The sequence below is a fragment of the Leifsonia sp. 21MFCrub1.1 genome (assembly GCF_900107895.1).
Taxonomy (GTDB): domain Bacteria; phylum Actinomycetota; class Actinomycetes; order Actinomycetales; family Microbacteriaceae; genus Leifsonia; species Leifsonia soli.
This window is the reverse complement of record NZ_LT629867.1, coordinates 1-114,810: the sequence shown is the minus strand read 5'-3', so window position 1 is coordinate 114,810 and position 114,810 is coordinate 1. Positions and strand designations below refer to the sequence as shown.

Below are 114,810 nucleotides of genomic sequence, written 5' to 3'. Positions count from 1 at the left end.
GCGTCGAGCACCACGCTCACCCCTCCCGCCGTGAGGTGGAGGAACACATCGGCGGGCAGGGCTGTGGTCGTCACATGTACTCCATCGTCGGGATGCGGGTGCCCGCTCAGCGGGCGGCGAAGCGCAGGGCGATCGAACGCGTCTCGGGGCGCAGCAGCGCATCCGGCCACACGTCCGGTCCGCAGGCCCGGGAGCCGAGGCCGTTCTGGGCTGCGTCGAGGTAGAGGTAGCCGGCGCGCGGGGCCGGCAGCTCGTGCTGATGCGCCGCGGCACCGACCTCCTCGGCGGTGTGCCGTGCGAGCGTGAAGCCCGGTCGGCGTCCGCGCGCATCCGGGTCGGCGGTCACCCTGAGCCAGGGCCGGCCGCCGGTCAGGAGGTCGAGACGACGCATGTCGCTGCGGTGGCCGCTCTCCTGAGGCCACGCATACGGGACGGTCAATCGGTCGATGCCCTCCCGGTACCGGCCGACGAGCACGCCACGCCGCGAGTCGGGGTACGACTCCCCCGGGCCCGTGCCGAACCAGTCCACCTCATCCACGTCGGCGGGCAGGTCGAACCGGACTCCGGCCCGGGGCCAGACGGCCGACCAGCGGGAGCTCGGGATCAGCTGGAGCGTCAGCAGCACCTGATCGCCGTCGCTCTCCCACGACTCCTCGAGGATGACCGACTCGCGGCTGTCCGCGGCAGCCCAGCGTGTCCGGCGGGAGAGTGTGCTCGCGGTCCTCTCGAGCCCGACGACACGAGGGGTGAGCCGGTCGAGCCCGGCGTCCCGCCAGATCGACGCATAGGACGGCCCGGGGATGCCGAGGCCGCGCCCCTCCATCGGGTCGCTGACGTCGTAGCTGCCCATGTGCGATCCGGCGTCGTTGTCCGTGGGGGCACGCCAGAGCTGCAGCCGGGGGCCGGCGACCGGCCGCCCGCCGAGTGCGACCAGCCGCCCGTCCGCGAACTCGGCCGGGCCGAGAGTGCAGCGACCGGCCGGGTCCTGCGTCTGCCCGCGCCCGGCGCGCCGGGAGGCGCCCGGCCTCTCGGAACGGCTCGACGGAACCGCGGCCTGCGCGGCGGCGATCACGTGCCCTTCCGGCGCCCACGGCGTCTCGTGCGCGAGCGCCGCCGTGATCGTGAACCACAGTTCGCCCGCGGCCTGCAGGTGGCGGCCGTCGATCGCGATCTCCGCGACGCCGGTCTCACCGGCGCGCACGCCGCCGGGCTCGTCTCCCTCCACGTCCACGACGCCGGCCGCCACGGCCTCGCCGTCGAGCTCCAGCCGCCACGGGAAGGTCAGATCGCCGGTGCCGGACGAGTGACGCCGGTTGCCGACACGGACGGTGACGGTCTCCCCGTCCACGCGGATGGCGAAGCGGATCGGCGCGGTGACGGCGGCGAACTCCACCAGCCCCGGTGTCGGAGTGCCGTCGGACAGGACCATACCGTCCATGCAGAAGTGCCCGTCGTGCACTCCGCCGCCGCCGAAGTCGCCCCCGTACCCGAAGAACTCCACCCCATCGGGCGTGCGGGTGCGGATGCCGTGATCGCGCCACTCCCAGACGAAGCCGCCGTGAAGCCGCGGGTAGCGGTCGACGAGGCCCTCGTAGAGGTCGATGCCGCCCGGACCGTTCCCCATCGCGTGCACGTACTCGCACAGCAGGAAGGGCTTGGTCCGCTGACGGGCCGATTGCGCCCCGGATGCGTTCAGCAGCAGCGCCGTCGAATCGCTGCCGATGCTCGTGACCTCGGCGATGGAGGCGTACATGCGCGAGTAGACGTCGGTGTAGTCCCCGGCGTGGTCGCCTTCGTAGTGGACCGGCCGCCCGGGGTCGCGCGAATGGACCCACTCGGCCATCGCTGCCAGGTTCGCGCCCGTCCCCGACTCGTTGCCGAGGGACCACATCACGATGCTCGGGTGGTTCTTGTCGCGCTCCACCGTCCGTTCCATGCGGTCGAGGTAGGTCGCCCGCCAGCCGGGATCCTCGCTGGGGTTGCCCATCCATTCGTCGGTGCCGCCCTCGAACTGGCTGCCGCCGTGATGGAAGGCGTGGGTCTCGATGTCGCACTCGAGCATCACCCAGAACCCGAGCTCGTCGGCGAGGTCGAGGACCCGCGGATGGGGCGGATAGTGCGAGGTGCGGATTGCGTTCACGTTGTGCCGCTTCATCAGCTCGAGGTCGCGCCGGACGAAGTCCTCGTCGAATCCCGACCGAGGTCGGGGTGGGTCTCGTGCCGGTTCATGCCGTGGAACACGACCCGCCGGCCGTTGACGAGGAAGCGGTCCCCCACGATCTCGACCGTGCGGAAGCCCAGACGGAGCCGGATGGTCTCGGCGCCGTCCCCGCCGATCACCGTGGCGTCATAGAGCCGCGGGCTCTCGGCGGTCCAGGGCTCCACCCCGTCGATGCGGATCGGGGCGACCGCGGACGCGTCCGCCCACTCGGCGGCGACACCCAGCTCGGGGATGCTGAGACGGACCGGGAAGGCGTCGGCCTCCGCCACCAGCTCGGTGGAGAGCGTCCCCGCCCCCGTCCTGTGGTCGTACTCGGCGCGGATCCAGACGTCCTCGACTCCGGCCACGGGGCGCGCCTGCAGCGTGACCTCGCGGAAGATGCCCGGCAGCCACCACTGGTCCTGATCCTCGATGTACGTCGACGCGGACCACTGATGCACCCGGACGGCGATGGTGTTGCTGCCCTCGCGCAGCGCCTCGGTCACGTCGAACTCCTGCGCCAGGCGCGATCCGGTGCCGACACCGATCTCGTCACCGTTCAGCCACACGCGGTAGCGGGACTCGACCCCCTCGAAACGCAGGACGACGGCCGCGTACGACCGCCGGTCCATCCACCCGGCGGGCAGCAGGAACGTCCGGCGATGATCGCCGGTCGGGTTCTCGTCGGGAGAGAACGGCGGGTCCTGGGGGAAGGGCAGCTGCACGTTCGTGTACTGCGGAGCGCCGTAGCGCCCGTTCCCGTGGAGCACCCAGTGGCTGGGCACGGGGAGCTCGTCCCAGCCGGAGTCGTCGAACGCCGGGTCGGCGAACCCCTCCTCCGTCTCGCCGGCCGGCAGCACATCCGGGGCTCCGAGCGCGCCGGGCACACCGGAGAGCAGGCGGAAGCGCCAGTCGCCGCTGAGCGACAGGGTCGGGGCGTCGGTGTGCAGCCAGGAGCGCGGCGCACGGCGCCGGCCGCGGCCGGGGCCGATGTCGTCGACATAGTGGACGGTCGTCGTCACGGGTTCTCCTTCACCGCGGCCCGTGGCGCGCGGAATCTCAGGGTCAGGATCTCGAACGGATGCAGGGCGAGCTCGACACGACGCGCCGACACCGCGCTGATGGCCTCGGAATCGATGGCGCGCTCCAGCAGGTCGGCGGCGACGACCGACTCCCAGTCGATCGAGGTGGTCAGGGAAACGGAGGACCGGTCGCCGTGCGCCTCGTACAGTCGGACCACCAGGTCTCCGCCGCCGTCCTCCGCCAGTTTGACGGCCTCGACGACGACGGCCGGGTCGGAGACGGCGACCAGCGGCTCGACAGTGCCGCCTCGGGCCGGGCGCAGGGGCAGGCTCTGCCGGTAGCCGTCTTCGATGGCTTCGGGGATGCCGCCAGGGCGCAGGCTCACCGTGAACGTGTGCCTGCCCTGATCGGCGCCGGGGTCGGGGTAGAGGGGCGCGCGGAGCAGCGACAGCCGCGCGACCGCCATCGGCCGGCCCGTCGGGCCCTCCAGGGTGCGGACGTCATGCCCGTAGACGACGTCGTTCGCGATCGCCACGCCCCACCCCGGCTCCCCGACGTGGATCCAGCGATGCGCGACGGTCTCGAAGCGGGCCGCATCCCAGGACGTGTTGCGGTGGATGGGGCGATGCAGGTGGCCGAACTGGATCTCGGACGCCGCGCGCTCGGCGCGGACATCGAGAGGGAACGCGACCTTGAGCAGCTTCTGGGTCTCGTGCCAGTCGACGTCGAACGCCAGATCCACCCGGCCGTCGACGAGACGGACCTGCAGCGCGAGAGCGGACTCCCCGAATTCGTGCCGGACGACGACCGCGTCCCCGTCGATGCGCACGTCGACCGGGTCGAGCAGCTCGCGGCCCGAGCGCTGGTCCTCCTCGTTGATGTCCCACGCATCCCACTCCCGCGGGGTGTCGCGCAGCAGCTGGAGCACCGCCCCGGACATCCCGCGCGGCAGCACCTCGCGGCCCGCGACGAGGTCGCGGATCGAGGTGAGGACTCCCCGCGAGTCGATCTCGACGCGCAGCCCGGCGTCCTCCAGCACGAAGCCGTCGCCGTGCGCCCGAGGGACGGCGACGGACGGCGGCGTCGGCACGCCGATCCCCATCGCGGGCACCCCGCGGACCGGCAGCGGGCCCGCGTTCGCCGCCGACGGGGCGGCGGGGTCGCCGGCGCCGTCCCCGGCGAGCGCGGTGAGCGCCTCCTCGATCAGCTCGCCCAGCCGGGCCGCGACGCGCTCGTAGGCCGCTTCCGCATCCTGGTGGACCCAGGCGATGGAGCTGCCCGGCAGGATGTCGTGGAACTGCTGCAGCAGGGCCGTGCGCCAGGCGTCTCGGAGCGCTTCGGCCGGGTATGGCGTCCCGCGCAGGATGGTCGCCGTGGCAGCCCAGAGTTCGGCCTGCCGCAGAAGCGCCTCGCTGTGACGGTTGCCGCGCTTCGTCTTCTGCTGAGACACGAGCGTGCCGCGATGGAGCTCGAGGTACATCTCGCCGACCCACACGGGCGGGTCCGGGAGCTCCGCCTCCGCGGCGACGAAGAACGCATGCGGGTCGGAGAGCTCCACCCGGGGCGAGCCCTCCAGATCCCGCTTGCGCGCCGCCTGCGCGAGCATCTCGCGCGTCGGTCCGCCTCCGCCGTCGCCCCAGCCGAAGAGGCCGAGCACTTCGCGCGCACGGCCCTTCTCGCTGAACGTCCGCTCCGTCCGCGCGAGGTCGGGAGCGCCCAGATCGGAGTTGTAGGTGTCGGCGGGCGGAAGGTGCGTGAACAGACGGGACCCGTCGATCCCCTCCCACTGGAAGGTGGAGTAGGGGATGCGGTTCGTCTCGTTCCACGACGGCTTCTGGGTGACGAAGTAGCGGGCGCCCGCCGCCTTCGCGATCTGCGGGAGGGCGGCGCTGTACCCGAAGGAGTCGGGGAGCCACACCTCGTCGCTCTCCACGCCGAACTCCTCGAGGAAGAACCTCTTGCCCATCACGAACTGGCGCACCAGGGCCTCCCCGCCCGGCATGTTGGTGTCGGACTCCACCCACATGCCGCCGACCGGGTGGATCCTGCCCGCGGCGACTGCGGCCCTCACCCGCTCGAACAGCTGCGGCTGGCTCTGCTGCAGCCAGGCGTACTGCTGCGCGGAGGACGCGGCGAAGACGAAGCCGGGGTCGCGCTCGATGAGGTCGAGGACGTTGGCGAACGTCCTGGCCACCTTCCGGACCGTCTCCCGCGTCGGCCAGAGCCACGCGCAGTCGATGTGTGCGTGGCCGACGGCCCGGACCCGCAGAGCGCTGGACGCCGCCGGTGCGGCCAGCACGTCCGCCAGCGCCTCCCGTCCGACGGCCGCCGTGCCCCGCACGTCGTGCGGGTCCATCGCGTCGACCATCCGCTCGAGCGCGTCGACGATCCTGGCGCGCCGCGCACCGTCCCGCGGCAGCACGTCGACGAGTCCATCGAGAGTGACGACATCCTGCAGTAGCTCCCACACGACGGGGTCACGACGGGCCAGCTCGAGCCGCACCAGCCGGTAGATGGGCGCGTCACCGGCGGTGGCCGCGTCGCCGAGCGGGGTCGGCTCGTACTCGTACGGCACCTGGATCATCGGGTTGGCGGCCGCTTCGAGCAGGAGCCGGAACGGACCAGGCTCGGGAAGCGGCACCCAGGCGTTGAACGGTTCGATCGCCTTGACGATCGAACCGTCGAGGCGGTAGGCCGTCGCCTCCGCCTGGAAGCCGGGCTGTTCGCCGGTGAAGCCCAGATCGACGACGAGCTCGGCCTCCCCCGCCGGCCACTCGGCGGGCACATCGCCCCGGACCTCGAACCAGACGGTGTCCCACGGTCGGCCCCACGCGGTGCCCACCGCGAACGGATGGAAGGTGCGGCTCGCCGCCTCCGCGAACGGGACCGGCTCGCCGCCGACCTGCCACATCGCGATCTCGACCGGGCGCGTCTCCCGGTACACGGCGGGCTGAAGGCGGAACCGGGTGAACCGGCGGACGCGCTGCATCGCGAGGGTCTCGGCGTCGAGCCGCGAGCGTCCGTTCGGATTGACCTCGTCCGTCACGCTCAGCTCTCCCGCGACGCGATCGGCTCGCGGGTGTAGTAGTCGACGAGGCCGTCGGGGGACGGCAGCACCGGGCGGTCGAACTCGCCCGTCAGATACATGGGCGTGACGACATAGGGCTCGCGCGCCTTCTCGGGACGCGCCCACCGGACCCCGTTGGCGATCACGCGCTGCACCTCCGGCTGGTGGTAGACCGGGAACACCTCGTCGCCCGGGCTGAAGTAGAACACCCGCCCATAGCCTCGGCGGTACGTCACTCCGCTGCGGAAGACCTCGCCGCCGGAGAAGCTGCTGATGAACACCAGCTCGTCGGGCTCCGGGATGTCGAAGAACTCTCCGTACATCTCCTGCCCCGGGATGATGATCGGCTGCGGCACGCCCTCGGCGATGGGATGCCGCGGCGCGACGGTCCACACCAGCTCGCGGTCGGCGTCGTTGCGCCACCGCAGGCTGCAGGTCGTGCCCATGAGACGGCGGAAGATCTTGGAGTGGTGCCCGGAGTGGAGCACGATGATGCCCATCCCCTCCAGGACGTGACGGTGGATGCGGTCGACGACCTCGTCGTCCACCTCCTCGTGTGCGGTGTGGCCCCACCACAGCAGCACGTCGGTCGACGCCAGCGTCTCCTCGGTCATGCCGTGCTCCGGCTCGTCGAGGACGCGCGTCGACACCGTGACGCCGTCACCCAGCAGAGCCCTGATCCCGTCGGCGATGGTGGTGTGCATGCCGTCCGGGTAGATGCCGCGCACGACGGGGTTCACCTGTTCGTGACGGTTCTCGCCCCAGACGACGACGCGGATCGGTTCGGTGGTGGTCAACGGGCGCCTCCTGACGCGATCGTGGCCGGAGCGGATCCCCAGGCCGGTGTTGCGATGCCGTCGGCAGCGCTGGTCCATGACGCGAGCCGCGCGGCGACGTCCTCGTTCCGCACGTCGGCGAGCGCGGTCGCGAGCGACTCCTCGAGGAGGTCGGCGATCACCACACGCTCGCCGCCGCGCTCGCTGCTGCGGATCGCGCCCTCGACCATCGCCAGGCTGAGCACGTTCGCTCGCACCTCGTTCTGCGGAGTCGTGCCGGAGCGGAGCGCCGTCACGAACTCTTCGAACGACCCATCGATGCCCTCCGGGCCGTTCGGCACCTCGACGTCGCTCGCGTCGGCCTCGACGCGCACGACATCGTCGCCGTCCCACGATGCGGCGCCGCGCTCGCCGAAGACCCGCCAATCGGCATTCCAGGAGGTCTGCAGCCCCGGAGTGCAGCGGCTTCCGGCATAGACGAATCGCGCACCGGACGCGAGTTCGAACTCGGCGGACGCCGCGGCGTCCCCGGCGAACCAGCTCCACGGCGGGTTCCACGAACTGCAGCGCACGGCTATCGGCTCGTCCGGCGTCAGCGCGCGCAGCTGGTCGAAATGATGGATGGACATGTCCACGAGCAGCGGATGCGCCATCTGCTCGCGGAAACCCGGCTCGTGGTCGGCGTGGAAGAACTGCGCGTTCACGGTCGACAGCGGCCCCAGGCCGGCCACGGCGCGGCGGAACGCCGCGAGATGGTTGAAGTACCGCCGGGACTGGCTCACCATCAGCAGCTCGCCGGTGATGTCGGCGAGGGCGACCTGGCGAAGCGCCTCGGCGACCGTCGGAGCCAACGGCTTCTCGCACAGCACGGGGAGTCCGGCGCGCAGCGCCTGCTCGTTCACGGTCCTGTGCGCCTGCGGCACGGTCACGTTGATCAATGCCGCGGCGCCCGCGCGTTCGGCGACCTCCACGACGGAGGCGCCGACCGCGACGCCGTCGAGCCCTGCGGCCGCTACGGTCGACGCGGCCAGATCGACATCGAGGTCCACGACGCCGGCGATCCGCGCCGACGGGGAGCGGGCGAGCATCCGGATCCACTCGCCGCCCATGGCGCCGGCTCCGACGACGACGACCGGCAGCCGATCGCCCACGAGAGCACCGTCTGCGGAGGGAGTCATGGAGGTGCTCATCCTTTCACCGCGCCGCCGAGGCTGGAACGGAGCAGGTGCTTGCGCACGAAGACGTAGAGGATCGCGGGGGGAGCCACGTACACGATGGCGCTGGCGGCCAACAGCCCCCAGTCGACCTGGTTGTGCTCGCTGAATGCCCGGAACAGGCCGATCGACAGCGGGTACAGCTCCTGACTCTGCAGCATCACGAGCGGGGTGAGGAAGTCGCCCCAGACGTTCATGAAGGTCAGCATGGCGGCGGCGCCGAGGCCGGGGCCGATGAGCGGGAGGACGACTCGCCAGATGGCGCGGAACCGGGTGTTCCCGTCGACCCAGGCCGCCTCTTCGAGCTCGAGCGGCACGGCGCCGATCGTCCCCTTCAGCAGCCAGAGGGTGATCGGCAGCTGCAGCACGGCCTCCACCAGGATCAGCCCGACGAGGGTATCGGTGAGCTTGAGGTTCACCATGATCAGGTAGAGCGGCACGATCGTGGCCGGCGCCGGGATGACCCGGATCAGCAGGATGCCGTACATGAACGTCCGACGCCCCGGGAAGCTGTAGCGCGCCAGTGCATACCCTCCCGCGACGCCGAGGACGAGGTTCAGGGCGGTCGCGCCGATCCCGATGATCAGGCTGTTGACGAGGAGCAGCGGGGTGCCCGAGTTGGTGAAGAACCGGACGAAGTTCTCGAAGGTCCACGCCGGCAGCTGGACGTTGGGCCCTGCGTGCCCGTCGACGGAGCTCAGCACCACCCAGGCGAACGGCACGAGGCAGAACAGGGCGAGGATGGTGAGCAGCACATAGCCGATGGCCCGCTGCACGCGGTCGACCGGCGTCAGGGGCCGTTTCCGCATGTGGCGCTCGGGTTCGGCCGCCTGCGGCTGGGCGGGACGAGTGGTCAGGGACGTCATGTCATACCTCGACTTTCGCGAGCCGCACGTAGACCACTCCCAGGACGAGCACGATCGCCAGGAGGATCATCGACGCGGCGCTGCCGATGCCGACCTGCGAGAACTGCAGCGCGCGCTCGTAGATGTAGATGGCGGCCAGGCGGGTCTGTCCGCCCGGACCGCCCTGGGTGAGGAAGTACACGAGCCCGAACACGCCGACCGTGCTGATCGTGGTCAGCAGGAGGTAGAGGAAGACCGGCCCGCGGATGAGCGGCAGCGTGACGTACCGGAAGACCTGCAGTGCGCGCGCTCCGTCGATCCTCGCCGCTTCGATGAGCTCGACCGGGACGTCTTCGAGTGCCGCCTGGAACATGATCATCGCGAAGGCGATGCCCCGCCAGATGTTGACCGTGATGATCGACACCATCGGCACCACCTGCAGCCAGTCCGTCGGCCCGGCGCCGAAGAGCCCGGTCAGCTGGTTGAGCGTTCCCGCGCGGCCGTTCGAGAGGACGCTGGCCCACGCGAGGGACGCGACGACCTCCGGCACCACCATGGGCATCAGGATCGCTGCGCCGAAGATGCCCTTGCCGCGCACCCAGGGACGGCTGAGCAGGATGGCCGCCACCATGCCGAGCACCGTCTGCCCGATGATCGCCGAGTACAGGACGAACTGGCCCGTGTGCCCCAGGGACGACAGGAAATCCGCGCTCGTCAGCAGGTACGAGTAGTTGTCCAGACCGACGAACTTCGGGTCGCGGGCGGCGAAGCCGGTGAGCTGCGTGTTGGTGAAGCTGAGGTAGATCCCGTAGCCGGCGGGCACCACGATGAACAGCAGGATGAGGGCGACCGCGGGGCCGAGCAGGATCAGCAGCAGCGGCCAGGAGCGGCGCCGTCCGCGCCGCCGCGGCGACGGCGACCGGAGGGTCGCCGCCGCCGTGACGGGTGCGTCGATGGACGAGGTCACTACTTCACCAGGTTCGGACCGAGCAGGTCGGTGGCATCCTTGACGAACGCCTCGTAGGCCTGCTTGCCGTCGGCCTTGCCGTTGAGGATGAGCTCGGTCGAGGTGGCGATCGCCTGGGCGATCTGGTCGGATCCGTCTCCCGTCGGGACGTACACGCTGGATGCGAGGTCCTTGCCCGCCTGCAGCAGCTTGGGCTCGTCCGCGTACGGCTTGACGTCGGCGAGGTCGTCGCGCGGGGCGGCCGCGCCCGAGGCGACCAGCTGATCCGCGAGCGGCGTCCCGCTGGAGAGGTACTGGGCGAGCAGCATGGCCTCGTCCTTGTGCTGCGACTTGGCCGGGGTGGCGTAGCCGAAGCCGAGGCCGCTCCACCCGAACGGCTTGTCGCCGCTGCGGAGAGCCGGGTACTGCCAGGTGTCGACCTTCGTGGTGAGGTCCGGGATGGGCGTGGCGCCCTCGGGGCCCCAGTCGTACTTCCAGCCCCAGGTGCCCTGCGCCGCGACCTGGATCTTGCCCGCGGGGAACTTGACGTACTTGGTCGGCTCCCAGGGGTTGGGGTTCTCCAGGTCCTGCACGGGCAGCAGCCCCTTGCTGTAGAGCGTGCTGTAGAGGTCGAAGACGGCGGGGAACCCGCTGCTCTTGAGGTCCCACTTGCCCGTCTTCAGGCTGTAGTAGTCCTTGTCGGTGCCGCCGAGGATCGGCTGGAACCCCTCGTTCCAGGCGCCGCCGCCCCACGCCGTGCCCGCCGGCAGAACGATGGGTGTGTCACCCGTCTTCTCCTTGACCTGCTCGAGGCGCGCGATGAGGTCGTCCCAGGTCTTGGGCTGGCTGGTGTCGATTCCGAGCGAGGTGAGGATGTCCTTGCGGTAGAAGAGGTTCTGCACCCCGGTGTCGTGCACGAGGGCGTAGATGTGTCCGTCCTGACGCACCATCGCCTTCTTGAACTGCGGGTAGTAGTGCTTCCAGCCGTCCCACTTGTCGAGATAGTCGTCGATCGGCGCGAGGTAGCCGGCGCCGGCGAAGCCGGGCACCAGGCTGTCGCCCAGGTCGATGAGGTCGGGCGCCTGGCCCGCGATGAGCTGCTGGGTGATCTTGGTCTTGAACTGGTCGTCCGTCAGCACATCGGCCACCAGCTTGACCTTGATGTCCTTGCCCTGCTTCTTCATCGCGGCCTCGAAGCCGGGGAGCAGTTTCTTGATCGAGTCGATCCGGGTCTGCTGGAACTCCATGACCGAGATCGTCACGGGGCCACCGGTGCTGGTGCTGCCGCCCGGGGAGCAGGCGCTGAGCCCGCCGACCGCCACCATGGCGACGGCGAGAGCGGCGATCACGCGAGTGCGCTTCATTGCGTTGCCTCTCCTGCTTGCCCCGTTGGCTACTTTGCCTATTCGATGGGACAAACCTTGGTCCGAATGTTAGGACATATACGAGCACACCGTCAAGAGAAGCTTGTTCACGACGTCTCCGCGATGCGGTGGATGCCCTGCGGCATGACTCTACTCGATAGACTAATCAGCGAGTGCGGCAACGGATGCCGCCGGCCGGGGCCGAACGAGAGGGGACGGCATGCTTCGGGGCACCAACCTCCCCCGCCTGGGCGACTACAACCAGGCGGTCATCCTCGACCTGATCCGACGGGACCCGGGGACCAGCAGGGCCGACCTCCAGCGCAGCTCCGGCCTGGCCTCGCAGACCGTCTCGAACATCGCGCGGCGCCTCCTCGATGCCGGCATGATCCGCGAGAGCGAGCCCACCGAGGTCGTGCGCGGCCGGCCGAGCATCCCGCTGACCGTCAACGCCGACGGCGCCTTCTCGGTCGGCGTCCATGTCGACCCGGCGCTCCTCACCCTCGTCCTCGTCGATGTCGCGGGCCAGGTGCGCCACCGGCAGCAGCTGCGCATGCCGCAGACCGCCAGCCCCCACGAGCTGACCTCCCTCATCGCCGTCAGTACCGGGCGCCTCATCCGCGAGTTCGGGGTCGATCGCGAGAAGGTCCTCGGGCTCGGCATCGCGGTCCCCGGCCCGCTCGACGTGCAGACCGGCGTCGTCCTCCGCCCGCCGCAGCTGCCGACGTGGCGCGACGTCCATCTGCGAGCCGACCTGCACGACGCAACGGGGATGCCCGTGCTGCTCGACAAGGACGTGACGGCGGCGGCGACGGCCGAGCTGCGCACGTCGGCCAGCTCCGACTTCCTCTTCGTCTACCTGGGCTCGGGAGTGGGCGCCGCCGTCGTCATCGGAGGGCAGGTGCTCCGCGGGGACAGCAACAACATCGGGGAGATCGGCGACATCCTCGTCGATCCGGCCGCCGAGGACCTCGGCTGGGGCGGGCGGCGCGGAGGCCTCGCAGCGGCGTGCGTGCCGGAGGCCCTCGTGATCCAGGCCGCCCAGGCGGGGCTCCTCCCGCTCCCGGATCTGCACGACTACCTGGCGCTGGACGACGCGTGCACCACGCTGTCCGAACTCGCGGCGAACGGGGATGCGACAGCGTCCCAGCTCCTGGAGCGTGCCGCCCGCCGGGTCGCCGTCGGGATCGGCGTGCTGGTGAACTTCCTCGATGTGCCGCGCGTCGTGCTCGGCGGACCGACCTGGAAGCGGCTGAGCGGTGCGTTCCTCCCGGTCCTCGAGGACGCCGTGCGCGCCGAGCTCATCGTCCCGCGCGACTCCCTCGCCGTCGTCGGCTCCACCCTCAGCGAGCAGATCGCGGCGCAGGGCGCGGCCGAGCTGGTGATGGACCACTTCCTCGCGCCGCACGCGAGCGTCCTGCTCATGGAGTGACTATGTTCTCTTGTCAGGACATAGTAGGGTGGGGCGCGTGAGCCAGGAATCGACGGGCAGCGACTACGACGTGCTGACGATGGGCCGGGTCGGCGTCGACCTCTACCCGCTGCAGGACGGCGTCGGGCTGGAAGACGTCACGACGTTCGGCAAGTACCTCGGCGGGAGCGCCGCCAATGTGGCCGTCGCCGCCGCCCGGCACGGCCGATCCGCCGCGCTGATCTCGGCGACGGGCGACGATCCGTTCGGCCGCTATGTGCACCGCGAACTCCGGCGCCTCGGGGTCTCGGACGCGTTCGTCGGCGTCGCGCCTGCGCTGCCGACCCCGGTGACCTTCTGCGAGATCTTCCCGCCGGACGACTTCCCGATCTACTTCTACCGCAAGCCGAAGGCGCCCGATCTGGCCGTGACGGCGGAAGAGCTGGACCTCGACGCGGTCTCACGGGCGCGCGTGTTCTGGGCGACGGTCACGGGGCTGAGCGAGGAACCGAGCAGGAGCGCCCACCACCGCGCGTGGCAGGCGAGGGACCGTGCCGGGTTCACCATCCTCGACCTGGACTACCGCGAGGTCTTCTGGGACTCGGCAGAGCGCGCGTCCGCGGAGATCGAGCGCGCCCTCCCTCACATCACCATCGCCGTGGGCAACCGCGAGGAATGCGCGGTCGCGGTCGGCGAGACCGACCCGAGGCGCGCCGCCGATGCGCTTCTCGAACGGGGAGTCGAGCTCGCGATCGTGAAGCAGGGGCCGAAGGGGGTGCTGGCCAGGACCGCGACCGAGACGGTCGAGGTGCCGCCGTTCCCGGTGGAGGTGGTCAACGGCCTCGGGGCGGGCGACGGATTCGGCGGCGCGCTCTGCCACGGGCTCCTCGAAGGGTGGCCCCTCGAACGCATCCTGAGTTTCGCCAACGTCGCCGGGGCGATCGTCGCCTCCCGGCGCGAGTGTTCGACCGCCATGCCGACCACGTCGGAAGTGGACGCCCTCCTCGTCGGGGGCGCGCATGCTGCGCTCTGAGAGCCGCGCGGCCGTCGAGACCCGCAGGCTGGACGAAGCCGACTTCGCCGAGCTGCGCCGCAAGCGGGCGGAAGAGCCGGGGTGCCTGCGCAGCATCCTGGCGTCGCGGCAGCGTCGGCCGCTGATCCGGGACGACGGCCGCCTCTTCATCGTGGCAGCCGACCATCCGGCCCGCGGCGCGCTCGGCATCCGCGGCGACGAGCTCGCGATGGCCGACCGCTACGACCTGCTCGATCGACTCGCGACCGCCCTGAGCCGGCCGGGTGTCGACGGGGTGCTCGGCACGCCCGACATCATCGACGATCTGGCGTTGCTCGGCCTCCTCGACGACAAGATCGTGGTGGGCTCGATGAACCGCGGCGGCCTCCGCCACGCGGTGTTCGAGATGGACGACCGGTTCACCGCCTACGACGTCGCCGGCATCGTGCGGGATCGGCTGGACTTCGCCAAGACCCTCCTGCGCATCAACCTCGGCGATGCCGGTTCCGTCGCCACCATCGAGGCGAACGCGCGCGCCGTCGACGACGCGGCCGCCGCGCAGGTGCCGATCATGCTCGAGCCGTTCATCAGCGACTGGGTCAACGGGCGGGTGGTCAACGACCTCAGCACCGACGCCGTGATCCGGTCCATCGCGATCGCCGGCGGGCTGGGGACGACCTCCGTCTACACCTGGCTGAAGCTTCCCGTCGTGCCCGACATGGAGCGCGTCATGGCCACGACGACACTCCCCACCCTGCTGCTCGGCGGGGAGGCGAGAGCGGCAGAAGACGAGGTGTTCGAGCTCTGGGAGGGCGCCCTGCGCCTTCCGGGCGTGCGGGGGCTGGTCGCGGGACGGAGCCTGATCTACCCCTCCGACGGCGACGTGGCCTCGGCCGTCGACCGGGCCGCAGCACTCGTCCATGCTCCCGGCCGGGCGATCCTCAGGCCATGACACAGCCTCACGCCATGACCCATCCTCACGCCATGACGCATCCTGACGCCATCACACAGCGGAACGAATGGTTCTTCCCCCGCGGCCGGCTCGCCCGGGGCGCCTGGGAGTCGGTCGTCGACTCCCGCATCCCCGGATGGCGGCACACCGGGCTGCGGATCGCGGACCTGGCGGAGGGGGACGCGGCGTCCCTCGACGCGGATGCGGTGGAGCGGCTGGTCATCCCGCTGGCAGGCCGCTTCACGGTGACGCACGACGGCGGATCGACGCAGCTCACCGGCCGGCCCTCGGTGTTCACGGGCCCGACCGATGTGCTCTACCTCGGGACGCAGACCGCCGCGTCGGTCAGCGGCGTCGGCCGCGTGGCCGTCGCCGAGGCGCCCGCGTCGGTCTTCCACCCCGCGCAGCACATCCGTCGCGACGACGTGCCCGTTGAGCTGCGCGGGGCCGGAGCCAGCAGCCGCCAGGTGCACAACGTCGGGACGCCGGACATCCTCGACGCCGATCGCTTCATCGTGTGCGAGGTCATCACCCCGTCCGGGAACTGGTCGTCGTATCCTCCTCACAAGCACGACGCCCGCAGCGAGAGCGAATCCCGGCTCGAGGAGATCTACTACTTCGAGAGCGCGCTCTCGCGGTCTATCGCGGGCGCCTCCGCTCCGCAGGAGGCGGACCCGTTCGGCTACCTGCGGACCTCCTCGTCCGAAGCCGGAGACATCGACACGCTCGCCGAGGTGCGCACCGGCGACATCGGCCTGGTGCCGTACGGCTGGCACGGACCCTGTGTCGCCGCGCCCGGCTACGACCTGTACTACCTGAACGTCATGGCGGGACCGGACCCCGAGCGCGTCTGGAACATCAGCGACCACCCCGCGCACGCCTGGGTCCGCACGACGTGGGAGAGCCAGGACACCGATCCGCGACTCCCCTATCTGCAGACGACCGATCGAAGTGGAGAGCATCGATGACGACCAGAAGGATGACCGTCAGCCAGGCCCTCGTGGAGTTCCTCTCCCGCCAGTGGACGGTGGACGGCGACCACCGGGAGCGGACGATCGCCGGGACGTTCGGCATCTTCGGGCACGGCAACGTCGCCGGGATCGGACAGGCCCTCCTGCAGCTGGAGCGTGAGCACCCCGGTCTGATGCCGTATCACCAGGCGCGCAACGAACAGGCCATGGTCCACCAGTCGGTGGGCTACGCCCGGATGCGCCGCCGGCTCGGCACCATGGCGAGCGCGGCATCCGTCGGCCCGGGAGCGGCCAACATGCTGACCGGCGCGGCGCTGGCGACGGCCAATCGCCTCCCCGCCCTCCTCCTCCCGAGCGACACCTTCTCCACCCGCGTCGCCGACCCGGTGCTGCAGCAGCTGGAGCTGCCGCACGATCCCGGCATCTCGGTCAACGACGCATTCCGCCCGCTGTCCCGGTTCTTCGACCGGGTCCAGCGGCCCGAGCAGCTCTACTCGATCGCGCTCCAGGCCATGCGGGTGCTGACCGACCCGGCCGAGACCGGTGCGGTGACGATCGCGCTGCCGGAGGACGTGCAGGCGGAGGCGCTGGACGTCCCGCTCGAGTTCCTGCAGGAACGCGAATGGCACCTCCGGCGGCCGCTTCCCGAGCGCGGGGCGCTGGACCGCGCCGTCCGCGCCATCCGCGCCGCGTCCCGGCCGCTGATCGTCGCGGGCGGCGGCGTGCTGTACTCCGGAGCGGAGGATGCGCTCCGCGCGTTGGTGGAGGCGACCGGCATCCCGGTGGGGACGACGCAGGCGGGCGGCGGCTCCCTCGCCTGGGACCACCCGCAGTACCTCGGCGGCGTCGGCGCAACCGGGACGGCGCCGGCCAACCGCGCGGCGGCGGCCGCGGACGTGGTGATCGGGATCGGCACCAGGTACAGCGATTTCACCACCGCCAGCCGCAGCGCCTTCCAGAACCCCGACGTGGTCTTCGTCAACATCAACGTCGCCGCATTCGACGCGTACAAGCACGGGTCGCAGCTCCCCGTCGTCGCCGATGCCCGGGAGGCGCTGGTCGCGCTCCGCGCAGAACTCGCCGGCTACCGGGTCGACGACGATGTCGCGGACGAGCTCCGACGCCTCATGGCGGAATGGAACACCACGGTCGACGCTGCGTTCCGCGGCTCGGGTGCCGACCTGCCCGGCCAGCCGGAGATCATCGGCGCCGTCCAGGCGGCCACCGACCCGCGCGACGTCGTCGTGCAAGCCGCCGGTTCGCTCCCCGGCGACCTGCACAAGCTGTGGCGGGTGCGGGATCCGCTCGGCTACCACGTCGAGTACGCCTTCTCCTGCATGGGCTACGAGATCGCGGGCGGCCTCGGGGTGAAGCGCGCGGCGCCCGAACGCGATGTCGTGGTCCTGGTCGGGGACGGCTCCTACCTGATGCTCCACACCGAGCTGGTCACCGCCGTCGCCGAGGGCATCAAGATCATCGTCGTCCTCGTGCAGAACCACGGGTACGCGTCGATCGGGCACCTGAGCGAGACGGTCGGCTCGGAGCGATACGGGACGCGCTTCCGCCGGCAGAGCCCGCAGGGCGACCTCGACGGCGAGGTCCTCCCCGTCGACCTGGCGGCCAACGCCCGCAGCTACGGGGTCGACGTCATCGCGGTGGAGCCCGGCCCGGACGCCGTCGGCCGGCTCCGGGCGGCCGTGTCGCAGGCCAAGGCGTCGGAGAGGACGACGCTCATCCACATCGACAGCGACCCTCTGGCCTACGCACCCGACGGGGAGGGATGGTGGGACGTCCCCGTCGCGGCGACATCGACGTCGGAGACCACCCGCGTGGCGCGGGAGGCGTACGAGCAGCAGCGCACACGCCAGCGCCCGCTGCTGGGCTGAGCACGCCGCCGGCGCTGGTCAGCGGTTGACCAGGGTCACCTCGAACGAATACCGGTCGGGGCGGTAGCAGTGCTGGCCGAACTCGACGGCGCGACCGGAGTTGTCGAAGACCGTCCGCGACATGGTCAGCACGGCGCTTCCACGCCGGATGCCGAGCAGGGCCGCCTCCTCCGCCGTCGCCTCGCGAGCCCCGATGCGCTGGTTGGCGACGCGCATGGTGACTCCTCGCGCGCGCAGGAGCTGGTAGAGACCGTGGCCGGCGAGGTCCCCCTCGGCGAGGTCGGAGAACTCGGTGGGCAGCGTGTTCTCGAGGATGGCGATCGGCACGCCGTCGGCCAGGCGCAGACGCCTCAGATGGAGGGTGGCGCTGCCGGGTGCGATGTCCAGGATGGCGGCGGCGTGCGCATCCGCCGGGACGACGGCGCAGTCCAGGATCCTCGTCTCCGGCGTCTGTCCCGAGCTCTCGAGGTCTTCGTAGAGGCTGCTCAGCTCCACGTTGCGCGTCACCCGGCCGTGGACGACCTGCGTGCCCACCCCGCGACGGCGGACCAGCAGCCCCTTGTCGACGAGCTCCTGGATGGCGCGCCGGATGGTGGGGCGCGACAGGCCGAGCCGGAGACCCAGCGCCACCTCGTTCTCCAGCCGGGCGCCGGCGGGAAGCGTCCCCTCGGTGATCGCCTTCTCGAGCCGGCTCGCGACCTGGTAGTACATCGGCACCGGGCCGGAACGCTCCAGATCGAGGAAGAGGTCAGCAGGCAGCGGATGCTCTGCTTGGACCATCTGCGCCTCCGGGCCGCTCGAAGAATGTGCTGACAATGACGCTTCGTATTGTGGCAGACCGGCGGCACGCTCCGCGCTCGACTCGACCGCGCGGTGCCCGGGCCTAGCTCCGGCGCGGCTTGCGCGGCGGCCTCTCGTCGCGCTGCCGGTCGTCGCGCGGCCCGGCGTCCCGGCGTCCTCCGGCTCCGCGGTCGGGGCGGAGCTGGATCAGCTTCCCGCCGATCCGCGTCCCCGTCAGGCGGGACAAGGTCCCGGCGGGCAGGTCGGCCGGGAGTTCGACGATGCTGAACTCGGGCATGATCCGGATGTGGCCGAAGTCCTCGCGGCTCAGACCGCCCTCGTTGGCGAGCGCACCGACGATCTGGCGCGGCTCCACCTTCTGGCGCTTCCCGACCTCGAGGCGGTAGGGCGCCATGCGGGTGTCGTTCCGCACGCGGCGGGCCGGGCGCTCGCCTCGGGCCCCGGATGCCGCCCTGTCGCCGCGGTCGCCGCGGTCGCCGCGCGAGTCGCGCTCGACGGGCTGGGACAGTTCGTCGCGCGCGCTGAGGAGCAGCGGCTCGTCGCCCTGCGCGACCACGGCGAGCGCCGCCGCGACGTCCGCCTCCGGCACGTCATGGTGCTCGACGTAGTGCCCGATGATGTCGCGGAAGCGCGAGATGCGCTCCTCCTGCGCGAGTGCCTGCGTGATCGCGTCGTCGAAGCGGGCGAGGCGGGTCACGTTGACGTCGTCGACGCTGGGGAGCTGCATCTGCGTGAGCGGCTGGCGGGTGGCCTTCTCGATCGCCGTGAGGAGCCGCCGCTCGCGCGGGGTGACGAAGCTGATGGCCGCGCCGCTCCGGCCGGCGCGGCCCGTGCGGCCGATCCGGTGCACGTACGACTCGGTGTCCACAGGGATGTCGAAGTTGACCACGTGGCTGATGCGCTCGACGTCCAGACCGCGCGCGGCCACATCCGTCGCCACCAGGATGTCGAGCTTGCCGGACTTGAGCTGGTCGACGGTCCGCTCCCGCTGGGCCTGCGCGACGTCGCCGTTGATCGCGGCGGCGGAGTACCCGCGGGCGCGCAACCGCTCGGCGAGCGTCTCCGTCTCGTTCTTGGTGCGGACGAAGACGATCATCCCCTCGAAGTTCTCGACCTCGAGGATGCGTGTGAGCGCGTCCACCTTCTGCGCATAGGAGACGACGAGGTAGCGCTGTGTGGTGTTGGCCGAGGTCGTCGTCTTCGACTTGACGGTGATCTCTTCCGGGTCGTGCAGGTACTTCTTGGAGATCCGGCGGATCTGCGCGGGCATGGTCGCCGAGAAGAGGGCGACCTGCTTGTCGTCGGGGGTGTCGGCGAGGATGGTCTCCACATCCTCCGCGAACCCCATCTTCAACATCTCGTCGGCCTCGTCCAGCACCAGGTAGCGCAGCTCCGAGAGGTCGAGCGTGCCCTTCTCCAGGTGGTCCATGATGCGGCCGGGCGTGCCGACCACGATGTGGACGCCCCGGCGCAGCGCGGAGAGCTGCACCCCGTAACCCTGCCCGCCGTACACCGGCAGCAGGTGCACGCCCTTCATGTGGGTCGCGTAGCTCTCGAAGGCCTCGGCGACCTGCAGGGCCAGCTCGCGGGTGGGCGCCAGCACGAGCGCCTGCGGGCTCTTCTGCGACAGGTCGAGGCGGGACAGGATGGGCAGCGCGAACGCGGCCGTCTTGCCGGTGCCGGTCTGGGCGAGCCCGACGACGTCGCGGCCCTCCAGCAGCAGGGGGATGGTCGCCGCCTGGATGGCGGACGGCGTCTCGTAGCCGACGTCTGCGAGGGCCTTCAGGACGGCGCCGTCCAGCCCCAGCGAGGAGAAGGTCGGTACGTCGGCGGTCTCAGCGTCGCTGTTCGCGGAATCTGGCGTGGTCACTCGATTCACGGTAGTCCCCGCAGAGGGTGGCGTGTTGCCGAAGTGCGAACAGGACCGCAGATCGGACCGCCGTAGACGCTGTCCACCGGGAGTGCGATGCTGTCGAGGTGAAGCTGCTGCTGACATCCGGCGGCGTGACCAACGCCAGCATCCGCGCGGAACTCGACCGCCAGCTCGGCAAGCCCATCTCCGCGTGCCATGCCCTCGCGATCCCGACCGCACAGTGGGGCCACCCGCTGTGCGGGCCGGCCTCGGCGCGCCGGTTCGTCGCGGCGGGGAGTGATCGCGACCTGACGGGATTGGGATGGGCGTCGGTCGGCCTGCTCGAGCTGACGGCGCTTCCCAGCATCCCGGCCGAGCGGTGGACGTCGTGGATCCGCGACGCGGACGCCCTTCTCGTGGATGGCGGGGACGCGACCTACCTCGCGCACTGGATGCGGGCGTCCGGCCTGGCGGACCTGCTGCCGACGCTCGACGACACGGTGTGGGTCGGGATCAGCGCAGGAAGCATGGTGATGACACCCCGGATCGGCCACGACTTCGTCGAGTGGACGGGTGCGGCCGACGACTCGACGCTCGGCATCGTCGACTTCGCGATCTACCCGCACCTGGACGTCTTCCCGTCGAACACCGTCGCTCACGCCGAGCGGTGGGTCGAGGACGTCGGGCTGCCCGCGTACGTGATCGACGACGAGACCGCGATCGCGATCGGCGACGACGGGATCCCCCGTGTGATCTCCGAAGGCCGGTGGATCGAACTCCGCCCAGGGCAGCATCGCTCCGCACCGCACCGCTGATCGCTAGGGCATTCCCAGGTGCCTTCCATGCCGCGTAAGAATCCGCCAAGAATGCGTCGGGAGTCTGGAGGTACGGATCGAAACGGAGGTGCACGATGGCCGCATTGGCACGAGGGAAGCGGATCGTCGCTTGGCTGACCGGGCTCGTCGGAGTGGGCAGTCTGGTGGCGACCGGGGTCGTCTCGGGCGTGCTGCTCGGAGCGACGCACACGGCAGCCGGACAGAGCGGCACGTCGTCGACGAACTCTCCCACGCAGACCACGCCGTCGCAGGCGCCCTCGGAGGACTCCGGCGAGTCCGGCGAGTCCGAGTCCGACGACTCCGCCCAGCCCGCCGCACCCCAGCCCGCCGCACCGGCGGCCCCGGCCCCCGTTCAGCCGAGCCAGGGAGGGCAGAGCAGTGGCACATCCTCCGGCTCCTGAGCTGACCGCCGCGCGGGCCGAGTGGGCGGTGTGGAGCACGACCGCGGCGCTGGTGGTCGAGCGCGCCGAGCGGCTCGGGGAGGCCAGGGCGATCGCCGAGCGCGTCCTCGCCGAGGTCGGCGCCGCCTGCAGCCGGTTCGACGCCGGGTCGGAGCTCTCGCGGGTGTCCGCGGACCCGCGCATCCAACGGGGCGTCGAGGTGTCGCCGCTGCTCGCATCCCTCATCGCGACCGCGCTCCAGGCTGCCGCAGAGACCGGCGGAAGCGTCGACCCGACGATCGGCGCCGACCTCGACCGCTGGGGCTACGACCGCGACATCGCGCTCCTCGGGGCCGCACCGACGGCGGTCCCCACCGCGTCCGTGACGCTGTCCGTCGTGCGCAGGGAGGCAGGATGGCGCGCCGTCCGGCTCCGCGGAAGGGTCCTCTCGCTCCCGGCGGGGGTGCGTCTGGACCTCGGGGCGACGGCGAAGGCCCGGGCGGCCGACCTCATCGCGGAGCGGGTCAGCTCCGAACTCGGCACCGGCGTCCTCGTCTCCCTGGGCGGCGACATCGCCACCGGCGGCGCCACCGCGGACGGCGGCTGGGAGGTCCTGGTGCAGGACCTCCCCGCCGATCCCGCGCAGCAGGTGTTCCTGCCCGACGGCGCGGCCATGGCCACCTCCAGCACGCAGAAGCGCCGCTGGCTGCACGACGGCCGGGTGCACCAGCACATCCTCGACCCGGCCTTCGGCACCCCGGTGGTGCCGGCCTGGCGCTCGGTCACGGTCGCCGCCGCGACCTGCGTGCGCGCCAACACCCTGACTACCGCCGCGATCGTGCGCGGGACGGCGGCCCGGACGTGGCTCGCCGAGCAGGCCGCGGCCGCCCGGCTCGTGGACCTGGCCGGGCGCGTCGTCACGCTCGGGGCGTGGCCCGATCCCGCCGGCCCTGACACCGCGGCGGCGGGAGGCCGACCGTGAACGAGGTGATGTGGGCTTTCGGGCGCGCGAGCGGCGTGATCTCGCTGCTGCTGTTCACCGCGACACTGCTGCTGGGCATCGTCACCCGCTCGGGCCGCCCGCTGCCGGGGATGCCGCGGTTCTCGGTCTCTCTCGTGCACAGGAACGTGTCGCTGCTCGCGGTGGTGTTCCTGGTGCTCCATGTCGGGACGCTGATGCTCGACTCGTACGCGAAGCTCGGGCCGATCGACGTGGTGGTGCCCTTCCTCGGCTCCTTCAAGCCGTTCTGGCAGGGCCTCGGGACCGTGGCGTTCGACCTGGTCCTGGCGATCGTCCTCACCGGGCTGCTGCGCCGCAGGATCGGCCAGCGCGCATTCCGCTTCGTCCACTGGTTCACCTACGCGATGTGGCCCATCGCCGTGCTCCACGCGATCGGGAACGGGACCAACGGCACCAGCGGCTGGTTCCTCGCCCTGGCCGCCGGCTGCGCCGTCCTGGTCGCCGCCGCTGTCGTCTGGCGGCTGTCCGCGCGCTTCGTCGAGCATTCCGGCACCCGCCGCGTCGCCGACGCCTATCGAGAGGGGACACGATGACCATGACCGGCGACTCCGCCACGGAGACCCTCACCCGGGCGCCGTCGGGGACACGTCGTCTGCTCGCCGCGGGAGCCGAGGCGTCCTTCGAGACCCACGTGCGCACCTTCGGTGCGCTTCCGGCGCGTGACTCGACCGCACTGCTCGCTCAGCTCGAGGCCTCCGGGCTCGCCGGGCGCGGCGGCGCCGCGTTCCCGACCTGGCGCAAGCTCGCCGCCGCGGCCGCTGCCGGCTCCCGCCGCCGCCGTGGGCAGGCGCCGATCGTCATCGCGAACGGGTCGGAGGGCGAACCGCTCAGCTGGAAGGACCAGGTGCTCCTCCAGAACGCCCCGCACCTCGTCCTGGACGGGATGCTCACCGCGGCGCGCGCGATCGGCGCGCGCAGCCTCCTCCTCTATTCCGGCTCGGAGTCGATCGGCGCGGTCGAGCGCGCGATCGCCGAACGTCCCGACGCACGGGGCATCGAGGTCGTCGAGGCGGCCGACAGCTTCATCGCGGGCGAGGCGAGCGCCGTCGTCCACGCCATCGAGAGCGGCGACCCGCGGCCGATCGATCGCACCGCCCGCCTGACCGACTCCGGGCTGCGGGGGCGACCGACGCTCGTCCAGAACGTGGAGACGCTGGCGCACCTCGGGCTGATCGCGCGCTACGGCGGCGACTGGTTCCGCAGCGTGGGGTCGAGGAAGGAGCCGGGGACGCGTCTCGTCACGGTCACCGGCGACGTCCCCCGCTCCGGAGTGTTCGAGGTCGCTACCGACGCGACCCTGCTCGATGTGCTGGACGTGGTCCAGCTGGACGCGCGGACGGCGTCGGCCGCGCTGGTCGGCGGCTATCACGGAGCGTGGATTCCCGCCTCCTCCTTCGACGTGCGGATGACCCCGGGCGAGCTCGGCCGGTTCGGCGCGCAGCCGGGCGCCGGCATCATCCACGTCATCGGAGCCCAGCGCTGCGGGCTGGATGCGACCGCCGAGATCGTCGAGTATCTCGCCGGGCAGACGGCACGCCAGTGCGGGCCGTGCATGTTCGGTCTGCCCACGATGGCGGAGCGGTTCTCGGCCCTGGCGCACGGTGAGGCGGCGGCGGAGAACGCCCGCGAACTGCTGCGGCTCTCCGACCTGATCGTCGGGCGCGGCGCCTGCCATCACCCGGACGGGACGGTCCGGCTGATCCGCAGCGCGCTCGACGTGTTCCACGCCGACGTGGACGCCCACGCCCGCGGCCTCTGCACGAGGAGCCCGCGATGACCGGCCCCACCTCGCCGTCGCTGCACATCGACTGGACCCGCTGCGACGGCCGCGGGCTCTGCGCCGAGATCCTGGAGCGCGCCATCGGCCGCGACGACTGGGGCTATCCCGTCGCGCTGCGCGGAGTGCCGGAAGGCCGCACCGAGGTGCCGCTGCGCGCCGACGAGCTCGACGACGCCGAGGAGGCCGTCGCTCTGTGCCCCGTCGCCGCGCTCCGGCTCTCCGTCCCGCGGATGCGCTGACGCGGGCACCCCGGCATCCTCGAAGCAGGCGGCTGGAATCCGACCCCTCCCGATATCAACGAGAGCATCATCGCCGACGTCATGCTGGGAGCATCGGACACCGACTTCCCCACCCCTGAGGCGATCTCCACCATCCAGCAGCCCGTCCTCCTGCGCCCGTGGACCGGCGACCCGAGCCATCCGGTGGCGACCGCCGAGCGGCTGCACGAACTCCTCCCGGACTCGGTGCTCGAGATCCAGCGCACTCCGGTCGATGTCCGTGCGCTCGGGGCCCGGATCCTGACCGCTTTCAGCTGACCCCTCCCCGGCGGTCGATTGCTCACCCCCGGGGTTCGGCGGACCCGGCCTCGGCCTTCAGCCGGAGGCCGGCGAGGAGGAGGTCGAGTCCGGCGGCGAACTGTTCGCGGTCGCTGTGCCGCTCGAACTCGTCGACGATGTGGTGGATGAACGGGTAAGCGGTCGCGTCGAGCGCTCGCCACTCGCCCGTGATCTTCGCCAGGTACTGCTCGCGCGTGACCTCGCCGGACACGACGACGGCGGGGGGCTCCTGCCCGAGGTCGGCGGCCGTCCCGATGACGAATCCGACGACGGCCGAAGTCGCGTGGAACACCTGCCGCGGCGTGAGCCCCAGGCGCATGACCTCCTCGCCGATGCGTTCATAGAGCTGCAGCGAGTGGACCTGCAGGCCGGTGTCGCGCAGCACGTACGCGCCGAGCCACGGGCGGTCGACGATGGTGTCGAACATCGCGATGGCGATCGTGCGGAGGTCGTCGATCGCGTCGTCCGAGCCGACGTCGGCGATCTGCTCGAAGATGCCGCCGAGCACCGAGTCGGCGGCGAGATCCAGCAGTTCATCCCGGCCGGACACGTACCAGTAGACGCTCGCGACGCCTCCGCCGAGCCGTGCCGCCAGGGCCCGGATGGTCAGTCCTTGGACTCCGGACTCATCGAGGATCTCGACGGCCCCCGCCAGCACCGACTCCAGCGAGTGGGATGCGCGCGTTCGGGTGCGCGGCTGCCGCGCCCGACCAGTACTTTCGGTCCCCTGCTCTGCCATGGCTCCATCCCATCACGCGATCCCGTCGAGGACCCGCTTGCAGCTTATCGAACATTGTTCTATTCTATCGAACTGTGTTCGACCATCGAACACCGTTCGATTAATTCGTCCTGATCGACCTGACCCTTTGGAAGCCGCCATGAGCACACCCGCCGCCGGAAGAGCACGCACGTACACATCCATGAAGGCCGCGTGGATCCCCCTCGCCGCGCTGTGCCTGGCATTCTTCGTCGAGATGGTCGACAACACACTGCTGTCGATCGCGCTGCCGACGATCGGGCGCGACCTCGGCGGCGACACGACGTCGCTCCAATGGGTCACCGGGGCCTACTCGCTGACGTTCGGCGGTCTGCTGCTGACCGCCGGCTCCATCGCGGACCGCTTCGGCCGCCGACGGGTGCTGCAGATCGGTCTCGGCCTCTTCGGCGTCATCAGCCTCGCCGTGGTGCTCGTGAGCACCACGGTCGAGCTGATCGCCCTGCGGGCCGCGCTGGGGATCGCCGCCGCCGCGATGGCTCCCATCACCAACTCGCTGGTCTTCCGGCTCTTCGACGACGAGAAGCTCCGAATGCGCGCCATCACGCTGATGATGGTCGTGGGGATGTCCGGGTTCGTCCTCGGCCCGCTCCTCGGCGGCACGATGCTCGCCCACCTCCCCTGGCAGTGGCTGCTGCTGGTGAACGCGCCCATCGCCCTCATCGCCTGCGTCGGCGTGCGCTTCGGAGTGCCGGCCGACACCGCAGACGGCCTCACCCGTGATCGCCTGGACCTTCCGGGCGCGGCGCTCAGCGTCCTCACGATCGGGCTCGCCTGCTACACGTTGACCAGCGGCATCCAGAACGGCTGGACGTCGCCGATCACGATCGGCGTGGCTGCCGGTGCGGTGGCATCCCTCGTGCTCTTCATCGTGCGGGAGCGCACGGCCCGGTCCCCCATGCTCGACCTGACCCTGTTCCGCCGCGGCACGGTGCGCGGAGCCGCGATCGCCCAGATCGGCACCTCGGTCGCCATGGCCGGCGTGATGTTCTCACTGATCCTGCACTTCCAGTACGCGTGGGGCTGGTCGCCGCTGGTGGCCGGGCTCGCCAACCTCCCCATCATCCTCACGATGATCTTCGCCACCCCCCTCACCGAGTGGCTCGTCCGCCGCCTCGGCCACCGCTTCGCCTGTCTCGTCGGTGCGGGACTCCTGGCGGCTGGGCTCGGGCTCATGGCGTGGGCGGTGGAGCAGAACTACGTGGCGATCGCGGTCGCGATGGTCGTGATGACGATCGGGCTGCGGACCGTGATGACCATCTGCGCGGTCGCGCTCGTCGGCGCGATGCCCGAGAACCGCACCTCTATGGGCGCAGCGCTGAACGACGCCGCCCAGGAGGTCGGGACGAGCGTCGGAACGGCCGTCGTCGGAACCCTCATCGCCGCGCTCGTCACCACCGTGCTCCCCACCGGAACCTGGAGCTCCACCCTGGTGGCGTCCTTCTTCCACGGCGAGCAGCTCACCTTCGTCGTCATCGCCGTCGCGGTCGGACTCATCTCGGGGATCGGGGCGCTGACCCTGACGAACGCCCGCACCGTGGACGAGCACGCCCCCGCGGACGAGCCTCAGAGCGAGGCGACGTCGGTGAACCGCGTCAGCGCCGGTGGTCCCGCCAAGTAGTCGCCGAGTCCGGACGCGCCGGGCCCGGCCCGCCACGCGCGGTAGGCGTCATCGTGCTCGAGCGACTCCCAGCGCTCGACCGCGACCACGTGCGCGGGGTCGGTGACATCCGTGACGACCTGCACGCCGAGGCAGCCGTCGAACGCCCGCGTGTCCGCGAGGATGTCGAGCAGCGCACGCGGCCCGTCCTCGAGGTGGTCGGCAGCGAAGCGCAGGTCGAGGAGGGAGGTGACAGTCATGCGGGCGACGCTAGCACCACGACGTGGGGCGCGGTCGCAGGTCGGCCGGGGAGCTCACCACCGTCACGTACCTCTTGCGGCAGATAGACGAGTGGGGACGACTCCCTAGAACTCGAACTCGATAGATGTGCCGTCGGCAGACCCGTGAATCCGAGCCGCTAACGCGCCTCGGGCACGCATTGCTTCGAAGTCGCGCATCTCGACCACGTTGGATAGGGAGTACTCGCCACCAAGGACGAACGGCACCTTCGGAACCAGCCGATAGCCCGCCCGGAGCGCTCCGTATTCCTCCTGCCATGCGTGAGCCAGCGGATGGCCGGTCAGAAGGGCGTAATCTTCTAGGACTTTAGCCGCCCACTCTTCGAGCGATTCCGCGATGACGACGCGCTCCGCCGTTTCGGGGTCAAAGGAAACGACGGTAGAGCCGGCCAGGCCGAACTGCCCACCGAATATGTCTTCCGCGAAGAAGGTCAACCCGCGATCGAGTCCGTTGAAGGCGTATCTCCACAACGACTCCCGGTTCCACTCACGGAGGTCTTCTCCCTCGACAGCTCCGACACCCCACACGTGGAGTGCGGACTCGAAAGCATAGAAGCCGTTTCGGCTGCGGAGGAGTTCGACCAATTCCATTGACCCGCCTAGTTCAGCGAGGCGTGCGTCCGGCGGCCCGGCTTCGTCTTGGGTTGCGGCGCCGGCAATCTTGATCAGGGCAGCGAGCTGGGGCCCGATGTCGCTCATTCGCCTCCGATAGCCGATCTCGACGTGCGTGCCGTCAGGAAGCCCTGGGCATGCCAACCCTATAAGCCGATGGGGCCGGCACGACGGTTTCGACCAGCGCCGTCGCCCCGGGTAAAACGCGGGATGGTGGCGGGCCTCAGAACTTCGTGAACCAGCTCTCGAGCCATCGTTCGAATTGCGCTTGCCAGCGCTCTGAGTCCAGCTCCGGCTCACTCTGCAGCATTGCCCACAGAAGGAGGGCTGCTGCAGATTTGAACGCTTGGGAACCCGACTCCACCGGGTCGTAGGAAGCGTGCGTGATGGTGACTTTGCCTGCCGCTATGGGCAGTGAGCGCGAGGCGTCAACGAAACCAGCCAAGACGCCGAGAGCAAGCTCATCGGGTAAGCCGTCGATGTACCGCCGGTGCGCGTAGTCGGTGAGGTCACTGTCGACTAAAGGCGGCATGGTGCCCGTGTGACCTATCCGCACCGTGAGGGTGCCTGTGGCCGGTTCGATGCGCCCACCAACCCACGCGAATTGGCGAAGCAACTGGAAGCGCACAGCCAACTCCCTTGGTTTCAGTTGCCTTGAGTTGTTCACAGGGATGTCGGCTGAGAACCAACCAATGGGTTCGAAGTTTCCGCCCGCCTCAAGAGAAGACAGATCGGCTGTTCGTCGACCCTCGCCGGCGTGAAGTGCTATCACCTGTCTCTCAATGCCTCTCGCCAATTGCCGTTGAATCCGTTCTCTCCTGTCAGCAAGTCTGCGTCGTCGTTGCAGCCAAGCGGGTGAGCTTGCATCGCCATCCGCTGGGGATTCGTTCTTGTTCGCCCTGCGCGCTACAGATCGCTAGCAGCAGCGGACAAGAGCCATTCGACGGCCTCGATTGGCACCGGGGAAGTCACAAAGAACCTAACCGTTCGTTGACGAGTGTCGCTGTCTTCGAACACCTCGGCTACCTGTTCCCCATCATCAGTGTCGAGTTCGATTGACATCCCATCACGGTCGCCGACGGAACTCACCAGCAGTAGGCGGTAGCCGTTCATTGCTCTGGCTCCAAGAAGCCCAAGAAACTACCTTCCCTTCCGTATCTTGCTCCCTGCCGGGAGAATCCCAGATGTTCGTCACACCCTCTGTTCGAGTCGTCGAGAATCCGATTGAGCACATCCAAGCCCTGCTGATTTCGAGCCTCACAGGATCCGTTCGAAAGGCCCTCGAACACGCTGCCCGCTCGGCCGGAATGTTTCTGCAGTGAGCGTCCTACCCTGCTGAGCCCGTTTCGGTCCAGCCGCCGCGACCCCAGCGGCGGGCGGGTATCGCCGCCGCAGCCAGTCCGACGGTGATCAATGCCAGCGCGCTGATTCCAGCCAATCCACGCGCGAAACTCGATGGCCTCACGACTCCCCCAAAGTTCTACCGAGTCGGCCGACGCCCCGAATGGCAATCGCGTTCCCGCTGGCTCTCGAACGCTATTTCGTGCGCACAGCGAACAACAAGCGCCGAAACTGCGAACCTTGACAGAGTGCAACGACCCGCCCACCCCCAAAGGCGGGGTCGCAGTCGTAGCCGAAGCACTGGGTATCCGCGCCGGCCGCGCCGGCGGTGGCGATCTTGGTGATGTCGCCGGAGTCGTTGCGTGTGTACTTCCGGTCGGCTTCCGCTACGGACCACCTGACGGACCGTGCCGCGCGCCAAGCTAGCCGTGTCCGTTCTCAGCTCTCATTAGCAAGCAGTGTCCATACGACGATCCAGGCCAATACGGCCGCACCGAAGATGGACAGCCACAGAGGAGGAGGTGAGCCCGGTACGAGTAGGGCCAGGATCCATCCAGCAATGAAGGCTGCGATGGCGAAAGCGGCGACATACACAGCCGCCCTAACCTTCGTGAGGTTCTTTTGGGGAACGATGCCCTTCAGCCATTCCACTATCGACTTCCGGAAGAGGACGATGAGGACCGCGCCCACGAGGGGGCCGACAATGCTCAGCGCGTTGACGAAGGGATTGCTCGCATCGAACATCGCACTCACCAGCTCCACATCACGTTGGCTGACACGCCGGACCCAAATCCGACGGCTGTCCCGCCGCGCCCCCCGAGTGGACCGTCGAGGTGGAGAACGCTGGCTCGGCCGTCGGTAACCGGCTGCAGCTTCGCGAGCTGCGCCGCTAGTTCCTTCTCGCGGTGTTCGTCCTCCGCTGATTGGCCGTAGTCGTACTCGCCACTGTGGAGACGGTAAACGTAAGTGTGCACGTTCGCGCCACGGTTGGTGCTGTGAGCTCCTCCGGTGGAGAAATACTCAGCCTCCACATACCCGCCGAAATCAGCCGCCGGAACGGTGATCGTCAGTGGGGTGTGTCCTCCGTCGAGCACGATGCGACGACCCGCGGCGGGCCCACCCACTAGCTGCGCGACGGCGTGCATGCGGTCAGCATAGGGCAGTCCCGAGCTAGCAGCCTTCGTTGACCTCTACGTACGTGAGCTCGCGGTTCGCATCGAGATAGTGAGGGTACTTGGTGGCCGGCTTCTTCGCACCGGTCATCCGTGAACGGTCGAGGAGCACCGTCGTTTCACCGTCTGTGCCGACGAGCCAGAGCGGCGTCTTCTCAGCGTCCGTTCGCGGGTCGTGTATGCACACCGGCATCATGTACTCGCGCCCCCACTGAGACCCGTACTTGCCCTGGCGCGCTTCCAGCCCGTCACCGATGTTGTTGCCGAGAAGTGCAGCGGCGATGAACACGAACATGCCCGTTGCTACCAGGCCGAAAAGCAGGCGCGGCCGGAATAGGGTGGCGAAGTTACGCCACCGACGGAGCGCCACCCATGCACACAGACACGCTAGGACGACGGCTGCGGTGAACAGGAAGCCGGTGCCTATCACCACTCCCCATGAAGCGGTGCCCACCAGTTGGAGCGAGCCGGCTGCGTTGTAGAACAGGGCGATCGGAAGGTTCAGCACAACAACGAAGAGGGTGACTCCGATGGCGGTCAGGATCACTGTCGCCGGAATCCTGAACGTGCCCATCCGGATCCGTTCGACCACAGGTGTGCCGATGAGGGATTGGATGAGAAGAGCGATGAGGACTCCTCCGACTGCGGCAGGGGACGCCCACACTGAGCCCACGGCTACCGCCGAGAGGGTTGTTCCGCACATAACTGCCGCAACACCGACGTACAGTACTGCGACGGCGATACGGTTTGGACGCTGCGCTTTCGACCGAATCTTAATGACCGAAGCGATGATGAGGAGTGCCGTTCCGGCAACCATCCAGGCGATGGCCGGGACGAACAGCATTCGCAGGTCGCGACTCTCGCCCGCGAGAAAGTACCCGACGAGGATGCCGAGCGCGGCGAATCCGAGCACGGTAGCGACCGGAACGGCGATTTTGCGGGTGCGTATCTGCTGCGACCACGACTCGTAGGGCTTCACCTGCCAGCTTGCGTCGCTGACCTCAGCTTCACGGAGTATCTGCCGCGCCCACGTTTCGGCGCCGCTTCGCTCACCGAAGTACAGCCGCCCGCTCGCCAGCTCTCGGACGATCCTCGATTCGTCGACCGGCACGTCAGGTTGCGGGTGAACCTGCCACGCTTGCAACGTCGACGGCGTGCCGGCCGCCGCCTGCGCCTCGATCGACGTGACGGCAAAGTCGGACAGGATGGCCCGCGCCTGCGCTGCGAAAGCGTCTGCGACCTCTACCGGATCGCCACGAAGCCGGCTAGTCCTCGCTTCGATGACGGGCCCGCCGGGTTTTTGACTGACCGCTGGTTCCCTATGCTGCTTGTCGCGTCCCGCGCCCTGCCCACCGGTTTCGCTCCCGGCCCCGCGAACACCAAGCCCGTACCGCTCGGCTTCGCGTTTCCTCCGCCTGTTCTTCCGTTCGCCGGTGCCGTTCAGGCGCCGATTCAGCTGCGGTTCCTGTTTAGCGTTGCCGTTTTCTGCGCCAATGTCACGTTCCCAGGCGTCCCATCCTGCTGCTCGCAGGTCGGTGACAGCTTGGAGCGTGTTCGTTCCGGGTGCGAAGCGGATGACGAGCTGTGTACGTGGTGGTGTCTTCATAGGGCGCTTGCGCTGCCGTGCCTGTTCGAACTGGACGTGGTGGGGGTGCGTCCGGTGTCAGTGTTTGAAGTCGTCGCCGATGGTTGCTTGGCTGGCGGGGACTTTCACCCAGGCGTCGTCTTCGAACTCCTTGCGGCAGTCTTCGTCCGCGCACTGGTATAGGTCTTGCGGGGTTCCGTCTTCTTTGGGGGTGCCGGGCCCGAGTCGGATGCGTTCAGCGTCCGTTTTCAGGCAGACGGGGCAGAGGAATAAGTAGCCTCGGATCAGAAAGGGCGTGGGGTTGTCTGCTGAGGTTGCTTGGTCTGTGGTTTCGGACATTTTCCCCCCGGTCCCGTTGTTAGCTCCGTTTCGATTATCGGCCGGTGGGGCGTCGCCGTTAGGTGCGCTGGAGCCGGCAGGAAGTCGACGATCGTGGAGCTCATCTCCCAACTCGACGCAACACTTGACAGTGTGCACAGTGAGGCGAGGGAGCCGGCGGACATCGATGAGGCCAGACAGGACGTCGCCATCGAAATCGCCCGAACGCTCGACAAGGACCGGCGGTTCCTGTTCGCTCACATCAGCGAGTAAGACCTCTCCGTCCAGGAAGGCCGCTCTCGATCATGAGGCGGCCTTTTTGCGTTAAGCGCGGGCGCCGCCGGCGCTAGGTTCGGGGCGCTGCCGCGCTGGCGGCTTTCGACGGCTGGACCGTTCGACGGTTTCAGGCCATAGCCGGGTTCCGAGCGCCCGCTCCAACCGGCTGATGACGATAAGGTCCGGCCAGGACTCTCCGGCGAGAACGTGACGAAGCGTGTTGTGGTCGATCCCGGCGAGCGTTGCCGTGGACCGGATGCTGGAACTCGCCATCGCGTCGCGGACCTTGAGGACGAACTGCCGAGCAGTTTCGTGCACCGGGTCGTCGAGCTGCTGGTCGGGCCACGTGTCTTCCGCTCCCGCGTTGGGGTTCGGGCGCGGCGGTCGTGGCATGAGATGAGCGTATCGGCCCTACGGTCCGCCGTCACCGCGCAGGTCGCCTGTTTCGGTGGTGTTCCCTCTGTCCGGTGCTTCGGTAGGCCAGATGTCGAGACCGTAGGCGTGCTGGATGAGGGCGATCTCGTATCCGTCAGGTCGAACGGCGATGCCGACTATCTGCTCAAGCCGGTCGAGCTCTATCCCTGTTTTTCGGGCGACGTCCTCCCAGCTGTCGTGTGCGATGGCGTAGTGGATGTCGTGTGCGATGGCGTAGTGGATATTGAGGAGCAACCGAACGGCGGTGAGGTCGTCGGGGTCCCACTCCTCCGACATTTCTCATCGTCCGTCTATACGCGCCCCCGCTTCGGTTATATGTATAACCAACGAGCTCGGTGCCGTCAATGTCCGTGGAATATTCCTAGATGGCTGTCACAGCAGCACCGGAGGTGATCCCGCAGACCTCAGGCTTCGGTACTAGCCGGTGCCGGTTCACTGTTGGCGCTGCGCCTCAGGAGGTATTCCTCGTGGAGCACGTCGAGCTTGTGGACCTCGTCGAAGAAAGGTAGGACTCCTGAGCCGTACCGCTTCCACAGTTCCGGGGTGCGAGCATTCATGTATTGCGAAATGACGAAGGCGGACATCTGCGCCATCATCGTCAACGTCTGCGGCCGGTACGGGGTCGGCTGGATGAGCGACTGGGGCAACGAGACACTCGACGAATGGAGGAAAACGGCTGCGGCCAAGACAGGGGAACGCCTGAACGCGATGGATCAATGCGACCCCGACGCTGAGGGCGAAAGTGCACCGGTCGCGCCAAAGCCGGAGGAAGGAACCTCGGACGCGCCGCCCCGGCTTGAAGACGCTGACGGCAACGACGAGATCCGGCCGGTGCCCGTGTTCGCGGTCCTGACAGAACCTGAGTCGAGCGACACCGCACGGAAACGGGGACGATGGGAAGTCGTCACGGAAGCGAGCAAGTACTACCTGGACCTCGACCGGGAGATGCTTCTGAGGGTTCGCGGGAAAGTACAGCCAGAGAACCCGGAGGTAATGTTTCCAACGAAGCTGCGGGATCACAACCGCGGGTGGGTGCGACTGCTACGAATCATTCAGCTCGAGCTTGGGAAGCCGGCGATTTTTGACATCGAATCACTCGGAGGCCCGGAAATGCTGTTCACCCGCCGTTCGACGACTTGGGTGATCTCGATCCGGCAACTCGCCAAGGACGAGCCGTTCGACTAGAGCCGTGTCCCTTCTACGTCACCGTCATAGCCGAGCGAGGAGGCGTACTTCAGTGGTTTCCTTGCGTCGGGTGCACTGAGGTTCCGCACACCAATCCCCCAGTAATCCCGCCAAGACACTCGAACTCGATGAAAGTCGTTGTCGCCAGTTCCCATTCGGTCGAAGCGATGCTTTCCCGCTGAAGTAGCTGGCCGAGGCGGCTGCAGAGCCGGGTGGCTCATCCAGCTACCTCGATTCAGACTACCTGACGCAACTCCCGAGCATCGCCTAGTCGATTTGCATCAGAGGCGCCCTTGCTGCAGATCATGAGAGTCAATTGCTTTCACTTGTACAACAGGAAGGCGGGCGATCTTTTCGCTCCAATGGTCGCCCTCCCCCTTCAGAGAAATGACGAAGTACACGAATCCCGCTTCGACCAGCACAGAGTTGGCTGCGATTGTGAGGGTGACTTCTTCGGATAAGAGGACATTCCAGCGTGGCAGTTCTGATTGGGCAAAGTACCGCGGCCCAGGGTGAGCCGACGGCGGATTCAAAGCAACATCCGACGTGAAGGATCCTCGATAGAACCTTTGATCGATCTCCACGACAGTGAGAGTTAGCCCCGTTCCGCCAGCCGAGACCAAACTGCCGAAGTCCACCGGGTCCGCGCCGTTGCCGACGAAATCCGACTCGACGTGGAAGACGAGTCCGTTGGACAGTTCGACCTCCCACGATCCACCGATTGGTTGGTGTTCGTACGAGAGTCCTTGAAGGTCGGTCTCTACAGGGTTCCCCAATCTCTTTATCACCAGCCGGTCGTTGCATTCTGGGCTAGGCCCTTTTCGCATCTGGGAGGCTGCCTGTCATCCCAATTCACGACCTTCATGGCAGACTGAGATGCCCGATCGCTTCGAACAACTCCGCCAGCCAGAACAACTTGGATGCTCCGCCACGCTTGCCCTCCACGACGAGCAGGCCCTTGGCTAGGTCGAGACACAGGAGGTCAGAGCGTGTCGCTTCGGCGGCATAGACATCGAAGCGCGAGAACGCCCAGGATGTAGTCGAAGCCATTTCGATCACGTTGGTCGACTCGGAACCAAATCTCATGGCCTCCAACGCTGCCTCAATGAGCTCTTCGCGAGTCAGCGCGAGCGAAAACCGGCCTCCTTCATGCACGACCCCATTCGCGATTCCGCGAAGCAGATCGGCAATCCAGACTAAATGATTCGTCAAGATGCCATCGCTATGCAATGCGCTGGTGATCCATTGAGCCGACTCGCTGAGCTGGCCGAGCGTGAAGGGTCCCGCTGGACGCTCCGTTTGATACTTCTGCTCCGGCGGCACGCACCAGATGTAGTCCTCATCGCAACGAAGGGTCTCACTCGGGGTTGCGCCTGCACGCACTTCAGCGAGCGCCACTTCCAGCGCTGAATGGTCCACCCTTATCACGGTGCGCCATCATCCGGACCGAGAGAGCCGGACAACTCCCGCGCGCGCAGCTCAGACCACATGCCCCGCTCAGCCATAGATCCTCTCGATGATGTTCTCGAACCTGCTCGTTTCCTTTTAAGATGGGCAATCCACATGCCAATCATCTGCTGGCGCCGCTGCGAGTCGTCGTTGGCAGAGGCGAGGCGTCCCTCGATGAAGCCCGGCAGTGAAGTCAGAATCGTCGTCCGCCGAAGTGTCCATAGGCACTGGCGGTCTAGCTTCCGCTGAGGTGCGGCTTATAGCGCCCCCGTGGGCTCACATTCCGCCGGATTAGGGGGTTATCTCGGGGCCTGTATCTTCACCGGTTGCCGACAGCCAGTCGTCCATTTCCGAGATCATGGACTCGACACCAGCAATCTCAACCTTCGACCATCTTCCAGACTCGCTTGCCAGTCCGGCCTTTGCCGCTGAACGGAGCATCGCCACTGAGCCGCGATCGAGAGCCCACGTGAGCCAGATACTTGGGGACAATACGTCACCGTCATAGCCCAGGGACGAAGCGTACTTCACTAGTTTCCTTGCGTCGCGGTCGCTGAGGTTTGGCACATCGATCGCCCAGTAGTCCACCAAGTCAGTCTCCAATTCGATTGAGATTGCTGTCGTAAGTTCCCATTCTGGTCGACTTGCTGGCGAGCGCTTCAGGAGTCCTAGCCATCTTCCATACGCCTCCGTTATGACCATCAACGTCGTACGAGACATAGTTCTTTCCCACTTTGAATATGGGTTGACCATTGGATGTTCGATTTGTCTGCTGCCACCCGTTAAGTTTCGCCAACGCCTTCTGTTGCGGCGATGTGAGTCTCTCGACGCCATCCGCTGCCGGACAGTTGTGGACAAGGACGCTGGATTCGCCCGCCCCGACGTAGAAGTCATGGGTAGTACTAACCGTAAGGTCCCACATGGGTTTCACACCGGCAACCCGTAGCACACGGGAGACAGTGACCTGGGAGCCGTCCGCAGCCTGCACGCTCTCGCCGACTTGAAGCAGCCCTGCATCGATCCATTTATGCTCGCTAGGTACCCAGACCGGATGTTTCGCTGTGGTGTGAATGACCGCGTCGCCGCCGGTACTGGACACCATGAGATCAACTAGGCCGCCTTCGTTACGAACCAGCACTGCTCCGACGCGCTCAGAGACGCGCGACCCGCTTGTCGTGTCGAGAGCAAGTACCTGGTCGCCCGCTTCTAGGTTGTCAATTGATCGTTGTGAGCCGTCCGACATGAGAACTTTGGTGTCAGCAGAGAACGACTGGCCTCCACAAACCGCGCCCGAGTAGGAACTCTCGAGCCCTTCCGCTTCGTCTTCCTCGGCTATCGCTTCGTCTTCAGCGATCTGCTCCATGAGCGATTCGTCGGCGTTGGTTAGAGATTCCTCCCCTCCTTGACACGCAGGCAGCTCGAGGTGCTCGGCGCAGAACTCAAGAGCTCCTTCGGCGAAGACAGTCGCTGCGATTGCGGTATAGGCCGCCGCCTCTTGGTCACGCAGGTTGTCAGGCGATCCGCTCCGATATTGGCCGGCCGTGATGCATCCTCCCGGGCCGCATCCCAACACTTGGGAGTCCGGTACAGGCGGTGGGAGGAGCTTCGTCGATCCCGTCCATTTAGTGGCCGAATGATAGGTGCCATAGTCGGCGCTGGAGTTGCCCGAGGATGGTGACCCCTGGTGCTTCACATAGCTAGGTCCGTTTCCAGCCGCGCTCCCGCGGGAACCCACGCAATTCGTGTGGAAATTTAGCGAATCGGAGTTCGTCTGGTAGCAATCTCCTGTTGGATCATTAGTTGTCACGGGGTTGTTTGCACTGTATGCGTACCCGTTACTTTGACCCGGGTTGTTCGGCGCAAGGATGCCGTCCAGGGACACAAAGCGACCGGTCGCCGAATCGTAGCCTCGCGCGCCAAGCTGGGTGAGATTGGAGAAGGGGCTTTCCGTCGCATCCAGGTATCCGTGGTTGCTGCTCCAGGTCGCCGCCGCGCCTCGGCTATTCCCGTACGGGTCCGCGTAGCGACGCGTAATCGCCCCATTGTTTGAGTTGACTTCAAGGTCTTGCGTATGGTTGGCGTCGCCTGAGATCCATAGGAGCACCGAGCCGGCGACACCGGCCTTCGTGGTCCGTTCAGCAACCGGTGTGCCCCCGATTGCATAGGTACGAACGGCGGAGGCGGTTGACGATCCAGGGGCGACGCGCAGCTCGGTGTCGCCGATGTACAACGTCGTTCCGTTAGTTGGGTCGGTCTGCAGCAGGAGAGCCCCGGAGGCGTCATAGACGCTGGTCTGAGTGGCTCCTCCGGCGGATACTGTGGAGAGTTTCCCGTTCGCGTCGAATGTGAGCGTCTGCCCAGGCCGGGTTGTCGTGTTCCCGCTGGCGTCGTACCCATAGGTGTCGGTCGTCCCAGTCCCGGCAGAGCGGGTGATCGTCTGCACCGCGTGCGGATGTGAGCTGCCGGCCGCCGGGTACGCATATGTGTCGGTGGTCGCCGATGCCGCCGGGTTGGTCGGGTTGTGGGTGACCTGTGTGCGGTTGCCGGTCGCGGGGTCGATCGCGTACGACGTCCAGTACGGTGCGGCGCCACCAATGTTGCCGGCCGACGGCGCGGCGGAGCAGTCGTTGTTGGCGGGCGTCCACGCTTGCGTGAGGTCGTGGAGGTAGTCGTAGCCGAAGCACTGTGTGTCGGTGCCCGCCGCTCCGGTGGTGGCGATGCCGGTCACATCCCCTGCGTTGTTCCGGGTGTACTGACGGTTGGCTTGAGTCGTGAAGGTACTGCCCGTTTGGGTCGTGTCCTTGACTCCAATAAGCGCCGTTGTTGCTGGGTCGTAGCCGAAGTCTGTGTAAAGCGTCGTGCTCCCCGGCCGGTTGATCTCGGAGAGTTGGTTGATTGCGGTGTATCCGGCGATTCCGTAGGTGTCGAGACCGTCAGCTCCAGTGAAGTTGTTGTTGCTGTCGTAGGAGTAATAGAACGTCTCGGCTGGAATTCCGCCCATTGCGGGGAGGGTGCGGGTCAGGGTTGACCCGTCGACGTCGTAGCTGCTGTTGATGCTGTAACTAGTGCCGCCGAATGCCGGGGCGCCTGCGGGAATGGACGTGGTGCTGTCTGTGACGTCGTATAGGTTGTCGTACCCGGTGATGGTGTTTGCGTACGCCAATCCCGGGGTCCCAGGTGTCGACCCCACGTAGGCGCTCGCGCTAGTCTGCTTGCCCTTGGCAACAGTGTCATAGGTCCAGGCGGCAAGGAGCGCTCCTGTCCCGGCCGGCCCCGCGTATTCGGCGGTTTTCGGTTCAGATTGTCGTAGGTGTAGCTGACTGTGCTGTTGCGCGCGTCGGTGGTCGACAGCAGGTTTCCGGCTCCGTCGTAGCTGCTAGTGGTAGTTCCACTGTCAGGGTCGTTGGCGGCGATTTGGTGACCGAGCACGTCAAACGACCATGACCAGTTGTTCAGAGCCGGGTCTGTCATTGAGGTCATCTTGCCCTGCGCGTTGTACGCGTATCTCGTGGTCTCTGTAGTGGCTGACGATGACGGAGTGGCCGCTAGGTATTGAACCAGTCTTGTCTGCTGGCCTTGGCTGTTCGTGAAGGTGCTGGTCGGTGTACCCCCGGTCGGCGGAGTGGTGTCGACGCGGTCCGCTCCGGGGTAGGCGATGGTGGTGTGGAATCGCTCAGAACCGATCGAGTTCAGGGTTGTCTTCACGGGTCGGTCTACTGCGTCGTAGGTGGTCACCGTCTGGGATGAGATTTGCGCCAATGCGGTGGGAACGAACAAGGTGGTCGACGGGTTGACGGACGGGGTCCAGTAGGCGCCGTCTGTGAATGCGACACGTCCGTGAGCGTCGTACGCGGTGTCCGTGACGACGGTGCCGCCGCCTTCGGCGGGACCTTGCGTTTGGATCTGCTGGCCGAGACCATCGTAGAGAACGTACGTGCTGATGACACCACCTGCGGTGATCGTCTTGGTGGTCACCGCGGACGCCGCGGTCTGCGACAGCAGATAGGCGTATGCGATAGACGGGTAGTTGGGGTTGCTCGCCTTGGGCTGTGACGGCAGCCAGACGGCGCTTCGCCTGCCGAGCGGATCATATGTGGCTGTGGTGAGCTTGTTGTTTTGATCGGTGGTGGTGAGTTCAGTGCCGCGGGCTGGGTCGTAGGTGACGGTGGTGCTCCAGCTGAACGGTGCGGGAGCTGTCGTGACGACCTGTGTGGTTCCTCCGCTGCCGGCCGCAGCACTTGCGGCTGGCGTGTAAGCGGTGGTTGTGGTGTGCTGCAGGATGTCGGTGACGGAGGTTTCTCGGCCCAAGCTGTCGTACGCTGTGGCGGTCTGCGTTACCCAGTGCGCGGATGCAGCGGTACCTCCTGGATAACCGTCGACGATTTCGACCTTTGTGGCATCACCCTTGGTGGGAGCTGCGCCGACTGCCAGCCCGTCGTAGCTGGTGCGTGTGTCGGTGATTGCGTCTGCTGGGTAATGCGCAGCACTCACGTTCGCACAGGCGACGCCGATCTTCGATACCTCGGCGATACTTCCGATGATCCCCGCAGACGTGTTCGGAGCCGCATAAGTGGTCGTCGTGCAGGTCGCTGCAGCGTCAGACGGCACGATGTTCACCTGCGTAGGCAGGCCCATGCTCGAGTCGTATGTCGTGCTCGTTCGCACAGTTCGGTTACCGCCGGTCGAAACGGGTTCGGTTTGCAGCACCTCAGCGTCGCCGGTGAAGCGTGCAGTATTGACGCCGTTGTTCGCGGTGATCGGCGACGACCAGGGGGTGGTTACGACGTCAGAGACGATTGCACCGCCGACTCCGTTCAGCGTCTTCGCTTCGCGGGTGCGGCCTGCGTACCAGAGCGAGTCTGCCATTCCTGGTGTCCCGGTGACGCTGACGGATTTGGCGCCGCCGGAGGCGGAAGCGCGATCCCCGTCCATGCCTTGGAAGAAGGTGTAGTCGGTGGTCTTCTGGCTGGTGGGCGCGTTCGGGTCGCCGACGCGGACTTCGACCGTGTTGTAGCCGGCGAAAACGGACCAGCTCTTCTTGTCGTCGGGGACCAGCGGCGACGTGTCGTATCGCCATGCGGGCGTGCCTGTGTAGACGTAGTCGGTTTCCTGGGCAGCGTCGTTGCCCCCACCGGTCTTCGGGTCGGAGACGACCTGTGTGACTACGTACTTGTGAAACAGGTCCTTCTGAGCTGGCTGTGGCGGTGTCACTTTCGGCGACCACCACTGAGGGAAGCACCGATTCGTGTTCGATTCGGGGGCCGCTTCGATTCCGGCGGCGCCTGCTGGGGTGCACTGTTGTGGGGAGTAGAAGACGCTGATGACTGCGCCCAGGGATGTCTGGATCTTGGAGATGCGGTACTTGTCCAACGGCGCGAGGCCGTCGACGACCCAGACTCTGTTCTGCATGGTGACGCCGGAGAAAACGGTCGAGGGCTCGGACAGGCTGGAGCTTCCGGAGTAGCCCGTGTGGTCGATCTTGGTTAGCCAGAGGGCGGCGCTCGTGGTGTCGCCGGGATCTGGGAACGAGTGGCTGAGCGTCCAGACGTCAACGTTGGCGTATGCGCCGGCCACCAGCGCTTTGGTGCTGACTGTTGTGAGCATTGCAGTGGACCAGAAGGTGGGTGAGAGGAGTCCGCTGCAGCTGCCTGAGGGGCAGTTTTGGTCGAAGGGAACGTCCGGGTAGTAGGTGGGGTGTGCCGGCGCGGTCGCATTGCCGCTGATCGGTTCGGTGGTGCAGTTTGCGTGGGTGCTATCCGAGCATCGTCCGTAAGAGTCGTAGCCGAAGACGACGCGGCCGCTGGCGGCGTTGGATGCGTAGGCGTTGCCGTTGGTGAATCCGTAGTCGATGTGGTCGAGCTCGCCACCGCGGACATAGCTGGTGGCGGCCGACCCGTTGGTGGCGTAGCTGTTGGTTTGCGCGTCGTAGTAGAAGGCTTCTGCGTTGCCGTGTGTGTCGACGACGTAGTCGAGGTTCCACCGCCACGCCTGAGTGCACGAGGAAGCGGCGAACGTGGCGCCGTGACATGGCTCACCGACGTCGTTGCCGTACACAGGGACGGTCCAGGTGGAGTTCGTCGTCGGTTTGCCGCCTGCAAACCCAGGTAGCTGGTTTAGCCCGAAGAAGTAGCGAGTGCCGTTGGTAGTGGTCATCCGCCAACAGTCGGTGTCGTATGTGCCGTTGCTCGCGCAGCCTGCAGCTGTCCCGACCAGGTGTTCGAACCGGGTGCCATCATCCGACTGGAGCCTCCAGGCCCCGCTTGCCGTATCCCTGATCAGCTGCCCGGAGTGACCGGCGAACGAGATCGTAGCGTTGTCAGTCTTCCAGCAGAGATCACCGGAGGAAGTCACGGGACCCGACGCCCCGTTGTCGGTCGCGCAGGAGACGTAGGTGCGTTCGATGAAGCCGGCTCCGGCGAGGCTCCACCCCTCCCCGATTGGTGAGGTCTGGTTGTTCGTGGATCCGGTCTCTCCGTCCACCGATTGAGAGTCGTAGGAGAACGCCACCTGGGGGGCGGGTCCGGCGGGGGTGGGCGGCACCTGGAGGGGGTACGACCATGAAAAGTCACCGGTTTGCGCTGAGACGTCCCAGGCGGACGATGGCTTCAGCGACGACGCGGTGAACGCTCCTGTGCCGGTGGCCGAGATAGGGGTCGCCGCTGCGGTAAGTATGATCGCCGATTGCGAAATTGTTGGGGTAAGCACAACAGCTCCGTTCCCGTCGCGGGCGACGGGAACGGGCTTGGCAGCTTTGGCGCTCTTGGCGCTGGCATCCACCTGACGCCACTCAATTCGTGACGCGTAGTCTGCGCCATAGATCGAATTGAGGGTCGTGTCCGGGATACGAACGGCAATCGGTGCGCTTCCCTTCGTCTGGTCCGCGCGTGCCATCTTGAGAACCAGTCCCTGCAAACCGTGCTGATGGGCCTCTCTCTGGTCGAGAACTTCCGCATACACGTTCTCGACGGGATGACTCAAAGTGCCTTTTGTCTGTGCGCTAACCGGGGCATCGGCCGTTTGCGCTGCCGCTACTTGGATCCCGGTGCCTCCCAGCTCCTGCCATTCGCCTGCTACGCTCGCGAATCGCTTTCCGTCCAGCTGCGTCAACTTTGTTGTGGCGGCCCTCTGCGTGGGGATCGCTACCGTGTACTTGCCAGCAACCGGGATGGCCCCGGCGACGACGGCCGCCGACTTTGAGGATGCTGGTTCGGATGCACGATCGATCGGGCTGGCGGAGCGGCCCTGGACCGCTGGACCGCGGTCTACGTGAGGTCGTGCAGCCGCATCAGCCGGCGCACCCGCGAGCGATGTGACTGTCAGTGCGAGCACGAGTGTGCTGGCGATGGTCGCAGAGCGACGAACAGCGGTGAGTCTCATTGGTTGTCTTCCCCGGGATCTCGAATGAGCTTGCGGGAGCAGGACGGCGCTCCAGCCCGTGGAGCGCCGCCCTGTTCATCACGGAAGGTTGCTCAGAACCTCCTGCGAAAGAGGCGCGAACTCATCGCCGGATTCAGTCCACGGGTAGGTCATGATCACCCAGTACTGTCCGTTGAACATCTGCAGGGTGCCGTTGTTGTAATACGCGGCATCCCCGAGCCCAGAGACCGGGGTGCCTAGCGCGGCATCGTTCTGCAACTGCGTCATCGTCCCTCGGTCGACGATTTTTGCAACCGAGATGTCCATGTTGACGCCGCCGGACTCACGCATCCACCGGCAGCTGACACCGTTCCAGGTGAGAGCTTTTGCCGCGAGTGTTCCAGCAGTCGGTGTCCACCCGGTCAGGCCCGACAGCGTCGGGCTGTAGTCATACATTTGCTGGGGAGTTGCGACCTGGTCGCAACGAAGATTGACGACCTGACCGATCGACGTGTCTGCCGGCGGCGCATCTGTGGGCGCCATTGCCTTCCATAGGTTGTTGAGCTGGGCGCCCGAAACGACACCGGGGAAGACCGACGGCCTGTAGATCATTCCCTCCCACTGTTTGCTGGTCGTCAGCGTTCCGGTCGGTGGGTAGCTGCAGCTGCCCCCGACGCAGAGCCACCCCGCTGCGCTTGTGTCATTGGCGGGTTCGGCCTGGGGGGTGACACCGGTCGGAATGATCTGCTTGTCGGTCATGATTCGCAGGTTTTGGCCGATCGAGTCCCATACGCCTGTGACCAGCACCCACTTGTTCGGAGAAATGCCGGTGCTGCTGGTAGCGCAAGCGGTTGCCTGAGTGACCAAGACCGTCCGGCAGAATTGCGGATTGCCGCTTGCGTCAGTGCCGAGCGTGAACGCGGCCGCGGAGGAGGTGTTCTCCGACATGGCAACGTGTGGCACACCCTGCACTGCGGAGCCGGACAGGTATACGTAGGCCGATGCCGTGAAGCTGGTCTTGGTGTCGATGGCGGTGCGTTCGGATGCTGCCGCCTGAGAGGTGCTCGAGGCCGCGAGGAATGTGGTCGGGATGCCTCGGAACGCTCCAGAGACAAGGGAGAGCGGTGCCCCGAGAAGCTGGCGAGTGTTGGTGCCCACGGATCCGGAGGTCGTATTCAGGTCCGGGACTGAAGTTGCGGTCGTCGCTAGCGAGGACGAGTCCCAGATGTGACCGTTGATCACACTCACGTTGGTGTTATCCGGGCTTGCACCGACGGACAGCCCGCCGACCGAGAACGTCGCAGGAGCGGTTTGTGACGGCCGTCCGGCTGAGTTGTAGCTGGCGACCCACAGCGTCGAAGAGGTGTCCACCGGAGCGACTGGAATGTCGATCGTGCTGAGGCTCCCAGCAGCAGGGCACACGTACGTAACGGGCCCGGAGGTGGTCGAGCATGAGGGCAACGGCTGGTTGACCTGGACCGGTGTCAGCGCCGGTGACTGGGTCGGGGCTGGCGGCGCCCCGGGCGTCCACCAGTATGCGAACAGGACGTCTCCGTCGCTTGCGGCGCCTGTGAACTTGACGGTCATTAAGCTACCCACGACGGGTGTGCCGGTTGACGTCTTCGTGATGATGGGGACGGCGGGGCTGGCGTTCGTCGCGCGCAAGTAGCAGTCCCCGGACACGCCTCCGGACGCTATCCCGTCACTCGACTGGGCGTGCCACCGGTAGTCGTTCCCAGTGACCAGCGTATTGGCGGCGATGGTCGTGCTGACGGTTCCTGAGCCGCTTGCAGTCTGGGTCTTGCTGAAGGACGTGTTGGTCACCCCAAGGAGCGAGAACGTTGTGGTGAGGTTTTGCCCGTCCGAGTCGCTCACGTTCGCCGCGAGTGTGATCGGCTGCGTGAGATCGAGCGGCGTGGGGTTGTTCTTATCCGTAGAGCACACTCGTGGCGGGCTGGTGTACTTCTGCCCGGACGGCGTTGCAGGAATGGTGTTGTAGTTGACGGTGATCGACGCCGCGAGGTCGAAGTGACGGCGTGTGAGCTGGTCGGTTTCACTCTGTGCCCGCAGCCCGATCTGTACCTTGCCGCTGCCGGTGCTCGCCGCCCATGCAAGGGCATCTGTCACCGCGAAGCCAACGGCGGTCGAGCCGGCGCACACCCCGGCCGGAGGCAAAGCCTTCGTATCCTGAAGCGTGCCCCACTGGTTGGGGTCGGTGTTCCAAGTGAACCCCGGATTTGCATTTCCGTATCGGTACGCCGAGATGTTCCTCGCCGAACAGGTATTCGACCACTTCTCGGTGGCGTTGAAAGTCGCGCCGAGGATCTGCTTTCCGTTCAGCGGCGAGGTGCCGAACTCCCAGAACGCACGGGAGAGATAATTGGGGCTTCCAGCTCCAACACTCTGGTAACCGTCGGCATACTGGCCGTTGAGGTAGGACTGTGTCGGGTATGCCTGGTCGGTGAACCAGTACGCTTGCGCGCCAACCGACCAGTCCGGGTCGACGAAGATCGGATACTTCACGTTCGGAGTCGCTGCGATTGAGGCGACGTCGAGCGACACACTTGATTCAGCGCTGGTGTGATTAACCGGGCGGAGACCACCGTCGCCGGCCGGGCCGCCGGCGTCGCTGCCGCTGGTCGAGGAGTCCCACCAGACCGGCGAGGAAGACATCGCCGTCGCCCCTTTCGCGGTTTGAGCTATCAGAGACCGGTTCGCATCCATAGACACCTGTGCGCCTGAGATCGAAAGGGATAGGTTCGCAAGTGCCGAGTTTGTTGCGGCGGCTTGCGTTTTAACCACTAGGACCTGTGACATGCCAGCTGGTGTTGCGGTCAGGCGGAGGTCGACGCCTGGAAGTACGTCCGGATAGGTCGCGTTCGCGTTGTCCACTCTCGGCGCCGGCAGTGCACCCAGAGGCCAAGTCTCTGACACCCATGAGCCGTCCGCGAGCTGAACAGAAGCTAGTGGCCCGTTGCCTCCGGCGGAGAACCGAACGGGAGATGCGCTTGCCTTGGGCACCAGCACACCATCTTGCGCGTTCAGGGACTCATCGACGGCAACCCAAGTGGTCCCCCGCCGTACGCGAACCGGAAGCGTGTTGGACACGTAGCGCATCGTGCCGTCGGGAAGCGCGGAAGTCTCGCTGGTCGGCGTTGTGGCGCCGTCGATGACCACTGAATGACCGTACTTTGACGCGATTGCGGAAGCCGAAATAGCATCGCCGGCTGTTCCCGAATCCGCTGGGCCAGCTGGCGCAGCGTTTGAGGGGCTGGCGACCAAGCTCAAGGAGCCTGTGACGAGAAGCAGAGCGATCGCGCCTGAGAGTTTTCGACTGAAGCCATGCGTGGTCAAAGACCGCACCGTTCCCCCCAATTTTCAGTTTCGGCTCCCCCTGGAGTCGATCTGAAGCTATCGGCTCAGAAAGCTGGTTGGGATGAGAGACTTCTCAGACGAACCATTGGTCTGCCCCCAGTTCGGGTGGTGCCGGCGAGCGTTCAGACGCGCTCTTCCGTCGCGGCTATGCCCTCGCTTACAAGCAAGATCGACAGCAGCGAGACTCTCTCACTGCTAGAAGTGAGCGACATTCGATCGAATGTCTTTGGGAAGTCCTCGTGCCACTCCGAAGCCAAACGCCCAGCCTGGTATCTCGCTGCAGCGAGCTGAGCCGCGAAAAGGCACGCCAGGGGTCGGCAGTTAGTGGACTATCTCCTGAGCCTGCAAATCGAGCATCAAGGAACACCAGTATGAAGATGGGGACGAAGCTGGACTCAAGTCGAGGAAATCCCTGGTCAGACCCGAAAAGTCGATTTTAGGACAGATTTGCTCGATTTATGGGGGAGCCCATCGGCGGAGACGGAGGGATTTGAACCCTCGGTCCCCTTACGGGGACTCCACCTTAGCAGGGTGGTGCACTAGGCCTGACTATGCGACGTCTCCAGCGCGCCCGCGAACGGACGCACGACAGTCATCATAACGGACGTTGCCGGGGCGGCCGGACACGTCCGCTCAGGCGCCGGCCGGGAGGTTCTGGGCGACGGTGCCGAGGATCTCACTGATCAGGATGATCGACCAGACCACCGACAGCACGAGCGAGACGACGTACGCCGCGATCGCGACCCAGAGCGGCGCCAGCCCCCGGCCGCCGGCGACACCGCGCACGACGACGCTGCGGCCGATCGGGTAGACGATGCCGAGGAACGACCACGCCCAGTGGAAGGGCCGCTCCATGCCGCGACGCAGCAACTCGCGGTAGTCGAGCCACGAGAAGACGATCATCGCCGCCGCGAGCACCCAGCTCAGGCCGAGGACCACGAAATAGATCGGGCCGCCCACGAGGGCGAACGGGTCCGTGAGCACGGCGCTCGAACCGTCGGCCGAGAAGCGGAACATCGGCTGCGGGTGCAGGAGGAACAGCAGGAGGCCGCTGGCGACCGGGAGGACGGCGACCAGCCAGATCCACACGGTGTAGAGCGGGGTGCCCGGCGCCAGGGGGCGGCGTCGCGCGGGTGCGTACGCGGTGGGCGCCGCTGCGAGCTGGTCGCCCCAGCGGGAGCCGTCCCACCAGCGCAGCGCGCCGGACCCGTTCGGGTCCGGGTACCAGCCGGCCGCGGGCGTGGTCTGGTCGGTCATCGCGGCCTCAGGAGTCGTGGCCGACGGCGGGCTCGCCAACGAACTGGTGCGACTCGCCGGCGAGCTCCGGCCAGTCCTCGGCGTCCGCGATCCGCACCCAGGCGCCCTTGGCTTCGCTCCGGCCCGCGGGCACGGCGGAGGCGACCTCGCGGCCGATCAGGTCGTCGGCGCGATCGGTGGGGAGGTCCACGACGAGGTCCGTGCCGTCGAGGTAGGCGAACAGGCGGCCGTGCACGTGGAGCCCGGTGGCGGTCACCGACACGTCGAGATCGGGGTCCTCCAGCAGCTGGGCTGCAAGCAGCTCGAACGAAGCGACGGGGGTGTCGGTCATGCGGATCCTCTCGGCCGGATGCGGACCCGGAGGGGCGCGCCGGGTCGGCACGCTCCGGGCGGTCGCACTGGCGCGATCCTATCGTCACCCGCCGGGCCGCAGCGGTGAGGCGTGCCCGCGGCGACGGACCGCGCGCTACGCGTCGCCGACCAGCCGCTGCAGGATGCGCAGCAGGGTCGCCCGCTCATCCTCGGCCAGCGGATCGAAGAGCCGGTCGAGGACGCGATCGGCGACGGCGTGCCCGGCCGCGAGCACCCGGCGGCCCTCGTCGGTCAGTGCGTGCTCGATGCGCCGGCCCTGCCCCGCCGTGCGGACGATCAGCCCGCGGCCGGCCAGGCGGTTCGCGAGCGTCCCGAACGCCTGATCGCTCTGGAACGTCGTGACGGCCAGGTCGTGGCCGGAGGCGTTGGGCATCCGGTCGATCGCCCGGAGCGCATCCCACTGCACCAGGGACACGCCGACCTCCTGCAGGGCGGCATCCATGGTGCGGTGGTCGCGGTACTGCGCACGCTTGATCGCCAGACCCAGGGCTTCCAGATTCGTCGTCACGGTGCTAACTTATCAACATTCGTATATAAACATGTTGAGTTAGGACCAGCCATGCCCCCCTCGCTTCCCGCCGACGTGGAATTCCTCCGCGCCGGAGACCCGGCCGCACCCGTCGCCCTCGTGCTGCACGGCGGAGGCGGCCCGCAGACCGTCGCCCCGCTCGTCTCCCACCTCGCCGAGACCCACCGCGTCCTCGCCCCCACCCACCCGGGCTGGAACGGCACGGCCCTCCCCGATGACATCCGCTCCGTCGGAGACCTCGCCGCCGCATACCTCGACCGGCTGCTCGCCGACCGGATGCGCGATGTGACGCTGGTCGGCTCGTCCATCGGCGGGTGGATCGCGCTCGAGATGGCGGTGCGCGCCGCCGGGGACGAGAGCTATGCGGGCGTCATCCGCGCTGTCGTCGACATCGACGGGGTCGGCGTCGTCGTCGACGGCGAGCCGATCGCGGACTTCTTCGCCCTTGACCCACGCGGCCTCGCCGAGGCCGCGTGGCACGACCCGGAGCGCGGGTACATCGACCCCGCCGCCCTCACCGCCGAGCAGCGCGCCATCCAGCAGTCCAACGGGCAGACCATGGCGACGATGGCGGGCCGATCGATGAGCGACCCCGGCCTGCTCTCGCGGCTCGGCGCCATCCGCATCCCGGCCCTCGTCGCGTTCGGCGAGAGCGACCGCATCGCGACGCCGGCCTACGGGCGTGCGGTCGCCGATGCGATCCCGGGGGCGGAGTTCGCCGAGGTCCCGGCCGCCGGGAACCTTCCGCACCTGGAGAACCCGGGCGCGACCTGGGCGGTCATCGACCCGTTCCTGGCCGCATCCCGCTGAGCCCGCACTCCCGAGGGCTCACCCGGCGTGACCCTGGACGAACCGGGATGCGGCGATGTCGATGAGCTCGGCGTCCGGGACCAGCGGCGGGATGGACGGGTCGTCCGGGAGGTCGATGGAGGCCGTCAGCCGGATGTCCTGCGACGACGCCCCGACATCGATGCGGAACTCCCCGCCCTCGAGCCGCCAGAGGCCGGTGCGTCCGTCGGGACGGACCGCAGCGGAGTCCCAGTACGCGAAATCACGCCCCTCCAGCGAGAAGCCGACCGTCCGGGACTCGCCCGGCTTGAGGTGCACCTTCTCAAAACCGCGCAGTTCGCGGACCGGCCGGTGCACCTCCGCGTCCGGGTCGCCGACGTAGAGCTGGACGACCTCGTCCCCGGCCCGGTCGCCGTCGTTGCCGATCGTCACCGTCACGTTCACCGATCCGGTCTCCGGATCCACCACATCCACCCGAAGATCGCGGTACGAGAAGGTCGTGTATGAGAGCCCGTGCCCAAAGGGGTAGCGCACGCGCCGGTTAAGCGCGTCGTACCAGCGGTAGCCGATGAAGACGCCCTCGCCGTAGAGCACGGTGCCGCGCTCGCCGATCCAGTTCGGGAAGCCGGGGGTGTCCTCGACGGCGAGCGGGAAGGTCTCCGCGACCTTGCCGGAGGGGGTGGTCCGGCCGAAGAGCACATCGGCGATGGCGTGGCCGGTGCCCTGTCCGCTCAGCCAGGCCTCCACGATCGCGTCGACCCGATCGTGCCAGGGGTCCATCGAGACGGGCGATCCGTTGGAGAGCACCACGGTCAGCAACGCGCCCGTCCGTTCCCGGACGTCGGCCAGCCGCGAGATCAGGGCGACCTGGTCGGCCGGGAGGTCGAGACTGTCCCGGTCGTTCGCCTCCTGCTCGTACGAGAGAGGCAGGCCGGCGAAGACGACGATCGACTCGGCCTGCTCGGCCACGGCCACGGCTTCATCGATGAGCCGGAGCGCCTCGGCCGAGAGCGGACCCCGGCCGGCATGCTGTACAGCCTCCGCGAGCTGCAGCTCCTTCGCCAGGGTCGCCGAGCGCCGGGCGACCCGCGGCTTCTCCTCGTCATGCGGGATGCCATGAGCGGCGAGGATCGCGAGGTTGTCGTCCTGATATGCGTTCTTCGTCGCATAGACGTATCCCGGAGCGAACGCGACACGCTCCCCCGCGATGGCGCGGATGGCCTCGAGCGGGAGATCGACGCGGGTCGGGTCGACGCCGGACGACCCGCCGCCCTGGATGCGCGCGTGCTCGGCGAAGGCGCCGATCACCGCGATCCCGGCGTCACTCGCTTCCGGCAGGGGAAGGACCGGCGCCGTCGCGTCCGTGCCCGGCTCGTTGCGCAGCAGCGTGATGCACGCGGCGGCGGCCTCCCGGGCGAGTGCGTGATGCTCGTCGGCGCGCAGCAGAGCGAGCTGCTCGGCGGTCAGCCGGTCGCCAGCGGTGTGGCCGAGATCCATCACCGGGCCGTTGACGCGGTCGGCCCCGGGGTACGCCCGCGCGACGAGCGTCAGCACCCGGCGTGCCGCGTCATCCACCACGGACTCCTCCAGCTCTCCCGCGCGCACGGCCGCCACGATCTCCGCGTCGGTCCGGCCGCCGGTGCCCGGCATCTCCAGATCCAGCCCTGCCCGCACGGCGGCCACGCGGTCGTGGACCGCGTTCCAGTCCGAGACCACAGCGCCGCGATAGCCCCAGTCCTGGCGGAGGACGTCGGTCAGCAGCCAGCGGTTCTGCGACGCGTGCACGCCGAGCAGCCGGTTGTACGAGCACATCACCGTCCACGGGTCGGCCGTGCGCACGACGCGCTCGAATGCGGACAGGTACGTCTCGCGCAGCGTGCGCTCGTCGGCGACGACGGAGATCCGCGTCCGCTCGATCTCCTGGTTGTTCGCCGCGAAGTGCTTCAGCGACGTCCCGACACCGGTCGACTGGACGCCGTCGACGTAGGCGGCGCCCAGTTCGCCGGAGTGCCGGGGATCTTCGGAGAAGTACTCGAAGTTGCGTCCGCACAGGGGCGATCTCTTCATGTTCACCCCTGGCCCGAGGACGACCTGCACGCCTTCGGCCCGCGCCTCGGCGCCGATGGCGGCCCCGACCCGGCGGACGAGCTCCCTGTCCCATGACGCTCCCAGCGCCGAAGCGGTCGGGAAGCCGGTGGCCGGCACCCAGACCATGTCGACGCCGGTCTCCTTGCGGAGCCCGTGCGGGCCGTCCCCCACCTCGATGGCGGGGACGGGTGCGGGGAGTCCCGGGCGGTCGATCGCCTGGGTGAACCAGTCGTCCACTCCGGAGAGCAGGGACGCCTTCTCCTCGAGGGTGAGCGCTGCGAGGGTCTCCTCGACGTCGAACGGCGGCACGTGCATCGATGGTTCCTTATCTCAGAGGGCGGTCTGCAGGAGGCCCGCTGCGCTCCGGTCCACGAGGAACCGGGGGGATGCGCACTGGGTGACGATGGTCGCCGGCCAGCTCGGTTCGTACGCCTCGGCCGCGGCGAGCCGCTGGACCGTCGACTGCTTGTGCTCCCCGGTGACGACCATGATGACGGCCCGGGAGAGCTCGCGGATGGTGCGGATGCCGACGGTCACCCCGTAGCGCGGAGCTTCATCCAGGCTCTTCAGCGTCGGGAACGTCCCGAGGTTGTCGCGCCGCGTGTCGTCGCCCAGCGCGACCACCCGGGTGACGGTGTCGGCGCCGGAGCCGACCGGGTTCAGCGCGACATGCCCGTCGGACGCGCCCGACGCGAGCAGGAAGACGTCGATCCCCCCGACCTCCTCGATGGCGCGGTCGTAATCGCCGTCCGCCGCCTGGGGATCCGGCGACCAGAGGTTCCCGTCGGGGATCCGGCGCCCGGGCCGGGCGACGGCGTTCAACCGCTCCACGATGTCGCGGCGTCCGAAACCGACGCAGCTGTGCGGAAGCGACTCGTCCACGGCGCGGAAGCCGCCCGCGGTCTTATCCACGTACTCGTCCATGAGGACGATGACGACGCCGCTGAGGTCGAGGTCGCGCTCGATCACCAGGAGGGCGAGCTGCTGGTACGTGGTGAGCGGGCTGCGTCCGCTCGGGCAGCCCAGCACGAACCGGCGCCCCTCCGCGGAGGCGGTCTCGATCGCATCGGCGATCTGGGTCGCGGCCGCACGTCCGACGTCGTCGGGGGAGTCGAGGATTTCGGGCGCGATGAACATGGGGACTCCTTGTCTGGGAAGGGGAGAGGGGCGAACGGACGCTCAGCGGACGCTGGAGGATCCACTCACTCCTTGATCGCGCCGTTGAGCACGCCGCTGATGAAGTGCCGTTGGAAGAACGCGTAGAGGATCAGGACGGGGACGGCGACGATCACCGACGCGGCGGCCATCAGGTTCACGTCGAGGGTGTTCTTCCCCTGGAAGACGCCGAGCGCCAGCGTCACCGGCTGGATGGCCGGATCGGCGATGAACACCAGCGACAGGAAGAAGTCGTTCCATGTCCACATGAAGGACAGCAGAGCCAGCGTCAGCACCGCCGGCCGCGAGATCGGCAGCAGCACCTGCCACAGGATCCGCCACGACCGGGCGCCGTCCATCTCTGCGGCCTCGATCAGCGAGGGAGGGACGGCCCGGAAGGTCGCCCGCATCCAGAACGCGCCGAAGGGGACGCCCATCCCGATCTGGATGATGATGAGCCCGAGCCAGGAGTTGGTCAGCCCGATGGACTGGAACGTGTAGTAGAGCGGGATGATGAACACCTCGGCCGAGATCATCAGGCCGAGCAGGATCACCGGGAACAGGACTTTCTGGCCCGCGACCCCGAGCACGCCGAAGGCGAAGCCGGACAGGATGGCGAGGACCGTCTGCCCGACCACCGCGCCGACGGTGATGACCGTCGAGGCGATCATGGCCGAGCCGAACCCGCCCGCGTTCCACGCGGTGATGAAGTTGCTCCACTGCGGGTGGAGCAGGTCGAGCTGGCCGCTGCGGTTCGGGCTGAGGGCGGTGAACAGGAACCAGACCACCGGGAACAGCACGAAGATCGAGACCAGGATCAGGACCGAGTGGTTCAGCACACGCTCTGCGCGGGAGATCATGCGTTCTTCTCCTCAGAGAGTCGGGTGATGACGAGGGCGACGAGCAGGCAGACGGCCGCGAGGATGATGCCGATCGCTGCTGCCATCCCCACATCCGGGTTCAGGAACGCCTTGCGATAGAGAAGGAGCGCGGGGGTCGTCGTGGAGCTGCCCGGGCCTCCCTGGGTGGTGATCCAGACCAGGTCGAATGTCCGGAGGGCGCCGGTGACGGTGAGCGTCAGGGCGACGGCGACCTGACCCTTGAGGCCGGGGAGGGTGATCGAGAAGAACTCGCGGATCGGCCCGGCGCCGTCGATGCGCGCCTGTTCGAACAGTTCGCCGGGAATCGCGGCGACGCCGGCGACGAACAGGACCATGCAGAGTCCCATCGCCGTCCACGTTCCGATGACGCCGAGCGCGGGAAGCGCCCACGTGAAGTCGCCGAGCCAGTTCTTGGCCAGGTCGCCGAGCCCGACGGCCCGCAGCGCCGAGTTGAGGGGTCCGTCCGGGCCGTAGATGCGCTTCCAGATCACGGCGACGACGACGCTGGTGAGCACCTGAGGAAGAAAGAGCAGCCAGCGGTACACGCCGCTCCCCGTCGTCCTCCCCCGCCCGAGCAGCGCGGCCGAGAGCAGCCCGAGGGCGATCGGGATCAGCGCGAAGAAGACCACGAGGACGAGCACGTGGCCCAGCGACTCGAGGAGGGCCGGGTCGGTGAAGAACGACACGTAGTTGCTGACGCCGACGAACCGCGCCGCGGTGATCCCGTCCCACCGATAGAAGGAGTAGTTCACGCTCTGCAGGATCGGGACGATGACGACGAATCCGTAGAACAGCAGGGCGGGCGCCGCGAACGCGAGCCCGAGCCAGCGGCGCCGGCGCATCCGCGGCGAGAGCGCCCGCGCCCGCGTCGCCCGGCTTCGGGCCACCGGTGCAGCGGCCGAGACCTCCGGCCGCTGCACCAGTTCGGATGAGGACATCTGTCTCAGCCCTTCGTCCGCTGAGCCTGGAAGGCGTCGTAGTCCTTCTGGCCCGCCTCGGCGAGCTGCTTCGGCGTGACCTGGCCCGCGTACAGCTGCTGCAGCTGGCCGCCCATGGTGTCGAGCATCGTCGGAGTGGACCAGTCGAAGTACGGCGTGTAGCCGTTGCTCTTGTCCAGGGCCTGCTGCGCTGCGATCTCGCTGGCGAGCTCGGGGTTCCCCGACGGAATCTCCAGGTCGGAGTGCAGCAGGGGGAGGAAGCCGTGATCGACCGCCAGCTGCGCCGCGGTCTTGCTCGCCATGAAGTCGAGGAACGCCGCGGCGGCGTCGGGGTTCTTCGACTTGGCCGAGATCGCCAGGTTGGCGGCCGATGCGCCGGTGCCGACGATCTTCCCGCCGTCCACCTGGGGCAGCTGCACGTAGCCGAAGGTCTGCTTCTGGGCGTCGCTGAACGACAGGCTGCCGGTGTACTCGAAGCGGAACGCCGCCTTCCCGGCGAGGAAGTCGTTCTGCGCATCGGCGTACTGGATGCCCGCCGAGTTCGGCGTGAACCAGCCGGCGTCCGACCACTTCTTCACGTCGGTCGCCGCCTGCACGATGCCCGTGTCCGTGATCGGCACTGTGCCGTTCGAGTAGACGAAGTCGCCGATCTTGTCCGCGGCTGCGTACAGGTTCTGCGTGGCGAACAGGATCGCGGTCGACGAGCCCTTGTCGACCGAGCCGTACGCGATCGGCACCTCGCCGGCCGCCTTCACAGCTGCCGCATCCTTCTCGAAGTCGGCCAGGGTCGCGGGAACGGGGAGGCCCAGCTTGTCGAGGATCTCCTTGTTGTAATACAGGCCGATCAGCGACGACCGGGCCGCCGGCGTCGCGTAGAGCGAACCGGTTCCCATCTGCTTCCCGTCGGAGGTGAACTCCGTCTGGCGTGCGATGGTGTCCGGGAACTCCTTGTCCCAGCCGTAGAGCCGGGAGTACGCGTCCAGGTTCAGGATGCGGCCGCCCTTGGCCAGCGTCCCCATGGCCTGCCAGCCGTTGTTGACCAGGGCGATGTCCGGTCCGTTCGGGTCTGCGAGACGCAGCCCGACGGTGTTGTTGACCTGGCCCCAGTCCTGCGTGGTCCGCTTGATGGTGATGTTGGGGTGCTTCTTCTCGAAGGCCGTGACGACCGAGTCCATCCACTTGCCCTCGTCGTTCTGCCAGAAGTCCAGAATCTTGAGAGTGACGTCCTTGCCGGACACATCTTTGGATACCGGGCGGGACGAAGCGTCCGCCGCGGTCGATCCACCCGGTGCGCACGCTGACAGGCCCAAGGCCAGTCCTGCCGCCAGAGCAACTGCCCCGACGAGGTGACGCTTCTTCATGCGAGTCTCCCTTAACCCGTGCCGTGTGTTCGCGCCGCTGTTCGGCGCAGAAGCAACGCTAGGCATAAGCAGCTCAGTTAGTCCACTTGGCGGCGAATTTAGAACCATTGTCGGGACTGGTATGGCTAATCCGGCTCCGCACAGCGACCAACGGGCGCAGAGGTGAGCGGACCAGTGCACAGTTTGGTTGTTTCTCGCCGACGAACTGGCATAACTGGGCTCTCGATGACTAACGTGAACGGGGCGCCGAGCACCGGCGACCAAGCCGGATCACACGAGGAAGAGCGACATGGCGCAGTTGATTGGCATCGACATCGGCGGAACCAAGACGCATGTCGTGGTCGAGGCCGACGGCGCGAACCTCGACCGCCCCGTCCGTACCGAGCTCGTCGTGTCCTCGTCCGACTGGCGCGCCGGGCTGGGCGACGCCGCCGCCGACGCCCGCGGCCTCACCCGGCTGCTTGTCGAGAACTTCGGCAGCGGCGTCCTCGCCTCCGCCCTGGCGGTCGGAGCGCACGGCTGCGAGAACACCGAGCAGTGCCACGACCTGGAACGCGCCCTCGGCGCGATGATCGACGGACCGGTCGTCGTCGTGAACGATTCGGAGCTGATCCCGCCGGCGATGGGCGCGGAGCGCGCGATCGGCGTCGTCGTCGGCACCGGGTCCATCGCGACCGCACGGGATGCGCGCGGCGCGCTGGTGAGCGCCGGCGGCTGGGGATGGTTCCTCGGCGACGAAGGCAGCGCCCCCGGCCTCGTCAGGGAGGCGACACGGGCCGTCCTCGACAGCCGCGACCGGGGCGAGCCGCTCGACGCGCTCGGCCGGCGGCTGTTCGCCGCATTCGACGCCGGCAACGGGGACGAACTCGCGCTCGCCGTCACCGAGACGGGATCGGCCGAGGCACTCGGCGAGCGCGCACCCGAGGTCTTCGCGGCGGCCGACGACGGCTCCGACCTGGCGGTGACCGTCGTGCGCGACGCCGGCGCCCACCTCGCAGCACTGGTCGACCGGCTCCTGCTCCGCGGCATCGCGGCGGACTCCGTCGTGGCCGGCGGCTCGGTGATCGAACGCCAGCCCCGGCTCCAGCACGCCTTCGCGTCGGCTCTCGCCGACCGGCGGCCCGGTCTCGCCCTGCGCATCCTCGACAGACCGCCGGTGGAGGGCGCCGTCGCGCTTGCCCGCGGTCTCTCCCCCGCTTTCCGTTGACCCCCTCGATAACGATCGGAGACATCCACCCCATGAAAGTCACGCTCATCGGCGCCGGAAGCCGCGAGTTCGCCGGCACCATCATCCGCGACCTCCTCCTGAGCGAGCCGATCGCCGAGGAAGGCCTCGATATCGTGCTCATGGACATCGCCGCGGGGCCGCTCGCGGAGATGGAGGGCTACGCGCGCGGCGTCATCGACCGGCTGGGCCACGCGGCCTCGGTCTCCACGACCACCGATCTGGACACCGCCGTCACCGGCGCGGACTTCGTGGTGACCGCGATCGAAGTCGACCGCTACCGCTACTGGTCGCAGGACTTCACCGTTCCCCGCACGTTCGGGTTCCGCCAGATCTACGGCGAGAACGGCGGCCCGGGCGGCCTGTTCCACGCCCTGCGGCAGTTCGGACCCCTGCTGGAGATCGCGCGGGCGATCGAGCGGCTCGCGCCCGACGCGCTGTTCCTCAACTTCTCGAACCCCGAGCACAAGGTGTGCGAGGCCATAACCAGGCTCACCAACGTGAAGGTCGTCGGCCTGTGCCACGGGTACTTCCAGGGCGCCCGCCAGGTCTCCGCGCTGCTCGATCGGCCGCTCGACGAGCTCGACCTCGCGGCGGCCGGGATCAACCACTTCACCTGGTTCCAGCGGATCCGCGACCGGAAGACGGGCGAGGACCTCTACCCGCGCCTGCGCGAGCTGGAGCACAGTGCGAACTGGGTCTCCGACTGGCACGAGGTGGGCCTCTCCCGCATCCTGTTCCGCCGTTTCGGACTGTGGCCCTCGCCGAGCGCCAACCACATCGGCGAGTACCTCGCGTGGGCCGACGACTACGTGCCGGCGCAGCTCCAGTACTTCCACGACCCCGCCGACGGCTCCCCGTGGAGGGAGGGCGCCGAGACGCCCGAGTGGTACTACGAGATCCGGTTCGCCGACACCGAGCGCCCGTTCCAGTCGCCGAAGCACGCGCAGAAGGCGCTCGAGGACACCCTCGAGGACCGCCCCCTCGTGTCGTCGGAGGAGCTCGCCATCCCGATCATCGAGTGGGTCGCCTGCGGCGTCGAGCGCGACCTCCCGGCCGTGAACCTCCCCAACCGGGGAGCGATCCCGGGCCTGCCGGACGACATGGTCGTCGAGGTCGCGGCACGGGTCGAGGACGGCGAGCTCGTCCCGATCCCGGTCGAGCCGCTCCCGGAGGCGGTGTTCGCGATGGTCCGTCTGCAGGGCAGCATCCACAAGCTGCTGGTCGAGGCGTACGTGGAGCAGTCGAAGGCCAAGCTGCTGCAGGCGATCCTCCTCGACCCGGTCGTCGACTCCCACAACCGCGCGGTCGCCATGATGGACGAACTGCTGGAGCTGCAGAAGGACATCCTTCCCCCGCTGCACTGACCCCAAGCACCGCGAAAGGCCTCCGATCCCGGCGGATCGGAGGCCTTTCGCGCGTCGGCTACTCGGCGCGGTAGAGGTCCGCGTGGAAGCGATAGGCGTCTCCGCGGTACGTGTTGAGCCCGAGCAGCACGGGAGCGCCCGCCCGGTCGTAGGCGATCTCGCGCCCGACCAGCACCGGGCTGCCCGGCTGGATGCGCAGCAGCCCCGTCAGGTCGGCGGTCACCGCCTGCGCCTGCACGCTGTAGGCACTGCGGAAGATCTTCACCGAACAGTAGGTCTGGAGGCTCTCGTACAGGGAGGCGTCGGTGAGGTCGACCTCCACGAGGGGCTGCGCGAGCGCGAGCGGCATGACGTTGCGGTCGACGCAGATTGGCGTGGAGTTCATGCCGCGCAGGCGCACGAGTTCGAGCACCTCCGCTCCCGGCGCGATGCCCAGCTGGTTGGCCTCATCGAGCGTGGCCGACCGCACGGTCTTCTCCAGCACCTGCGCGGTGGGCGTGTGCCCGCGCTGCCGGGCCATCTCGGTGAAGCTCTCCAGGGTGCTGGGCGGCTCGCCGACGGTCGGGCTGGGCACGAACCACCCCCGCTGCGGCGACCGGGCGACGCGGCCCTGACGCTCCAGCTCCTCCAGTGCCATCCGGACCGTGCTCCGGCTCACATGCATGCTCTCGGCCAGGAGCCGCTCGCCCGGCAGCTTCGTGCCCGGCTGATAGATCCCGTGGTTGATCGCCGTGCCGATCTCGCGCGAGACACGAGTGGTGATGGTCGGGGTCTTCACACCAGCCAACATACCAATCGGTGCCGCGGGCGGCGATCTGACGCTCAGTGGTACAACTGGGCGTCACGAGCAGGCGCTGCCGGAGAGAGCACCGAAGGCCCCGTCGAATCCTGCACGCGCGAGAGAACCGGGGAGCGCGAATGGCGTGAGGCCGTCCGCGCTCCCGGTCGTGGCGGTCGGCGCCCGAGCCTGCCGCCGTGTGCTGACGACTCCCACCCGAAGGGTGCCGACGCACGCCCGTGATGGTGGACCGGCACCGCGCGGGTGCCGGCCCACCATCGTGGGGTCTTACTCCGCCTGACGGCGTCGGCGGATCACCAGGAACGCGGCTCCTGCACCCATGAGCAGCAGGGCGAGGACGCCCGGTGCGACGAGGTCGCTCCCCGTGAACGCGAGTCCGGTGCCGGGTGCGGGCGGGGTGATCGGCGTGCTGGTGTCGCAGCTGCCGGCCGGGTCGCACGAGCCGCCCGCGTCGACCGGCGGATCCACCTTGTTGAACAGGCGACCGTTGCCGCCGTCAGGGGTGTTCACCGTGACCGAGTAGGTGACCGTCACGGTCGCTCCGATGCCCAAGGCACCGGCCCAGGTGAGGGTCGTCCCGTCGAGTACCGCACCCTGGGTGGCGTCACCGTTATAGGTGGCATCATCCAGCACGTCGCTCATGTCGTCGCTGAACTTCGCCGGCGACGAGGCCGAGTAGGCGAGCTGCCCGGTGTTGGTCACCGTGATGGTGTAGATCACCTTCGCGCCCGGCTTGACGGCGTTCGTGGTCGACACCGACTTGTTCACCGTGTAGGAGCCGACGGGGGTGTCCGTCGTGCACGAGGAGGCCGGGTCGCACTGGCCGCCCGGAGAGGAGGGGACCACTCCGTTGACCAGACGGTGGTTACCGGCATCCGGGCTGTTCACCGTCACCGAGTAGGTGACCGTGACGGTCTGGCCGACCGGGAGGGCGCCGGACCACGACAGCACCGGTGCGGCGTAGGTCGCACCGTTGTCCGCGTCGTTGCCGTAGGTGGCGTCATCGAGCACGTTCGTCAGGTCGTCGGTGAAGGACGCCGGGTTCTGCGCCGTGTAGGCCACGGCGCCCGTGTTCTTCACGGTGACGGTGTAGGTGATCTTCGCGCCGGGCGTGGTGCTCCCGGCGGAGGCCGCCTTGGAGACCGTGTAGGAGCCGGACGGGATCTGCACGGTGCACGCCGCATCGGTGCTGCCAGGAGGGCAGCCGCCACCGTTGCCGGGCGGCGTGACGACCGTGTTGTCCAGGTGCTTGTCGCCGGCGTCGGGATCATCGACCGTCACCGAGTAGGTGACCGTGACGGTCTGGCCGACCGGGAGGGCGCCGGACCACGAGAGCACCGGTGCGGCGTAGGTCGCGCCGCCTGTGGCGTCACCGTTGTAGGTGGCGTCATCCAGCACGCTCGACAGGTCGTCGGTGAAGGACGCCGGCGCCGCAGCCGTGTAGTCGGCCGCTCCGGTGTTGGTCACCGTGATCGTGTACGTGACCTTCGCGCCGGGGGTCACCTCGGTGGCGTCGGCCTTCTTGACCACGCTGAAGGCCTGCACCGGGTTGCTGGTGGTGCAGTCCCCCGGCGCCGCGCAGGAGCCGCCGTTGTCGGGGTCACCCGTGACGGCGTTGGTGAGCGTCCCGTCGCCGGTGCCGGCCGGACCGACCTTCACCTGGTAGGTGATGGTCTGGGGCGTTCCGACCGCGAGCGGGCCGGACCAGGTCAGCGTGGTGTTGTTCACCACCGCGCCGTTGCTGGCCGAGCCGGCGACGTAGGTCGCGTCGTCGAGGACCTTCGACAGGTCGTCGGTGATGGTCGCCGGAGCCGCGTCCGTGTAGTCGGCCGTGCCCGTGTTCGTCAAGGTCACGGTGTAGGTGACCACGTCGCCCGGGTGCACCGGGCCGGTCGCCGACGAGGTCTTGGCCACCGTGTACGAACGCACCGGGTTCTCCGTCACGCACGACGACGCGGGCTGGCACGAGCCTCCGTCCCCGGGAACGGCCGCATTGCTCAGCGTGTGATCGCCGGCGTCCGGGTCGTTCACGGTGACCGTGTACGTCACCGTGTGGGATGCGCCGGCCGCGAGCGCGCCCGACCACGAGAGCGTCGGGGCCGCATAGGTGGCTCCGCCGTTCGCGTCGTTGCCGTACGTCGCGTCATCCAAGACCGCCGACAGGTCGTCGCTGAAGGAGGCCGGGTTCGCCGCGGTGAAGTCGCCCGTTCCGTTGTTCGTGACCGTCACCGTGTATGTGACCTTCTGGCCCGGTGCGACCGAGCCGGACGGGGACGAGCTCTTGGTCACGGTGAACGAGCGCACATCGGTCGTGGTGGTGCACGATGCCGCCGGGTCGCACCCGCCGCCGGGCGAGTTCGGCCGGACCGTGTTGGTCATCACCGTGTCGCCCGTGTCCGGGTTGTTCACCTTCACCGCGTACGTGATCACCACCGTCGCACCGGCCGCGAGGGCGCCGGACCACGTCAGGGTGTTGCCGTTCACCGTGGCACCGTTGTCCGGGCCGCTGACGATCGCCCCGTCGTCCAGCACCCGCGACAGGTCGTCGGTCAGAGTGGCCGGAGCCTGCGCGGTGTAGTCGATCGCGCCGGTGTTGTGCACGGTGATCGTGTACGTCACGGTGTCGCCCGCGGTCACCTCTGTGGTGGAGGCCGCTTTGGCGACCGTGTACGACCCCGACGGGATGTTGACCGTACAGGCCGGGTTCCCCGCGTTCGTGTCGCAGTCGCCGCCGATGCCCGGCGGGGTGACGACCGTGTTGTTCAGGTGCTGGTCGCCGGCGTCCGGGTCGTCGACCGTCACCGAGTAGGTGACGGTCACCGTGTCGCCCGCGGCCAGGGCGCCCGACCACGAGAGCGTCGGAGCGGCGTAGGTCGCACCGCCGGTGGCGTCGTTGTTGTAGGTGGCGTCATCCAGGACCGCCGTCAGGTCATCGTTGAACGACGCGGGAGCCGCCGCGGTGTAGTCCACGACGCCGGTGTTCTTCACCGTGATCGTGTACGTCACCTTCTGGCCGGGCACCACGTCGGTGCGGTCGGCCGTCTTGGTCACCGAGAACGACTGCACCGGGGTGGTCGTGGTGCAGTCCGCCGCGGTGTCGCACGTCCCACCGTTGGTGCCGGGAGTCACCGCGTTGGTCAGGTTGTGGTCGCCGGAGTCAGGCGAATCGACCTTCACCGAGTAGGTGATCGTCGCGGTCTCGCCGACGGCCAGCGGTCCGGACCAGGACAGCGTGGATCCCGTCACGGTCGGAGCAGCCGAGGTGGAGCCTGCGGAGAACGACACTGCGGCATCGCCGTTGTAGACGGCGTCGTCGAGCACGCCAGACAGGTTGTCGGAGATCGTCGCGGGGTTCGCGGCGGTGTACGGGACGTTACCGGTGTTCTTCACCGTGACCGTGTAGGTCAGGTTGCCGCCGGGCTGCACGGTCGCGGCCGACGCGGCCTTGGAGACGGTGTACGCCGGGTTCGGGCACAGCACGGTCGACTGCACCTGCGCGTCGAAACCCTCGTTGGTGTAGAAGCTCTTGATCTGAACGAGAATCGTGTTCAGGCCGGTCTGCCAACCAGTGGTCAGTGCCGTCTGCGCGGCATTTGCCAGCTGGAACCCGGCGTACTGATAGGGATTGGCCGTGCTCTGCGGCAGGTTCGCACCGGACTGCGGGATGTTGTTCACCCAGACACCCGCCACCGAGTTGTCGGCCAGCCACTTCATGTCGAGCGCGAAACTCGCCGGGTCCACCGCAGCGTCGAGGTTGAACTGGTACCGGTAGTACCAATCCCCGCTTCCGTTGGACTGGTTCTGGACGCCCACGCCGGCGTAGTTCGCCGAGATCCACTGTGCGTTGCCTGCCGGGCTGGGAGCCCAGGCTCCTGGTGCCGCGTTACCGACCACAGCGGGAGCGAACGTGGTGCCGGCAGGCGGAAGCACCGGGTTCGGGTTCGTCGACGGGGTCGTGGTGCTCGGGTTGTGGTAGAAACCGTCGACGCCTCCGGCGACGGTCCACCGGGCATCATTCGAACCCGTCGCGGCCTGCCCGCCAGTGCCCGCGTCGTAGCCGGTGTTGAAGATGGCCGGGTCGGTCGTGCACCCGATGTTCGGGATCGGGAGGTCGGAGAAGGTGACCGTCGTGTCGGCGGGCGGGTTCAATCCGGTCTCCGTCACGTTGCCCGGGCCGTTCGTGAAGCTCCCCGCGACCGGAGAGGTCACCTGCACCGTGATCGTGCAGGAGGTCTGGCCCGCGGCAAGAGTGCCGTTGGTGACGGCGATCGAGGTGCCGCCGGCGGCCGCGGTCGTGGTCGCGTTACAGGTGCCGCCGACCGTGCCGTTGGCCAGGGTGAGGCCGGACGGAAGCGTGTCGGTGAAGCCCCATCCCGTCTTCGAGGCGAGTTCGCTCGTGTTCGTGACCGTGAAGGTCAGAGTGGAGGTGCCGCCGGTCTGCACGGAGGTCGGGGAGAAGGCCTTGTCCAGCTGCGGGGTCACATCCAGGATGCGAATGTTGTCGAAAGCGGCATCATTGCCGTTACCAGAGCCGTTCGCGTTCCGAAGCCGGATGCCCAGCGAGGAGCCGCTGAACAGCAGCGAGCCGTTAGAGGTGTAGGTCCCGACGTTGATTGCCTGTGCCGGGATGGACCCACTCGCAGGGACATTCACAGTCTGCGTGGAAGAACAAGCGTTGATCTGCCCGCCGACATTAGTGGCGGTACCCGACTGGTTCAAGAACGCAAACTGGTACAGAGGTGCCGATACCTGGCAGTTCATGGCTGACGTGTCGACGCTGAAGGTCAGGAACCGGCCCGACGAGGATGCCAGCGGGATGTTGCTCGCCGTCTGGAACTCCGTGGCGTTAGCCCCAGGATTGTTCTCAGTGAATGCCGTGACCGCGTGGTTATCGGCCGGAGTCGCAGAGCCGCTATGCACCCCCAGCGCATAAGCCAGCTGGTTCACCGACGCCGTGTAAACGGCACTCGCGCAGTTGCCCAGGCTCGTAGTGGGCGTGTTGAAGCTCCGAATCTGCCCATTACAGCTTGTCAGCCACACGTTGTCCGCCGTGTACTTCTGCCCGGTCGCCCCCGTGTACGCGGTCAGCCCCACCGGAGTGTTCCCGACACCGTTCTCGAAGTTCTCCTGGAAGACGGTGGTGGGAGTGGAGGGTGTGCCCGGGTTCCCGGGTGCCGCCTGCGCGGGAAGAACACCCAGAAGAGCTGCCGCGCTCAGACCCGAGACCGTCAGAGCGAGTGCGACGAACGATGCCCCCAGGCGCAGTCCCCTCGATCGGAGAGAAGGAAGCACCCTCCATGCCGCCCGGTGCGAACCCCTGCTCACTCCACGTCGATCGCCCAAAATACTGCTCCCCAAGAAGTCCTCGCGCTTCGAGCAGCGCGCGCCGACACGACGCCGACTGAACCCATCTTTTGGGGGCTGTCACGAGGTTCGCAGCACCTCGCGCCCAAGTGTGCACGGAATGGCTGCAGAAGTGCAGAATTTGGCACAGCCCGCTGGCCCAGCGGCAACGCGCTTGCCATCGGCTGCAAGAATGTCGTTAACGTCGACAATGAGTGCAGGAGAAGGGCGAGTCGCATGGCGATGGGCATCTCTGCGGCGGAACGGTGCAATGACTTCGGGTGGCATCCCCGGGGCCGAATCGACCCTGCCCTGGTCGCGGAGACCGCCCAGCGAACCCGCTTCGGATTCGGTCATGCGTGGTCCCGCTCGGCCGGCTACGCGCTCACCACCGCTCCGGAGCGCGTGTATCTGGTGCTGACGATGGAGGGCGGGTTCGAGTTCGCCGTCGATGGCTCCGTCGTCTCCGCCGAAGCAGGATCGCTCATCCTGCTGGATGGAGAAGTCCCCACCGGTGCACGGACGACGACAGAGACAGCGCGGTTCGTGTGGTACCTGGAACCCACTTTCCTCCGGGCTGGACGTTCTCGCTTCGCGTACGGTGAACCGATCGCGACGAGCGGGTCGACCGTCAGCGCGCTGACGGCCATGACGAATTCGCTGCTGCGCACGCCCCCGCCGGCGACAGCAGACGCCGAACGGCACCTGACGCTGGCTTTCGAGAACCTCTTGGCCGGCGTGCTCCACGAGGCCAAACCCGCCCATAAGGCAGCCCCTCACCATCGAGACGGCCTCTTCATGGCGGCCCTGGATGCCGTGGAAGACAACTTCCGCGACCCTGCCTTCAACGCCACGCGCCTCGCCGCCGAGATCTCCGTGAGCCAACGCACGCTCTACAACGCGTTCAGCAGCATGGGGACGACGCCGCGTCGCGAGATCGAACGCCGACGGATCACCGAGGCGACCCGGCTCACCGAAACCTCGATCCTCCCGGCAGCCGAGCTGGCGGCCCTCGCCGGATTCACCTCGGCCCGACAGCTCACCCGGGCTCTGCATCGCTCGAACAGGCCGTAGCCTCGGCCGCCCCGTCACAGGGATGTGGCGGCGGGGCCTGACCATCCGGACGGCGCGGCCGATAGTCCCGGTATGCGCAGAATGATCGCCATCCTGATCGGCGCAGCCCTCGTCTCGGCTGCGCTCGCCTCGGCGCCGGCGGCCCCCGCCGCACACGCCGACGATTCCCCGTTCGGCAGCAGGCTCTACGTCGACCCGTACAGCGACGCACGTCGCGAGTACGACGCGCTGACCGCGCAGGGCGACACGGCGGCCGCGGCCCTCATCGGGCAGATCGCGAGCCAGCCGACCGCGGTCTGGCTCGGCGACTGGTACACGCCGACCCTGCTTCAGAGCGTGATCCAGCGGCACCTGCGCGCTGCGGCCGCGCAGGGCGCGACACCCGTGTTCGTGACCTACGCCGTCCCCGACCGCGACTGCGGCGGCTACTCCGCCGGCGGTTTCACGGCCGACCAGTACCTCGACTGGACCCGGCAGGTGGCGGCCGCGCTGGCCGGCAGCGGCGCTGTCGTCCTCGTGGAACCAGACTCCCTCGCGATGCTCTCCAGCGCGAAGTGCGCCGGCGTCGCCGCCACTCGGCTACCGCTGCTGAAATCCGCCGTCGGCATCCTCGCGTCGGCCGGGCTCGCCACGTATCTCGACGGCGGCAACGCGCGATGGCTCACGCCCGACGCGCAGGCGGCGTACCTGAAGGCTGCGGGCATCGCGGACGCACGCGGCTTCTTCACCAACGTCTCCAATTTCGACGCGACGCAGACCGAGCGCGACTACGCCGGAAAGATCTCATCGCGCGTCGGCTGGAAGCACTTCGTCATCGACGTCTCCCGCAACGGCAACGGCTGGACCGGCACCTGGTGCAACCCGCCGGGCGCGGCCCTCGGCCAGAACCCGCAGATCAACGCCTCGACCACCAGCAAGCTCGACGCGCTTCTCTGGGTGAAGCACCCGGGAGCCAGCGACGGTCCGTGCAACGGCGGACCGGCGGCCGGCGCATGGTTCGAGAGCGGGGCGGAGGCGCTGGTGCTAGGGCGCACGGCGATGGGCTGACAGGCCGCCGGGCTGGGGGCACCGGTCAGCCTCTCCCGCTGCGCGCCGCCGGCGTCTGTCGCGGCGCATCCTCGTGCGGAGGGCGTGGGATTCGAACCCACGAGACATTTCTGCCCACCAGTTTTCAAGACTGGCTCCATCGGCCGCTCGGACAGCCCTCCCGGTGCCGGGCGAACCCGGCGTCGCCCGATTCTAGCGAACCCGGGCGGAGACGATCACTCGGAGAACGGCTTCGAGCAGGTGTACTGCGCCGCGGTCTGGCCGTGCACGTCCGACGGGAGCTCCACCGAACCGCCGCCGGCGGTGCCCGAGTCCGGGGTACCGGTCGCCGGCGCCTGGGTGGCCGGAGCCTGCGTCGCGGGCGCCTGCGTAGCCGGGGCGTTCGGGTCGGCCTCCGAGCCGACGCCGGTGTCGCCCGTGAGCGTGATCGGCTTGTCGTTCTGAAGTGCGCTCATCAGCTGGTCCGCCGCGTCCGTCGTCGGGGCGACGCCCCCGTCCACGTAGTGGTTCGGGTACTGCACGAACACGACCTTGCTGATGTCGATGTTCTTGAGCGCCATCGCCATGGAGACGATGGTGGTCGGGTTGTTCAGGCTGTCGGACAGCGTGATGTTGCTCGTCGCCGCCTTCGCCAGACCGTAGAGCTTGACCGGGTTGCTCAGCACGTCGGCGCTCTTGATCGTTCGCACGAGCGACGACAGGAACACCTGCTGGTTGCTGATGCGGCCGAGGTCCGAGCCGTCGCCGACGCCGTGGCGGGTGCGGAGGAAGGCGAGGGCCTGCGAGCCCTGCAGCACGTTCTGGCCGCCCTTCACATTCAGGCCGGTGTAGGGGTCCTTGATGTCGCCGGCGACGCAGACGGGCACGCCGCCCACCGCGTTCGACATCTCGATCACGCCGTCGAACTGGATGACGCCGGCGTACGGGATGTCGAGGCCGGTCAGCTTCTCGACCGTGAGCACCGTGCAGGCCAGGCCGCCGTAGCTCAGGGAGTTGTTGATCTTCTGGCGGCTCATCGCGTCGAAGCTGCCGCCCTTCGGGTCCGGGCAGGACGGGATGGAGACGAACATGTCCCGCGGGAAGCTGACGACGGTCGCGTTCTGGTGGTCCGCGGAGACGTGCAGGAGCATCGTCACGTCGTTGAGGTTCTCTTCGCGGTCGCCGTATGCGGTGTTGCCGCCGCCGCTGTCGCTGCCGGCGAGGAGCACGTTGAACGCGCCGTTCATGGCGCCGACGCCGGGCGTCGTCTCCTTGCCCTTCGCGTCGACCAGCTTGACCGACTTCTTGACGCTGGCCACCACATCCACCGTCGCGTAGGCCGCGAGCGAGACGCCGGTGATGCCGACGACCGCGATGACGGCGACGACGATCTTGAGGAGTGCCTTGAGCGGATGGTGCTGCTTCAGTCGACCGTGGCGGACCGCTGGTCCTGCCGCCTTCTCCTGCGCTCGCGCTTGCGCGCGGGTGTGCAACTCGCTCATTCACTTCCTTCCGGCCGGGTGTGCCCGCAATCAACGGCGGGCGCCCGAAAGAGCGCACGCCGCCTTAAAGCCTTGCACGGCATGCTGGCAATGCTCTGGAAGGGCGCGCGTCCACCGCCGACTGCGGTCGCTCGTCACGCACGCGGGTGCTCGCGCAGGCGCAGTCGTTACGGGAGGCCGCAGTCGGTCAGAGGGCGTCGAGGACGTGGGCGAGGCCGTCCTCGACCACGGGAGCGGTCGACCGGGTCGCCACGGCCTTCACCTCGTCGGGCGCCTGGCCCATCGCGACCGCGAGGCCCTCCGCGGAGGCCCACGTCAGCAGCTCGATGTCGTTGCGGCCGTCACCCACGGCGACGACGCGCGACCGCGGGATGTCGAGCGCGTGCCGCACCCGCTCCATGGCGGTGGCCTTGCTCACGCCGTCGGGCGAGATGTCGAGCCACGCGGTCCAGCCGATGGCATAGCTGACCCGCTGGAGCCCCATCCGATCGACGATCGAGAGGAACTCCTCGGTGTCGTGCTCCGGCGACACGACCACGACGCGGGTCGCGGGATGCTGCAGCAGCTCCTCGAAGGGCACCTGCTCGGCGTTCACCAGCTCCCAGTCGGTCATGCCCTCGGTGTAGCGGCGGAAGCCGGTCGGCCCCTCGACCATGAAGCTGCCGCTCGGGAGGTGCGGGCGGATCGTCTCCAGCACCTCGGTCGGGTCGAAGACCTCGATGAACTCGCGACGGTAACCCCCATCGACGGTCTCGTCGCGCTTCATCGTCAGAGCGCCGTTGGCGCACACGACGAACTCGCTGGTCAGGCCGAACTCCTCGTGGATGGGCCGGGCCGTCTCCCAGCTGCGGCCCGTGGCCAGCATCACCTCGTGGCCGGCGTCGCGCACCCGCGCGACGGCCGCCCGCACGGCGTCGCCGACCGTCTCGTCCTCATGGATCAGCGTGCCGTCGACGTCGAGCGCGATCAGCAGGCGGGAGTCGTCGCTCACGAACGCGTCGGCTCCAGCAGCTCCAGCCCGCCGAGGTACGGCCGCAGCGCCTCCGGGACGCGCACCGAGCCGTCCTCCTGCTGGTGCGTCTCGAGGATGGCGACCAGCCAGCGCGTGGTGGCGAGCGTCCCGTTCAGGGTCGCGACCGGTGCCGTCTTGCCGCTCTCGGTGCGGTAGCGGATGTCGAGGCGGCGGGCCTGGAACGTGGTGCAGTTGGAGGTCGACGTGAGCTCGCGGTAGCGGCCCTGGGTGGGGATCCAGGCTTCGACGTCGTACTTGCGCGCGGCGCTCGACCCGAGATCGCCCGCCGCCGTGTCGATGACGCGGTAGCTGAGCCCCAGCTCCTGCATCATCTCCTCCTGCCAGCCGAGCAGCCGCTCGTGCTCGGCCTCGGCCTCCTCCGGGCGGGTGTAGACGAACATCTCGAGCTTGTCGAACTGGTGGACGCGGATGATCCCGCGGGTGTCCTTGCCCGCCGATCCGGCCTCGCGCCGGTAGCAGGTCGACCAGCCGGCGTACCGGATGGGCTCATCCACCTCGATGATCTCGTCGGCGTGGTACCCGGCGAGCGCGACCTCGCTCGTCCCGGTCAGATAGAGGTCGTCGTTCTCGAGGTGGTAGACCTCGTCGGCGTGGGCGCCGAGGAAGCCGGTGCCCTGCATGATCTCCGGCTTCACCAGCGTCGGCGTGATCATCGGGATGAATTCGTTCCGCACCGCCTTGTCGAGCGCCATGTTCATCAGGGCGAGCTCGAGCCGGGCGCCGATGCCGCGGAGGTAGGAGAAGCGGGCGCCGGCGACCTTGGCGCCCCGCGCCATGTCGATGGCGCCGAGCAGCTCGCCCAGCTCCAGGTGGTCGCGTGCTTCGAACGGGAACTCGGGGATGTCGCCGACCGTCTTGAGCACGACGAAGTCGTCCTCGCCGCCCGCCGGCACGCCGTCCACGATCGGGTTGCCGATGCTGCGGACGAGCTGCTCGAAGCGCGCGTCGGCGTCGTTGGCGGCCTGCTGCGCCTCCTTCACCCGGCCGGCGATCTGCTGCGCCTGGGCGACCAGTTCCTTCTTCTGCTCCTTCGGCGCTTTCGCCACCTGCTTGCCGAACGCGTTCTGCTCGGCCCGGAGCTCTTCGAACGCCGTGATCGCCGCGCGGCGCTCGATGTCGGCCTGGATGGCCTCGTCGACGAGCTGCACGGAGTCGCCCCGAGCCTCCTGGGAGCGCCGGATGATGTCGGGGTTCTCACGGAGAAGTACGGGATCGATCACCTGACCAGCTTATCGACCGATGCCGAACAGGTAGCGTGATGTGCGTGAACGGACGGGACGGGGAGCAGCGCCGCGTCGCCGCCGTCGTCTACAACCCCGTCCGGGTCGACGTGCCGCGCGTCCGCGCCGCGGTGGAGGCGGCCGCGACGCTGCACCGGTACGACCTGCTCTGGCTCGAGACCACACCGGAGGAGCCCGGGCAGGCGCAGGTCGGCGAGGCGCTCGCGCAGGGCGCCTCTCTCGTGCTCGCGGCGGGCGGGGACGGCACGGTACGCGCGGTCGCGGAGGCGCTGCGCGGGCGGGATGCGACGCTCGGCATCATCCCCGGAGGCACCGGCAATCTGCTCGCGCGCAACCTCGGCATCCCGTTCGCGAGCGTCGAGGCGTCGTGCGCCGTCGCGTTCGACGGGGAGAGCCGTCGGATGGACATGGGAGTCGCCACCGCGCACCGTCCGGACGGATCGACGACCGAGCACGCCTTCCTCGTGATGGCGGGCGTCGGCATCGACGCGGCGATGATCGCCAACGCCCGACCCGAGCTGAAGCGGCGCTTCGGCTGGCTGGCGTACGTCGACGCCGCGTTCCGCTCGCTTCCGACGGCGTCGAAGGTTCCGGTGCGCTATCGGCTCGACAACGGGCCTGAGCGGTCCGCGCACGTGAGCACGATCCTGGTCGCCAACTGCGGCGCGCTGCCGGGCAACATGGAGCTCATCCCGGACGGCGAGCTGGACGACGGCCTCCTCGACGTGGCCGTCGTGCAGCCCGCCACCGTGTTCGGCTGGCTGGCGATCTGGCGCAAGGTGACCTGGGAGAACCGGGTGCTCCGCAGGTCGAGCGTCGGTCGCCGCATCATCCGTTTCACCGATCGCGCCATCCGCACCCGGCTCAGCTACCTGCGCGGCGCCTCGGTGGAGCTCGCGGTGGATGCGCCGGAGCCGTTCGAACTCGACGGCGACGCGTTCGGCGACGTCCTGCGCCTCGAGCTGCGGGTGGACGAGCTCGCGCTGCGGGTCAAGGCTCCCGCCGCGACCGCGGGCGTCACAGCCCCGGGGCGTCGTCCTCCGCACCGGCGTCCCGCGCCCGGCGCCCGGAGAGCGCGGTCAGAAACACCAGCCCCACCAGTGTGAGGAGGCCGACCATGACCAGCGGCCCCGCGAGCATCCACCCGAGCTGAGCGAACACCAGGGCGCCGACGTCGTTGCTGGGCGTCGGTCCGTTGTACGACGACGTCACGGAGACGGCGTAGAGCACGATCCCGAGCACCACGAATCCGGCGCCGATCAGCCAGAGAGCGAGGATGAACGGGTTGCGCCGCGGGTTCAGCTCGACGCCCGAGAGCACACCGGCGGACGCGACGACGACCGTGCGTCCCCCCTCTGCGCTCGCGTCGAACTGCTCGGGAACGGCCGCGCGCCCCTCGTCGAGCGAGAGCGCGGCCTCCTCGTACGGGGTCAGCGGTTCGGTCGGGGCGGTCGGCGCCGACCCTTCACGGGTGGGCAGCAGCGACGACGGGCGACGGAAGGCGGAGTCCGGTGCGTCGGCGCGGACGCGCGTGCGGGCGCGCTCGCCGGGCTGCGGCTGGTAACCCCGCTGGAACGCGGGGTCGAAGCGCGGGTCGAAGCCGCCCGCCCGACCGCTGTCGTCACGCTCATCGGCGACCATGCTGACCTCCCGGCTGTCCTGCCCGGCAGCCTACGCCGACGCGCCGTCCTGCGCGCCTGCCGGCCGCTCCTCCTCGGTCAGGGAGGCCAGCCAGGTGCGCGCCTCGGTGAAGACCTCGTCGCGGTAGCGCTGGTCGAACTCCACCCGCTGGCCGTCGGCGCGCGGGTAGGAGCCGAGGAACATCACCGACGGGCTGAACCGCCGGAGACCGAGGAGCGCGTCGGCGACGCGCTCGTCCGCGATGTGGCCGTCCGCGTCGATGACGAACCGGTAGCGACCGAGCGCGTCGCCGATCGGGCGCGACTCGATGAGGCTCAGGTTGATCCCCCTGGTCGAGAACTGCTCGAGCAGGTCGAGGAGGCTGCCGGGCCGGTCGTCGGGGAGCTCGGCGATCAGGCTGGTCTTGTCGGCCCCGGTCGGCTCGGGCACGCTGCGGGTCGTGCTGACGAGGACGAAGCGCGTGACCGCATTCGGGTTGTCGCCGATGTTGTCGGCGAGCACGACCACATCGTGATGGTCGACGATCCCGGGCGGGGCGACCGCGGCATCCGCCGCGCTGCCCTCGAAGAGCGAGGCGGCCGCGGCGACGTTGCTCGACGCCGGCAGGTGCCCGTGGTCGGGCAGGTGGCGGTCGAGCCACTGGTGGCACTGGGCGTAGGCGACGGGATGCGCGTTCACGGTGCGCACGTCGGCGAGCGTCGTCCCGGGGCGCGCCACGAGGACGAAGTTCACCGGGACGAGGTACTCGCCGATGATGCGCAGGCCCGGGATGGTGGCCAGCGCGTCCTGCGCCACGGACACCCCGCCCTCGATCGAGTTCTCGATGGCGATCATGGCGGCGACGCTGCGCCCCTCCACCACGTCCGCCAGCGCCTCGCCGAGGTTGTTGACCGCCCTCCACCGCTTGCCGCGCGCCTCGGGGACCTGCTTGAGCGCCGCCTCCGTGAACGTGCCGGACGGTCCGAGGAAGCTGTAGACGTCGTCGAGGGAGGCGGGCAGCTCCGCAGGGGCGCTGTCGGGGGCGGAGGACATGCCGCTCAGCTTACCGAGCCGTTGGCGTGGCTCCCCGGCCGTGGAAGAGTAGTGACCATGGACGAACGAGCCGGCACCCCCGCCCAGCCTTCCGACCTGATCGACGTCGACGCCCTGCGGCGCGCGTACTACGAGCTGAAGCCGGACGTGAGCATCCCGGAGCAGCGCGTGGTGTTCGGCACGTCGGGCCATCGCGGCTCGTCGCTGAACACGGCGTTCAACGAGGACCACATCGCCGCCACCACCCAGGCGATCGTGGAGTACCGCAACAGCCAGGGCATCACCGGCCCGCTGTTCATCGGTGCGGACACCCACCTGCTGAGCGAGTTCGCGACGACCACCGCCCTCGCCGTGCTCGTCGGCAACGAGGTGCGCGTGCTGGTGGACGAGTTCGACGACTGGGTGCCGACGCCCGCCGTCTCGCACGCGATCATCCGCTACAACCGCGCCGGGCATGACGACCAGGCCGACGGCATCGTCGTCACCCCGAGCCACAACCCGCCGTCGGACGGCGGCTTCAAGTACAACCCGCCGCACGGCGGCCCGGCCGACACGGACGCGACCAGCTGGATCGCGAAGCGCGCCAACGAGATCATCGCGAACGGCATGACCGAGGTGCGGATGGCGGAGCCGTCCGGCGTCGAGACGTACGACTTCCGCGGCCACTACGTGGACGACCTCGAGAACATCATCGACGTGAAGGCGATCCGCGACAGCGGCATCCGCATCGGTGCGGACCCCCTCGGCGGCGCGAGCGTCAACTACTGGCAGGCGATCGCCGAACGCTACGACCTCGACCTGACGGTGGTGAACCCGGAGGTCGACCCGACCTGGGGATTCATGACCCTGGACTGGGACGGCAAGATCCGGATGGACCCGTCCAGCCCCTCCGCGATGGCCTCGGTCGTCGCCCGCCGCGCCGACTTCGACATCCTCACCGGCAACGACGCGGACGCCGACCGCCACGGCATCGTGACGCCCGACGGCGGCCTGATGAACCCGAACCACTACCTCGCGGTCGCGATCGACTATCTGTTCCGCACGCGCACCGAGTGGCGGAAGGATGCCGCGGTCGGCAAGACCCTCGTGTCGTCGTCCATCATCGACCGGGTCGCCGACTCGCTGGGCCGGCGGCTGTGGGAGGTGCCGGTCGGGTTCAAGTGGTTCGTGCCCGGCCTCATCGACGGGACGGTCGGCTTCGGCGGCGAGGAGAGTGCGGGCGCGTCGTTCCTCCGCTTCGACGGGACGGCGTGGACGACGGACAAGGACGGCATCCTGCTGGCCCTGCTCGCCAGCGAGATCCGCGCGGTGACGGGCAAGTCCCCGTCGCAGCTGTACCGCGAGCTGACCGAGCGCTTCGGCGACCCGGTGTACCAGCGCGTGGATGCGCCGGCCACGCCCGAGCAGAAGGCCGCGCTCTCGAAGCTCGACGGCGACGCGATCACCGCGACCGAGCTCGCCGGCAACCCGATCACGGCGAAGCTGAGCCGCGCGCCGGGCAACGACGCTCCGCTCGGCGGCGTGAAGGTGCAGACGGAGACCGCGTGGTTCGCCGCACGGCCCTCCGGCACGGAGAACGTCTACAAGATCTACGCCGAGTCGTTCGTGGGCGAAGACGACCTGCGCGAGGTGCAGGACGAGGCCAAGCGGATCGTCGGGGACGCGCTCGGCGGCTGAACCGGGCTCGCGTCGGAGACATCAGGATCTCTGACGGAGAGACAGGGAGCGTCAGCCGGGGTAGGTCTCGCCGCCGGGGAGGCCGAAGAACTCCTCCAGGGTGGTCACTCCGGTGGTGTGCAGTTCGGTCGACAGCAGCACGCCGACGTAGCGGAAGTGCCACGGTTCGTAGGTGAAGCCCGTGACGGCGACCTTGTCGGCCGGGTAGCGCAGGATGAACCCGAAGCGCCAGGCGTTCGCCGCCAGCCAGCGCCCCTGATCCGTCTCGCCGAAACAGGCGTCGAGCGAGCAGTGGGCCGGAACGGCGCTGATGTCGACCGCGAGCCCGGTCTGGTGCTCACTGTGTCCGGGGCGGGCGGTGTCGGTGTCCGCGTAGGCCTGGCCGTTCCTGGCGACATCGTCGTCGTAGACGCGCGTCTGCGACGCGAACGAGCGGTAGGCGCTCTGGATGGAGAGGCTCAGCCCCGCCTCCGACCTCGCCGCCTGGAACATGGCCACGACCGCAGCGGCCGTCTCCTGCCGCATCGGCTGGTCGTTGATGTTGGGCACATCGGGGTAGACGAGGTCGGCCGGGGCGTAGTCCACCGGGCTCAGGCCGCGCGGCTTGTTCACCACGACCCACGGGCTCGCCGGATCGTCGGTCGACTCGGCCGCCTTGTCGAAGGCGACCGGGATCGGCGTGGGAGAGAGGGACGGCGTCGGGCGCGGAGGACGCGGCGACGGAGCGGAGCGGTGGGGCGTCGGTCGGTGCGTCGCGCCGGCCGCGACGATCGGGCCGGAAGCGCACCCCGACAGCACGAGCATCGCGACGAGCGCTCCGCCGATCACGGCGGCGCGCCTCATCTTCGCCCGCCCCGCGCGGGCACCCCCCTGAGTCACGCGATGAGCATAGCTCACGCGCGTGACACGCTCAGGCGGTCATGACCGGAATGGCGCCCGTTACTTGGAGAGGCTCCAGAAGTGGCCGATGCCGCCCGGGTGGTCGACCGTGATGGCCTCGTCGAGGTCGCGGTAGTCGCTGTCCTCGTTGTGCCCGACCATCTTGATCTTGATCTGGCCGTTCACGTTCTGCACGGCGGAGACGATCTGCACGTGGTCGAGCGAGTTGTTGTCGTTCCAGTCGAACATGACGATGTCGCCGACCTTGATCTTGTCGCGCTGGTCGAACGAGTACTCGGTGAGGCCGAGCTGCGCCGCATTCTCGCGGAAGTAGTTGTCCATGGCGGGGACGTATCCCCACGCCGGGCTCCAGTCGGCGGCGGCATCGTGGTTGTACCAGTCGCTGTTCATCTGCCAGCCGCGGGCGATGAGCGTCTGGCTGACGAAGTTCGCGCAGTCGCCGCCCACCGGGTTGAGGTCGCCGTATTCGGCGGTGTTGTAGTTCTTCCAGTACGTGAGCGCGTATGCGAGCTGCTTGTCGACCGGCGTCTGCACCTGGTAGTCGTACGTCGCGGCCGAGGTCGTGACCGGCTTTCCGGTCTTGTCGGTGACCGTGATGGGGACGCTGCCCGCCTGGAAGTTGGCCGCGGCGGGCACGCTCACGACGACCTTGTCGTCGGTCGCCTGGGTGACGGTGGCCGGCTGACCGCCGACCTGCACGGCGGCGACCTTCTCGAGGTTCGTGCCCGTCAGTGTCACGGTGCCGCCGGAGACGCTTCCCGCGGCCGGCTGGACGGACGACACGACGGTCGCCGAGGGGGACGGCGTTGGCGCGGCCGCCTGTGCGACCGCCTTGGTGATGGGAGACGGTTCACCGGCGCAGGCCGTGAAGACGAGCGCGGCGGAGGCGGCGACAGCTGCGGCGGCGAGGACGCGGCGGGGACGGCTGAGAGATCTCATAGAACTTTCGAGGCGATTTCGAAGGGGGATGGGGGTCGGCATTTTCAACGTACGCCTCGTACATATGCGTGACCTGGATGGGGGCCAGTTTCGTTCGTTTTCCCCCACAGGGACGACGCGGTTTCCCGCGGATCTCACGGCGGTCGCTCCGGGCTGTTCGCCGCTGGCGAACGGGGGATCGCCGCATACCCCCCGGTGCGTTGTGAGTATCGAGGTAGCGGGTGTAACTTTGCAGTCTCCGCAAAATTTCTCTTGCCCCACACCGGTGTGACGTCCCGCGTGCCGGCCGTCCCCCACCCGACTCTCGACACGGAGATTGATGTCCAGTCAGACCATGGCGGCGAATGCCGCGCCCAAACCGATCATGTCGCATCGCGAGATCCTCTTCGTGATCTTCGGCCTGATGGCCGGCATGTTCCTCTCGGCCCTCGACCAGACCGTCGTCGGCACCGCCATCCGCACCATCGGCGACGACCTGCACGGCCTGAGCCAGCAGGCCTGGGTCACCACCGGCTACCTGATCCTCTCGACGATCTCCACGCCGATCTACGGCAAGCTCTCCGACATCTTCGGCCGGCGTCCGCTGTTCATCATCGCGATCGTCATCTTCATCGTCGGATCAATCCTCGCCTCCTTCTCGACCTCGATGCTCGAGCTCGCCGCCTTCCGCGCCATCCAGGGTCTCGGCGCCGGCGGTCTGATGTCGATGCCGCTGGCGATCATGGGCGACATGCTCGCCCCCCGCGAGCGCGCCAAGTACCAGGGCTACTTCCTCGCCGTCTTCGGCATCTCGAGCCTGATCGGCCCGCTGGTCGGCGGCCTGTTCGCCGGCGCGGACCAGATCCTCTGGATCGCCGGGTGGCGCTGGGTCTTCCTGATCAACGTGCCGATCGGCCTCGCCGCACTTGCGATGGTGCTGCGGTTCCTCCACCTGCCCAAGCGGTCCCGCGGCTCCGCCCGGATCGACTGGTGGGGTGCTGCGGGCGTCATCGTCGCCCTCGTGCCGCTGCTGCTGGTGGCCGAGCAGGGCCGCGAGTGGGGCTGGGACAGCCCGGCATCCATCGCCTGCTACGTGATCGGCGCGATCGGCATCGTCGCGTTCATCCTCATCGAGATCGCGATGAAGGACGACGCGCTCATCCCGATCAAGCTGTTCCGCTCGAGCACCTTCTCGATGGCGACGATCATCGGCGTCCTGGTCGGTTTCGGGATGTTCGGCGCCATGCTGACGCTGCCGCTCTACCTGCAGATCGTCCTGGGCTCCACCCCCACCGAGTCGGGCCTGCAGCTGCTGCCGATGATCCTCGGGCTGATGGTGTCGTCCATCGTGTCCGGCCAGATCATCGCGCGGACGGGCCACTACCGGCAGTTCCCGATCATCGGGACGGCGATGCTCGCCGGCGGGTTCTTCTACCTGACGTTCGTGAAGTACGACGATTCGTACTGGTTCATCGCGGGCGCGATGCTGCTCATCGGCCTGGGCCTCGGCCAGCTGATGCAGACGCTGACCATCGCCAGCCAGAACTCGGTCGGCCTGCGCGACATGGGTGTGGCGACCAGCGCATCGACGTTCTTCCGCCAGATCGGTGGAACGCTCGGCACGGCCGTGCTGCTCTCGCTTCTGTTCACGGTCTTCCCGACGAACATCAAGGCATCGCTGACGGACACCCCCACCCTGACCGCCGCCCTGGATGCGGCGTTCACGCCGTCGGTGGCGAGCGCTCCCGAGAACAAGCAGATCATGGAGCAGAGCTACACGAAGATCGTCGACGAGTCGACGAAGGCCGCGCAGTCCGCGCTCCAGGCGAACGTGACCAAGGCGCAGGATGCCGCCAAGGCGGCCGTCGCCGCAGGCGTCGCGTCGGGCGCCATCCCCGCGGCGGCGCAGCCGGCTGCCGAAGCGCAGGCGGTCGCGACCGCGAACGCGAAAGCGGGCGCGGCGATCGAGCAGCAGGCTCCGTACGCGAAGGTCGCGCCCGACGGCACCGTCACGCTCGACTTCTCGGATCCCGCCGCCCGGTCGCAGTTCGTGGACTCCATCGTCCCGAACATCCAGGACACGCTGAAGAAGCAGACCTCGTCGAGCGACAGCGCGGCGACCAACGACACCTCGTTCCTGAACGGGGCGGACCCGCGGCTCTCCAAGCCGTTCCTGGTGGGCTTCAACGCCTCGGCGGTGCAGGTCTACTGGGTCGCGATGTTCGTGGTGCTGATCGCGTTCATCCTGTCGCTGTTCTTCAAGACGCCGCCGCTGCGCGCCAAGTCGGCCCTGCAGGAGGCCGCGGACGACGCCGCGGCCGCGGACGCCGCGAAGGCGGCCGAGCGCGAGCCGGTCGGGGCGTACGCGTCGCTGTCGGAGGACGACGACGAGGAGTACGACACCGGGGTCCTCGCCACGCGCGCAGCCAACGAGTTCGGTGCGCTGGTGGAGCCCGGCGCTGACACTGCGTCGACCAGGGCCCAGCGGCCGCGGCCGGCGACCGACTGACGCCTTCCCGCTGACGACGGCCGTCGCCTCCCCGGAGGCGGCGGCCGTCGTCAGCGCGATTTGAAATAGTCGAACAGATGGTCTTCCTTGATCGTCGCGACACCGATCCACACTCCAGCGAGTGCAGCAGGCAGCAACGGCAAGGCAGCGAACAATCCGGCCAGGAACACGTTCGCCTCTCCACCAACGACAGCCGCGGCGATCAACTCGATGATCGCCAGTCCAAACATCATTGAACCCGCCGACCACACCGCGGTCTCCATCATGGCGATTCCGAAGAGCGCGCGCTTGGAGACGCCAGCATGTAGGGCGGAGGCAAGTGACAGCTTCCTGACGCGCACGCTCATCAGACCCAGAACGAATCCCGCCGTCGCCGTGAGGGCTCCGCTGAACCGCGTCAGGCGGCTGTCGAACAGTGCTTCTCCATCGAATGACTCCCCGTGGGTGGTGTTCAACTGCGAGATCTTCGGCTGATCCGATTCGGGGCCGCCGGCCCTCACTGTCCCGAGCAGTGCCGAGGTGACATCCTTCACCGGCCACGTGTGAACCCAGCATTCGTCAAACGGGGCGTCTGAGTTGCCGGGGGCGATGGCGGCGTACGAGAACCCTGGCCGTCGTCCATCATCCGGGTAGGCATACGTGCCGGCGACCGGAACGCTCCCACTCGTTGCCGAGATCATTCCGGTTTCAGAGATGCCGAGTGCCTCCGAGGCTTCCGCCCCCAACAGGACACCCGCAGTTCGCGGGTCCGAGCCGATCACGGCCGCATACCCCGGCGAAGCGTCGAAAAGGGGAAGTGGGGCGCTAGGGAGGACCGTCGGCTTGATCGTCTCGGTGGTAGCCCGGATGGCGCCGGCGGCACGGACGTCGGGAAGTCGGGCGAGGTCGTCGCAGCGCCCACCATCGATCTTCGCTTTGTCCTCCACAATCGAGATGGACGCACCGCTTCGGTCGAACTCTTGAGCTTGTTCGGCAAGCTGCTGAATCGACATCAGTTCGGCGGTAGCCGCCAACACCATAATGATCGCGGCCGCTATGGCAAATCCTCGAGCCCGCGCCGTCCCCGTGACGAGGTCTCGCCACACCTCGCGGAGCACAGATCGTAGCCTCACCCGCCACTCCGGATATCGGCGCGCCTCTCAAGGCGGATGTGATGCGTGCACGCGTCACGCGTGTCGTCATCATGCGTGGCAACGACGACGATCGCTGATGTCTTCGCAAGAGCACCGATGCACGCGTTGACCGTCGTTGCAGTCTGCCGGTCGAGTTGCGCCGTCGGCTCGTCGATCAGGAAAAGGTCTGGCTCGGCGGCATGCCCTCTGGCGAGCATCAGCCGTTGCGCCTCCCCTCCTGACAACTCGCGGAACGGTCTCTCGCCGACGTCCCGCAAGTCGAAGAGATCGAGCATTACGTCTGCTTGGGCGTCTGCCTCGCTGGGCGAATGTCCCTTCGCGAGGTAGGGGAGGGCGATATGATCGCGCGCCGAGCGATGGGGTGTGCCATGCGGGTTCTGGAACACCCAAACGATACGCACGTCGGCCGGTTTGTCCACAGTTCCTTCCGCTGGCGTAAGCCAGCCAGCCATCAGGGCGAGCAAGGTGCTCTTGCCGGTACCGGAGGGCCCGGTCAGCGAGTACACACGCCCCGGCTCGAGCGCTATCTCCAGATGCCGAAACAGCCACGGTCCGCCCGGGAACCGGTGACCGAGTTCTGACAGGGTCACGCGCATGGTTTGCGATTTCGTGGGGGCACATCGACGTGATGAGGGCCATGCGTGTCTCCGAAGTCCACCAAAGACTGACCAAGCTGCGAACCGACCAGGCGGACGCGGTACGTCGCGCGACCCGAGGCGACGCAACCGCTTGACCCCGCGATGTCATAGACGGAACTCGGCGGGACGACCCGAACGTCGATGGGCGTAGCGAGGAGGATCTGCGCGTCGATCGGCTTGCCTGCTGTGCTCGAATCTTCGGACGCGGCTTGTCCCCCGAGCGATGTGACGTCTGGCACGGTCACCTCGCCGTCGTCGCGCAGCGGGTATCTTGATGATCCGATCTGGACGACGCGGGGACCCGACACGAGATCGGTGGGAAGCGCGACCACCGTGACTTTCGGGGATGCGCTCGCGAATGTAGCCAGGGACGCTGCGGACGCGATCTCAGCGCCAACGGACACGTCACACGTCGATATCGTCGCAGACGCCTCAGGGAGCCACACGAATGAGCTGACCGGAACCACATCCCCTTCGACCGTGACACCGACCCTCGTGAGCACGCTCTTAAGCGCGGCCAGCGTCTGCGCCCCGAGCCGACCGTCGGCTCCGACCGGGTGCCCAAGCCGGATCAGCTCCTGTTGCACCGCTTTGACGTCATCTCCTTGTGCTCTCAGTGCCAAGTCGCGCCAGAGCGGAACCGCAGTCGCGAGCGCAAGCTTTGGATTTCCGTCGATAGAGAGCGGCGTGTCGCCGGATGTCATGGCGGCGCCTTGCTCACATTCGAACGCGGTGACCCTGCCGCCGGCTGGGGCGAACAGGTGGGATGGGGTCGCCGCCTTCACCGAGAGTTGAATAGGTCGTGAGTCATCAAATTTGTCGTTGCCCACTGGAGCCTCGGAGGTCTTGGACGCGGCTTTGAGGTCGTCGGGCGGTGCACTCAGTAGGGCTGCCGCTACTGCGGCTCCGGAGCAAGCCGCGAGGGCCACGAGAACGGCCACCCACCCGACAGCATTTCGGATAGATCGTCTAGCCACCGAGGAGGCCGTTCGGGTCGGTGGAGCACGCCGCGACCGCCTTGTCATTCGATGTCGGCAGGTCACCCGCCTGATAATCCTTCAGCCCGTAGCCGGGCCCGACCAGGCCCCTGCGCTTGAAGCAATCGACGACCGCCTGGGCCAGGTTCGAGTGAGTCGGATTCGCCCGCATCTGCACGTAGAAATAGGAGATCGGATACTCGCCGGACTGGTCCGAGCATCGCGATTCGATATCGTGTGCCTCATCGCTCGACATGGACGTGGGCGGGACGTACTCGCTTCCTTCGAAGTCGTACCTCTTCAGAGTGATCCCGCCCCCTTTGAGGCAGTCCGAATACCGCTGTTTCATCTCCGAGTACTCCTGGTCACTGATGCGACCATCTCGGAGAGTTTGCTTGATGGCGGCGTCGGTCGCCTTGTCATAAGCCTGCTGCACCTCCTCTGACCATGACCCGGGCGATGTCGATCGTTTCGCGAGCGCACCCTCGCCGCCGGCGCTGCACCCAGAAAGAGCGAGAAGAGTCATAGCCGAGATGACCGGTAGGAGGGACCTGTCTTTGCGCATGTGAGTAGCTCCGCTGCGTGAAGAGGAGGTGTCGCGCTGCCACGCGACACCTCCGCTCTCACTTCACGTCGTAGTAGGCCTTGTTTCCGCCGAGCGCCGAGATGGCTTTCGCGCGCGCCCACACGCCTGGCGAAGTCCACGCCGTGATGGACGTAGTCGCTCCCACAGCAGTCGACTTGTGCGTCCGTGAGCCGTGGTAGTAGTCCGATGTCGTGTAGCTACCGCTGACGCCGTAGTTCCACGTCCCGCCTTCCGGATACGCGGTGGTCGCGTTTGCGGTCGTGACGCCGAAGCTCAGCAACACGATCGTTGCAGCAGCCGTCGCGACCACCTTGGTGATCTTCTTCATGATCCTCCTCATGCTGACCCGCGGAAGAAGTGCCGCGGTGGCTGCAGTCTATGACAAACACAAATACTTGCTTTAATTTAAGATGCGGAAAGGCAATTATGACGGGAATCTCGCGGATGAGAGCGCGACCACGAAGGACTTGACAACGGCGTGCGGACCGTCTTAAAGTCTCTCCAAACGCGTGAGAGCGCTCTCACGCCTTCGTTATGAGAGCGCTCTCAGCGCGCACCAGGCGCACACAAGACACACGCACAAAGGAGTGAACCGTGAAGCTTTCACGACGCACCAGGATCGCCGCGGCCGTCGCCGGCGCAGCATCCTTCGCCCTCATCGCAGCCGGATGCTCATCGAGCGGAGGCAGCGGATCCAGCTCGGACCCCGTCACGCTGACCGTCACCACGTTCGGCACGATGGGCTTCGACAAGCTCTACTCGCAGTACGAGAAGGAGCACCCCGGCATCAAGATCAAGGCCACCAACATCGACACCGGCGACAACGCGCTCACCGACTGGCAGACCAAGCAGGCGGCAGGAAGCGGCCTCCCGGACGTCCAGGCCGTCGAAGAGGGCTGGCTCAGCAAAGTCATGCAGGTCTCCGACCAGTTCAACGACCTGAAGGACTACGGCGCGAACGACATCAAGGACCGCTGGGTCGACTGGAAGCTGAAGCAGGCCACCGACAAGAGCGGCCGCATCATCGGCTACGGCACCGACATCGGACCGGAGGGCCTCTGCTACAACGGCAAGCTCTTCGCCGCGGCCGGCCTGCCCAGCGACCGCGAGTCCGTCGCCAAGCTGTTCGGCGGCGAGAACGCCACCTGGGACGACTACTTCACGGTCGGCGAGCAGTACCACGCCGCCACCGGCAAGCCCTGGTACGACCAGTCCGGCTTCATCTGGAACGCCATGGTGAACCAGCAGGAGGAGGGCTACTACACGAAGGACGGCAAGCTCAACATCGAGAACAACAGCGACCTCAAGGCGCTGTGGTCCAAGCTCGCTGCGGGCGCTGCGGGCGGTCTCTCCTCCAACCAGACCCAGTGGGACTGGGGCAAGGGCAAGGCCTTCACCGACGGCTCCTTCGCCACGTTCGTCTGCCCGGGCTGGATGCTCGGGGTCGTGCAGGGCCAGGTCAAGGCCGGCGGCGGAGACGCCACCAGCGGCTGGGACTTCGCCAACGTGTTCCCGGGCGGTGCGGCCAACTGGGGCGGATCGTTCCTGACGGTCCCGAAGCAGTCGAAGCACCCGAAGGAGGCCGCGGCCCTCGCGGCGTGGCTGACCACCGCCAAGTCGCAGGTGCAGACCTTCCAGGCCGCCGGGACCTTCCCGTCGGTGACCGCCGCCCAGACCGACGCGGGCGTCACGGGTGAGAGCGACCTGACGAAGTTCTTCAACAACGCGCCCATCGGCCAGATCCTCGGGGAGCGCGCCAAGGGCGTCGTCGCCCAGTACAAGGGACCGGACGACTCCGTCATCCAGTCGCAGGTCTTCGGGCCGTCCGTCCAGGAGCTCGACTCCGGCAAGGCGAACGGCGACCAGGCGTGGAGCAACGCCATGAAGCTGCTCAACCAGCTGGTCGTCAACAAATAACCCGAAACCACACGAGGGCCCCCGCCGCCGCACCGGCGGCGGGGGCCCGCACCACGGGGAGAACCGCCATGACCACCACCGCCACCACCACCCGGGACGACGCCGGCGCCACCGCTCCCGCCGCCCCACCGCGCCGCGGCCGCTCGCCGCGCGCCGACCTCAGCTTCCGGCAGCGTCTCAGCCGCTTCGACGTGAAGGCGTCGCCGTACTTCTACATCGCGCCCTTCTTCATCCTCTTCGGCCTGGTCGGGCTCTTCCCGCTCGTCTACACGTTCGTCGTCTCGCTCAACAACTGGAACCTGCTCACCGGGCCAGGCGAATGGGTCGGCTTCAAGAACTACGCGGCGGAGCTGAGCGATCCGTTCTTCTGGAACTCGCTGTTCAACACGGTCAGCATCTTCCTGCTCTCCGCCATCCCGCAGCTCATCGCCGCCGTGTTCATCGCGGCGATCCTCGACCAGAACATCCGCGCCAAGACCTTCTGGCGGATGAGCGTGCTGCTCCCCTACGTCGTCACGCCGGTCGCGGTGACCCTCATCTTCTCGAGCGCGTTCGACGAGAAATACGGCCTGATCAACAACATGCTGCAGGCCATCGGCCTCGACCCGGTGATGTGGAAGACCCAGACCTTCCCGTCGCACGTCGCCATCGCCTCCATGGTGAACTGGCGCTGGACGGGCTACAACGCACTCATCCTGCTGGCCGCCATGCAGGCGGTCCCCCGCGACATCCACGAGTCGGCCGCGCTCGACGGCGCCGGGTCGTTCCGCCGCTTCTTCTCCATCACGCTGCCGAGCATCCGCCCGACGATGATCTTCGTCATCATCACGGCCACCATCGGCGGACTGCAGATCTTCACGGAGCCGAAGCTGTTCAACCCGTCGAGCGCCGTCCCCGGCGGGCCCCAGCGGCAGTACCAGACCACCGTCCTCTACCTCTGGGACATGGCGTTCAACCGCCAGAACTTCGGCAAGGCCTCCGCGATCGCGTGGCTGCTGTTCCTCCTGATCGTCCTGTTCGGGGTGCTCAACTTCCTGATCTCGCGCCGGATCGCCTCCACGGAGAACCGGCTGCATCGGAGACGGACCGCCAGACGACTGCAGGTCTCGCGCACCCTGGCCGCAGCGAGCGAGGAGAAGAACCTGTGACCGCCACCGCCCGCGACACCCGCGCCACCCGCCCCGTCGCCGGGACCCGACCCGGACGGGCCCCCAAGCGCAAGGCGCTCGGCATCGACCGGCGGCCCGGATTCCTCACCTACGGGATCCTGCTCGCCCTGTTCATCGGCGGCGCCTACCCTCTGTGGTGGTCGTTCGTCGCCGGCTCCAGCGACAGCACGGTGCTCACCTCGACCTGGCCGCCCCTGCTGCCCGGCGGACAGTTCTGGACCAACGTCGGCGAAGTGCTGAACACCGTGCCGTTCTGGCTGGCGCTCGGCAACTCGATCATCGTCGCGTCGGTCATCACCCTGTCGGTCGTCGGATTCTCGACACTCGCCGGGTACGCGTTCGCCAAGCTGCGCTTCCGCGGCCGGGAGGGCCTGATGGTCTTCGTGGTCGGGACGCTGGCCGTGCCGACCCAGCTGGGCATCATCCCGCTGTTCATGGTGATGAAGCAGTTCGGCTGGACGGGCACCCTCGGCGCGGTCATCGTGCCGACCCTGGTGACGGCGTTCGGCGTGTTCTTCATGCGGCAGTACCTGGTCGATGTGATCCCGGAGGAGCTCATCGAGGCGGCCCGCGTGGACGGCGCGAACATGATCCGCACCTTCTGGCACGTCGGCGTGCCGGCCGCCCGGCCCGCGATGGCCATCCTCGGCCTGTTCACCTTCATGACCGCGTGGACGGACTACCTCTGGCCGTTGCTCGTCGCGCCGCAGAACCCGACGCTGCAGGTGGCGCTGAGCCAGCTGCAGTCGGCGAAGTACGTCGACTACTCGATCGTGCTCGCCGGAGCCGTGCTCGCCACCATCCCCCTGCTGATCCTCTTCGTGCTCGCCGGCCGGCAGCTGGTCTCCGGCATCATGGCGGGCGCGGTGAAAGGTTGAGAATGAACCGCACCTGGCCCGACGGCTTCCTCTGGGGGTCGGCCACCGCCGCCGCCCAGATCGAGGGCGCCGCCCACGAGGACGGCAAGGAGGACTCCATCTGGGATGCCTTCGCCCGCGTTCCCCTGGCGATCGCCGGCGGCGACACCCCGGAGGTGGCGGTCGACCACTATCACCGGATGCCGCAGGACGTGGCGCTCATGGCCTCCCTGGGGTTGCAGTCCTACCGGTTCTCGACGTCCTGGGCGCGGGTGAAGCCGGGCGACCGCGCGGTCAACCCGTCCGGGCTCGCGTTCTACGACCGGCTGGTCGACGAGCTGCTCGGCGCCGGCATCCTGCCGTGGCTGACGCTGTACCACTGGGATCTGCCGCAAGCGCTCGAGGAGAAGGGCGGCTGGGCGGCGCGCGACACCGCGTACCGGTTCCGCGACTACGCCGTCGCCGTGTACGACGCGCTCGGCGATCGGGTCGACCACTGGACGACTTTCAACGAGCCGCTGTGCTCCTCCCTGATCGGGTACGCGGGCGGAGAGCACGCGCCGGGCAGGCAGGAGCCGCGCGCCGGGCTCGCAGCGCTGCACCACCAGCACCTCGCTCACGGGCTCGCCGCGTCGGCCATCCGCTCCCGCGCCGGGGAGCGCGGGAAGGCCGATGAGCTGAAGCTCGGCATCACGCTCAACCTGACGACGGCCGTGCCGAACGACCCCGCCGACCCGGTGGACCGCGAGGCGGCACGGCGCATCGACGGCCTCTGGAACCGGATGTACCTCGAACCGCTGCTGCTCGGCTCCTACCCGGCCGACGTGCTGGAGGACGTGCGCGAGCACCGGTTCGAGGAGCTCGTGCACGACGGCGACCTGGCCACGATCGCCCAGCCGCTCGACTTCCTCGGCGTGAACCACTATCACGACGACAACGTGAGCGGGCATCCGCTCGGCCCGGACGAGCCAGCGCCGGTCGTTCCCACGTCACGGCCGACCTCGTCGCCGTTCGTCGGCAGCGAGTACGTGACCTTCCCGTCGCGGCACCTGCCGACGACGGCGATGGGCTGGGAGGTCAACCCGGACGGGCTGCGCGCACTGCTGGTGCGCCTCACCCGCGACTACCCGACCCTCCCGCCGCTCTACATCACCGAGAACGGCGCCGCGTACGAGGACGTCGTGTCCGCCGACGGCCGCGTGCACGACAGCGAGCGCGAGGCATACATCCTCGCGCACATCGACGCGGTCGGCCGGGCCATCGACGAGGGCGCCGACGTGCGCGGGTACTTCGTCTGGTCGCTGCTCGACAATTTCGAGTGGGCGTGGGGCTACGCCAAGCGGTTCGGCATCGTGCGCGTCGACTACGAGACGCAGGAGCGCACGGTCAAGGACTCGGGGCGCGCGTTCGCTCAGGTCATCGCGGCAGCGCGCGCGGAGGGCGCAGCGGAGGAGGTCGCCGCGTCGCGCGTCTAGCATGGACGCGAGCGACGAGGAGACCCGATGACGACGGAGCAGATCACGGGCGGGGCGGTGCCGACCCTGGAGGCGGTGGCCGCGCGGGCCGGCGTGTCACGCGCGACCGTTTCGCGCGTCGTCAACGGGTCGCCCAAGGTGACGGCCGAGGTCGTCGCCGCGGTGGAGCGCGCGATCGCGGATCTCAACTACGTGCCCAACCGCGCCGCCCGCTCGCTGGCGTCGCGGCGGACGCAGGTGGTCGCGCTGGTCGTGCCGGAGTCGACGGCCAAGGTGTTCGCCGATCCGTTCTTCGCCTCCATCGTCCAGGGCGTCGCGCTCAGCCTCGCCGACACGGAGTACACGCTCAACATGGTGATCTCGTCGGAGACCACCCCCGACAAGACCCGGCGCTACCTGATGGGCGGCAACGTCGACGGAGCGCTCGTGGTCTCGCACCACTCGGGCGACCACTCCTACGCGCAGCTGGGCGCATCCCTCCCGCTCGTCTTCGGCGGACGCCCCGTCAGCGAGACCGAGCACCTGTCGTACTACGTGGACGTCGACAACGTCGCGGGCGCGCAGGTCGCCACCCAGCACCTCATCGACCGCGGGCGCCGCAACATCGCCCTCATCACCGGCCCGCAGGACATGCCGGCCGGCCTCGACCGGTACACCGGGTGGAAGCGCGCGATGGATGCGGCCGGGCTCGATGCGACGCTGGTCGCGTACGGCGACTTCTCGCCCGCGTCGGGGTCCGAGGCGATGCGGCGGCTGCTCGCGGAGGGCCGCCCGATCGACGGCCTGTTCGCCGCGAACGACCAGATGGCGGCCGGGGCGTACTCGGCTATCCACGAAGCGGGGCTCAGCATCCCGGGCGACATCGCGGTGGTCGGGTATGACGACGACAGCTTCGGCCTGATGTCGACGCCGCCGCTGACGACGGTGCACCAGCCGTCCATCGCGCTCGGCGAGACGATGGCCCGCGTTCTCGTGCGGCGCCTCGCGGGCGAGCACGTCGACCGCGTCACCCTCCTCCCCACCGAGCTCGTCATCCGCCAGAGCACCTGACGCGCCCCGCCGGCGAGACGTGAGTCGTCGCCCCAATCTGCGCCGAGGTGCGACATCATGTCGCACCTCGGCGGGGGTTGCGACATGATGTCGCACCTCGGGGAGGCTGGATGGACTCGAAGGTGGGGGGAGGGGATGCAGAGGGGGCGGAGCGGGCGTACGGTCGCGGCATGCCCACCTACACTGCGAAGCGGCCGCTCGACGGCGACGCCGACGAGTACTTCGACTACGTCTCCGACCCGGAGAACCTGCCCGCCTACTTCCCGCGGATGACCGAGGCGCACGAGCTGCCCGACGGCAAAGTGGAGACGACGGCCCACGTCGACGCCGACCACGACGGCACCGACGAGACCGTCACCTCCGAAGCGAACTTCGACGTCGATCACGCCGCCCGCGAGGTGCGCTGGTCTGCTCCCGGACCGCACGACTACCACGGCGCCCTGCGCCTCACCGACGACGGCGTCGAGCTCACCATCCACACCACGCAGGAGTTCGACGGGATGCAGCAGGCGCTCGACGGGTCGCTCCAGAAGATCGCCGAGAACCTGCGCGAGAAGGCCTGACCGACCGCACGCCATGTTCGACGGGTTCGAGATCGACGACATCGACGTCGGCGAGCGCGCGGACGGTGCGACCGGCCGTTGACCCGCGGGCCCGCGCGCGACCCGCCTCAGGCCAGCCGGCGGTACAGGCGGTTGCCCAGCGCCGCCAGGACGAACCCCGTCGCGACGATCGCCGCGACGCCGCCCGCGTAGGCGATGAACAGGTGCTGGGTGCCGGACTGCGCCGAGAAGTAGGTCACCAGCAGCGCGATGACCGAGCCGGCCGCGCAGACCGAGCCGATCCAGACCAGCGGCCACAGCTTGCTCCGCACCGGCGGCTCGGCACCCGGCAGGCGCAGCCAGGAGAGCACGATCCCGGCGAGGCAGCCCCAGAACGCGACCACCAGCATCCCGGCCACCACATCGCTCGGCCGGTGCCACTGCTCCACGAGAGTGGATGCGCCGGCAGCAATCGCGAAGACCGATCCGACGACCGCCGCCACCGGCCGGAGGCGCGGCGACGCGACCAGGAAGACGACCAGGGCCGCAGACGCGGCGACGGCGGTGTGACCGGAGGGGAGCGAGTTGGACAGGCCGACATCCACGCCCTTCTCGGGCCGCGACAGGATGGTGTACTTCAGCACCTGCGTGCTCACGTTCGCCCCGATGGCCGCACCGACGGCGACCGCGAAGACCAGCCAGTTGCGCCGGACCAGCACGATCGCGATGGCCGCGACAGCCCCGATCACCACCGATGCGACCGGCAGCGCATTGAGGAACGTGTGCGCGAACTCGATCACGTCGCCCTTCCAGGCGTCCGCTCCGGCGAACGCGCGCTCATCGATCACCTGGCCGATGTAGCTCTGCACGAACACCACGTAGACCGCGACGAACGAGCCGGCGGAGACGAGCGCACCCCAGAGGAAGGGGAGGGTGCGGAGGCTCGATCGCATAGTGCATCCACCCTTCCACACACGACTCTGAGATTTCCGGACGAACGCCGAGGATGGGGAGGATGCGCTCAGCCGACGAAGCGGACGCCGGGTTCGCAGGCCGCCAACCGGTCACGCATGACCGCGACGGCCGCCGGGTTGCTGTCGACCAGGAGGAACCGCCTCCCGAGCGCCGACGCCACGGCGCCGGTCGTGCCGCTTCCCGCGAAGAAGTCGAGCACCCAGTCCCCCTCGCGGCTCGACGCCTGCACGATGCGCCGCAGCACGCCCTCCGGCTTCTGCGTCGGGTAGCCGGTCTTCTCGCGGCCCGTCGGCGACACGATGGTGTGCCACCAGACGTCGGTGGGGAGCTTGCCGAGCTGCGCCTTCTCGGGAGTGACCAGGCCGGGGGCCATGTACGGCTCGCGCTCGACCGCGGCGGAGTCGAAGTGGTACGCCGACGGGTCCTTCACGTAGACGAGGATCGTGTCGTGCTTGGCCGGCCAGCGGTTCTTCGGCTTCGCGCCGTAGTCGTAGGCCCAGATGATCTCGTTGAGGAACGACTCTCGGCCGAACAGCGCATCCAGCAGCACCTTGGCGTAGTGCGACTCGCGGTAGTCGAGGTGGAGGTACAGCGTCCCGTCGTCGGCGAGCACCCGCCAGGCCTCGATGAGCCGTGGCTCCAGGAAGCCCCAGTAGTCCTCGAAGCGGTCGTCGTAGCTGAGCAGATCGCCTTTGATGCGCTCGTAGCTGCGGCCCTTGAAGCCGATCACGCTGCCCGCGCCGCCCTCGGATCGCACCGAGGTGAGGGTCTGCCGCGCCTGCGGCCGCCCGGTGTTGAACGGCGGGTCCAGGTAGATCAGGCGGAACGAGGCGTCCGGGAGGTCGGCCAGCACCGCGAGGTTGTCGCCCTGAACGACGGTGCTGGGCGCATCCGGATGCCACAGCGGCGGGACTGCGGGAGCGGGCTGCGACATGCGACCATTCTCGCAGCGGAGAGAATGGACTGTGCACAACCTCGGCCTCCTCTTCGACGTCGACGGGCCCCTCGCGAGTCCCGTCACCCGTACCATCGCCATCCGCAGCATCGTCACCGATCTGGTCGCGATGGCGGCAGCGGGCGTCCCGATCGCGTTCATCACCGGGCGATCCGGCGACTTCATCCGCAACCAGGTGGTGACTCCGCTGTGCGACGCCGGCCTGGGCGACGCCCTCGACCAGCAGCGGGCGCGGATGTTCGGCGTGTTCGAGAAGGGCGGTGCCTGGGCGCCGATCACGGGCGAGGGGATGGGCGAGGTCACCGTGGACGAGACCGTCGCCTTCTCGCCGGAGGCCGTCGACGCGGTCCGCCGCCTGGTGCGCGACCGCTTCGCCGACACCATGTTCTTCGACGAGACCAAGCGCGCGATGATCTCCGTCGAGCAGCGCACGGATGTGGATGCCGACACCTACGCCGAGGCGCAGTCGCGCTTCCAGGACGCCGCCTTCGACGCGCTGACCGGACTCGGAGTCGGCCTGCGCTACGGCGACCGGGTGGCGCCGGACGCCGACGGCGCCGTGCCCTACCGGATCGACCCGACGATCATCTCGACGGACATCGAGTCGGTGCTGCTCGACAAGGACCGCGGTGCGCAGCGCGCCTTCGACTACTTCGCGGCGCGCGGGCCGCTCCCCCGCCGCTGGCGCTCGGTCGGCGACTCGCGCAGCGACTACAAGATGGCGGACTTCGTCCACGACGCGGGATACGACGTGGCGCACGTGGACGTGCGGCCCGCCGACGGCGTGCTCGACCGGCCGTACCAGGTGATCACGATCGGCGATGCCATCCACGACGACGCCGGTGCCGAGTTCCTGGCCCACTGGCGGCGCGAGCTCGGCCTCGACTGAGCGCCGCGCCCCTTCCGCCCGCCTCCCCCTCCGGCTTCGCGAACGGAGGAGACGAGCCGAGTTCCCGGTGCGGATGTCCTCCGTTTCCGTACTCTCTCGGCGCGTCGAGCATCCATCGCCTCCGTTTCGCGCGGCCTGCCACCGCAGCGATCTGGGTGCGGAAACGGAGGCGAAGCGGGGATGGGATGGGTGATTCGGCCAGAAACGGAGGGGCTGGCGGCCGAAACGGCCGGAAAATCCTCCGTTTACGCCAGCGCGCGGCAAGGGAGGAGAAGCGGCGACGGGAGGTGCGCGCGTCAGGCGAGTTCGCGCCCGCGGTTGCGGCGGCGGATCTCGCGGGGGGCGCGGCCGCCCAGGAACGAGCGGGCCGGGTCGACCAGGAAGCCCTGGCGCAGCGCCTCGCGCCCGACCAGCATCCGGAAGCCCATCTGATCGCGGTTGGTCAGCGTCGTCTCCGCTGTGACCGGCCGGCCGCCGAGCACGACGTCGAGCAGCACGACGATCCGCTCCTCCGTGTGACCGGACGAACTGCGCACCACGCGGCGGTCGTGCACCGGGCACTCGGCGGTGACCGCATCCCTGTCGGAGTCCTGCCACGGCTGCACCCGGAACCGCACGCGGTCGCCCGGCAGCTCCTCGATGTCGAAGGCGTGCAGGGACGAGCTGCGGGCTCCGGTGTCGACCTTCACCTTGATCCACGGCACGCCGATACCGGGAAGGCTCACCCACTCACGCCAGCCGACCATGTCGGTGGTTGGATGGAGGTCGGTCATTTCCCCATCTTCGCAGGAGCAGCCCCGTGAAACTCGCCATCCTCTCGCGCGCCCCGCACGCGTACTCGACGCAGCGGCTGCGCTCGGCGGCCGAGAACCGCGGTCACACGGTCAAGGTGCTCAACACGCTGCGGTTCGCGATCGACCTCTCCGGCGACGAACCGGACCTGCAGTACCGCGGCCGGCTGCTGTCCGACTACGACGCGATCCTGCCGCGCATCGGCAACTCGATCACCTACTACGGCACTGCCGTCGTGCGGCAGTTCGAGCAGATGGATGTGTACACGCCCAACACGGCGAACGGCATCACGAACTCGCGCGACAAGCTGCGGGCGACGCAGATCCTCTCGCGCCACAACATCGGGATGCCGCGCACGGCGTTCGTGAACAGCCGCGCGGACGTGCGCATGGCGATCGAGCGCGTGGGCGGTGCGCCGGTGGTCATCAAGCTGCTCGAGGGCACGCAGGGCATCGGGGTCATCCTGGCGCCGGAGGCGAAGATCGCCGAGTCGATCATCGAGACCCTCCACTCGACGAAGCAGAACGTGCTCATCCAGAGCTTCATCGCCGAGAGCCGCGGGCGCGACATCCGCGCGCTCGTCGTCGGCGACCGCGTGGTCGCCGCGATGCGGCGCGTGGCGAGCGGCGACGAGTTCCGGTCCAACGTCCACCGCGGCGGCACCGTCGAGAAGGTCGCACTCACCCCGGAGTTCGAGGAGGCCGCCGTCCGATCGGCGCAGATCATGGGACTGCGGGTCGCCGGCGTCGACATGCTCGAGGGCAAGGACGGCCCGCTGGTCATGGAGGTCAACTCCTCCCCGGGCCTCGAGGGGATCGAGCGGGCGACCGGGCTGGATGTGGCCGGGGCGATCATCGACTTCATCGACAACCAGGTGGCGTTCCCCGAGATCGACGTCCGTCAGCGCCTCACCGTCTCGACCGGCTACGGCGTCGCCGAACTGCTCGTGCACACCAACGCGGACCTCGTCGGCAAGACGCTCCGCGACTCCGGCCTCGGCGACCGCGACATCTCGGTGCTCACCCTGCACCGGGGCGCGTCCGTCATCCCGAACCCGCGCAGCGGCGTCGTTCTGGAGGCCGGGGACCGGCTGCTGTGCTTCGGCCGCCTCGAGGAGATGCGGTCGATGATCCCGGACCGCCGCAAGCGCCGCGCCAAGGTGCGGAAGCTGCCGAAGGAGGCGCAGGAGGCACTGACCGAGAGCGAGAGCGGAACCGCAACCGGGACGGAGTGAGCCGCCGCGTCGGCGTCAGGCCCGCTCCGCGGTCGTCCGGGCACGGACGTGCGCGCGCTCTCCCTGCGCGCCGAACAGCGAGAGCAGCTCGACCGCCCCGCCGGTCTCTGTCCCGAACCAGTGCGGCACCCGCGTGTCGAACTCGGCCGCCTCGCCGGGCTCCAGCACGACCTCCTCGTCGCCGAGCTTCAGGCGGAGGCGGCCGCTGAGCACGTAGAGCCACTCGTAGCCGTCGTGCGTCCGCTGCCGCGGAACCGTACGGGCGCCGGCCGGGATGACGATCTTGAAGGCCTGCAGCTCCGCGGCCTGCCGCGACAGCGGCAGCATCGTCATCCCGTCGCGCCGGATGGGCCGCGCGCGCACGCGCGGGTCGGCGGCGGGGGCGCGGACCAGCTCGTCGAGGGAAGTGCCGTAGACCCGCGCGAGGGGGAGCAGCAGCTCGAGCGTCGCCCGGCGTCGCCCGGACTCCAGGCGGCTGAGCGTGCTGGCCGAGATCCCGGTCGCCTCCTCGACCTCGGCGAGGGTGAGGCCGCGATCGTTGCGCAGGCGACGCAGGCGCGCTCCGGCGGCCGCGATGGCGTCTTCCGTGTCCATGGCCCCAGTTTGCCACTTCGGCAAGAAGAGTTGCCGATTCGGGGACACAGCATCGAAACTGGCGGCATGACGGACCACTGGGGACAGCAGGACGGGACGGCGGACGCCGTGGTGATCGGCGGCGGCGCGGCGGGGCTCAGCGGCGCGCTGATGCTGGCGCGCTCGCGACGGGACGTGCTCGTGATCGACGCGGGCTCGCCGCGCAACGCGCCCGCCGAGGGCGTCCACGGACTCCTCGGCCGGGAAGGGATGCCGCCGGCCGAACTGCTGCGGACGGGGCGGGACGAGGTGCGACGCTACGGCGGCCGCATCCTCGACGGCGAAGTGACGGACGCGGTGCGTGCGGGCGACGGATTCGTCGTCACCCTGAACGACGGCCGCACGATCGGGGCCCGTCGCCTGCTCGTGGCGACGGGGCTGCGGGACGTGCTCCCCGACATCCCCGGTCTCGCCGATCGCTGGGGACGTGACCTCGTGCACTGCCCGTACTGCCACGGCTGGGAGGTGCGCGACCGCGCCATCGGCGTCGTCGCGACCGGTGACGGCTCCGTCCATCAGGCGCTGCTGTTCCGGCAGCTCTCGGACGACGTCGTGTACCTGGCGAACGGTCACGAGCCCGATGACGCGGCCCTGGCCCGCTTCGACGCGCTGGGCATCCCCGTGGTCGCCGGACGCGTCGCCACGGTCGAGACGGCGGGCGACCGCATCACCGGCGTCCGGCTCGACGACGGCGCCGTCGTCGCCCGCGACGTGCTCGCCGTCGCGTCGCGGATGGAGGCGCGCACGCAGGGGCTCGCCTCCCTGGGGCTTCGCAGCGTCGAGCTTCCCGGCGGGATGGGCACCAGCATCCAGGCGGACGAGTTCGGGCGCACGGGCATTCCCGGCGTCTGGGCGGCGGGCAACGTCGCCGATGCCAAAGCGCAGGTCGGCGCGGCCGCGGCCGCCGGCGCGCTGGCCGGCGCCCAGATCAACGCGGAGCTCGTGATGGAGGACGCCGACCGCGCCGTGACGCTCAGACGATCGGCCGCTGCGGAGGCGCCGGCGGGTCGCTGACGGCCGGCTGCCCGACGGCCGAATGCGCGACCGCCCCGGCACGTTCGGCACGCCGGTAGTGCCGCAGCACGAGCCAGAGCGTGAGGATGCCGCCGGCCGCCACCACGATCAGCACGACGATGTAGAGGATGCCGGCCAGCGCGGTCACGGCCGATGCGGTCTGCGCGCTGAGACCGCCCGCGGTGGTGAGCTCCTCGATCGCCCGGCCGTTCGCGAGGAGGGCGATCACGGCGGCCAGGTCGCTCGCCGAGTCCCACAGCCCGTGCAGGACGGCGACGCCCACGTAGGTCACCACGATCCAGATCGAGAACCGGAAGCGGTCGCGGCCGCGCGCGGCGCCGAACAGCACCGCGCCGAGCACCGCCGTCCAGAGCACGTGCCCGACGGGGGCGAGGATCGCTCGCAGCACCTCGGTCTCCAGCAGGGAGACGAGGTCGATTCCGCGCGCCGTGATCGCGGCGTTGAATGCGTATCCGGCCGACTCGAAGGCGGCGAAGCCCGCACCGACCGTCGCACCGAGCAGCGCGCCCTGGGCGGCCGTCTTCGGCACGACCCGCCAGCCGATGATGACCAGCAGGATGCCCTTCACCAGCTCCTCGATGAGGCCGACCAGCAGGTACAGCCAGTAGCTCTGGTGCAGATTCACCTCGAGCAGCGAAGCGCCGAGCACACCGAAGATGCCGCCGATGAAGAACGCGAGCACGAGCTGCAGCGAGCTCACGCTGCCGCCGACGCGTTCGATGGCGAAGAGGACGACGCAGAACGGGACGAGGAAGCTGCCCAGCAGGATGAGCGTCGGGATCAGGTTGGTGTTGCCCGTCACGATCGTGACGACGATCGTCAGGATCCACAGTGCGAGGCCCGTGAGCAGCGTCTTCCACCACCAGCCGTGATGGTGGTGCGGGTGCGGTGCGGCCTCCGGGCCGCCCGTCCACGTCTGTGCTGTCATCCGACTCCCCTTCGCTCGATGCCGCGCCCACCGCCGACCGTGCGATCATCCTCCCACCGCGGCGGCCGCGCGCCCGATCAGGCGAGCGAACGGAAGCGCGCGACGCCCTCGGCGAGCAGCTCGCGGAGGTCGAGACCGCCGTCGGAGGCGATCCAGCGCTCGAACGCGAGCCGGAACGCCGCCATCGCGGCCTCGGCCGCGATGGCCGCCTCCTCCGGCTGAAAGCCGCGCGCCGCGAGCGCGGTCGCGGAGGCGGACGCCACCGTCGCGAGCTTGAGCAGCTCGCGCTCCTGCAGGCTCGCATTGGCCGCGATGACGGCCGCGCGGCGACGTGCGAACGTCGGGTCGGGATTGCCTGCGATGAAGGCCGCCGCGGCATCCATCCCGGCGGCGGCGACGGCGAACGCGGTCGGGCCGTCCGGCTGGGCGGCGATGGCATCCAGCACCGTCTCCTGGAACGCGGCCGAGCCGGCGAACAGCACCTCGCGCTTGTCGGCGAAGTGGCGGAAGAAGGTGCGCTCGGTCACGCCCGCGCGCGCAGCGATGTCGGCCACCGTCGTCTGCTCGTATCCCGGGTCGAGGTAGAGCTCCAGCGCGGCGCGCCCGAGGCGGCCTCGTGCGTCCGGCTCCCAGCGTCCCATAGGACCAGTGTAGTGATGACAGTTGCTGACATGAGTGCTACGCTGACGTCAGTCTCTGACATCGTCGGCCGTTCGACCGGCAGAGACGTGCGAAAGGAGCACATCATGCGGGTATTCATCACAGGAGGATCGGGCTGGATCGGGTCGGCCGTCGTCCCGGAACTCCTCGCCGCTGGGCACGAGGTCCACGGGCTGGCCCGATCGGACGAGTCCGCCGCCCGACTCCGCGCCGCCGGCGTCGAGCCGATCGTCGGCGGGCTGGGCGACCGGGAGGTGCTGCGCGCCGCCGCCACCGCGTCCGACGCCGTGATCCACCTGGGCTACAACCACGACTTCGGCGACCAGGCCGGCGCCGGCCGCACCGAACGCGCCGCCATCGAGACCTTCGGCGACGCCCTCGCCGGCACCGGCGCTCCGCTGCTCTTCGCCTCGGGTGTCGCCTTCGTCGCGCCCGGCCAGGTCGCCACCGAGGAGGTCCTCGCGCCGTTCGCCGGGCCGGACGCCCCGCGCGGCGGCGCGGAGGAGCTGGCGTTCGGGTTCGTCGACCGCGGCATCCACCCGGTCGCCGTGCGCTTCGCTCCGACCGTGCACGGCGCGGGCGACCACGGGTTCATCGCCGAACTGGTGCGCGTCGCACGCGAGAAGGGCGTCTCCGGCTACGTCGGAGACGGTGCCGGCCACTGGCCCGCGGTGTACCGCGGGGATGCGGCCCGCCTGGTGGCCCGTGCCCTCGAGAACGCGTCCGCCGCGACCATCGTGCACGCCGTGGGAGAGCAGGGCGTGCGCACCCGCGACATCGCCGAGGCGATCGGCGCAGGGCTCGGGCTGCCCGTCGCCTCGATCGACCCCGACGATGTCGGAGAGCACTTCGGCTGGATCGGGCGGATCTTCGCCCTCGACCTCCAGGCCTCCAACGAGCTCACCCGGCGCCGCTTCGACTGGGAGCCGACGGGCTCGTCCCTCCTCGAGGACCTCGCCGCCGGCTCCTACTTCGCCCGCGCCGCCGCCTGACCCCCGCCCGCGAGGTGCTCGCGGGCGCGAGCACCTCAGGGGGTCGCGGACGGAGGCGGAGGGGTGGACGGCGCCGGAGGGGTGGACGGCGCCGGAGGGGTGGACGACGGCGGAGTCGACGATGCCGGCGGCGCGGTGGTGCTCGGGTTCACCAGCACGTCGTCGAACGTCGCCTTCTCCGCCGCCGACCGCTGGTCCCATCCGGGACGCCTGGCCGCATAGAAGATCAGCGGGGGAACGCCCAGCAGGATGACGATCGCCGCGACCAGGGCCGGGTACGCCCATCCCGGTGCACCCGCCGCGAAGCCCGAAGGCGGCACGAAGCCGAGGGCGAACGCCGCGAGGCAGGCGAGGAAACCGATCGTCGCGATCAGGCCCATCGCTGGCGTGCGGTAGGTGCGCGTGACGCCGGGCTGGGTTCGGCGGAGCCGCATGGCCGCCGCGAACATCATCATGTACATGATCAGGTAGAGCGCCGCCGCCATGTCGACCAGCAGGATGAACGCCGTGTTGATGTTCGGGACGAAGATGAACAGCGCGGCGAGCAGGGTGACCACGATCCCCTGCACGTTCAGGATGCCGACCTGCACGCCCGCCTTGTTGCGGCGCTGCAGGAACGGCGGCAGGTAGCCCGAGCGGGCAGCGGCGAGCAGGCCGCGCGACGGCCCGGCGATCCAGGTGACCACCGAGGCGAACGCCCCGAGCGCGATCAGCAGGGAGATCAGCGGGGTCGCCCAGGCCATCCCCCAGGTGTCGAAGTAGGTCTGGAACGCCAGGTTGATGCCGGTGGTGAGCCCGAGCTCGGACGACGGCACCGCGACCGCGATGGCGACGGTCGGGAAGATGAAGATCCCGAGGATGAGGATCGATGCGATGAGCACCGTCTTCGGGTACCCCTTCCCCGGGCTCTTCAAATCGTTCGCGTGGACGGCGTTGACCTCCATGCCCGCGTAGGCCAGCACGTTCGACACGATCAGCACGATCGAGGCGATGCCGGTGAACGGCGGGATGATCGCCGACGCCTCGAGCGGGGTCTGACTGGGCTGGCCCGACCCGAGCCAGATCGCGCCGAACACGATCAGCAGGAGGCCGGGGAAGATCGTTCCCGCCAGGCCCGACCACGATCCGACCTTCGCGAAGAGGTTGCCGCCGCGCAGCGTGATGAACGTCGAGAACCAGTAGATGACGAGGATCACGATGGCGGTGTAGAGGCCGGAGTTCGCCAGGTTCGGGTCGAGGAACACGAACGCCAGCGACGCGGCGATGAACGCGATCTGCGTCGGGTACCAGACCACGTTCTGCACCCATTGCAGCCAGATCGCCTGGAACCCCCAGCGCTCGCCGAACGCCATCCGCACCCAGGTGAAGACGCCGCCCTTCCAGCCGGTGGCGAGCTCCGCCGCGACGAGCGCCACCGGGATCAGGAAGAAGATCGCCGGGATGATGAACAGCGTCACCGAGCCCAGGCCGTACCCGGCCATGGCGGGGAGGCTGCGCAGGGAGGCGACGGCGACGACGGTGAGCATGGCCAGCTGGGTGATGCTCATGAACTTGGTCGCCGTCGTGCCCGGCGACCCGATCGCCGGCTTGTGCGCCACCGAGGCGAAGGGGTGCGGCTTGACGTGATCGGGCCCGGGCGCCGGCGTGCCGTCGGCTCGGGTGTGCCCCGAGGTCGCCTTCTTGGGCTCGCTGGTTGCAGTCATGGTCTTCTCCCGCTCATCTGGGGGCGCTCTGCGCCGGGTCTCGTTCGCCGGTCCGGCGGTCAGTGGGTGAAGGAGGCCGTCTGGCCCTCCGTCGGCATCGGGCCCTCGAGCTGATCGAGGTACTCGACGGCCTCGCGGATGTCGCCGATCAGCGACTCCGCCAGGTTGCGGCTCAATCCGTTGCGGACGACGATGCGCTGCACGGTCAGGTCGCTGAGGTCGTCGGGCATCGGATAGGCGGGGATCAGCCATCCCTTCAGCCGCAGCCGCTCCGAGAGGTGGTACAGGTTCCAGTTCTCGGTGTGGCCCTTCTTCAGCTGCCACGCGAAGACGGGGATGTCGGAGCCGTCGTTCCACAGCTCGAACGCGGGCATCGTGGCGATCTCCCCGGAGAGGTAGAGCGCCACATCCTGCGACGCCTTCTGCACGCGGTAGTAGCCGTCGAAGCCGAGCCGCAGGAACAGGTAGTACTGCAGCAGCACCTGGGCGCCCGGCCGCGAGAAGTTCAGCGCGAAGGTCGGCATGTGGCCGCCGAGGTAGGTGACGTCGAACACCAGATCGGCCGGCAGATCCTCGACGGTGCGCCAGACCACCCAGCCGAGGCCCGGGTACACCAGGCCGTACTTGTGTGCGGAGGTGCTGATCGAGACGACCCGGTCGACGCGGAAGTCCCACGACAGCTCGGGCTGCAGGAAGGGCGCGATCATGCCGCCGGAGGCACCATCCACGTGGATCTTGATGTCGAGTCCCGTGTCGGCCTGGATGCGGTCGAGGGCCTCGGAGATCTGCGCGACCGGTTCGTACATCCCGGTGTAGGTGACGCCCATGATGGCGACGACGCCGATGGTGTTCTCGTCGACGTACTTCTCGAGCTCGTAGCCGTCGAGGACTTTGTGGTCGAGGCTGATCGGCACGTAGCGGGCCTCGACATCCCAGTAGTTGCAGAACTTCTCCCAGCACACCTGGACGGCGCTGGAGAGCACGAGGTTGGGCTTGTCGGTGGGCTTGCCCTCAGCCCTCCTGGCCTGCTGCCAGCGCCGCTTCAGCGCCAGGCCGCCGAGCATGCACGCTTCGGAGGAGCCGATGGTGGAGGTGCCGATGGCCTTCTCGGGGTCAGGAGCGTTCCACAGTCCGGCGATCATCTTCCAGCAGCGCGTCTCGATCGCGGCGGTCTGCGGGTACTCGTCCTTGTCGATCATGTTCTTGTCGGCCGACTCCGAGTACAGCCGCGCGGCGTGGTCGTCCATCCAGGTCCCGACGAAGGTGGCCAGGTTCAGCCGCGCGTTGCCGTCGAGCATCGACTCGTCGTGGACGATCTGGTAGGCGGTCTCCGGCAGCGATTCGTTGTCGGGGATGCGGTCCACCGGCAGATCGGTGCTCTCGCCCGGGCGGGCGAAGATGGGGTTGAGCTGGGTGCGGTCGCTGATCCCCGTGTAGGCGGTCGTCGGCAGGTGCGATGCCGCCGCCCGCTTCTTCGACTCTGAGATGGTCATTCGCTTCACTCCTCGGACGGCGCGGGCACCGGCTCGCGCAGTGGACGTTCGCTTCTCCGTCGTCCGGCCGATCGGACCCCGACCGGGCCGGACAGCGTCACCGTAACGAGGCCGCGTTTCGGCGCGCTAGACAGTTCTCGCGGTTTCCGCCGCAGGGGCTCCGCGAAGCGGCGTCGGAATCTGGCGCCGGGCGTCAGGCGCCGGAGCGCTTGAGCGTGCCGATGGTGGAGCCGCTGCCGTCGAGGACGGTCATCGTGTCGCCGGAGACGTTGCCCGTCGCGGCCTTGCTCAGCCAGGTGTCGACGTTCTCGCACGCCATGAGCGTTGCGGCGATGGGCCCGAAGGTGATCTCGTCGCCGTCGATCTGGCCCTTGCCCGAGAGGGTGTTGCAGCCGTCGGAGCCGGCGAAGGTGCCGTCGTTCTGGATGTCGAGGTTGGGCTGGCCCGCCGAGGTGGAGCCCCATCGACCCACCACCGCCTGGCCGCTCGGGGTGCCGGCGCAGCCGGCGAGCAGCAGGACCGCGGCCGCGACCACGGTCAGGCGGTGCATCCGTCGCTGGCGCAGCATGATCCCTCCCCGGCTTCTGGCCGCCAGAGTAGCGCCGGAGCCGCGGTGGGCGACAGGGGGAATCGATCCTCAGTCGGCCGGGGCGAGCACCTCGTCGACGATGGCGAGCAGTTCGGGCCGGGCGAGGATGCGGAAGTGGCCGCCGACGTCCAGTTCGATGTTGCGGGCGCCTTCGAGCCTGCTGCCGGCCGGGACGTGCGGGTCGAACCAGCCCCAGACGGAGACGATCTGCGCGTTCACCGCCCGGTTGAGCGCGAGCCTCAGCACGCCGGGGGACGACGGCATGAGGGCCCGGACGCTCGAGACCGGGATGAAGCGGGCGAGCGACGAACCGCCGAACGGCGTGGCCACGGCGACCGTGGTGCGGATGCGCGGCCCGGAGTCCGGCATCCCCATCAGGTACTTGGCGATCAGGCCGCCCTTGCTGTGCGCGACGATCACGACGTCCGTGAGGTCGTGATCGTCGAGGTGGCGCTGCACGAGCGCCGCCGCCTGCGGCACCGACATGCGGTTGTCCTCGAGGGCGGTGACGACGTGCACGGGGTGGCCGGAGGCGTGGATGTGCTGGGCGAGCGGGCGGAGGAAGCGCCACGTCTCGAAGATGCCCGGGATGAGCACCACCGGCGCACGGTGTCCCTCGCCGGCCACGAGCCCGTCGGGCGTGCTGCGGTCGAACGCGGCGCGCAGCTGGTGACGCCCGGCGTAGAGCCAGTCCAGCGCGAGTACGCCGGCGCGGCGCAGCAGCGTGCGTCTCATCGAGGGACCCGCACGAGCCGGGTGATCAGGGCGGCGGTCCGCCAGGGGGCGCGGTGCATCACCACGTGGGCGGCCGCCGGGATGCGGGCGGCCTCCCCGCCGGTGCGTCGTGCGAGCTCGGAGACCCAGTGGTCGCGCGCGATCGGGTCGCGCGCGCCGCGGACGACCACGGTCGGCACCTGGGCGTGCTCCAGCTCCTCCTCGATGCGGTACTCCAGCATGGCGGGCAGCGTAGCGAGATACCAGGCGAGTCCGCAGTGCAGATAGTCGCCGACGACGATGCGGTTGGCGCGGCGATCCTCCCGCAGGGTGTCGAACGCGAGGAGGGCGCCGGCCCTCAGCGGATTGCGGTCCTGCGGCGCCATCACGGGATCGAGCAGCGCGAGCGCCTGGACGAGGTCGGGCCGGCGGGCGGCCAGGCAGACCGCGACCTGGGCCCCCATCGAATGGCCGACCACGATCGCGTCCGCGATTCCGGCGTCGTCGAGCAACGCCGCCAGGGAGTCGGCGAAGTCGGCCATGGCGAGCGGGTGGCCCGGCCGGAACGGCTTCGCCTTCCCGAACCCCGGCAGGTCGATGGCGACGACCCTCCCCTCGCCGGCGAGCGCCGGCACCAGCCGCTCGAAGTACCGCGAGCTGACCCCGATCCCGTGCACCAGCAGGAAGACGGGACCATCGCCTCCGGTGTCGACGGTGACGACGGAGCGCGCGGTCGGAGCGGGGGCGGGGCGGTCGTCGATCACGCCCCCACGCTACCCGCGCGCCGGCCGCTGCCGTCGCGCGGGACCCCGGGCGGGACCCGGTTGAAAACCGGCGCGAGCGGGGTAGCTGTGGAGAGGGACTAGCCCGGACGGGAACGGAAGGAGTACCACAGGATCATGCCCGCATCGCAGGAGCTGCCCTCCACCCTCGAGCGCTCCGAGAAGCACGCCCAGGCCCTCTGGTCGAAGGCGCACGACTCGGCGGTCGAGGAGTACGGGGAGGGCGAACGGGCCCACCGCACCGCCTTCGCCGCACTCAAGAACGAGTACGAGAAGGTCGGCGACCACTGGGAGCGCAAGGCCGAGAACGGGCCGTCCGACCGCAAGGCGGCCGGCGGCCGCGACACGGACGCGCCGACCGAGGAGGGGGTCGACGCGAACGCGTCGAAGACCCACCTGCTCGACATCGCCAAGCGCCTCGACATCCGCGGCCGGACGCGCATGACGAAGGACGAGCTGGTCGACGAGATCAAACGCGCCAACCGCCGCAAGACGGCGGCATCACGAAAGAAGGGCTAGCCATGGGCGACGTGCTCGCGTTCATCGGATGCTTCATCCTGTTCCTGGTGGGGATCTTCCTGCTGGGGCTCGCCGACACCCTCCCGGCGTGGCAGGGTCTGGTGTTCTTCGCGGGCATCGTCTGCATCGCGCTCTCCTTCGGGATCCCGGTCGGCGTCCTCGGCCGTACCGAATAACGAACGTCCGTCCCGGCGGCCTCCTCGCCGTACCCTCCGTTTCCTCAGGGGGGCGGGGTAGCGTTGGCGGATGGCTGACTTCTCCCGGCTGCACAGCCAGACCTGCGATCCGGCGGAGGCCGACGCGCTGGTCGCCGCCGGTGGCGGTCGCTTCGCCTTCGCATCGGAGCCGGACGCCGGCTTCTCCTTCGAGGTGGACCAGGCCATCGACGCCTCCTTCTCCGTCGCCCGCTACGAGATCGGCGGCGAGTGGGAGAGCTCCGGGGGATTCGATGACCTCGTCATCGCCAACGTGGTCAGCGGCACCTACTTCTGGGAGATCGACGGCGACCGGGCCTCCGGAACGCGCGCGCCGTTCCTCGTGCGCCCGGGCCACGACCTCAGCTGCTCCTCCGAGAACAGCGAGGTCGTGAACATCTTCCTCTCGCCCACCACGCTGCAGGACGTCGCCAGGACCACCTTCGCCGACGACGACCTGACCGTCGTCTTCGACTCCGCCCAGACGCGGAGCGCCCGCCACTCCGAATACATGCTCACCGCCGCGACCGTCGCCGCCGAGTACATGGAGTCGGGAACCTTCCGGCATCCGCTGGTGCGCGCAAGCCTGTTCCACACGCTCTCGCTGGCCGCCCTCAACTGCTTCCCGCTGAGCACCGATCCCCGGGAGCGGGCGCAGACGCCCGCCGCGCAACTCGACTCCTATCGCCGCGCGGTGCGCTTCATCGACGACTACGCCTCCCTGCCCATCACGGTGACCGACATCGCCGGGGCGTCCGGCGCGACGATCGCGCAGCTCCACGCCGCCTTCCGCACCAACGCGGGGACGACGGCCCAGGGCTACCTGCAGCAGGTGCGGCTGTCGGCGGCGCACACCGAGCTCCAGGTGGCCGACCCCGCCACGGTCGACCTCGCCGACCTCGCCGGACGCTGGGGTTTCGCCGACCTCGACCGCTTCGCCCGCCGCTACCGCGAGACGTACGGCCGGCATCCCGCGGCCCTGCAGTCCTAGCTTCCTCCGTCGAGACGTGAGTGGTTGCCGCAATCCGCGGCGAGTGGTGACCAGATGCCGCAACTCGGGGGCGTACCCCGGGATGCGGGAGCGCGCAGCCCCCTGGACGCGTGCGGGTGGAGTGGTTGCGTGGAGGTATGCCAGAGAACCAGTACACCTTCGACAACCCCGTCGACCGCTACCCCGCCATCTCGCCCGACGAGGAACAGGTGCCGGAGCCCGGACTCGAGAGCGACCTGAGCCCGCGCGCCGACCTGGGCGAGGACAGCTACGTCGGCAGCGGCCGCCTCACCGGCCGCAAGGCCATCGTGACCGGAGGCGACTCCGGGATCGGCGCTGCCGCCGCGATCGCCTTCGCCCGCGAGGGCGCCGACGTGGCGATCGTGTACCTCCCGGAAGAGGAGGAGGACGCGCAGCGCGTCGCCGGCCTGATCCGCGATGCCGGCCGGACCGCCGTCGCCATCCCCGGCGACCTCAAGGAGCGCGCGTTCAGCGACGAGATCGTGAAGAGGACGCTCGACGAGCTCGGCGGCATCGACATCCTCGTGAACAACGCCGGGAAGCAGATCGCGGCGGAGAGCCTCACGGACATCCCCGACGACCAGTTCGACCACACGATGAAGACCAACGTGTACGCGATGTTCTGGCTGACGCGCGCAGCGCTCCCGCACCTGCCCGCGGGCGCGACGATCATCAACACCACGTCGATCCAGGCGTACCAGCCGGGCGAGCAGCTCGTCGACTACGCGACGACGAAGGCCGCGATCAACGCCTTCACGAAAGCCCTCGCGCAGCAGCTGGCGCCGAAGGGCATCCGCGTGAACGCCGTCGCACCCGGACCGATCTGGACCCCACTTCAGGTCAGCAAGGGGCAGCCCGCCGAGGCGATCCCGGAGTTCGGCCAGCAGACCCCGCTCGGACGACCCGGACAGCCGGCCGAACTCGCGCCCGCGTACGTCTTCCTCGCGTCGCCCGAGTCGAGCTATGTCATCGGCGAGACGCTCTCCGTCACGGGCGGCATGCCCACTCCGTGAGTCGGAACGGTCAGCGCGCGGTCGGCCGCCCCGTCCGGAACGCTTCGACGACATCCCTCGGGATCTGACCGCGCGCGCCCACCTCGACGCCGTTCGCCCGCGCCCACTCGCGGATCGCGCGGCGCTCGTCGGCCGAAGGAGGGGCGTCTGAACCGGGTGCGGCGTTGCGGCCGGCCGCCTCGATCCATTTGGCGAAGTCGGCGCGCAACTGCTCGGCGTGCTCGGAGGACAGATCGATCACGTACTGCGCCCCCGAGAGGGAGAACTCGATGGTCTCGCCCTCGCCCTCCGGGATCACGGACTGATCGAGGTCGTCGATCAACTGATAGGTGACTCGCTTCGCCATGTCCATCCCGCCGCTTCGCCGATCGGATGCACCCGCGGGTGCGCTTGTCGCGAAGCCTATCGGGGAGGCGGCCGTCAGCGACCGCTGACGTGCGCCCTCCGCTGAGCCCGGATCACCAGGGGCAGCACGACCCAGATCACGATCAGCACGACGAAGACGCAGCCGGCCGCGATCACCCCGGCGGGCGGTGCGAGCAGGAAGTCGACGATGAACAGCACGATGCCCGTGAACAGCAGGGATGCCGCGGCCAGGCACACGATGAGGAGCTTGCTGCCGAGACCGACCAGCTCGGTCTTCGCCTTCTGCCGGAACAGCAGGCGGTGCAGGGCGACCGGCGCGAGCGCCAGGAGCGTCACGGTCACCGCGAGGAAGACGAGCACGAGGTAGACGACGACGTCGAACGGCGCCAGCTGCTGGAAGCGCTGCTGGAACGGCAGCGTCAGCAGGAAGGCGGCGAGGATCTGCGTGCCGGTCTGGAAGACGCGGAACTCCTGCAGCAGCTCGTTCCAGTTGCGGTCGGCGCGCTGGGCCGTCGTCTCGTCGCGACCGTCGCCCGGGTCGGCGTCCTGGCCCTCGCCCTCCGGCGCGTCCCACACCTCGGGGTACTCCGTCATGCAGGAACCTTAGCCGTTGTCGCTGTCACCCTCAGTGGTCGGTGCGGAAGTGCGCCGCCTTGTGGCTGCCGTCGCAGAACGGCTTGATCGTCGAGATGCCGCAGCGGCAGAGCGCCACCGTGCGCCGGTGCTGCTCGATGGGCGTGCCGTCGGGGGTCGTCAGATCGATGTGCCCGCGCACGAGCAGCGGGCCGTCCGGGCATGCGACGATCACCGGCTGCTCCTCGTGGGCGGTCATGCGGCCACCGCCAGCGGCTGACGGAGCGAGCTGCGACCCGCCTCGAAGCTCTCCAGCAGGTGCTGCGCGGCCAGGCCGTCCACGTACAGGCAGGCCGCGGCGCCGAAGACGATGTCGGGCAGGAGCTCGGGATGCTGCTCCGCCAACCCGCCCGCGAGGTCGCGTCCGGCGATCTGCTCGTGCACCGCATCCGCCTCGACGTGCTCGTCGTAGTACCAGGTCACGTCGTCGTCGTGGCCGAGCCGCCGGAAGCCGTTGCCGTAGAAGCGGTTCGGGATGGACGAGGTCATCTCGAAGGCGGCGAGGTGGCCCGTGATCGCGCCGCGGAGGCTGCGGTTGAGGCCGAACATCGACATCATCGTGAACGACGCGAGGGTGATCGCCGGAACGTTGTCGACGTAGGCGCCGTAGCCGTCGTCCAGTCCGAGGCCGCGCATGGTGCGTCCGAAGATCTCCGCGTGGATGCGGTCGGGTCGCCCGGCTCCGTACTCGTCGGACTGCACCTCCACCAGCGCGGCCTTCGCCCGGCCGGTGAGGCGCGGGATGGCCCAGGAGTGCGGGTCCGCCTCCTTGCGCGTGTAGATGGAGCGGTGGATGACGAACTCCACCGCCTGCTCCTCCGTCGCCTTCTTGGCGAGGAACCGCGAGAGGCTGGGGCCGCCGTCCTCGGAGGTCAGCTCGAACAGGTATGCGGCGACGGCGTCCGCGTTCGCCGCCGGCAGCTCGCCGACCGGGATGCGGCGGCGCAGCTGGCTCTCGAAGACGCGCTCGATGGTGCGACGGGTGCGCAGCAGCTCCGGGTTCCACTCCCACTCGTCGTCGGCATCGACGGTGTCGCCGTAGTGCAGCCCGTAGAGCAGGAAGAGGGTCAGCTGGAGGTCCTCGTCGGTGAGCAGGTCGGGGTGCGCTGCGAGCGCGGCGGCGGCGTTCCCGGTGAACCGGACGACGTCGTCCGATGCGGCGGAGGGCTCGGCCTTCAGCGCGTCCAGCAGCGCCTCGCTCACCGGCCCCCGCGGGGTGATGCGTGGTGTCATACCTCCACGGAACCGGGGGCGGCAGGCGCGGTCAAGTGGTTGCCTGAGCGGCGCTTCGGTGCATGTGGCGGCGGCGGAGGACCCGGAGCGGAGTCGCAGCACGCAGGAGCCGGCCGTCCGAGTAGCGGACGCCGCCGCGCACCCGCGCCCCCACGGCGAGCCAGGCGCAGACGGCGCGCTCCGCCAGCCAGGCCGGAGCCCACAGCGAGGCGGTCGCCGGGAACAGGCGACGGCCCCCGGCCCGGCGGCGCCCCACCTCGGCGAGCGCAACGACGGCGAGCACGCCGGCCAGCAGGCGCCGCGGTCGCCGAGCGGAAGCGAGCGCGAGGGGCAGCACGGCCAGTTCCGCCACCAGCCGCGCGGGCTGGGCGAAGTCGTCGTACGCCTGGCGCACACGCTGCCGCAGGAAGTGGCCGAGCTCGGGCGGCCGCCGGACCACGCCGATCCGATCCGCCGCGATCACCCGGCCTCCCGCCGCCCGGACGGTGCGGATGAGCTCGAGGTTTTCGAAGAGCACGTCGCCGTCGTACCCGCCCGCGTCGAGGACGAGCGAGCGTCGGACGGCGAGCGTGCCAGGATAGTCATGGCCCAAGGCGCGGTTCAGGAGGCTGCGCCCGGTGTCCCAGCGTGCGTGCCAGGGCGCGGGGTCGAACACGTTCTGGGGACGCACCAGGTCGGCGGCGTCGAGCATCCCCACGACGGCGCGGAGTGCTCCGTCGTCGTACCGGACGTCGTCGTCGGCCAGGACGACGCGGTCGTGCCGTGCGGTGCGGAGCCCCGTCATCACACCGGCCACCTTGCCGTTGTGCCCCGGCCACGGCTCAGCGGGGAGGTGGCGGACGCCCGCAGGGAGCGCGTGCGCGTGCGCGCGGAACCGCTCCGGCTCCGATCCGTCGACCACCGTGACGTCGACGAGGTCGCGCACCCCCGTCAGATACCCGACCAGCTCGGCCAGCCCGGCATCATCCGCCCACCGGAGCGGCAGCACGTATTCGGCGTCGAGTCTCATCCGGCCGCCGTCAGACCTGGGCGGCGTCGAAGCGCGATCGGCCGATGGTTCACGCCGAGGACTGTACGCGCGCGGTGCGCGAGCGACGGCTTTCCGCTGGGGTGCCGCCCCTCCTACATGTCGGGGGCCGTTCTCACGGGGGCGTCCGGGCGGAATCCCGCGGTCGCCTCCTCGTACGTGGTGTGCCTCCTGGCGGGATGCGAATCCACCGGCGGAGGCACGTCGGTCCGGCTCAGCGCGTGCAGCACCAGCTTCTCCACCAGGGCGGCTGCTGTCGTCTCGCGTGAGCGTGCGATCCGGACCAGGGCGGCGTACTCCTGCTCGCCGAGGCGGATCGTGAGGGGCATCCCAGCCGGGGCGCGGCCCGGCCCGTGAACGGACGCCGGTTCCGTCAATTCGGCGCTGTGAGATTCCTTCATGTCCGAAGCCTTGCACAAGAGAGCGCTCTCCTCTGCTAGTGGATTTGTTCGCACCACGCACAGAGCTCCCGCGGGGCCGTTGCACTACGGCGGCGTCACCGGGGAAGATCGTTTCGGTCGTTCGCCGATGCCGTCCCGTTCCCCCCGGTCCACGGCGGTGTCAGCGCAACGTCTCAGCGGCGGGATCCTGGTCTTCGGGTGGCCAGGATCCCGCCGCCATCAGTCGCAGGCCCTCCTCCAGACGCCCGACGACATCCGTCGGTGCGACGAGGTCTGCGCCGAACGAGAGCGCCATCGCGGCCGACGCGGCCGCCCCGACGATGCGGTGGATGCGCGGATCCGACGCACGCTCACCCAGCGCCAGCTGCGACGACTCCGCCGCCGCGGTCAGCGCGGCCCGGAGGCGCTCGCGCTCCGCCTCCGACGGCGCCCCGTCGGAGAGAACGGCCACGGCATCGCGCAGCGCCGGCTCGACGAGTGTGCGCAGGATCGCGTCCGGGTCGAGGCTCCTCTGCTTCTTCAACGCCGAGTCCAGCGTCGCGAGCAGCGCCGCCGGGGTGAACGGCTTCGCGAGGAAGGAGGCGCCGTCGCGCTCCACCGACGCCCGCGCCGATGGCCCCGGCAGCATCCCGCTCATCAGGACGATCGCCGCATCGGGCTGCTGCTCGGCCACGAGCCGGGCGATCCGCTCGCCCGGGACGCCGGGCATCATGATGTCGGTCACGACCGCGTCGAACCGCCTGCCGGCGACCAGCAGCTCCAGCGCCTCCGCACCGCGCGCGACCTCCGTCACGAAGCCGTTCTGGTCGAGCGTCTGCCGCACCAGCTCGCCGATGGCGGCCTCGTCGTCGACGACGAGAACGCGGCGGCCCTCCCCGCGCGGTGCCGCCGGCGCGCGCGTGAAGGGACGCCCGCCTCCCTCGCCGCGTGCACCGGGGAGGACGAAGGCGACCGAGGTGCCGGCGCCGGGCGCCGTCTCCAGTTGCAGCTCGCCACCGTGCGCCGTGACGATGGCCGCGGAGGTGGGCAGCCCGAGGCCCGTGCCGGTCTCCTTCGTCGTGAAGAACGGCTCCAGGATGCGCCCGGCCGTGCGTTCGTCCATCCCGCACCCCGAGTCGCGCACCTCCAGGCGGACTCCGTCGGCGTCGGCCGCCGCCCGAACGGTCAGCGCCCCGCCCTCCGGCATGGCGTCCCGCGCATTCGCGATCAGGTTGACCAGCACCTGGAACAGCTCCGTGTCGTCGCCGGTCACGGCCGGGAGCTCGCCGGGCGCATCCACCACGAGCTCGATGGCGGGCGGCAGCGTCTCGCGGCAGAACCGCTCCACCTCGCGCAGCAGGGCCACCAGGTCGACCGGCTCCCGGCGCCCCTCGGAGCCGCGCGCGAACGAGAGCACCTGGCGGATCATCCCGGCACCGCGCTGCGCCGCCGCGTCCAGCGTGTCGAGGAGCTCGCGCCTGCGCGCATCCTGCTCGTCCTGCCGCAGCAGCTGCACCGACATGAGGATCGGGGTGAGGACGTTGTTGAGGTCGTGCGCGATGCCGCCGGCGAGCGTGCCCAGGCTCTCCAGCCGCTGTGTGCGGATGCGCTGCTCCTCCTGCCGGCGGTACTCGGTGATGTCCGAATTGACGGCGAAGACGGTCACCTCGCCGTCCTCTCCACGCGAGAGCTGCCAGCGGCAGTCGGCGATCAGCTGCGACCCGTCGACGCGGCGCTGCCGCAGCTCCCCCACCCAGTACCCGTCGCGCATCAGCGCTTCGGTGGCCGCGTCGAACTCCGCCGGGTCGTCGTACAGCAGTTCGCGCACCGAACGGCCGACCGCCTCGGTGGCGGGGATGCCGTAGATCGCCTCCGCTCCGCGGTTCCAGTACCGGATGACCCCGTCCAGGTCGCGCACCAGGATCGCGTCGCGCGCCGCGTCCAGCAGGGCGGCCTGCGACGCCACCCGACGCGTGTACTGCTCGAGGGTGCGCCGGGCCTCCTGATCCTCGGTCACATCCCGGACGATGATCGCGATGCCCTCCTCGGTGGGATGCGCATCCACCTCGAACCAGCACCCCCACTTCGGCGAGAACGCGCGGGCGCTGCCGGCGATCCCGCGATCCATGGCGTCGCGGTAGATGCCCTCGAACGCACTGCCGAGGGCCGTCGGGAACATCTCCCACACGGTCCGGTCGCGCAGCCGCGCCTCGTCGATCCCGCCGAGCTCCAGTGCCCAGGAGTTCGCGAACGTGAACCGCCAGGAGCGGTCGACGAAGCCGATGGCGTCGTGCACCTGATCGAGCGAGCTGCGCAGCAGGCGCGCCATCGCCCGCTGCTCCTCGCGGTGACGCACGAGCGCGGTGACGTCGTGGAACGCGCCGTGGATGCGGACCACGTCGCCGTTCTCGTTGCGCTCCGGCTCGCCCACCAGGTGCGCGTGGACCAGCCGACCGGTCGCATCGACGATCGTGGCCCGCACATCCAGCGGGACGCCGTGCGTTGCGGTGCGCTGGAACGCGGTCCGCACCGCCCGCCGGTCCTCCGGCTCGAACAGCGCGAGCTGCTCGGCGTCCTCCGGAACCCGGCCGGGCTCCATCCCGAGCAGACGGAAGAGCTCTTCGCTCCATTCGACGCGGCCGGTCGTCACGTCGACCGCCCAGCCGGCGAACCCGGCGATGCGGGCCGCCATGCGGACGAGGGCCTCGTTGCCTGCGGCCTCCGCGGCGGACCGCTCCACGTCCCCGATGTCGCGGGCGATCGAGAGCACGGCGGCCACCTCGCGGTCGGTGCCGCGCAGCGGGATGATCGTCACATCCAGTGAGCGGATGAGGCCGTCGGGTGTGACCACGCGCGTGACGTAGCGCCGGTTCTCCCCGGCGAGGGCCTCCTCGAACCGCGCGAGAGTGTACGCGAGGGAGTCCGGGTGCAGGAGGCGAGCGAACGACATCCCGGTCAGCTCCTCGGCCGGATACCCGGTCAGGGCGGCGAGCGCGCTGTTGCACTCGACGAAGGTGCCGTCGACGTCGACGACGCACACGCCGTCGGGGTGCCCGTGGAACAGGGCATCCAGGCCGTTCAGCCGCAACGCGTCGGACGGAGTCGTCTGCGACGCACGAGATGGCTTCGGCTGGGGCATGGGGGGATTGTAGGCGGACTTTCGGGCCTACACTGACGGCCATGGGCACGGAAACCCCGGGCCGGGAGGTCCTCGCGGTCGCTGACGACCCGCTCTCCTGCGGATGTTCGCTGCGCGAACGCCCGCGCCTCCTCGGCCGCCCGCGGCGCGGCAGCCTTCGACCGATACTGGTCAGGAGCGGCTGCCTGACCCGAACTGCTGAGCCCGCTGCGTGGCGTCCACCTCTGGGACGGTGACACAAGGGGCAGGAGCCAGAACCATGACCGATACATCCGCGCGAACACGGACTTTGCGCGCCGTGGTGGCCGACGACGACGTCTTCACGGCGTCGATGGTCGCCTCCGCCCTGCGGTCGACCGGCATCGAGACCGCTCAGGCGACGAGCGCCGCCGACGCCTGGGAGATCATCGCGAAGGTCGAGCCGAACGCCGTCGTGACGGACCTCGACTTCGGCGGAGGGGACTCGGGCGCGGAGCTGCTGTGGCGCGTCCACCGGGAGCAGCCCTGGGTCGGCCTCGTCGTGCTCACCTCGCACCTGTCGCCGCAGCTCGCGGTCGGCGACGGCACCCTGCCGCCCTCGGTCGTGTACCTCGTGAAGTCGCAGGTGAAGGACGTGGATGTGCTGGTCGCGGCGGTCGACGCCGCGATCGTCGGCGGCGACCACCAGCCGGCCGAGCCGGACGACGACGTCCGTACGGTGACGCGTGCGCAGGCGGAGGTGCTGCGCCTGGTCGCCTCCGGCGCATCCACCCGGCGTATCGCCGCCGAGCGCGGGACGAGCGTCCGCGCGGTCGAGACCATGCTGGGCCGCCTCTACACGGCGCTCGGAGTGGACGCGGACGAGCAGGCCAACCCGCGGGTCACCGCCGCGCGGCTGTGGCAGCAGGGCCGGGTGCGGATCCGCTAGCGGCCGATCCCCCGCCATCGGCCTTCCTCCCGCCCCGGCCTCCGCCTGCCTCCCTCCGCCCTGCCTCCCTCCGCCCTGCCTCCCTCCGCCCTGCCTCCCTCCGCCCTGCCTCCCTCCGCCCTGCCTCCCTCCGCCCTGCCTCCCTCCACCCTGCCTCCCTCCGCCCTGCCTCCCTCCGCCCTCGCCGCAAACGGAGGTGGACGCGCGAGGAAGCAGCCCGGTGTCCTCCGTTTCCCGCGACACACCGGGCGCGCATGACGCGGCGCCTCCGTTTCCCGCAGCGACGGAAAGGGAGGAACTGCCACACGACACACCGGAAGGCAGCGTCGAACGGAGGCGG

Annotated in this window: 102 protein-coding genes, 2 tRNA genes and 1 pseudogene (1 of these 105 only partly in view); 38 read left to right on the top strand and 67 right to left on the bottom strand. The window is 68.8% G+C overall.

Annotation, left to right across the window (positions count from 1 at the left end; all coding sequences use genetic code 11):
- From BLW09_RS00520 to BLW09_RS00485, 8 genes and pseudogenes are all read right to left on the bottom strand, one after another.
- A protein-coding gene (locus BLW09_RS00520) for an alpha-galactosidase (protein WP_089907152.1) crosses the window boundary here: on the bottom strand, positions 1-74 show its beginning. The gene continues 2,119 nt to the left of window position 1, outside the view; 74 of the gene's 2,193 nt are visible here — the first part of the coding sequence; its start codon is at positions 72-74; its stop codon lies beyond the left edge, outside the window.
- A gap of 35 nt (positions 75-109) precedes the next feature.
- A pseudogene (locus BLW09_RS19320) lies at positions 110-3,112 on the bottom strand (sugar-binding domain-containing protein); the annotation flags it as partial.
- Positions 3,113-3,218: 106 nt separating this feature from the next.
- Positions 3,219-6,212, bottom strand: a complete 2,994-nt coding sequence (locus BLW09_RS00510) for an alpha-mannosidase (RefSeq protein ID WP_089916473.1) — start codon at positions 6,210-6,212, stop codon at positions 3,219-3,221.
- A 59-nt stretch (positions 6,213-6,271) separates the two neighbouring features.
- Positions 6,272-7,087 (bottom strand): ThuA domain-containing protein, encoded by an 816-nt coding sequence (locus tag BLW09_RS00505; protein WP_231946963.1) that lies wholly within the window; start codon positions 7,085-7,087, stop codon positions 6,272-6,274.
- Positions 7,084-8,244 carry a Gfo/Idh/MocA family protein gene (locus BLW09_RS00500; RefSeq protein ID WP_231946961.1) on the bottom strand — a complete coding sequence of 387 codons (1,161 nt, stop codon included), beginning with the start codon at positions 8,242-8,244 and terminating at the stop codon, positions 7,084-7,086. Before BLW09_RS00500 ends, BLW09_RS00505 begins: the two co-directional genes overlap by 4 nt.
- An 8-nt stretch (positions 8,245-8,252) precedes the next feature.
- On the bottom strand, positions 8,253-9,146 hold the full coding sequence (locus BLW09_RS00495) for a carbohydrate ABC transporter permease (protein WP_197682042.1): 894 nt from the start codon (positions 9,144-9,146) through the stop codon (positions 8,253-8,255).
- Between the two features lies 1 nt (position 9,147).
- Entirely contained in the window at positions 9,148-10,092 is a 945-nt protein-coding gene (locus BLW09_RS00490) for a carbohydrate ABC transporter permease (RefSeq protein WP_197682041.1), read from the bottom strand.
- Positions 10,092-11,435, bottom strand: a complete 1,344-nt coding sequence (locus BLW09_RS00485) for an ABC transporter substrate-binding protein (protein ID WP_089907147.1) — start codon at positions 11,433-11,435, stop codon at positions 10,092-10,094. Before BLW09_RS00485 ends, BLW09_RS00490 begins: the two co-directional genes overlap by 1 nt.
- Positions 11,436-11,655: 220 nt before the next feature.
- Here BLW09_RS00485 and BLW09_RS00480 point away from each other — a divergent pair, with 220 nt between their 5' ends.
- From BLW09_RS00480 to iolD, 5 genes are read left to right on the top strand one after another with little or no spacing between them, the layout of a single operon-like run.
- Complete coding sequence (locus tag BLW09_RS00480) at positions 11,656-12,867, top strand: ROK family transcriptional regulator (RefSeq protein WP_089907145.1); 1,212 nt, start codon at positions 11,656-11,658, stop codon at positions 12,865-12,867.
- Positions 12,868-12,904: 37 nt separating this feature from the next.
- Positions 12,905-13,879 carry a 5-dehydro-2-deoxygluconokinase gene (gene iolC / locus BLW09_RS00475; RefSeq protein WP_269457901.1) on the top strand — a complete coding sequence of 325 codons (975 nt, stop codon included), beginning with the start codon at positions 12,905-12,907 and terminating at the stop codon, positions 13,877-13,879.
- A complete protein-coding gene (locus BLW09_RS00470; protein ID WP_089907143.1) occupies positions 13,866-14,810 on the top strand; it encodes a Cgl0159 family (beta/alpha)8-fold protein in 945 nt (314 codons plus the stop codon). Before iolC ends, BLW09_RS00470 begins: the two co-directional genes overlap by 14 nt.
- A 14-nt stretch (positions 14,811-14,824) precedes the next feature.
- Positions 14,825-15,778, top strand: coding sequence for a 5-deoxy-glucuronate isomerase (gene iolB, locus BLW09_RS00465; RefSeq protein WP_231946960.1), 954 nt, complete (start codon positions 14,825-14,827; stop codon positions 15,776-15,778).
- Positions 15,775-17,667, top strand: a complete 1,893-nt coding sequence (iolD, locus tag BLW09_RS00460) for a 3D-(3,5/4)-trihydroxycyclohexane-1,2-dione acylhydrolase (decyclizing) (protein ID WP_089907140.1) — start codon at positions 15,775-15,777, stop codon at positions 17,665-17,667. Before iolB ends, iolD begins: the two co-directional genes overlap by 4 nt.
- Positions 17,668-17,685: 18 nt before the next feature.
- On the opposite strand, the gene BLW09_RS00455 is transcribed toward iolD, so the two are convergent.
- The gene (locus BLW09_RS00455) at positions 17,686-18,447 is read right to left on the bottom strand and encodes a GntR family transcriptional regulator (protein ID WP_089907138.1); all 762 of its coding nucleotides are present in this window, start codon (positions 18,445-18,447) and stop codon (positions 17,686-17,688) included.
- Positions 18,448-18,550: 103 nt separating this feature from the next.
- Positions 18,551-20,338 (bottom strand): DEAD/DEAH box helicase, encoded by a 1,788-nt coding sequence (locus BLW09_RS00450; RefSeq protein ID WP_089907137.1) that lies wholly within the window; start codon positions 20,336-20,338, stop codon positions 18,551-18,553.
- Between the two features lie 107 nt (positions 20,339-20,445).
- Here BLW09_RS00450 and BLW09_RS00445 point away from each other — a divergent pair, with 107 nt between their 5' ends.
- The 7 genes from BLW09_RS00445 (at position 20,446) to BLW09_RS00415 (ending at position 24,873) form a co-directional block, all read left to right on the top strand.
- Positions 20,446-21,135, top strand: a complete 690-nt coding sequence (locus BLW09_RS00445; RefSeq protein WP_089907135.1) for a Type 1 glutamine amidotransferase-like domain-containing protein — start codon at positions 20,446-20,448, stop codon at positions 21,133-21,135.
- A 95-nt stretch (positions 21,136-21,230) separates the two neighbouring features.
- On the top strand, positions 21,231-21,557 hold the full coding sequence (locus tag BLW09_RS00440; protein WP_089907133.1) for a hypothetical protein: 327 nt from the start codon (positions 21,231-21,233) through the stop codon (positions 21,555-21,557).
- On the top strand, positions 21,535-22,518 hold the full coding sequence (locus tag BLW09_RS00435; protein WP_197682040.1) for an FAD:protein FMN transferase: 984 nt from the start codon (positions 21,535-21,537) through the stop codon (positions 22,516-22,518). The genes BLW09_RS00440 and BLW09_RS00435 overlap by 23 nt, the downstream gene beginning before the upstream one ends.
- Positions 22,515-23,090, top strand: coding sequence for a ferric reductase-like transmembrane domain-containing protein (locus BLW09_RS00430; protein ID WP_231946959.1), 576 nt, complete (start codon positions 22,515-22,517; stop codon positions 23,088-23,090). Before BLW09_RS00435 ends, BLW09_RS00430 begins: the two co-directional genes overlap by 4 nt.
- Entirely contained in the window at positions 23,087-24,334 is a 1,248-nt protein-coding gene (locus tag BLW09_RS00425) for an NADH-ubiquinone oxidoreductase-F iron-sulfur binding region domain-containing protein (protein ID WP_089907130.1), read from the top strand. Before BLW09_RS00430 ends, BLW09_RS00425 begins: the two co-directional genes overlap by 4 nt.
- On the top strand, positions 24,331-24,576 hold the full coding sequence (locus BLW09_RS00420; RefSeq protein ID WP_089907128.1) for a ferredoxin: 246 nt from the start codon (positions 24,331-24,333) through the stop codon (positions 24,574-24,576). The genes BLW09_RS00425 and BLW09_RS00420 overlap by 4 nt, the downstream gene beginning before the upstream one ends.
- 81 nt (positions 24,577-24,657) lie before the next feature.
- On the top strand, positions 24,658-24,873 hold the full coding sequence (locus BLW09_RS00415) for a hypothetical protein (protein WP_089907126.1): 216 nt from the start codon (positions 24,658-24,660) through the stop codon (positions 24,871-24,873).
- A 22-nt stretch (positions 24,874-24,895) separates the two neighbouring features.
- Here the strand turns inward: BLW09_RS00415 and BLW09_RS00410 are convergent, their stop codons facing one another.
- A complete protein-coding gene (locus BLW09_RS00410) occupies positions 24,896-25,633 on the bottom strand; it encodes a TetR/AcrR family transcriptional regulator (RefSeq protein ID WP_089907125.1) in 738 nt (245 codons plus the stop codon).
- A 139-nt stretch (positions 25,634-25,772) separates the two neighbouring features.
- On the opposite strand from BLW09_RS00410, the gene BLW09_RS00405 reads away from it, so the two are divergent.
- Positions 25,773-27,290 (top strand): MFS transporter, encoded by a 1,518-nt coding sequence (locus tag BLW09_RS00405; RefSeq protein ID WP_089907123.1) that lies wholly within the window; start codon positions 25,773-25,775, stop codon positions 27,288-27,290.
- Here BLW09_RS00405 and BLW09_RS00400 read toward each other — a convergent pair.
- The 6 genes from BLW09_RS00400 to BLW09_RS00370 form a co-directional block, all read right to left on the bottom strand.
- Positions 27,236-27,529: a putative quinol monooxygenase gene (locus BLW09_RS00400; protein ID WP_089907121.1), complete on the bottom strand. Its 294-nt coding sequence runs from the start codon at positions 27,527-27,529 to the stop codon at positions 27,236-27,238. The genes BLW09_RS00405 and BLW09_RS00400 overlap by 55 nt on opposite strands.
- Positions 27,530-27,634: 105 nt before the next feature.
- On the bottom strand, positions 27,635-28,267 hold the full coding sequence (locus BLW09_RS00395; RefSeq protein ID WP_089907119.1) for an SMI1/KNR4 family protein: 633 nt from the start codon (positions 28,265-28,267) through the stop codon (positions 27,635-27,637).
- Between the two features lie 136 nt (positions 28,268-28,403).
- Positions 28,404-28,808, bottom strand: coding sequence for a hypothetical protein (locus BLW09_RS00390; protein WP_089907118.1), 405 nt, complete (start codon positions 28,806-28,808; stop codon positions 28,404-28,406).
- A gap of 1,151 nt (positions 28,809-29,959) precedes the next feature.
- Positions 29,960-30,274, bottom strand: coding sequence for a hypothetical protein (locus BLW09_RS00380; RefSeq protein WP_157696860.1), 315 nt, complete (start codon positions 30,272-30,274; stop codon positions 29,960-29,962).
- The gene (locus BLW09_RS00375) at positions 30,271-30,666 is read right to left on the bottom strand and encodes a hypothetical protein (RefSeq protein WP_089907113.1); all 396 of its coding nucleotides are present in this window, start codon (positions 30,664-30,666) and stop codon (positions 30,271-30,273) included. The genes BLW09_RS00380 and BLW09_RS00375 overlap by 4 nt, the downstream gene beginning before the upstream one ends.
- A gap of 25 nt (positions 30,667-30,691) precedes the next feature.
- Complete coding sequence (locus BLW09_RS00370; RefSeq protein WP_157696859.1) at positions 30,692-32,299, bottom strand: FUSC family protein; 1,608 nt, start codon at positions 32,297-32,299, stop codon at positions 30,692-30,694.
- Positions 32,300-32,710: 411 nt separating this feature from the next.
- Between BLW09_RS00370 and BLW09_RS18805 the strand changes: the two genes are divergently transcribed.
- Positions 32,711-32,869, top strand: coding sequence for a hypothetical protein (locus BLW09_RS18805; RefSeq protein WP_157696858.1), 159 nt, complete (start codon positions 32,711-32,713; stop codon positions 32,867-32,869).
- Positions 32,870-32,920: 51 nt separating this feature from the next.
- Here the strand turns inward: BLW09_RS18805 and BLW09_RS18800 are convergent, their stop codons facing one another.
- On the bottom strand, positions 32,921-33,265 hold the full coding sequence (locus tag BLW09_RS18800; RefSeq protein ID WP_157696857.1) for a helix-turn-helix transcriptional regulator: 345 nt from the start codon (positions 33,263-33,265) through the stop codon (positions 32,921-32,923).
- A gap of 18 nt (positions 33,266-33,283) precedes the next feature.
- Positions 33,284-33,583 (bottom strand): hypothetical protein, encoded by a 300-nt coding sequence (locus BLW09_RS00365; RefSeq protein WP_089907109.1) that lies wholly within the window; start codon positions 33,581-33,583, stop codon positions 33,284-33,286.
- A gap of 291 nt (positions 33,584-33,874) precedes the next feature.
- Here BLW09_RS00365 and BLW09_RS18795 point away from each other — a divergent pair, with 291 nt between their 5' ends.
- Positions 33,875-34,492, top strand: coding sequence for a hypothetical protein (locus tag BLW09_RS18795; RefSeq protein ID WP_157696856.1), 618 nt, complete (start codon positions 33,875-33,877; stop codon positions 34,490-34,492).
- A 281-nt stretch (positions 34,493-34,773) separates the two neighbouring features.
- Here BLW09_RS18795 and BLW09_RS18790 read toward each other — a convergent pair whose 3' ends face one another.
- The 10 genes from BLW09_RS18790 to BLW09_RS00305 form a co-directional block, all read right to left on the bottom strand.
- The gene (locus tag BLW09_RS18790; protein ID WP_157696855.1) at positions 34,774-35,280 is read right to left on the bottom strand and encodes a hypothetical protein; all 507 of its coding nucleotides are present in this window, start codon (positions 35,278-35,280) and stop codon (positions 34,774-34,776) included.
- 73 nt (positions 35,281-35,353) lie between these two features.
- Positions 35,354-35,911, bottom strand: coding sequence for a hypothetical protein (locus tag BLW09_RS00350; protein ID WP_157696854.1), 558 nt, complete (start codon positions 35,909-35,911; stop codon positions 35,354-35,356).
- Positions 35,912-36,232: 321 nt separating this feature from the next.
- The gene (locus BLW09_RS18785; RefSeq protein WP_157696853.1) at positions 36,233-36,529 is read right to left on the bottom strand and encodes a hypothetical protein; all 297 of its coding nucleotides are present in this window, start codon (positions 36,527-36,529) and stop codon (positions 36,233-36,235) included.
- Positions 36,530-36,533: 4 nt separating this feature from the next.
- Positions 36,534-38,942: a toxin C-terminal domain-containing protein gene (locus BLW09_RS00345; RefSeq protein ID WP_089907101.1), complete on the bottom strand. Its 2,409-nt coding sequence runs from the start codon at positions 38,940-38,942 to the stop codon at positions 36,534-36,536.
- Between the two features lie 17 nt (positions 38,943-38,959).
- Complete coding sequence (locus tag BLW09_RS00340; protein WP_089907099.1) at positions 38,960-43,318, bottom strand: RHS repeat protein; 4,359 nt, start codon at positions 43,316-43,318, stop codon at positions 38,960-38,962.
- Between the two features lie 78 nt (positions 43,319-43,396).
- Complete coding sequence (locus BLW09_RS18780; RefSeq protein ID WP_157696852.1) at positions 43,397-46,474, bottom strand: hypothetical protein; 3,078 nt, start codon at positions 46,472-46,474, stop codon at positions 43,397-43,399.
- A 673-nt stretch (positions 46,475-47,147) separates the two neighbouring features.
- Positions 47,148-47,236: transfer RNA gene (locus BLW09_RS00320), tRNA-Ser, on the bottom strand.
- A 69-nt stretch (positions 47,237-47,305) separates the two neighbouring features.
- Positions 47,306-47,929, bottom strand: a complete 624-nt coding sequence (locus tag BLW09_RS00315) for a DUF2510 domain-containing protein (RefSeq protein ID WP_089907092.1) — start codon at positions 47,927-47,929, stop codon at positions 47,306-47,308.
- A 7-nt stretch (positions 47,930-47,936) separates the two neighbouring features.
- Entirely contained in the window at positions 47,937-48,260 is a 324-nt protein-coding gene (locus BLW09_RS00310) for a hypothetical protein (protein WP_089907090.1), read from the bottom strand.
- A 135-nt stretch (positions 48,261-48,395) separates the two neighbouring features.
- The gene (locus BLW09_RS00305) at positions 48,396-48,809 is read right to left on the bottom strand and encodes a MarR family winged helix-turn-helix transcriptional regulator (RefSeq protein ID WP_089907088.1); all 414 of its coding nucleotides are present in this window, start codon (positions 48,807-48,809) and stop codon (positions 48,396-48,398) included.
- Between the two features lie 51 nt (positions 48,810-48,860).
- Between BLW09_RS00305 and BLW09_RS00300 the strand changes: the two genes are divergently transcribed.
- Positions 48,861-49,640, top strand: coding sequence for an alpha/beta fold hydrolase (locus BLW09_RS00300; protein ID WP_089907086.1), 780 nt, complete (start codon positions 48,861-48,863; stop codon positions 49,638-49,640).
- Between the two features lie 18 nt (positions 49,641-49,658).
- On the opposite strand, the gene BLW09_RS00295 is transcribed toward BLW09_RS00300, so the two are convergent.
- The 5 genes from BLW09_RS00295 to BLW09_RS00275 form a co-directional block, all read right to left on the bottom strand.
- A complete protein-coding gene (locus tag BLW09_RS00295) occupies positions 49,659-52,022 on the bottom strand; it encodes a beta-glucosidase family protein (protein WP_089907085.1) in 2,364 nt (787 codons plus the stop codon).
- 15 nt (positions 52,023-52,037) lie between these two features.
- Positions 52,038-52,844: a 6-phosphogluconolactonase gene (locus BLW09_RS00290; protein ID WP_089907082.1), complete on the bottom strand. Its 807-nt coding sequence runs from the start codon at positions 52,842-52,844 to the stop codon at positions 52,038-52,040.
- A gap of 65 nt (positions 52,845-52,909) precedes the next feature.
- Positions 52,910-53,722, bottom strand: a complete 813-nt coding sequence (locus tag BLW09_RS00285; RefSeq protein ID WP_089907080.1) for a carbohydrate ABC transporter permease — start codon at positions 53,720-53,722, stop codon at positions 52,910-52,912.
- Positions 53,719-54,681 (bottom strand): carbohydrate ABC transporter permease, encoded by a 963-nt coding sequence (locus tag BLW09_RS00280; protein WP_197682039.1) that lies wholly within the window; start codon positions 54,679-54,681, stop codon positions 53,719-53,721. The genes BLW09_RS00285 and BLW09_RS00280 overlap by 4 nt, the downstream gene beginning before the upstream one ends.
- A gap of 5 nt (positions 54,682-54,686) precedes the next feature.
- Positions 54,687-55,919, bottom strand: coding sequence for an ABC transporter substrate-binding protein (locus BLW09_RS00275; protein ID WP_157696851.1), 1,233 nt, complete (start codon positions 55,917-55,919; stop codon positions 54,687-54,689).
- A gap of 412 nt (positions 55,920-56,331) precedes the next feature.
- Here BLW09_RS00275 and BLW09_RS00270 point away from each other — a divergent pair, with 412 nt between their 5' ends.
- Positions 56,332-57,249, top strand: a complete 918-nt coding sequence (locus BLW09_RS00270) for an N-acetylglucosamine kinase (RefSeq protein WP_197682038.1) — start codon at positions 56,332-56,334, stop codon at positions 57,247-57,249.
- A gap of 32 nt (positions 57,250-57,281) precedes the next feature.
- Complete coding sequence (locus BLW09_RS00265; protein WP_089907077.1) at positions 57,282-58,634, top strand: family 4 glycosyl hydrolase; 1,353 nt, start codon at positions 57,282-57,284, stop codon at positions 58,632-58,634.
- A gap of 58 nt (positions 58,635-58,692) precedes the next feature.
- On the opposite strand, the gene BLW09_RS00260 is transcribed toward BLW09_RS00265, so the two are convergent.
- Entirely contained in the window at positions 58,693-59,412 is a 720-nt protein-coding gene (locus tag BLW09_RS00260; protein WP_197682037.1) for a GntR family transcriptional regulator, read from the bottom strand.
- Between the two features lie 288 nt (positions 59,413-59,700).
- Positions 59,701-63,915: a beta strand repeat-containing protein gene (locus BLW09_RS00255; protein ID WP_231946958.1), complete on the bottom strand. Its 4,215-nt coding sequence runs from the start codon at positions 63,913-63,915 to the stop codon at positions 59,701-59,703.
- A gap of 1,098 nt (positions 63,916-65,013) precedes the next feature.
- Here BLW09_RS00255 and BLW09_RS00250 point away from each other — a divergent pair.
- Positions 65,014-65,850, top strand: a complete 837-nt coding sequence (locus BLW09_RS00250) for a helix-turn-helix domain-containing protein (protein WP_089907071.1) — start codon at positions 65,014-65,016, stop codon at positions 65,848-65,850.
- 72 nt (positions 65,851-65,922) lie between these two features.
- On the top strand, positions 65,923-66,897 hold the full coding sequence (locus tag BLW09_RS00245; RefSeq protein WP_089907069.1) for a glycoside hydrolase family 6 protein: 975 nt from the start codon (positions 65,923-65,925) through the stop codon (positions 66,895-66,897).
- Positions 66,898-66,973: 76 nt separating this feature from the next.
- On the opposite strand, the gene BLW09_RS00240 is transcribed toward BLW09_RS00245, so the two are convergent.
- The 4 genes from BLW09_RS00240 to serS all read right to left on the bottom strand — a co-directional run bounded on the left by BLW09_RS00240 (position 66,974) and on the right by serS (position 70,631).
- Positions 66,974-67,058, bottom strand: a tRNA-Ser gene (locus tag BLW09_RS00240).
- A 54-nt stretch (positions 67,059-67,112) separates the two neighbouring features.
- Positions 67,113-68,378 (bottom strand): LCP family protein, encoded by a 1,266-nt coding sequence (locus tag BLW09_RS00235; protein WP_089907067.1) that lies wholly within the window; start codon positions 68,376-68,378, stop codon positions 67,113-67,115.
- A gap of 187 nt (positions 68,379-68,565) precedes the next feature.
- Entirely contained in the window at positions 68,566-69,369 is an 804-nt protein-coding gene (locus tag BLW09_RS00230; protein ID WP_089907064.1) for an HAD family hydrolase, read from the bottom strand.
- Positions 69,366-70,631, bottom strand: coding sequence for a serine--tRNA ligase (gene serS / locus BLW09_RS00225; RefSeq protein ID WP_089907061.1), 1,266 nt, complete (start codon positions 70,629-70,631; stop codon positions 69,366-69,368). The genes BLW09_RS00230 and serS overlap by 4 nt, the downstream gene beginning before the upstream one ends.
- 38 nt (positions 70,632-70,669) lie before the next feature.
- On the opposite strand from serS, the gene BLW09_RS00220 reads away from it, so the two are divergent.
- Entirely contained in the window at positions 70,670-71,758 is a 1,089-nt protein-coding gene (locus BLW09_RS00220) for a diacylglycerol/lipid kinase family protein (RefSeq protein ID WP_231946957.1), read from the top strand.
- Here the strand turns inward: BLW09_RS00220 and BLW09_RS00215 are convergent.
- Both BLW09_RS00215 and pheA read right to left on the bottom strand, forming a co-directional pair.
- On the bottom strand, positions 71,670-72,293 hold the full coding sequence (locus tag BLW09_RS00215) for a hypothetical protein (protein WP_089907059.1): 624 nt from the start codon (positions 72,291-72,293) through the stop codon (positions 71,670-71,672). The two genes, BLW09_RS00220 and BLW09_RS00215, sit on opposite strands and share 89 nt — an antisense overlap.
- Positions 72,294-72,323: 30 nt before the next feature.
- Complete coding sequence (gene pheA / locus BLW09_RS00210; protein WP_089907057.1) at positions 72,324-73,325, bottom strand: prephenate dehydratase; 1,002 nt, start codon at positions 73,323-73,325, stop codon at positions 72,324-72,326.
- A 57-nt stretch (positions 73,326-73,382) separates the two neighbouring features.
- Here pheA and pgm point away from each other — a divergent pair, with 57 nt between their 5' ends.
- Positions 73,383-75,002 (top strand): phosphoglucomutase (alpha-D-glucose-1,6-bisphosphate-dependent), encoded by a 1,620-nt coding sequence (pgm, locus tag BLW09_RS00205; RefSeq protein WP_089907056.1) that lies wholly within the window; start codon positions 73,383-73,385, stop codon positions 75,000-75,002.
- A gap of 51 nt (positions 75,003-75,053) precedes the next feature.
- Here the strand turns inward: pgm and BLW09_RS00200 are convergent, their stop codons facing one another.
- Together BLW09_RS00200 and BLW09_RS00195 are read right to left on the bottom strand one after the other, a co-directional pair.
- On the bottom strand, positions 75,054-75,881 hold the full coding sequence (locus BLW09_RS00200) for a M15 family metallopeptidase (protein WP_231946956.1): 828 nt from the start codon (positions 75,879-75,881) through the stop codon (positions 75,054-75,056).
- Between the two features lie 60 nt (positions 75,882-75,941).
- The gene (locus BLW09_RS00195; protein WP_089907052.1) at positions 75,942-76,841 is read right to left on the bottom strand and encodes a DUF1287 domain-containing protein; all 900 of its coding nucleotides are present in this window, start codon (positions 76,839-76,841) and stop codon (positions 75,942-75,944) included.
- Positions 76,842-77,205: 364 nt separating this feature from the next.
- On the opposite strand from BLW09_RS00195, the gene BLW09_RS00190 reads away from it, so the two are divergent.
- On the top strand, positions 77,206-79,329 hold the full coding sequence (locus tag BLW09_RS00190; protein WP_425484729.1) for an MDR family MFS transporter: 2,124 nt from the start codon (positions 77,206-77,208) through the stop codon (positions 79,327-79,329).
- A 50-nt stretch (positions 79,330-79,379) separates the two neighbouring features.
- Here BLW09_RS00190 and BLW09_RS00185 read toward each other — a convergent pair whose 3' ends face one another.
- The 5 genes from BLW09_RS00185 to BLW09_RS00165 all read right to left on the bottom strand — a co-directional run bounded on the left by BLW09_RS00185 (position 79,380) and on the right by BLW09_RS00165 (position 82,991).
- Complete coding sequence (locus BLW09_RS00185) at positions 79,380-80,426, bottom strand: hypothetical protein (RefSeq protein WP_089907048.1); 1,047 nt, start codon at positions 80,424-80,426, stop codon at positions 79,380-79,382.
- An 11-nt stretch (positions 80,427-80,437) separates the two neighbouring features.
- Complete coding sequence (locus BLW09_RS00180; RefSeq protein WP_089907046.1) at positions 80,438-81,058, bottom strand: ABC transporter ATP-binding protein; 621 nt, start codon at positions 81,056-81,058, stop codon at positions 80,438-80,440.
- Positions 81,049-81,930 (bottom strand): peptidoglycan-binding domain-containing protein, encoded by an 882-nt coding sequence (locus BLW09_RS00175; protein WP_157696850.1) that lies wholly within the window; start codon positions 81,928-81,930, stop codon positions 81,049-81,051. Before BLW09_RS00175 ends, BLW09_RS00180 begins: the two co-directional genes overlap by 10 nt.
- A gap of 139 nt (positions 81,931-82,069) precedes the next feature.
- Positions 82,070-82,603 (bottom strand): hypothetical protein, encoded by a 534-nt coding sequence (locus BLW09_RS00170; RefSeq protein ID WP_157696849.1) that lies wholly within the window; start codon positions 82,601-82,603, stop codon positions 82,070-82,072.
- A gap of 97 nt (positions 82,604-82,700) precedes the next feature.
- Positions 82,701-82,991 (bottom strand): lactococcin 972 family bacteriocin, encoded by a 291-nt coding sequence (locus BLW09_RS00165; RefSeq protein WP_157696848.1) that lies wholly within the window; start codon positions 82,989-82,991, stop codon positions 82,701-82,703.
- Between the two features lie 266 nt (positions 82,992-83,257).
- Between BLW09_RS00165 and BLW09_RS00160 the strand changes: the two genes are divergently transcribed.
- From BLW09_RS00160 to BLW09_RS00135, 6 genes are all read left to right on the top strand, one after another.
- Entirely contained in the window at positions 83,258-84,580 is a 1,323-nt protein-coding gene (locus BLW09_RS00160; RefSeq protein ID WP_089907036.1) for an ABC transporter substrate-binding protein, read from the top strand.
- A 68-nt stretch (positions 84,581-84,648) separates the two neighbouring features.
- Positions 84,649-85,728, top strand: coding sequence for a carbohydrate ABC transporter permease (locus BLW09_RS00155; RefSeq protein WP_089907034.1), 1,080 nt, complete (start codon positions 84,649-84,651; stop codon positions 85,726-85,728).
- The gene (locus BLW09_RS00150; protein ID WP_089907032.1) at positions 85,725-86,627 is read left to right on the top strand and encodes a carbohydrate ABC transporter permease; all 903 of its coding nucleotides are present in this window, start codon (positions 85,725-85,727) and stop codon (positions 86,625-86,627) included. Before BLW09_RS00155 ends, BLW09_RS00150 begins: the two co-directional genes overlap by 4 nt.
- A gap of 2 nt (positions 86,628-86,629) precedes the next feature.
- Positions 86,630-88,081: a GH1 family beta-glucosidase gene (locus BLW09_RS00145; protein ID WP_089907030.1), complete on the top strand. Its 1,452-nt coding sequence runs from the start codon at positions 86,630-86,632 to the stop codon at positions 88,079-88,081.
- Positions 88,082-88,108: 27 nt separating this feature from the next.
- The gene (locus tag BLW09_RS00140) at positions 88,109-89,131 is read left to right on the top strand and encodes a LacI family DNA-binding transcriptional regulator (RefSeq protein WP_089907028.1); all 1,023 of its coding nucleotides are present in this window, start codon (positions 88,109-88,111) and stop codon (positions 89,129-89,131) included.
- A gap of 170 nt (positions 89,132-89,301) precedes the next feature.
- On the top strand, positions 89,302-89,694 hold the full coding sequence (locus tag BLW09_RS00135; RefSeq protein WP_089916451.1) for an SRPBCC family protein: 393 nt from the start codon (positions 89,302-89,304) through the stop codon (positions 89,692-89,694).
- 107 nt (positions 89,695-89,801) lie between these two features.
- Here the strand turns inward: BLW09_RS00135 and BLW09_RS00130 are convergent, their stop codons facing one another.
- On the bottom strand, positions 89,802-90,626 hold the full coding sequence (locus BLW09_RS00130; RefSeq protein ID WP_089907026.1) for a phosphatase PAP2 family protein: 825 nt from the start codon (positions 90,624-90,626) through the stop codon (positions 89,802-89,804).
- A 68-nt stretch (positions 90,627-90,694) separates the two neighbouring features.
- Positions 90,695-91,582: a DNA-methyltransferase gene (locus tag BLW09_RS00125; protein WP_089907024.1), complete on the bottom strand. Its 888-nt coding sequence runs from the start codon at positions 91,580-91,582 to the stop codon at positions 90,695-90,697.
- Positions 91,583-91,613: 31 nt separating this feature from the next.
- On the opposite strand from BLW09_RS00125, the gene BLW09_RS00120 reads away from it, so the two are divergent.
- A complete protein-coding gene (locus BLW09_RS00120; protein WP_089907021.1) occupies positions 91,614-92,492 on the top strand; it encodes a hypothetical protein in 879 nt (292 codons plus the stop codon).
- Positions 92,493-92,788: 296 nt separating this feature from the next.
- Here the strand turns inward: BLW09_RS00120 and BLW09_RS00115 are convergent, their stop codons facing one another.
- The gene (locus tag BLW09_RS00115; RefSeq protein WP_089907019.1) at positions 92,789-93,265 is read right to left on the bottom strand and encodes an ATP-dependent zinc protease family protein; all 477 of its coding nucleotides are present in this window, start codon (positions 93,263-93,265) and stop codon (positions 92,789-92,791) included.
- Positions 93,266-93,291: 26 nt separating this feature from the next.
- Here BLW09_RS00115 and rimK point away from each other — a divergent pair, with 26 nt between their 5' ends.
- The gene (gene rimK, locus BLW09_RS00110) at positions 93,292-94,518 is read left to right on the top strand and encodes a 30S ribosomal protein S6--L-glutamate ligase (RefSeq protein ID WP_089907017.1); all 1,227 of its coding nucleotides are present in this window, start codon (positions 93,292-93,294) and stop codon (positions 94,516-94,518) included.
- A gap of 15 nt (positions 94,519-94,533) precedes the next feature.
- Here rimK and BLW09_RS00105 read toward each other — a convergent pair whose 3' ends face one another.
- Positions 94,534-95,112 carry a helix-turn-helix domain-containing protein gene (locus BLW09_RS00105; protein ID WP_089907015.1) on the bottom strand — a complete coding sequence of 193 codons (579 nt, stop codon included), beginning with the start codon at positions 95,110-95,112 and terminating at the stop codon, positions 94,534-94,536.
- Between the two features lie 66 nt (positions 95,113-95,178).
- On the opposite strand from BLW09_RS00105, the gene BLW09_RS00100 reads away from it, so the two are divergent.
- Positions 95,179-96,165 carry an NAD(P)/FAD-dependent oxidoreductase gene (locus BLW09_RS00100; protein WP_089907013.1) on the top strand — a complete coding sequence of 329 codons (987 nt, stop codon included), beginning with the start codon at positions 95,179-95,181 and terminating at the stop codon, positions 96,163-96,165.
- Here the strand turns inward: BLW09_RS00100 and BLW09_RS00095 are convergent.
- Positions 96,125-97,114: a PrsW family intramembrane metalloprotease gene (locus BLW09_RS00095; RefSeq protein WP_089907011.1), complete on the bottom strand. Its 990-nt coding sequence runs from the start codon at positions 97,112-97,114 to the stop codon at positions 96,125-96,127. The genes BLW09_RS00100 and BLW09_RS00095 overlap by 41 nt on opposite strands.
- 77 nt (positions 97,115-97,191) lie before the next feature.
- Positions 97,192-97,755, bottom strand: a complete 564-nt coding sequence (locus BLW09_RS00090) for a TetR/AcrR family transcriptional regulator (protein ID WP_089907010.1) — start codon at positions 97,753-97,755, stop codon at positions 97,192-97,194.
- Between the two features lie 105 nt (positions 97,756-97,860).
- Between BLW09_RS00090 and BLW09_RS00085 the strand changes: the two genes are divergently transcribed.
- Positions 97,861-98,766, top strand: a complete 906-nt coding sequence (locus BLW09_RS00085) for an SDR family oxidoreductase (RefSeq protein ID WP_089907007.1) — start codon at positions 97,861-97,863, stop codon at positions 98,764-98,766.
- 35 nt (positions 98,767-98,801) lie between these two features.
- On the opposite strand, the gene BLW09_RS00080 is transcribed toward BLW09_RS00085, so the two are convergent.
- The 5 genes from BLW09_RS00080 to BLW09_RS00060 form a co-directional block, all read right to left on the bottom strand.
- Positions 98,802-100,469: an amino acid permease gene (locus BLW09_RS00080; protein ID WP_089907006.1), complete on the bottom strand. Its 1,668-nt coding sequence runs from the start codon at positions 100,467-100,469 to the stop codon at positions 98,802-98,804.
- Between the two features lie 59 nt (positions 100,470-100,528).
- Positions 100,529-101,962: a glutamate decarboxylase gene (locus BLW09_RS00075; protein ID WP_089907004.1), complete on the bottom strand. Its 1,434-nt coding sequence runs from the start codon at positions 101,960-101,962 to the stop codon at positions 100,529-100,531.
- A 193-nt stretch (positions 101,963-102,155) separates the two neighbouring features.
- Positions 102,156-102,530: an META domain-containing protein gene (locus BLW09_RS00070; RefSeq protein WP_231946955.1), complete on the bottom strand. Its 375-nt coding sequence runs from the start codon at positions 102,528-102,530 to the stop codon at positions 102,156-102,158.
- Between the two features lie 69 nt (positions 102,531-102,599).
- Positions 102,600-103,286: an esterase/lipase family protein gene (locus BLW09_RS00065; RefSeq protein ID WP_172824154.1), complete on the bottom strand. Its 687-nt coding sequence runs from the start codon at positions 103,284-103,286 to the stop codon at positions 102,600-102,602.
- The gene (locus BLW09_RS00060) at positions 103,283-104,029 is read right to left on the bottom strand and encodes an alpha/beta fold hydrolase (protein WP_089906999.1); all 747 of its coding nucleotides are present in this window, start codon (positions 104,027-104,029) and stop codon (positions 103,283-103,285) included. Before BLW09_RS00060 ends, BLW09_RS00065 begins: the two co-directional genes overlap by 4 nt.
- A 135-nt stretch (positions 104,030-104,164) precedes the next feature.
- Here BLW09_RS00060 and BLW09_RS00055 point away from each other — a divergent pair, with 135 nt between their 5' ends.
- The 4 genes from BLW09_RS00055 to BLW09_RS00045 all read left to right on the top strand — a co-directional run bounded on the left by BLW09_RS00055 (position 104,165) and on the right by BLW09_RS00045 (position 106,785).
- Positions 104,165-104,566: a ChaB family protein gene (locus BLW09_RS00055; RefSeq protein WP_089906997.1), complete on the top strand. Its 402-nt coding sequence runs from the start codon at positions 104,165-104,167 to the stop codon at positions 104,564-104,566.
- A gap of 2 nt (positions 104,567-104,568) precedes the next feature.
- On the top strand, positions 104,569-104,742 hold the full coding sequence (locus tag BLW09_RS19020; RefSeq protein WP_172824153.1) for a hypothetical protein: 174 nt from the start codon (positions 104,569-104,571) through the stop codon (positions 104,740-104,742).
- 70 nt (positions 104,743-104,812) lie between these two features.
- Positions 104,813-105,751 (top strand): helix-turn-helix transcriptional regulator, encoded by a 939-nt coding sequence (locus BLW09_RS19230; RefSeq protein WP_089906994.1) that lies wholly within the window; start codon positions 104,813-104,815, stop codon positions 105,749-105,751.
- A gap of 137 nt (positions 105,752-105,888) precedes the next feature.
- On the top strand, positions 105,889-106,785 hold the full coding sequence (locus BLW09_RS00045) for a glucose 1-dehydrogenase (protein ID WP_089906993.1): 897 nt from the start codon (positions 105,889-105,891) through the stop codon (positions 106,783-106,785).
- Positions 106,786-106,795: 10 nt separating this feature from the next.
- On the opposite strand, the gene BLW09_RS00040 is transcribed toward BLW09_RS00045, so the two are convergent.
- The 7 genes from BLW09_RS00040 to BLW09_RS00010 form a co-directional block, all read right to left on the bottom strand.
- Positions 106,796-107,131: a histone-like nucleoid-structuring protein Lsr2 gene (locus BLW09_RS00040; protein WP_089916445.1), complete on the bottom strand. Its 336-nt coding sequence runs from the start codon at positions 107,129-107,131 to the stop codon at positions 106,796-106,798.
- Positions 107,132-107,205: 74 nt separating this feature from the next.
- A complete protein-coding gene (locus BLW09_RS00035) occupies positions 107,206-107,745 on the bottom strand; it encodes a DUF6328 family protein (protein ID WP_089906991.1) in 540 nt (179 codons plus the stop codon).
- 31 nt (positions 107,746-107,776) lie between these two features.
- Entirely contained in the window at positions 107,777-107,983 is a 207-nt protein-coding gene (locus tag BLW09_RS00030; RefSeq protein WP_089906989.1) for a CDGSH iron-sulfur domain-containing protein, read from the bottom strand.
- The gene (locus tag BLW09_RS00025; RefSeq protein WP_442911281.1) at positions 107,980-109,017 is read right to left on the bottom strand and encodes an iron-containing redox enzyme family protein; all 1,038 of its coding nucleotides are present in this window, start codon (positions 109,015-109,017) and stop codon (positions 107,980-107,982) included. Before BLW09_RS00025 ends, BLW09_RS00030 begins: the two co-directional genes overlap by 4 nt.
- A gap of 31 nt (positions 109,018-109,048) precedes the next feature.
- Positions 109,049-110,026 (bottom strand): glycosyltransferase, encoded by a 978-nt coding sequence (locus BLW09_RS00020; RefSeq protein WP_089906985.1) that lies wholly within the window; start codon positions 110,024-110,026, stop codon positions 109,049-109,051.
- 113 nt (positions 110,027-110,139) lie between these two features.
- Positions 110,140-110,445: a hypothetical protein gene (locus tag BLW09_RS00015; protein WP_089906982.1), complete on the bottom strand. Its 306-nt coding sequence runs from the start codon at positions 110,443-110,445 to the stop codon at positions 110,140-110,142.
- Positions 110,446-110,605: 160 nt separating this feature from the next.
- On the bottom strand, positions 110,606-113,563 hold the full coding sequence (locus tag BLW09_RS00010) for a hybrid sensor histidine kinase/response regulator (RefSeq protein WP_089906980.1): 2,958 nt from the start codon (positions 113,561-113,563) through the stop codon (positions 110,606-110,608).
- Positions 113,564-113,822: 259 nt separating this feature from the next.
- Here BLW09_RS00010 and BLW09_RS00005 point away from each other — a divergent pair, with 259 nt between their 5' ends.
- On the top strand, positions 113,823-114,470 hold the full coding sequence (locus BLW09_RS00005; protein ID WP_089906978.1) for a response regulator: 648 nt from the start codon (positions 113,823-113,825) through the stop codon (positions 114,468-114,470).
- The last annotated feature ends 340 nt before the right edge of the window (positions 114,471-114,810 follow it).

Bases quoted from the DNA above. Each gene is read 5' to 3' on its own strand.
- BLW09_RS00510 (WP_089916473.1), bottom strand. From the start codon at position 6,212: ATGCAGCGCGTCCGCCGGTTCACCCGGTTCCGCCTTCAGCCCGCCGTG.
- BLW09_RS00500 (WP_231946961.1), bottom strand. From the start codon at position 8,244: ATGACTCCCTCCGCAGACGGTGCTCTCGTGGGCGATCGGCTGCCGGTC.
- BLW09_RS00495 (WP_197682042.1), bottom strand. From the start codon at position 9,146: ATGACGTCCCTGACCACTCGTCCCGCCCAGCCGCAGGCGGCCGAACCC.
- BLW09_RS00485 (WP_089907147.1), bottom strand. From the start codon at position 11,435: ATGAAGCGCACTCGCGTGATCGCCGCTCTCGCCGTCGCCATGGTGGCG.
- BLW09_RS00480 (WP_089907145.1), top strand. From the start codon at position 11,656: ATGCTTCGGGGCACCAACCTCCCCCGCCTGGGCGACTACAACCAGGCG.
- BLW09_RS00470 (WP_089907143.1), top strand. From the start codon at position 13,866: ATGCTGCGCTCTGAGAGCCGCGCGGCCGTCGAGACCCGCAGGCTGGAC.
- iolB (WP_231946960.1), top strand. From the start codon at position 14,825: ATGACCCATCCTCACGCCATGACGCATCCTGACGCCATCACACAGCGG.
- iolD (WP_089907140.1), top strand. From the start codon at position 15,775: ATGACGACCAGAAGGATGACCGTCAGCCAGGCCCTCGTGGAGTTCCTC.
- BLW09_RS00455 (WP_089907138.1), bottom strand. From the start codon at position 18,447: ATGGTCCAAGCAGAGCATCCGCTGCCTGCTGACCTCTTCCTCGATCTG.
- BLW09_RS00440 (WP_089907133.1), top strand. From the start codon at position 21,231: ATGGCCGCATTGGCACGAGGGAAGCGGATCGTCGCTTGGCTGACCGGG.
- BLW09_RS00425 (WP_089907130.1), top strand. From the start codon at position 23,087: ATGACCATGACCGGCGACTCCGCCACGGAGACCCTCACCCGGGCGCCG.
- BLW09_RS00420 (WP_089907128.1), top strand. From the start codon at position 24,331: ATGACCGGCCCCACCTCGCCGTCGCTGCACATCGACTGGACCCGCTGC.
- BLW09_RS00415 (WP_089907126.1), top strand. From the start codon at position 24,658: ATGCTGGGAGCATCGGACACCGACTTCCCCACCCCTGAGGCGATCTCC.
- BLW09_RS00410 (WP_089907125.1), bottom strand. From the start codon at position 25,633: ATGGCAGAGCAGGGGACCGAAAGTACTGGTCGGGCGCGGCAGCCGCGC.
- BLW09_RS00405 (WP_089907123.1), top strand. From the start codon at position 25,773: ATGAGCACACCCGCCGCCGGAAGAGCACGCACGTACACATCCATGAAG.
- BLW09_RS00400 (WP_089907121.1), bottom strand. From the start codon at position 27,529: ATGACTGTCACCTCCCTCCTCGACCTGCGCTTCGCTGCCGACCACCTC.
- BLW09_RS00395 (WP_089907119.1), bottom strand. From the start codon at position 28,267: ATGAGCGACATCGGGCCCCAGCTCGCTGCCCTGATCAAGATTGCCGGC.
- BLW09_RS00375 (WP_089907113.1), bottom strand. From the start codon at position 30,666: ATGCACGCCGTCGCGCAGCTAGTGGGTGGGCCCGCCGCGGGTCGTCGC.
- BLW09_RS00370 (WP_157696859.1), bottom strand. From the start codon at position 32,299: ATGAAGACACCACCACGTACACAGCTCGTCATCCGCTTCGCACCCGGA.
- BLW09_RS18800 (WP_157696857.1), bottom strand. From the start codon at position 33,265: ATGCCACGACCGCCGCGCCCGAACCCCAACGCGGGAGCGGAAGACACG.
- BLW09_RS00365 (WP_089907109.1), bottom strand. From the start codon at position 33,583: ATGTCGGAGGAGTGGGACCCCGACGACCTCACCGCCGTTCGGTTGCTC.
- BLW09_RS18795 (WP_157696856.1), top strand. From the start codon at position 33,875: ATGACGAAGGCGGACATCTGCGCCATCATCGTCAACGTCTGCGGCCGG.
- BLW09_RS00345 (WP_089907101.1), bottom strand. From the start codon at position 38,942: ATGGGCGGAATTCCAGCCGAGACGTTCTATTACTCCTACGACAGCAAC.
- BLW09_RS00340 (WP_089907099.1), bottom strand. From the start codon at position 43,318: ATGAGACTCACCGCTGTTCGTCGCTCTGCGACCATCGCCAGCACACTC.
- BLW09_RS00315 (WP_089907092.1), bottom strand. From the start codon at position 47,929: ATGACCGACCAGACCACGCCCGCGGCCGGCTGGTACCCGGACCCGAAC.
- BLW09_RS00310 (WP_089907090.1), bottom strand. From the start codon at position 48,260: ATGACCGACACCCCCGTCGCTTCGTTCGAGCTGCTTGCAGCCCAGCTG.
- BLW09_RS00300 (WP_089907086.1), top strand. From the start codon at position 48,861: ATGCCCCCCTCGCTTCCCGCCGACGTGGAATTCCTCCGCGCCGGAGAC.
- BLW09_RS00295 (WP_089907085.1), bottom strand. From the start codon at position 52,022: ATGCACGTGCCGCCGTTCGACGTCGAGGAGACCCTCGCAGCGCTCACC.
- BLW09_RS00290 (WP_089907082.1), bottom strand. From the start codon at position 52,844: ATGTTCATCGCGCCCGAAATCCTCGACTCCCCCGACGACGTCGGACGT.
- BLW09_RS00285 (WP_089907080.1), bottom strand. From the start codon at position 53,722: ATGATCTCCCGCGCAGAGCGTGTGCTGAACCACTCGGTCCTGATCCTG.
- BLW09_RS00280 (WP_197682039.1), bottom strand. From the start codon at position 54,681: ATGTCCTCATCCGAACTGGTGCAGCGGCCGGAGGTCTCGGCCGCTGCA.
- BLW09_RS00270 (WP_197682038.1), top strand. From the start codon at position 56,332: ATGGCGCAGTTGATTGGCATCGACATCGGCGGAACCAAGACGCATGTC.
- BLW09_RS00265 (WP_089907077.1), top strand. From the start codon at position 57,282: ATGAAAGTCACGCTCATCGGCGCCGGAAGCCGCGAGTTCGCCGGCACC.
- BLW09_RS00250 (WP_089907071.1), top strand. From the start codon at position 65,014: ATGGCGATGGGCATCTCTGCGGCGGAACGGTGCAATGACTTCGGGTGG.
- BLW09_RS00245 (WP_089907069.1), top strand. From the start codon at position 65,923: ATGCGCAGAATGATCGCCATCCTGATCGGCGCAGCCCTCGTCTCGGCT.
- BLW09_RS00235 (WP_089907067.1), bottom strand. From the start codon at position 68,378: ATGAGCGAGTTGCACACCCGCGCGCAAGCGCGAGCGCAGGAGAAGGCG.
- BLW09_RS00220 (WP_231946957.1), top strand. From the start codon at position 70,670: ATGTGCGTGAACGGACGGGACGGGGAGCAGCGCCGCGTCGCCGCCGTC.
- BLW09_RS00215 (WP_089907059.1), bottom strand. From the start codon at position 72,293: ATGGTCGCCGATGAGCGTGACGACAGCGGTCGGGCGGGCGGCTTCGAC.
- pheA (WP_089907057.1), bottom strand. From the start codon at position 73,325: ATGTCCTCCGCCCCCGACAGCGCCCCTGCGGAGCTGCCCGCCTCCCTC.
- pgm (WP_089907056.1), top strand. From the start codon at position 73,383: ATGGACGAACGAGCCGGCACCCCCGCCCAGCCTTCCGACCTGATCGAC.
- BLW09_RS00195 (WP_089907052.1), bottom strand. From the start codon at position 76,841: ATGAGATCTCTCAGCCGTCCCCGCCGCGTCCTCGCCGCCGCAGCTGTC.
- BLW09_RS00190 (WP_425484729.1), top strand. From the start codon at position 77,206: ATGTCGCATCGCGAGATCCTCTTCGTGATCTTCGGCCTGATGGCCGGC.
- BLW09_RS00180 (WP_089907046.1), bottom strand. From the start codon at position 81,058: ATGCGCGTGACCCTGTCAGAACTCGGTCACCGGTTCCCGGGCGGACCG.
- BLW09_RS00170 (WP_157696849.1), bottom strand. From the start codon at position 82,603: ATGACTCTTCTCGCTCTTTCTGGGTGCAGCGCCGGCGGCGAGGGTGCG.
- BLW09_RS00165 (WP_157696848.1), bottom strand. From the start codon at position 82,991: ATGAAGAAGATCACCAAGGTGGTCGCGACGGCTGCTGCAACGATCGTG.
- BLW09_RS00155 (WP_089907034.1), top strand. From the start codon at position 84,649: ATGACCACCACCGCCACCACCACCCGGGACGACGCCGGCGCCACCGCT.
- BLW09_RS00145 (WP_089907030.1), top strand. From the start codon at position 86,630: ATGAACCGCACCTGGCCCGACGGCTTCCTCTGGGGGTCGGCCACCGCC.
- BLW09_RS00140 (WP_089907028.1), top strand. From the start codon at position 88,109: ATGACGACGGAGCAGATCACGGGCGGGGCGGTGCCGACCCTGGAGGCG.
- BLW09_RS00135 (WP_089916451.1), top strand. From the start codon at position 89,302: ATGCCCACCTACACTGCGAAGCGGCCGCTCGACGGCGACGCCGACGAG.
- BLW09_RS00130 (WP_089907026.1), bottom strand. From the start codon at position 90,626: ATGCGATCGAGCCTCCGCACCCTCCCCTTCCTCTGGGGTGCGCTCGTC.
- BLW09_RS00125 (WP_089907024.1), bottom strand. From the start codon at position 91,582: ATGTCGCAGCCCGCTCCCGCAGTCCCGCCGCTGTGGCATCCGGATGCG.
- BLW09_RS00115 (WP_089907019.1), bottom strand. From the start codon at position 93,265: ATGACCGACCTCCATCCAACCACCGACATGGTCGGCTGGCGTGAGTGG.
- BLW09_RS00105 (WP_089907015.1), bottom strand. From the start codon at position 95,112: ATGGACACGGAAGACGCCATCGCGGCCGCCGGAGCGCGCCTGCGTCGC.
- BLW09_RS00100 (WP_089907013.1), top strand. From the start codon at position 95,179: ATGACGGACCACTGGGGACAGCAGGACGGGACGGCGGACGCCGTGGTG.
- BLW09_RS00095 (WP_089907011.1), bottom strand. From the start codon at position 97,114: ATGACAGCACAGACGTGGACGGGCGGCCCGGAGGCCGCACCGCACCCG.
- BLW09_RS00090 (WP_089907010.1), bottom strand. From the start codon at position 97,755: ATGGGACGCTGGGAGCCGGACGCACGAGGCCGCCTCGGGCGCGCCGCG.
- BLW09_RS00085 (WP_089907007.1), top strand. From the start codon at position 97,861: ATGCGGGTATTCATCACAGGAGGATCGGGCTGGATCGGGTCGGCCGTC.
- BLW09_RS00080 (WP_089907006.1), bottom strand. From the start codon at position 100,469: ATGACTGCAACCAGCGAGCCCAAGAAGGCGACCTCGGGGCACACCCGA.
- BLW09_RS00075 (WP_089907004.1), bottom strand. From the start codon at position 101,962: ATGACCATCTCAGAGTCGAAGAAGCGGGCGGCGGCATCGCACCTGCCG.
- BLW09_RS00070 (WP_231946955.1), bottom strand. From the start codon at position 102,530: ATGCTGCGCCAGCGACGGATGCACCGCCTGACCGTGGTCGCGGCCGCG.
- BLW09_RS00065 (WP_172824154.1), bottom strand. From the start codon at position 103,286: ATGAGACGCACGCTGCTGCGCCGCGCCGGCGTACTCGCGCTGGACTGG.
- BLW09_RS00055 (WP_089906997.1), top strand. From the start codon at position 104,165: ATGCCCGCATCGCAGGAGCTGCCCTCCACCCTCGAGCGCTCCGAGAAG.
- BLW09_RS19020 (WP_172824153.1), top strand. From the start codon at position 104,569: ATGGGCGACGTGCTCGCGTTCATCGGATGCTTCATCCTGTTCCTGGTG.
- BLW09_RS19230 (WP_089906994.1), top strand. From the start codon at position 104,813: ATGGCTGACTTCTCCCGGCTGCACAGCCAGACCTGCGATCCGGCGGAG.
- BLW09_RS00045 (WP_089906993.1), top strand. From the start codon at position 105,889: ATGCCAGAGAACCAGTACACCTTCGACAACCCCGTCGACCGCTACCCC.
- BLW09_RS00040 (WP_089916445.1), bottom strand. From the start codon at position 107,131: ATGGCGAAGCGAGTCACCTATCAGTTGATCGACGACCTCGATCAGTCC.
- BLW09_RS00035 (WP_089906991.1), bottom strand. From the start codon at position 107,745: ATGACGGAGTACCCCGAGGTGTGGGACGCGCCGGAGGGCGAGGGCCAG.
- BLW09_RS00030 (WP_089906989.1), bottom strand. From the start codon at position 107,983: ATGACCGCCCACGAGGAGCAGCCGGTGATCGTCGCATGCCCGGACGGC.
- BLW09_RS00025 (WP_442911281.1), bottom strand. From the start codon at position 109,017: ATGACACCACGCATCACCCCGCGGGGGCCGGTGAGCGAGGCGCTGCTG.
- BLW09_RS00020 (WP_089906985.1), bottom strand. From the start codon at position 110,026: ATGAGACTCGACGCCGAATACGTGCTGCCGCTCCGGTGGGCGGATGAT.
- BLW09_RS00015 (WP_089906982.1), bottom strand. From the start codon at position 110,445: ATGAAGGAATCTCACAGCGCCGAATTGACGGAACCGGCGTCCGTTCAC.
- BLW09_RS00010 (WP_089906980.1), bottom strand. From the start codon at position 113,563: ATGCCCCAGCCGAAGCCATCTCGTGCGTCGCAGACGACTCCGTCCGAC.
- BLW09_RS00005 (WP_089906978.1), top strand. From the start codon at position 113,823: ATGACCGATACATCCGCGCGAACACGGACTTTGCGCGCCGTGGTGGCC.